This is a genomic window from Natronobacterium haloterrestre (assembly GCF_900112205.1).
GTDB classification, from domain to species: domain Archaea; phylum Halobacteriota; class Halobacteria; order Halobacteriales; family Natrialbaceae; genus Natronobacterium; species Natronobacterium haloterrestre.
Genome location: NZ_FOKW01000013.1, coordinates 1 through 99,932, shown reverse-complemented (window position 1 = coordinate 99,932; position 99,932 = coordinate 1). Strand labels below are relative to the sequence as shown.

The 99,932-nt window shown below is 65.2% G+C and carries 98 protein-coding genes and 6 tRNA genes; 49 read left to right on the top strand and 55 right to left on the bottom strand.

Translation table 11 applies throughout. The features are described 5' to 3' along the window. Positions 1 to 416 precede the first annotated feature (416 nt). Complete coding sequence (locus tag BM113_RS19695) at positions 417 to 2,483, bottom strand: DEAD/DEAH box helicase (protein WP_089789711.1); 2,067 nt, start codon at positions 2,481 to 2,483, stop codon at positions 417 to 419. Between the two features lie 146 nt (positions 2,484 to 2,629). Here BM113_RS19695 and BM113_RS19690 point away from each other — a divergent pair, with 146 nt between their 5' ends. Continuing rightward, a complete protein-coding gene (locus BM113_RS19690) occupies positions 2,630 to 5,215 on the top strand; it encodes a methyl-accepting chemotaxis protein (protein WP_089789704.1) in 2,586 nt (861 codons plus the stop codon). 76 nt (positions 5,216 to 5,291) lie between these two features. On the opposite strand, the gene BM113_RS19685 is transcribed toward BM113_RS19690, so the two are convergent. The 11 genes from BM113_RS19685 to BM113_RS19635 all read right to left on the bottom strand — a co-directional run bounded on the left by BM113_RS19685 (position 5,292) and on the right by BM113_RS19635 (position 14,645). Then, the gene (locus BM113_RS19685; protein WP_089789703.1) at positions 5,292 to 6,461 is read right to left on the bottom strand and encodes an ABC transporter substrate-binding protein; all 1,170 of its coding nucleotides are present in this window, start codon (positions 6,459 to 6,461) and stop codon (positions 5,292 to 5,294) included. A 49-nt stretch (positions 6,462 to 6,510) separates the two neighbouring features. Next, positions 6,511 to 7,449, bottom strand: coding sequence for an ABC transporter ATP-binding protein (locus BM113_RS19680; RefSeq protein ID WP_089789702.1), 939 nt, complete (start codon positions 7,447 to 7,449; stop codon positions 6,511 to 6,513). Then, complete coding sequence (locus tag BM113_RS19675; RefSeq protein ID WP_089789701.1) at positions 7,449 to 8,558, bottom strand: FecCD family ABC transporter permease; 1,110 nt, start codon at positions 8,556 to 8,558, stop codon at positions 7,449 to 7,451. The genes BM113_RS19680 and BM113_RS19675 overlap by 1 nt, the downstream gene beginning before the upstream one ends. 126 nt (positions 8,559 to 8,684) lie before the next feature. After that, positions 8,685 to 9,113, bottom strand: a complete 429-nt coding sequence (locus tag BM113_RS19670; protein ID WP_089789700.1) for a cupin domain-containing protein — start codon at positions 9,111 to 9,113, stop codon at positions 8,685 to 8,687. 126 nt (positions 9,114 to 9,239) lie between these two features. Continuing rightward, complete coding sequence (locus tag BM113_RS19665) at positions 9,240 to 9,434, bottom strand: cold-shock protein (protein WP_007141040.1); 195 nt, start codon at positions 9,432 to 9,434, stop codon at positions 9,240 to 9,242. Between the two features lie 107 nt (positions 9,435 to 9,541). After that, a complete protein-coding gene (locus BM113_RS19660; RefSeq protein WP_089789699.1) occupies positions 9,542 to 9,757 on the bottom strand; it encodes a hypothetical protein in 216 nt (71 codons plus the stop codon). 204 nt (positions 9,758 to 9,961) lie between these two features. After that, entirely contained in the window at positions 9,962 to 10,681 is a 720-nt protein-coding gene (locus BM113_RS19655; RefSeq protein WP_089789698.1) for a carbonic anhydrase, read from the bottom strand. 203 nt (positions 10,682 to 10,884) lie between these two features. Next, entirely contained in the window at positions 10,885 to 11,391 is a 507-nt protein-coding gene (locus tag BM113_RS19650; RefSeq protein ID WP_089789697.1) for a zinc ribbon domain-containing protein, read from the bottom strand. An 81-nt stretch (positions 11,392 to 11,472) separates the two neighbouring features. Next, on the bottom strand, positions 11,473 to 12,270 hold the full coding sequence (locus BM113_RS19645; protein ID WP_089789696.1) for an ABC transporter permease: 798 nt from the start codon (positions 12,268 to 12,270) through the stop codon (positions 11,473 to 11,475). Then, the gene (locus BM113_RS19640; RefSeq protein ID WP_089789695.1) at positions 12,270 to 13,346 is read right to left on the bottom strand and encodes an ABC transporter ATP-binding protein; all 1,077 of its coding nucleotides are present in this window, start codon (positions 13,344 to 13,346) and stop codon (positions 12,270 to 12,272) included. The genes BM113_RS19645 and BM113_RS19640 overlap by 1 nt, the downstream gene beginning before the upstream one ends. A 99-nt stretch (positions 13,347 to 13,445) precedes the next feature. Next, entirely contained in the window at positions 13,446 to 14,645 is a 1,200-nt protein-coding gene (locus tag BM113_RS19635) for a CBS domain-containing protein (RefSeq protein ID WP_089789694.1), read from the bottom strand. Positions 14,646 to 14,839: 194 nt separating this feature from the next. Between BM113_RS19635 and BM113_RS19630 the strand changes: the two genes are divergently transcribed. From BM113_RS19630 to BM113_RS19620, 3 genes are all read left to right on the top strand, one after another. Next, positions 14,840 to 15,073: a MarR family transcriptional regulator gene (locus BM113_RS19630; RefSeq protein ID WP_089789693.1), complete on the top strand. Its 234-nt coding sequence runs from the start codon at positions 14,840 to 14,842 to the stop codon at positions 15,071 to 15,073. A 156-nt stretch (positions 15,074 to 15,229) separates the two neighbouring features. Continuing rightward, the gene (locus BM113_RS19625) at positions 15,230 to 15,760 is read left to right on the top strand and encodes a 50S ribosomal protein L16 (RefSeq protein WP_089789692.1); all 531 of its coding nucleotides are present in this window, start codon (positions 15,230 to 15,232) and stop codon (positions 15,758 to 15,760) included. Between the two features lie 509 nt (positions 15,761 to 16,269). After that, complete coding sequence (locus BM113_RS19620) at positions 16,270 to 17,154, top strand: ATP-grasp domain-containing protein (protein ID WP_089789691.1); 885 nt, start codon at positions 16,270 to 16,272, stop codon at positions 17,152 to 17,154. A gap of 176 nt (positions 17,155 to 17,330) precedes the next feature. Here the strand turns inward: BM113_RS19620 and BM113_RS19615 are convergent, their stop codons facing one another. Next, on the bottom strand, positions 17,331 to 17,744 hold the full coding sequence (locus tag BM113_RS19615) for an Hsp20/alpha crystallin family protein (protein ID WP_007141028.1): 414 nt from the start codon (positions 17,742 to 17,744) through the stop codon (positions 17,331 to 17,333). Between the two features lie 327 nt (positions 17,745 to 18,071). After that, positions 18,072 to 19,157 (bottom strand): type II glyceraldehyde-3-phosphate dehydrogenase, encoded by a 1,086-nt coding sequence (locus BM113_RS19610; protein WP_089789690.1) that lies wholly within the window; start codon positions 19,155 to 19,157, stop codon positions 18,072 to 18,074. 258 nt (positions 19,158 to 19,415) lie between these two features. On the opposite strand from BM113_RS19610, the gene gap reads away from it, so the two are divergent. The 3 genes from gap (at position 19,416) to BM113_RS19595 (ending at position 22,821) form a co-directional block, all read left to right on the top strand. Then, positions 19,416 to 20,480: a type I glyceraldehyde-3-phosphate dehydrogenase gene (gene gap / locus BM113_RS19605; protein WP_089789689.1), complete on the top strand. Its 1,065-nt coding sequence runs from the start codon at positions 19,416 to 19,418 to the stop codon at positions 20,478 to 20,480. Positions 20,481 to 20,547: 67 nt separating this feature from the next. Next, complete coding sequence (locus tag BM113_RS19600) at positions 20,548 to 21,789, top strand: phosphoglycerate kinase (protein ID WP_089789688.1); 1,242 nt, start codon at positions 20,548 to 20,550, stop codon at positions 21,787 to 21,789. 84 nt (positions 21,790 to 21,873) lie between these two features. Further along, complete coding sequence (locus BM113_RS19595; RefSeq protein ID WP_089789687.1) at positions 21,874 to 22,821, top strand: aminopeptidase; 948 nt, start codon at positions 21,874 to 21,876, stop codon at positions 22,819 to 22,821. An 80-nt stretch (positions 22,822 to 22,901) separates the two neighbouring features. Here BM113_RS19595 and BM113_RS19590 read toward each other — a convergent pair whose 3' ends face one another. Then, positions 22,902 to 23,561: a helix-turn-helix domain-containing protein gene (locus tag BM113_RS19590; RefSeq protein WP_007141023.1), complete on the bottom strand. Its 660-nt coding sequence runs from the start codon at positions 23,559 to 23,561 to the stop codon at positions 22,902 to 22,904. Between the two features lie 89 nt (positions 23,562 to 23,650). Between BM113_RS19590 and BM113_RS19585 the strand changes: the two genes are divergently transcribed. From BM113_RS19585 to BM113_RS19570, 4 genes are all read left to right on the top strand, one after another. Further along, positions 23,651 to 24,652 (top strand): NAD-dependent epimerase/dehydratase family protein, encoded by a 1,002-nt coding sequence (locus tag BM113_RS19585; protein WP_089789686.1) that lies wholly within the window; start codon positions 23,651 to 23,653, stop codon positions 24,650 to 24,652. Between the two features lie 128 nt (positions 24,653 to 24,780). Further along, positions 24,781 to 25,449, top strand: coding sequence for an HVO_0476 family zinc finger protein (locus BM113_RS19580; protein WP_089789685.1), 669 nt, complete (start codon positions 24,781 to 24,783; stop codon positions 25,447 to 25,449). Positions 25,450 to 25,609: 160 nt separating this feature from the next. Beyond that, positions 25,610 to 26,275 carry a protein-L-isoaspartate(D-aspartate) O-methyltransferase gene (locus BM113_RS19575; protein WP_089789684.1) on the top strand — a complete coding sequence of 222 codons (666 nt, stop codon included), beginning with the start codon at positions 25,610 to 25,612 and terminating at the stop codon, positions 26,273 to 26,275. Positions 26,276 to 26,329: 54 nt separating this feature from the next. Beyond that, entirely contained in the window at positions 26,330 to 27,079 is a 750-nt protein-coding gene (locus BM113_RS19570) for a protein-L-isoaspartate O-methyltransferase family protein (protein ID WP_089789683.1), read from the top strand. Positions 27,080 to 27,359: 280 nt separating this feature from the next. On the opposite strand, the gene BM113_RS19565 is transcribed toward BM113_RS19570, so the two are convergent. The 5 genes from BM113_RS19565 to BM113_RS19545 form a co-directional block, all read right to left on the bottom strand. Next, positions 27,360 to 29,720, bottom strand: a complete 2,361-nt coding sequence (locus BM113_RS19565) for a bacterio-opsin activator domain-containing protein (protein ID WP_089789682.1) — start codon at positions 29,718 to 29,720, stop codon at positions 27,360 to 27,362. A gap of 209 nt (positions 29,721 to 29,929) precedes the next feature. After that, positions 29,930 to 32,386, bottom strand: coding sequence for a methyl-accepting chemotaxis protein (locus tag BM113_RS19560; RefSeq protein WP_089789681.1), 2,457 nt, complete (start codon positions 32,384 to 32,386; stop codon positions 29,930 to 29,932). Between the two features lie 245 nt (positions 32,387 to 32,631). Continuing rightward, positions 32,632 to 32,704, bottom strand: a tRNA-Asp gene (locus tag BM113_RS19555). A gap of 322 nt (positions 32,705 to 33,026) precedes the next feature. After that, positions 33,027 to 33,099, bottom strand: a tRNA-Asp gene (locus BM113_RS19550). A 341-nt stretch (positions 33,100 to 33,440) separates the two neighbouring features. Further along, positions 33,441 to 33,511, bottom strand: a tRNA-Gly gene (locus BM113_RS19545). Between the two features lie 221 nt (positions 33,512 to 33,732). Here BM113_RS19545 and BM113_RS19540 point away from each other — a divergent pair. Then, positions 33,733 to 34,527, top strand: a complete 795-nt coding sequence (locus tag BM113_RS19540; RefSeq protein WP_089789680.1) for an NAD+ synthase — start codon at positions 33,733 to 33,735, stop codon at positions 34,525 to 34,527. 1 nt (position 34,528) lies between these two features. On the opposite strand, the gene BM113_RS19535 is transcribed toward BM113_RS19540, so the two are convergent. Both BM113_RS19535 and BM113_RS19530 read right to left on the bottom strand, forming a co-directional pair. Beyond that, positions 34,529 to 35,059 carry a GNAT family N-acetyltransferase gene (locus tag BM113_RS19535; RefSeq protein ID WP_089789679.1) on the bottom strand — a complete coding sequence of 177 codons (531 nt, stop codon included), beginning with the start codon at positions 35,057 to 35,059 and terminating at the stop codon, positions 34,529 to 34,531. Between the two features lie 53 nt (positions 35,060 to 35,112). After that, the gene (locus BM113_RS19530; RefSeq protein ID WP_177209231.1) at positions 35,113 to 35,790 is read right to left on the bottom strand and encodes an enoyl-CoA hydratase/isomerase family protein; all 678 of its coding nucleotides are present in this window, start codon (positions 35,788 to 35,790) and stop codon (positions 35,113 to 35,115) included. A gap of 139 nt (positions 35,791 to 35,929) precedes the next feature. Here BM113_RS19530 and BM113_RS19525 point away from each other — a divergent pair, with 139 nt between their 5' ends. Both BM113_RS19525 and BM113_RS19520 read left to right on the top strand, forming a co-directional pair. Further along, the gene (locus tag BM113_RS19525; RefSeq protein ID WP_089789677.1) at positions 35,930 to 36,823 is read left to right on the top strand and encodes a DUF7114 family protein; all 894 of its coding nucleotides are present in this window, start codon (positions 35,930 to 35,932) and stop codon (positions 36,821 to 36,823) included. Positions 36,824 to 36,922: 99 nt separating this feature from the next. Continuing rightward, positions 36,923 to 36,994 (top strand) — tRNA-Thr (locus BM113_RS19520). A gap of 717 nt (positions 36,995 to 37,711) precedes the next feature. On the opposite strand, the gene BM113_RS19515 is transcribed toward BM113_RS19520, so the two are convergent. The 3 genes from BM113_RS19515 to BM113_RS19505 all read right to left on the bottom strand — a co-directional run bounded on the left by BM113_RS19515 (position 37,712) and on the right by BM113_RS19505 (position 40,716). Then, positions 37,712 to 37,993, bottom strand: coding sequence for an MTH865 family protein (locus tag BM113_RS19515; protein WP_089789676.1), 282 nt, complete (start codon positions 37,991 to 37,993; stop codon positions 37,712 to 37,714). A gap of 84 nt (positions 37,994 to 38,077) precedes the next feature. After that, positions 38,078 to 40,342 (bottom strand): pentapeptide repeat-containing protein, encoded by a 2,265-nt coding sequence (locus tag BM113_RS19510; RefSeq protein WP_089789675.1) that lies wholly within the window; start codon positions 40,340 to 40,342, stop codon positions 38,078 to 38,080. A gap of 80 nt (positions 40,343 to 40,422) precedes the next feature. Next, positions 40,423 to 40,716: a DUF7521 family protein gene (locus BM113_RS19505; protein WP_007141008.1), complete on the bottom strand. Its 294-nt coding sequence runs from the start codon at positions 40,714 to 40,716 to the stop codon at positions 40,423 to 40,425. 278 nt (positions 40,717 to 40,994) lie between these two features. Between BM113_RS19505 and BM113_RS19500 the strand changes: the two genes are divergently transcribed. Next, complete coding sequence (locus BM113_RS19500) at positions 40,995 to 41,255, top strand: CDGSH iron-sulfur domain-containing protein (protein ID WP_089789710.1); 261 nt, start codon at positions 40,995 to 40,997, stop codon at positions 41,253 to 41,255. Here BM113_RS19500 and BM113_RS19495 read toward each other — a convergent pair. After that, positions 41,252 to 43,882, bottom strand: coding sequence for a heavy metal translocating P-type ATPase (locus tag BM113_RS19495; protein WP_089789674.1), 2,631 nt, complete (start codon positions 43,880 to 43,882; stop codon positions 41,252 to 41,254). The two genes, BM113_RS19500 and BM113_RS19495, sit on opposite strands and share 4 nt — an antisense overlap. Positions 43,883 to 44,067: 185 nt before the next feature. After that, entirely contained in the window at positions 44,068 to 44,289 is a 222-nt protein-coding gene (locus BM113_RS19490) for a DUF8131 family protein (protein ID WP_089789673.1), read from the bottom strand. A gap of 101 nt (positions 44,290 to 44,390) precedes the next feature. Here BM113_RS19490 and BM113_RS19485 point away from each other — a divergent pair, with 101 nt between their 5' ends. Genes BM113_RS19485 through BM113_RS19470 form a run of 4 tightly spaced genes read left to right on the top strand, consistent with a single transcriptional unit; the run spans position 44,391 to position 47,459 of the window. After that, entirely contained in the window at positions 44,391 to 44,621 is a 231-nt protein-coding gene (locus BM113_RS19485) for a hypothetical protein (RefSeq protein WP_089789672.1), read from the top strand. After that, positions 44,618 to 45,433: a cytochrome c oxidase subunit II gene (locus BM113_RS19480; protein ID WP_089789671.1), complete on the top strand. Its 816-nt coding sequence runs from the start codon at positions 44,618 to 44,620 to the stop codon at positions 45,431 to 45,433. The genes BM113_RS19485 and BM113_RS19480 overlap by 4 nt, the downstream gene beginning before the upstream one ends. After that, positions 45,426 to 47,204, top strand: coding sequence for a b(o/a)3-type cytochrome-c oxidase subunit 1 (locus BM113_RS19475; RefSeq protein ID WP_089789670.1), 1,779 nt, complete (start codon positions 45,426 to 45,428; stop codon positions 47,202 to 47,204). The genes BM113_RS19480 and BM113_RS19475 overlap by 8 nt, the downstream gene beginning before the upstream one ends. Then, positions 47,205 to 47,459 (top strand): hypothetical protein, encoded by a 255-nt coding sequence (locus BM113_RS19470; protein WP_089789669.1) that lies wholly within the window; start codon positions 47,205 to 47,207, stop codon positions 47,457 to 47,459. Between the two features lie 133 nt (positions 47,460 to 47,592). Here the strand turns inward: BM113_RS19470 and BM113_RS19465 are convergent, their stop codons facing one another. Next, positions 47,593 to 47,901 (bottom strand): DUF7091 family protein, encoded by a 309-nt coding sequence (locus BM113_RS19465; protein ID WP_089789668.1) that lies wholly within the window; start codon positions 47,899 to 47,901, stop codon positions 47,593 to 47,595. 128 nt (positions 47,902 to 48,029) lie between these two features. Here BM113_RS19465 and BM113_RS19460 point away from each other — a divergent pair. The 8 genes from BM113_RS19460 (at position 48,030) to BM113_RS19420 (ending at position 53,165) form a co-directional block, all read left to right on the top strand. Then, positions 48,030 to 48,137, top strand: a tRNA-Ile gene (locus BM113_RS19460). 168 nt (positions 48,138 to 48,305) lie between these two features. Next, positions 48,306 to 48,548, top strand: a complete 243-nt coding sequence (locus BM113_RS22720) for a DUF7563 family protein (RefSeq protein ID WP_089789667.1) — start codon at positions 48,306 to 48,308, stop codon at positions 48,546 to 48,548. Then, the gene (locus BM113_RS19450; RefSeq protein ID WP_089789666.1) at positions 48,541 to 48,963 is read left to right on the top strand and encodes a hypothetical protein; all 423 of its coding nucleotides are present in this window, start codon (positions 48,541 to 48,543) and stop codon (positions 48,961 to 48,963) included. Before BM113_RS22720 ends, BM113_RS19450 begins: the two co-directional genes overlap by 8 nt. A 339-nt stretch (positions 48,964 to 49,302) precedes the next feature. Next, positions 49,303 to 49,821: a PD-(D/E)XK family putative nuclease gene (locus BM113_RS19440; protein WP_089789664.1), complete on the top strand. Its 519-nt coding sequence runs from the start codon at positions 49,303 to 49,305 to the stop codon at positions 49,819 to 49,821. After that, entirely contained in the window at positions 49,818 to 50,111 is a 294-nt protein-coding gene (locus BM113_RS19435; protein WP_089789663.1) for a hypothetical protein, read from the top strand. Before BM113_RS19440 ends, BM113_RS19435 begins: the two co-directional genes overlap by 4 nt. Positions 50,112 to 50,113: 2 nt before the next feature. Beyond that, complete coding sequence (locus BM113_RS19430) at positions 50,114 to 51,733, top strand: DUF7845 domain-containing protein (RefSeq protein WP_089789662.1); 1,620 nt, start codon at positions 50,114 to 50,116, stop codon at positions 51,731 to 51,733. A 324-nt stretch (positions 51,734 to 52,057) separates the two neighbouring features. Further along, positions 52,058 to 52,663 carry a hypothetical protein gene (locus BM113_RS22040; protein WP_143095863.1) on the top strand — a complete coding sequence of 202 codons (606 nt, stop codon included), beginning with the start codon at positions 52,058 to 52,060 and terminating at the stop codon, positions 52,661 to 52,663. A gap of 247 nt (positions 52,664 to 52,910) precedes the next feature. After that, complete coding sequence (locus BM113_RS19420; RefSeq protein WP_089789660.1) at positions 52,911 to 53,165, top strand: DUF7692 domain-containing protein; 255 nt, start codon at positions 52,911 to 52,913, stop codon at positions 53,163 to 53,165. Positions 53,166 to 53,227: 62 nt separating this feature from the next. On the opposite strand, the gene BM113_RS19415 is transcribed toward BM113_RS19420, so the two are convergent. Next, positions 53,228 to 54,022, bottom strand: a complete 795-nt coding sequence (locus BM113_RS19415) for a hypothetical protein (protein ID WP_089789659.1) — start codon at positions 54,020 to 54,022, stop codon at positions 53,228 to 53,230. Between the two features lie 343 nt (positions 54,023 to 54,365). Here BM113_RS19415 and BM113_RS19410 point away from each other — a divergent pair, with 343 nt between their 5' ends. From BM113_RS19410 to BM113_RS19400, 3 genes are all read left to right on the top strand, one after another. Then, positions 54,366 to 54,863 (top strand): type IV pilin domain-containing protein, encoded by a 498-nt coding sequence (locus BM113_RS19410; protein WP_089789658.1) that lies wholly within the window; start codon positions 54,366 to 54,368, stop codon positions 54,861 to 54,863. A 22-nt stretch (positions 54,864 to 54,885) separates the two neighbouring features. Continuing rightward, positions 54,886 to 55,428 (top strand): type IV pilin domain-containing protein, encoded by a 543-nt coding sequence (locus BM113_RS19405; protein ID WP_089789657.1) that lies wholly within the window; start codon positions 54,886 to 54,888, stop codon positions 55,426 to 55,428. A gap of 126 nt (positions 55,429 to 55,554) precedes the next feature. Further along, positions 55,555 to 55,785: a hypothetical protein gene (locus tag BM113_RS19400; protein ID WP_143095862.1), complete on the top strand. Its 231-nt coding sequence runs from the start codon at positions 55,555 to 55,557 to the stop codon at positions 55,783 to 55,785. Between the two features lie 346 nt (positions 55,786 to 56,131). Here the strand turns inward: BM113_RS19400 and BM113_RS19395 are convergent, their stop codons facing one another. The 7 genes from BM113_RS19395 to BM113_RS19365 all read right to left on the bottom strand — a co-directional run bounded on the left by BM113_RS19395 (position 56,132) and on the right by BM113_RS19365 (position 63,070). After that, positions 56,132 to 56,515: a PD-(D/E)XK family putative nuclease gene (locus BM113_RS19395; protein ID WP_089789655.1), complete on the bottom strand. Its 384-nt coding sequence runs from the start codon at positions 56,513 to 56,515 to the stop codon at positions 56,132 to 56,134. A gap of 154 nt (positions 56,516 to 56,669) precedes the next feature. Continuing rightward, a complete protein-coding gene (locus BM113_RS19390; protein ID WP_394327726.1) occupies positions 56,670 to 57,890 on the bottom strand; it encodes a P-loop NTPase family protein in 1,221 nt (406 codons plus the stop codon). Next, positions 57,883 to 58,731: a hypothetical protein gene (locus BM113_RS19385; RefSeq protein WP_089789654.1), complete on the bottom strand. Its 849-nt coding sequence runs from the start codon at positions 58,729 to 58,731 to the stop codon at positions 57,883 to 57,885. The genes BM113_RS19390 and BM113_RS19385 overlap by 8 nt, the downstream gene beginning before the upstream one ends. Further along, positions 58,728 to 59,297 carry a DUF8063 family protein gene (locus BM113_RS19380; protein WP_089789653.1) on the bottom strand — a complete coding sequence of 190 codons (570 nt, stop codon included), beginning with the start codon at positions 59,295 to 59,297 and terminating at the stop codon, positions 58,728 to 58,730. The genes BM113_RS19385 and BM113_RS19380 overlap by 4 nt, the downstream gene beginning before the upstream one ends. Next, positions 59,294 to 61,891 (bottom strand): Env/VP5 family phage fusion protein, encoded by a 2,598-nt coding sequence (locus BM113_RS19375; RefSeq protein ID WP_089789652.1) that lies wholly within the window; start codon positions 61,889 to 61,891, stop codon positions 59,294 to 59,296. The genes BM113_RS19380 and BM113_RS19375 overlap by 4 nt, the downstream gene beginning before the upstream one ends. Next, positions 61,891 to 62,664, bottom strand: coding sequence for a PGF-CTERM sorting domain-containing protein (locus BM113_RS19370; RefSeq protein WP_089789651.1), 774 nt, complete (start codon positions 62,662 to 62,664; stop codon positions 61,891 to 61,893). The genes BM113_RS19375 and BM113_RS19370 overlap by 1 nt, the downstream gene beginning before the upstream one ends. A 10-nt stretch (positions 62,665 to 62,674) precedes the next feature. Further along, the gene (locus BM113_RS19365; protein ID WP_010546885.1) at positions 62,675 to 63,070 is read right to left on the bottom strand and encodes a DUF8023 family protein; all 396 of its coding nucleotides are present in this window, start codon (positions 63,068 to 63,070) and stop codon (positions 62,675 to 62,677) included. A gap of 120 nt (positions 63,071 to 63,190) precedes the next feature. On the opposite strand from BM113_RS19365, the gene BM113_RS19360 reads away from it, so the two are divergent. Then, a complete protein-coding gene (locus BM113_RS19360; protein WP_089789650.1) occupies positions 63,191 to 63,379 on the top strand; it encodes a DUF8053 family protein in 189 nt (62 codons plus the stop codon). Here the strand turns inward: BM113_RS19360 and BM113_RS19355 are convergent, their stop codons facing one another. Next, positions 63,380 to 63,685: a helix-turn-helix domain-containing protein gene (locus BM113_RS19355; RefSeq protein WP_177209230.1), complete on the bottom strand. Its 306-nt coding sequence runs from the start codon at positions 63,683 to 63,685 to the stop codon at positions 63,380 to 63,382. Positions 63,686 to 64,330: 645 nt separating this feature from the next. Between BM113_RS19355 and BM113_RS19350 the strand changes: the two genes are divergently transcribed. Continuing rightward, positions 64,331 to 65,365 carry a tyrosine-type recombinase/integrase gene (locus tag BM113_RS19350; protein ID WP_177209229.1) on the top strand — a complete coding sequence of 345 codons (1,035 nt, stop codon included), beginning with the start codon at positions 64,331 to 64,333 and terminating at the stop codon, positions 65,363 to 65,365. A 261-nt stretch (positions 65,366 to 65,626) separates the two neighbouring features. Here BM113_RS19350 and BM113_RS19345 read toward each other — a convergent pair whose 3' ends face one another. After that, positions 65,627 to 65,893, bottom strand: coding sequence for a HalOD1 output domain-containing protein (locus BM113_RS19345; RefSeq protein WP_089789649.1), 267 nt, complete (start codon positions 65,891 to 65,893; stop codon positions 65,627 to 65,629). Between the two features lie 680 nt (positions 65,894 to 66,573). On the opposite strand from BM113_RS19345, the gene BM113_RS19340 reads away from it, so the two are divergent. Then, entirely contained in the window at positions 66,574 to 66,957 is a 384-nt protein-coding gene (locus BM113_RS19340; protein ID WP_089789648.1) for a DUF7857 domain-containing protein, read from the top strand. Further along, complete coding sequence (locus BM113_RS19335; protein WP_089789647.1) at positions 66,954 to 67,628, top strand: nucleotide-binding protein; 675 nt, start codon at positions 66,954 to 66,956, stop codon at positions 67,626 to 67,628. The genes BM113_RS19340 and BM113_RS19335 overlap by 4 nt, the downstream gene beginning before the upstream one ends. Before the next feature lie 10 nt (positions 67,629 to 67,638). Here BM113_RS19335 and BM113_RS19330 read toward each other — a convergent pair whose 3' ends face one another. Further along, complete coding sequence (locus BM113_RS19330) at positions 67,639 to 69,012, bottom strand: DUF7125 family protein (protein WP_245758117.1); 1,374 nt, start codon at positions 69,010 to 69,012, stop codon at positions 67,639 to 67,641. Between the two features lie 151 nt (positions 69,013 to 69,163). On the opposite strand from BM113_RS19330, the gene BM113_RS19325 reads away from it, so the two are divergent. The 3 genes from BM113_RS19325 to BM113_RS19315 all read left to right on the top strand — a co-directional run bounded on the left by BM113_RS19325 (position 69,164) and on the right by BM113_RS19315 (position 72,863). Then, positions 69,164 to 69,619 (top strand): pyridoxamine 5'-phosphate oxidase family protein, encoded by a 456-nt coding sequence (locus tag BM113_RS19325; RefSeq protein WP_089789645.1) that lies wholly within the window; start codon positions 69,164 to 69,166, stop codon positions 69,617 to 69,619. A gap of 167 nt (positions 69,620 to 69,786) precedes the next feature. Continuing rightward, positions 69,787 to 71,430 (top strand): HPP family protein, encoded by a 1,644-nt coding sequence (locus BM113_RS19320; protein WP_089789644.1) that lies wholly within the window; start codon positions 69,787 to 69,789, stop codon positions 71,428 to 71,430. Positions 71,431 to 71,789: 359 nt separating this feature from the next. Beyond that, a complete protein-coding gene (locus BM113_RS19315) occupies positions 71,790 to 72,863 on the top strand; it encodes an outer membrane protein assembly factor BamB family protein (protein WP_089789643.1) in 1,074 nt (357 codons plus the stop codon). 9 nt (positions 72,864 to 72,872) lie between these two features. On the opposite strand, the gene BM113_RS19310 is transcribed toward BM113_RS19315, so the two are convergent. The 9 genes from BM113_RS19310 to BM113_RS19265 are packed head-to-tail and all read right to left on the bottom strand — an operon-like array spanning position 72,873 to position 84,467. Continuing rightward, the gene (locus BM113_RS19310; protein WP_177209228.1) at positions 72,873 to 75,815 is read right to left on the bottom strand and encodes a DUF7286 family protein; all 2,943 of its coding nucleotides are present in this window, start codon (positions 75,813 to 75,815) and stop codon (positions 72,873 to 72,875) included. 2 nt (positions 75,816 to 75,817) lie between these two features. Then, on the bottom strand, positions 75,818 to 76,975 hold the full coding sequence (locus BM113_RS19300) for a DUF7284 family protein (protein ID WP_089789641.1): 1,158 nt from the start codon (positions 76,973 to 76,975) through the stop codon (positions 75,818 to 75,820). Further along, positions 76,972 to 77,448: a DUF7285 family protein gene (locus BM113_RS19295; protein WP_089789640.1), complete on the bottom strand. Its 477-nt coding sequence runs from the start codon at positions 77,446 to 77,448 to the stop codon at positions 76,972 to 76,974. The genes BM113_RS19300 and BM113_RS19295 overlap by 4 nt, the downstream gene beginning before the upstream one ends. After that, positions 77,426 to 78,331, bottom strand: a complete 906-nt coding sequence (locus BM113_RS19290; protein WP_089789639.1) for a DUF7283 family protein — start codon at positions 78,329 to 78,331, stop codon at positions 77,426 to 77,428. Before BM113_RS19290 ends, BM113_RS19295 begins: the two co-directional genes overlap by 23 nt. A gap of 39 nt (positions 78,332 to 78,370) precedes the next feature. Further along, positions 78,371 to 80,104, bottom strand: a complete 1,734-nt coding sequence (locus BM113_RS19285; RefSeq protein ID WP_089789638.1) for a secretion system protein — start codon at positions 80,102 to 80,104, stop codon at positions 78,371 to 78,373. Between the two features lie 5 nt (positions 80,105 to 80,109). Beyond that, entirely contained in the window at positions 80,110 to 82,071 is a 1,962-nt protein-coding gene (locus tag BM113_RS19280) for an ATPase, T2SS/T4P/T4SS family (protein ID WP_089789637.1), read from the bottom strand. 5 nt (positions 82,072 to 82,076) lie between these two features. Continuing rightward, a complete protein-coding gene (locus BM113_RS19275; RefSeq protein ID WP_089789636.1) occupies positions 82,077 to 82,538 on the bottom strand; it encodes a DUF7311 family protein in 462 nt (153 codons plus the stop codon). Next, complete coding sequence (locus BM113_RS19270) at positions 82,535 to 83,353, bottom strand: DUF7310 family coiled-coil domain-containing protein (RefSeq protein WP_089789635.1); 819 nt, start codon at positions 83,351 to 83,353, stop codon at positions 82,535 to 82,537. The genes BM113_RS19275 and BM113_RS19270 overlap by 4 nt, the downstream gene beginning before the upstream one ends. A 25-nt stretch (positions 83,354 to 83,378) precedes the next feature. Continuing rightward, positions 83,379 to 84,467: an ATP-binding protein gene (locus BM113_RS19265; RefSeq protein ID WP_089789634.1), complete on the bottom strand. Its 1,089-nt coding sequence runs from the start codon at positions 84,465 to 84,467 to the stop codon at positions 83,379 to 83,381. Between the two features lie 75 nt (positions 84,468 to 84,542). Between BM113_RS19265 and BM113_RS19260 the strand changes: the two genes are divergently transcribed. From BM113_RS19260 to BM113_RS19250, 3 genes are read left to right on the top strand one after another with little or no spacing between them, the layout of a single operon-like run. Then, positions 84,543 to 85,046: a DUF7382 domain-containing protein gene (locus BM113_RS19260; RefSeq protein WP_089789633.1), complete on the top strand. Its 504-nt coding sequence runs from the start codon at positions 84,543 to 84,545 to the stop codon at positions 85,044 to 85,046. 11 nt (positions 85,047 to 85,057) lie between these two features. Continuing rightward, positions 85,058 to 86,383 (top strand): DUF8167 domain-containing protein, encoded by a 1,326-nt coding sequence (locus tag BM113_RS19255; protein ID WP_089789632.1) that lies wholly within the window; start codon positions 85,058 to 85,060, stop codon positions 86,381 to 86,383. Continuing rightward, positions 86,384 to 87,601, top strand: coding sequence for a DUF8167 domain-containing protein (locus tag BM113_RS19250; RefSeq protein ID WP_089789631.1), 1,218 nt, complete (start codon positions 86,384 to 86,386; stop codon positions 87,599 to 87,601). 178 nt (positions 87,602 to 87,779) lie between these two features. Here the strand turns inward: BM113_RS19250 and BM113_RS19245 are convergent, their stop codons facing one another. Beyond that, on the bottom strand, positions 87,780 to 88,055 hold the full coding sequence (locus tag BM113_RS19245) for a PadR family transcriptional regulator (protein ID WP_007140979.1): 276 nt from the start codon (positions 88,053 to 88,055) through the stop codon (positions 87,780 to 87,782). A gap of 225 nt (positions 88,056 to 88,280) precedes the next feature. Here BM113_RS19245 and BM113_RS19240 point away from each other — a divergent pair, with 225 nt between their 5' ends. The 4 genes from BM113_RS19240 (at position 88,281) to BM113_RS22910 (ending at position 91,361) form a co-directional block, all read left to right on the top strand. After that, positions 88,281 to 89,015: a queuosine precursor transporter gene (locus BM113_RS19240; protein WP_089789630.1), complete on the top strand. Its 735-nt coding sequence runs from the start codon at positions 88,281 to 88,283 to the stop codon at positions 89,013 to 89,015. Between the two features lie 125 nt (positions 89,016 to 89,140). Beyond that, on the top strand, positions 89,141 to 90,220 hold the full coding sequence (locus tag BM113_RS19235; protein WP_089789629.1) for an aminopeptidase: 1,080 nt from the start codon (positions 89,141 to 89,143) through the stop codon (positions 90,218 to 90,220). Between the two features lie 340 nt (positions 90,221 to 90,560). Continuing rightward, the gene (locus BM113_RS19230; protein ID WP_089789628.1) at positions 90,561 to 91,181 is read left to right on the top strand and encodes a DUF309 domain-containing protein; all 621 of its coding nucleotides are present in this window, start codon (positions 90,561 to 90,563) and stop codon (positions 91,179 to 91,181) included. Positions 91,182 to 91,238: 57 nt separating this feature from the next. Next, positions 91,239 to 91,361 (top strand): hypothetical protein, encoded by a 123-nt coding sequence (locus BM113_RS22910; RefSeq protein WP_007140975.1) that lies wholly within the window; start codon positions 91,239 to 91,241, stop codon positions 91,359 to 91,361. 151 nt (positions 91,362 to 91,512) lie between these two features. On the opposite strand, the gene BM113_RS19225 is transcribed toward BM113_RS22910, so the two are convergent. Together BM113_RS19225 and azf are read right to left on the bottom strand one after the other, a co-directional pair. Continuing rightward, positions 91,513 to 91,944 (bottom strand): calcium-binding protein, encoded by a 432-nt coding sequence (locus tag BM113_RS19225; RefSeq protein WP_089789627.1) that lies wholly within the window; start codon positions 91,942 to 91,944, stop codon positions 91,513 to 91,515. A 267-nt stretch (positions 91,945 to 92,211) separates the two neighbouring features. Beyond that, on the bottom strand, positions 92,212 to 92,967 hold the full coding sequence (gene azf, locus BM113_RS19220; RefSeq protein WP_089789626.1) for an NAD-dependent glucose-6-phosphate dehydrogenase Azf: 756 nt from the start codon (positions 92,965 to 92,967) through the stop codon (positions 92,212 to 92,214). A 109-nt stretch (positions 92,968 to 93,076) separates the two neighbouring features. On the opposite strand from azf, the gene BM113_RS19215 reads away from it, so the two are divergent. From BM113_RS19215 to BM113_RS19205, 3 genes are all read left to right on the top strand, one after another. Next, complete coding sequence (locus BM113_RS19215) at positions 93,077 to 93,442, top strand: dihydroneopterin aldolase family protein (protein ID WP_089789706.1); 366 nt, start codon at positions 93,077 to 93,079, stop codon at positions 93,440 to 93,442. Between the two features lie 71 nt (positions 93,443 to 93,513). Beyond that, positions 93,514 to 94,221 carry a YqjF family protein gene (locus tag BM113_RS19210; protein WP_089789625.1) on the top strand — a complete coding sequence of 236 codons (708 nt, stop codon included), beginning with the start codon at positions 93,514 to 93,516 and terminating at the stop codon, positions 94,219 to 94,221. Between the two features lie 132 nt (positions 94,222 to 94,353). Next, positions 94,354 to 94,836 (top strand): DUF5790 family protein, encoded by a 483-nt coding sequence (locus BM113_RS19205; protein WP_089789624.1) that lies wholly within the window; start codon positions 94,354 to 94,356, stop codon positions 94,834 to 94,836. A 24-nt stretch (positions 94,837 to 94,860) separates the two neighbouring features. Here the strand turns inward: BM113_RS19205 and BM113_RS19200 are convergent, their stop codons facing one another. Further along, on the bottom strand, positions 94,861 to 95,604 hold the full coding sequence (locus BM113_RS19200) for a creatininase family protein (RefSeq protein WP_089789705.1): 744 nt from the start codon (positions 95,602 to 95,604) through the stop codon (positions 94,861 to 94,863). A gap of 120 nt (positions 95,605 to 95,724) precedes the next feature. Here BM113_RS19200 and BM113_RS19195 point away from each other — a divergent pair, with 120 nt between their 5' ends. Next, complete coding sequence (locus BM113_RS19195; RefSeq protein ID WP_089789623.1) at positions 95,725 to 96,069, top strand: DUF5789 family protein; 345 nt, start codon at positions 95,725 to 95,727, stop codon at positions 96,067 to 96,069. 41 nt (positions 96,070 to 96,110) lie between these two features. Here the strand turns inward: BM113_RS19195 and BM113_RS19190 are convergent, their stop codons facing one another. Further along, positions 96,111 to 98,111, bottom strand: coding sequence for an ABC transporter ATP-binding protein (locus BM113_RS19190; RefSeq protein WP_089789622.1), 2,001 nt, complete (start codon positions 98,109 to 98,111; stop codon positions 96,111 to 96,113). 37 nt (positions 98,112 to 98,148) lie between these two features. Next, on the bottom strand, positions 98,149 to 98,745 hold the full coding sequence (locus tag BM113_RS19185) for a DUF192 domain-containing protein (RefSeq protein ID WP_089789621.1): 597 nt from the start codon (positions 98,743 to 98,745) through the stop codon (positions 98,149 to 98,151). A 60-nt stretch (positions 98,746 to 98,805) separates the two neighbouring features. Between BM113_RS19185 and BM113_RS19180 the strand changes: the two genes are divergently transcribed. Continuing rightward, a tRNA-Val gene (locus BM113_RS19180) sits at positions 98,806 to 98,879 on the top strand. Between the two features lie 479 nt (positions 98,880 to 99,358). Here BM113_RS19180 and BM113_RS19175 read toward each other — a convergent pair. Then, positions 99,359 to 99,805 carry a DUF7344 domain-containing protein gene (locus BM113_RS19175; RefSeq protein WP_007140965.1) on the bottom strand — a complete coding sequence of 149 codons (447 nt, stop codon included), beginning with the start codon at positions 99,803 to 99,805 and terminating at the stop codon, positions 99,359 to 99,361. Positions 99,806 to 99,932 lie beyond the last annotated feature (127 nt).

Sequence of the window (99,932 nt, the reverse complement as noted above, 5' to 3'; positions counted from 1 at the left end):
CGAGGATATCGATTTCCATAGACAGAATCGAATTCCTCGGCTTCATCCTTCTAAGCTAGTGATATCGGCGGATTAGATCGCTATTCAACAGAGCATAATCCGAAGCAACTGCGCGCAGTTGCGAGGAATGCGACACCTCTCAAAACCCGCGTCCTTGACGTGGTGCGACGGGTGTTGTCGGGTCGTGGTGGAGCGACCGACCCTCACGGACACAGCGAGTGTTCGGGTGTTAATTCCAGCCGACTTCGAGAGAAGAAGGTCGAGGGGAATTAAATTCGCCTGCGCCCATCCGTCCGTTTCTGGACGGCATGGGCAAAACGGTGAAGCCTCGGGGCTTGTCCCCGAGGTACTTCACGGAGGACGTTTCCGTTCGATCCCCTCGAGCGAGTGCTCGCCGATGCTCGACGAGGGGGAGATTACAGGTCCGCGTCCTGGAGTTCGATGTCCGCGACGAGTTCGTAGGGGTGGGCGTCCTTCCGGATGCCGTCCAGCAGGGTGAACGCCTCGTCGGGGTCGAGGAAGTGTTCCGTCACCACTCGTCCCAGCGGCGTCGGTTCGAAGCCGTCGATGAACTCGTACTGGAGCAGTTTCCCGATCGCGTGTTTCGTCGGAACCTCGCCGATCATTCGGTCGTTGAGCGCCTTCGCGGCCTTGCCGCCGACCGTGACGTTCGCGAGCGTCTCCTCGACGGCGGCCGACTCGTCGTACTCGGTCATCACCGGCTCCATCTCGCCTTTGAGGAGTTTGAAGGCGACCTCGTCCTCGGTCATCTCCATCGAGTTGTGGTACGCACAGTCGGGTTCGACCAGCACGTACACTTTCCCCTTGTCGTGATAGTCGGGGCGACCCGCGCGGCCGAGCATCTGGGAGAACTCCTGGACCGAGAGCCACTCGATGCCCATCGCCAGCGAGTCGAAGACGACCTGCGAGGCCGGGAAGTCGACACCCGCAGCCAGCGCGGCGGTCGTGACGACGGCCGCGAGGTCCTGATCGCCGAACTGGCGTTCGACCTTCTTGCGGCGCTTGTAATCGAGCCCGGCGTGGTACGGCGCGGAGGAGTACTCGAGTTTGCGGGAGATCTCGTGACACCGCCGGCGGGAGTTCGTGAAGATGATCGTCTGGCCGCGATACCCCTTGGAGGATTCGCTGTCGAACTCGCGTCTGACCAGTTTGTTCTCGATCCGGACCTTCTCCTGGCCGTCGGCGAAGGTGACGTGGCGCTCGATGGGCACCGGCCGTTCCTCGAACTCGATGAGTTTCGCCTCGAGTTTCCCGGCCAGCTGTTCGGGGTTACCGACGGTCGCCGAGAGGTAGACCCACTGGGCGCCCCCGTACTCGTCGCGGCGTTCGGCCCGCTGTTCGCAGGTGTACTTGAGCCGTGAGATCAGGCCGTCGAGCCGGTGGCCTCGCTCCTCTTCCTTGAGGGTGTGGACCTCGTCGATGACGACGGTGCCGATGTCGCCCATGTCCTTGCCCGTCCGCAGGGCGTGGTCGATCCCCTCGTAGGTGCCGACGATGACGTCGGCGTCGGGGTCGAACTGCTCGCCCTCGTCGGCGATCCGGCTCGCGCCGACGCGGATGGAGACGTCCACGAGGTGGCCGTACTCCTCTGTGAAGTCCTCGTACTTCTGGTTTGCAAGCGCCACCAGCGGGACGAGAAACAGCATCTTCCCCTTGCCGTTTAACACGCGGTTGATCCCGGCCATCTCGCCGACCAGCGTCTTCCCGGTCGCCGTCGCGGAGACGACCATCTGGTCGTCGCCGTCGAAGAGGCCGTTCTCGACCGAGAGGCTCTGGACCGGCAACAGGGTATCGAACCGGTCCTCGAGCAGGTCCTGCAGGCCCGGGTGCAGGTTCAGCGAGTCCGTCCGGACGGGATCGACCTCGTCCGTCGTCGCCGAGATGGTGTCGAACTTCGTCAGGTCGGGGTCGAGCTGTCCCTTCAGGAGGTTGACGATCCGTTCGAGGTCCTGTACCTCGAGCATGAGTTCCTCGAGGCGTTCCTTTGCGGCACCGGTGACGTCGCCGCCGCCGCTGTAAGTGAGCTGCCGCTCGAGTTCCTGGCGGGCGCAGTCCCGGCAGATCCAGTCGTTGTCGTCTTTGACGGCGGTGTCGGTCGTGATCGGGGAGTACCGACCCGAGGAGGCACAGTACCGGCAGGTCCGCACGGTCTTTGCCTTGTCCTCGAGTTGGTACCCCGCGAGCATCTCTTTGAGTTCCGCGCGGGCCTCGGGGGAGGTCTGTTCGGAGATACGGATGCGCTTCGCGCGGCGGGCGAGTTCGACGAACTCGTCGGGCTGGCGTGGCTCCTCGCTCGAGCCCTGCTTGAGCCGGAACTTGGCCGGGCGGGGGCCGGCCGAGGTTTCCGAGAGGACGAGCCGCGCCCGAAACAGTCGATCGCCGTCCCGTTTGACGACGACGAGGTAGTCGTCGCCCGTCTCGTGACAGAATATCGTTTCGACGTCCTGGACCTGCTGCGACACGATCACGGTTAGGACGGGGCGGTATTTCAGCGGTTCGGACTGGGACGGCGGTCGCAATCGCGGATCCGGACCCGTCCGGACGTCTCAATAGGGCTACGTCGAACTCTTATCAAGCTACATGAACGAACCGCCGAGTCTTCCGGTCGATGGGGTTGCATCCGCTGAATCTCGTGCCGGGCGTTCGTCGTCGATACGTGCTGCGGTTCGTCGCCGCCCTGGCGGTGGTCGTGCTCGTCGTCGGGGCGTTCGGCGGCGTCATCTACGCTCACACCGGGGACGAACTGCAGGAAGACGTCGAATCGCGGCTCGTTGCCGACACACAGAAGGACGCCGACCGCCTGGGGACGTGGTTCGACTCGACCGACCGGTACGTCGAGTCCCTGGCCGGATCGACGGCGTTTCGCAACGACGACCGGCTGGAGATCGCCGACTCGCTGCACCGGATGACCGAACGGCCGACGATCGAGGGCGCGTACTACGTGGACCGGGAGACCGGCGCGGTCGAGGTCGAGGCGGGGATCGACGCGGTCGTCGATGACGGCCGTGTGACCGATCCGGTCGGCGGCCGGATCGCTGCCGCGACCGAGGACTCCTCCCGCGTCGTCTTCTCGGAGCCGTTCGAGACCGACGACGGGCGCCCCGCGATGCTCGTCGTCGGCGAGATCGCCGATACCGACCGCGTCGTCGTCGGCCTCGTCGACCTCGAGGCGCTATCGGAGTACATGATCGGTGATGCGGCGGAGGGCCAGGGAGACAGCAATAACGTGGTCGTCGTCGATCGGTCCGGAACGGTCGTCCTGGCCGGGGACGCGTCGCGGCTCCTGACCGCCGACGATGGCGACGTGGAAGCGGCTATCGGCGGGACAGACGGGACCGACGCGGGCGTCGCCTCGATCGGTTCCGACGAGGACGAAACCGTCGTCGGCCACGCGCCGATCGGGGGTGTGGCTCCGGAATGGACGCTGACGACCCGCGTTCCCGCCGCGGAGGCCTACTCGCTGCAGTCGGACGTCTCGAACCAGATCCTCGGAATGATCGGCCTCCTCTTCGGCAGTCTTGTCGTCCTCGGCCTGACCGTCGGCCGGACGACTGCGGCCTCGTTGCGGGACCTCTCCGAGCGGGCCGCGGCGATCGAGAACGGGGACCTCGAGACGCCGGTCGAGTCGGACCGTCGCGACGAACTCGGGGAGCTCCACCGGTCGATCGACCGGATGCGTCGGTCGCTCCGGGATCGACTCGAGGAGGCCGAGCGAGCCCGCACGGAGGCCGAACGGGAACGCGAGCGGGCCGAGTCGGCCCGTGCGGAAGCCGAACGCGCCCGCGAGAAGGCCGAGCGAGCCACGGCCGAATCGGAGGCGTTCTCCCGACACCTCGAGCGGACGGCCGACGACTACGGCGAGGCGATGCGGGCGTGCGCCGACGGCGACCTCACGCGGCGGCTCGAGCCCGATCCAGAGAGCGAGGCGATGGCGACGGTCGCCCGCGAGTTCAACGCCATGATGGACGACATCGAGGAGACGGTCGCCGCGAGCCGGGCCTTCGCGGACGCGGTCGACGAGGCGGCCGAGTCGACGGTCGACGGGGTGGTCGAAGTTGAAACAGCGGCCGAACGGGTCGCGACGTCCGTCCAGGAGATCTCGGACGGCTCGGAACGTCAGAGCGAGCACCTCGCATCCGTCGGCAGCGAGATCGAGGACCTCTCGACGACGACTGAGGAGATCGCCGCGACCGCATCCGACGTCGCCACGCTCGCGGAACGAACGGCTTCGACCACCGCGTCCGCACGCGAATCGGCCCAGCGTGCGATCGAGGGGATGGATGCCATCGCGGCCGACGCCGACGACGCCGTCGCGGAGGTCGACCGACTCGAGGACGAGATCGCGGCGATCGACGACCTGCTCGCGTTCATCCGGGAGGTCGCCCAGCAGACGAACATGCTGGCGCTGAACGCGAACATCGAGGCCGCACGCTCGCAGTCATCGGGGTCGGCCGGCAGTTCCGTCTCCGGGTTCACGACCGTCGCCGAGGAGATCAAGGCACTCGCCGAGGACACCGAGGACGCGGCGGCGGACGTCGAGAGCCGCCTCGAGGCGGTTCGTTCCCAGAGCGACCGCGTCGTCGCGGTCGTCCGGGAGACCGACGAACGGATCGGAACGCACCGCGACGCCGTCGAGGAGTCGCTGTCGTCGCTCGAGGAGATCTCGACCCACGCCGAACGGACCAACGAGGGGATCCAGGAGATCTCGGCGGCGACCCAGCAGCAGGCTGGGGCGGCCCGCGAGGTCGCGACCAAGGTCGAGGAGGTAACGGGGATCAGCGAACGGACCAGCGCCGAGACGGAGACGGTCGCGGCAGCCGCGGAGGAGCAGACGGCGTCGCTGGGTTCGGTCTCCGATACCGCAGCGTCGCTGTCCGAGCGGGCGGACGACCTCTCGAGCACGCTGTCGTCGTTTACGGTCGACGAGGAGCGAGTCACGGCGGAGACGTCGCTCGAGGGGGATGGAACCCGGACCGAGGATGGAGACGAGACCGAGGCTGGGGACGGGACCGAGGTTGAAGACGAGACCGAGGCTGGGGACGGGACCGAGAACGGGGACGGAACCGAGGACAGAGACGGGGACGGGACCGCCCCTCTCGAGTCCGAACCGACCGAGGAAAACGAGAACGGGGACGACGAAACTTCGGGTCCGACCGAGGAAGCGCCGCCGACGTCGCCTCCTGTCTCGCGATAGCACGGCCAGTCGGGACGGAACCGGAGCGCGTACGAGTTCCGCCCGCTGCGCTCCGGCTACGGCCACATGTGCCGCGTTACAGGTCGCCTTCGACGATCTCGACCACGCGGTCGCGGTCGAACAGTTCCTCGTCGACGTCGTAGACTTGCTTCGCCGCCCGTTCCGTGAGCACGAGGTTCGTGATCGGGCCCTGGTACAGCGGGCCGCCGCGGTAGACGTCGCCGTTCTGGACCGCCTCGAGGTCGCTCGCCACGTTGTGGTCCTCCATGTACGCCCGGACCGTGTCGGCGAACTCGTCGGCCGTCTTCCCCTCGTGCCCGCGAAGGAGGATCACGTCGGGGTCGACCTCGAGCAGGGTTTCGTAGTCGACCTGAGACCGGCCGGCGTGGAAGTCCTCCACGTCGGTCTCCGCGAGCGCGTCCGTGACCTCGAGATCGCGCCATTGCTTGAAGCTCGTCCCCTCGTCGATGATGTACGGGGAGAACGAGTCGGGTTCGTCGCCGCCGGCCCACATGATCGCGACCGATGGACGTTCGTCCTCGGAGGGGACGACGTCCTCGAGGTTTGCCTGGAACTCCTCGTGGAGTGACTCGAAGGCCTCGTAGCGTTCGCGCTCCTGGAAGACCTCGGCCAGCTTCTCGAAGGCCTCGTACAGCGACAGGTACTCGTAGTCGTGCCACTCGTAGCCCCGGGAGAAGATGCTGTTGCCGAAGAAGGGCGTCCCGGTCGCCTCGATCTGGGTGATGTCGTCCTCGTCCCAGTGATCGGTTCGACCGATGGGGAAGTTCGGATCGATGACGAACACGTCGACCTCCCCGCTGAGTTCGAGGAATTGCTCGGGGTCGAGTTCGCCGCCCCAGAGGGAGATCATGTCGCTTTTGTCGACGTCCAGTCCGGGGATCTCGTCGTACAGCTGGGTGTGGTACCGCGAGGTGAGGTAGACGGCCTCGGGAGGTTGTTGGCCGAGTGCGATCCCCATGTCGGCCCAGCTTCCGTTGTTGGCGGCCCACGTTTCGGGGACCGAGTCGAACTCGACGGTGCCGACCGGTTCCATCGTCACGGCGTAACTGTCGCCGTCCTCGTCGCCGCCTCCGTCGCCGGCGTTGTTTCCACCGCCGGAGCCGCCGCCGGTCTCGGTCTCTTTTTCCTCCCCGTCGTCGGACGTACAGCCGGCGATGAGGCCCGTCCCGGCCAGCGCTGCGGTCGTTCGAAGTACGTGTCGTCTCCGCCACTGATCGTCGGTCATGGTTTTTAGGCTAGCCTAAAAGTTGAAAAGAGTTCCGAAACGCGCCGCGCTACCGCTCGTTCGCGTTCGAAAGGGATCGCTTGGGGAGAACCTGGAGTTCGGGTTCGTACTGGACCCGCGCCTCCACCTCGAAGACGTCGGCCAGCAGTTCCTCGGTGACGATCTCCTCGGGCGGCCCCCAGTCGTAGGGCTCGCCGTCGCACATCGCGATGAGGTAGTCGGCGAACCGCGCGGCCTGAGAGATGTCGTGGAGGACGACCGCGACGGTCACGTCCTCCCGCTCGTTCAACTCCCGGATCGTCTCGAGGACGCGGAACTGGTGGTGAAGATCGAGGAAGGTGGTCGGCTCGTCGAGCAGCAGGATGTCGGTGTCCTGGGCCAGCACCATCGCGATCCAGGCCAGTTGCTTCTGGCCGCCGCTGAGCTGCCCGAGTTCCGCGTCCCGGATGTCGTCGATCCCCGCCAGGGCGATGGCTCGTTCGACCGCCTCCTCGTCCTCGGCCGTGAGCCCGTCGAAGAAGCCCCGATGGGGGTACCGACCGTGGTAGACCAGGTCCTCGACGGTGATGTCGCCGACCGGGTCGTTCTCCTGGGAGAGGATGCCGAGTTCGCGCGCGAGTTCCTTCGGATCGAACGACTGGAGATCGGTCCCCCGGAGCCGCGCCGTTCCGGCCGCCGGCTCGAGTTGGCTCGAGAGGGCTTTCAGCAGGGTGCTCTTGCCGCTGCCGTTCGGGCCGACGAGGGCGGTGATCTCGCCTTCGGGGACGTCCAGTCGCGTGCAGTCGACGACCGGCTGCTCGCTGGTCGGGTACTCCAACTCGAGGTCGTCGGCGACGAGTGCGCTTTCGCGGGGCCGGTCGTCGGTTTCGGCGGCGGTAGCCCTCTCGCCATCCGCCTCGGGGTTCGCGTCCGTTCCGATACCATCGCGTCGCGTCGGAGGGTCGACGTCCGCGTCGGTCTCGCCTGTGTTCGTACTTGGTTGGGTCATCAGAGTTCACCCATCGATCGCTGTTTGCGCATCAGATAGAGGAAGTACGGGCCGCCGATCAGGCCGGTGACGACCCCGACCGGCAACTGCGTCCCGCCGAGTGCCAGCCGCGCGCCGACGTCGGCGGTCACCATCAGGGCGGGGCCGGCGAACAGACAGCCGACCATCAGCCGCCGGTAGTCGCCGCCGAGGGTGTTCCTGACGATGTGGGGCACGACGAGTCCGAAGAAGCTCACGACGCCGGCGACCGAGATGGCGACGCTCGCGGCCAGGATGGCGACCGCCGAGAGGAGAAAGCGAACCCGTTCGACGCGCATGCCCAGCGAGCGGGCCGTTCGCTCGCCTAACAGGAGGACGTTGAGCTGTCTCGAGCCGGCGAGCGCGAGGCCGATCGCCAGGACCGCGGGCAGGACGGCAACCCGGACCTCGTCCCAGCCGGTGCCCGTGAGCGAGCCGGTGAGCCACGCGATCGCCGTCTGGACGACGCCGAGGTCGTCCGCGAAGAAGAACAGCCCCTGCTGGAGCGACTGGAAGACCATGTTGACGATGACGCCCGCGAGGACGAGCCTGACGGGGCTGGTCCCGTCCTTCCAGGCGATCCCGTAGACGAGCAGGAAGGCGACCGTCCCGCCGACGGCTGCGACGAAAGGGAGAAACGGCGCGAGGCCGCTGAACACCACGAGCGTCGCGAGGACGGCGAACCCGGCCCCGGAACTCACGCCCAGCACGAAGGGGCTTGCCAGTTCGTTGCGCGTCACCGCCTGGAAGATCGCGCCCGAGACGGCAAGCGTCGCACCGGCGATGATCGCGACGAACACCCGCGGGAGCCGAATGTTCCAGACGACGATGCTGTTTCGGTCCATCTCCGGGAGTTCGCCGCCGAACAGGAACGCGTTCCAGGCGTCGGCGTTCAATACCACGTCGGGGTTCGCGACCGCCCGCCAGGCCTCGAGGATCGTCATCGAGTACTCGCCGAAACTGACCTGGACGAGGCCCGCGACGATCGTGACGACCGTGCTCGCGAGACAGAACAGTACGAGCGTCCCCGTGAGCCACCCCTCCTGTCGTCGGGCGGCGGCGTCCGTCCCGACGGAGTGCGATCCCGCCATTCACATTTAGGTCGCCCTAAAGAACGTTTAGTAGTTGCGATCCTCACCGTGGCCGGTCTCCGAAGGGATCGGTCGACGGACCGGGGACCGGGGACCGGGGACCGGGAACTGGGACCGGTCGCGTCGTTACTCGAGCAGTTCGATCTCGTCGTCGCCGTTCGGCACCGCACAGAGGAAGGCACCGGGCTCGTCGCCCTCGTTGCGGTACCAGTGGACCGTCCCCGCCGGAATCAAAAGCGAGTCGCCGGCTTCGACCTCGTGCTCGTACTCCTCGCCGTCGGCGGGGTCGTTCGCCCGGGACCCTTCCGACCCGTCGCCGATCCCGACCGTGTACTCGCCCTCGAGGACGTACTGCTCGTGTTCGACCTCGTTCGTGTGGGGCGGCACCTCGGCCCCGGGCTCGAGGACGAACCGGCGGATCGCGAACGTCGGCGCGCCGTCGGTCTCGTCGATCAGGACGCCTTTCCGGAGGCCGTCCGCGGCGTCGACCGACTCGTACTCGATCTCCTCGCTCGAGCGGATCAGGGGTTCGGGATCTCCCTCTGTGTCTGCCATGTCCGTCGGTCCGCGGCGAAGCCACTAAACGCTACGCGTTCTCGGGTCGATCACGTCCCAGGAGATGGCTGTCGCTGGTCGGTGTAAAATACTGCAATCAAGAGCCGATACCGCTGTGAATTCGCCTTACAGGCGCTCGACGTTCGTCGCGCGCGGGCCCTTGGGGGCCTGCTCGATGTCGAACTCGAGTTCCTGACCTTCTTCGAGGTCCGGGCCGCCGATGTCTTCCATGTGGAAGAAGACGTCCTCGTCCGCGTCCTCAGTTTCGATGAATCCGTAGCCGCCAGTGTCGTTGAAGAAATCAACGGTTCCTTGCGCCATTGCTTCTAAAGAGAACTGCCCGGAACGTATAAACCCTGCGACTCCGGAGCTGACTCGTCTCGGAAGGCCTCAATGAATTAGAGACGATATCGGGCCGTTAGAACCGGTCAGATGTCTTCCCCCTCCTCGAGCCGGCGGACCGCGATGGAGACGAAATACACCAGCATGAAAAGCAAGAACCCGACGACCAGGCCGCCGAGTTCCCGGGCCCCGACGCCGGGGCCGAACGCTGCGAGCGCGGCCAACCCGGCCGCGAAGATGCCGATCGTGAAGAGCCCGACGGCGTAGTAGAATCCCCTGTCGGACTCGAGCGGGTTCCGCATATCGGGTGCGTTTCGACCGGACCGGCAAAACGGTATCGACGGCGGGCGATCGCGTCCGGCCGCATCGCGTCCGGACGTCGCTCCGACCGGCGGTTCATACTGCTGGACGGAACTACGTGAAGCCGATCGTTCCCCTGGCGTCGTTACCGGTGGCGACGACGCCGAATTCCCGATCGGCTTTGCGGTGACTGCTGTCCGACAGTATCAGTCCAGTAGCCGCTCGACCGCGTCGGCGTACTCGTCCGGCACCAGCCCGGCGAGCGCGTCCGGATCGGTCTCGCCGTTGACGTTGGTCAGATACGCACGCCCGTACGCGTCGCCGTAGACTCCCTGGAAGTCGTAGACGAAACCGTAGACGTCTACCTCGTCCGGCACGTCGTCGGACGCACGGAGGAACCGGACCTGCCGGTCGACGTTGTACTCGACGAGCCGGTTGATCACCGTCCCGTCGTCGGCGTCGGTATCGATGGCGTCGCTCTCCAGTCCGTCCTCGACGATCGGGACGAGCCCCTCGACCCACTTGTCGACGCCGCGGGGGCCGGGGAGGTCGCCGCCCGTTGCGACCTCGTAGGCCGCGGTGACCGCCCCACAGCCGGTGTGACCGACGACCGCCGCGACCTCGGTTCCGGCGTGGTGGATCGGGTACAGCATCCCGCCGTCGACGATCGACTCGCCGTCGTCCTCGTCACGGACCTGATTGCCGATGTTGCTCGGGGTGAAGACAGTCCCCGGCTCGTCGACCCCCCACATCCGTTCCTGGGGTACTCTCGAGTCCGAACAGCAGACGGCGACGACGTCCGGCCGCTGCCCGTCCTGGACGTCCGCGAAGTAGTCGTCGGCCAATCCTTCGACGTGGGTCGCGTTCCCGGCGAGCAGTTCCCGCAGTACGTTGTGGTCGGCGTCGGCGTCGGTGTCCTGAGCCATACGCGAATACCTGCCTGAGATACTACAAAGTCGTTACGCCACCGAACACCGGCCTCGAGCGGTTCGAACGGTTCGAGCGACCCGCACCGAAAGCGGACGACGAACGGTACAGCCGGCCGGTCATACGGATCCCTGGACCGCTGTACCGGCGCAATCGCCGCCCGGGTCGCGGTTACGCCGGAACTGACGGACAGTAAACCGTCTCAGAGGAACCGCGGTGTCGCGGGATACTCCCAGACCTCGCCCTCGTTGGCTTTGACGGCGGCGATGGCACAGAGGGCGACGTTGATCAGCGGCAGGATCGCCAGCACGACCAGGCCGACCGCGACCAGGACCAGCACGCCACCGACGATCATGTAGATCGTGTACGCGATTTGCCAGTTCAGCGCCTCTCGAGCGTTTTCCTTCACGAACTCGTCGTCGGTCGCGACGAGCACGATCAGCGGGCCGATCACCCACGTTACGATCGCGAGCAGGTGCGTAACCGCGGCGAACGTTCGGTCGCCGTCGGGAACGCCCCTCGCGCCCCGCGAGGACCGTACGGTCCCCATGGGTTCGTAGTCGATGCCCGGTTCCGCCCGTTCGGCCGCCCCGTCGGTCCCGTCGATCCCGTCGATCCCGTCGTCCCGCCGCTCGGCGCCGCAGTTCGAACAGAAGTTCGCGTCGGGCTCGAGGGTGGCACCGCAGTTCCGACAGTCGTCGGGTTCCATGATCGGTCGGGACGCGGGCCGAGGAGTAAAGCGTGGTGGTGTCGCGGATCTAACCGCCGAGAGCTGCCGTCCGTTAATCCATCAGTCAGTCAGTCCGTACCCGATCTTGAACAGGTAGACGTCGAGAGCCACGACCACGACCGTCAGCAGCGTCAACACGCCGAGCGAGGCGTAGGGCGCGAACTCGGCGTAGGCCGCCGGCGCAACCAGTTGCATGTCCGAATGGCCGAGCAAGCCGTACCGGACGCTGTCGACCATGTAGACCATCGGGTTCACCAGCGAGAGCTGGATCTGCCAGGCCTGCTCGAACGTCTCGAGCGAATAGAAGACGGCTCCGAAGAACACCAGCGGCCGCAGGATGAACTGGTTCATGACTGTGAGGTCGTCGAAGTCCCGGGCGACGAGTCCGCCGATGATGCCCAGGCCGGCAAACAGCGCGGTGATGACGACCATCGTCGCGACGAGGAAAAGCCCGTGCTCGATGCTGATCGGGACGAACAGGCGCCCGACGGCGGCGATGATGACGCCGACGATCAGCCCGCGGACGGCACTGGCCGCGACGTACGCGCCGACCATCTCGGCGTACGACAGCGGCGAGGTCAGCGTCTCGTGGATGTACTCGTTCCACCGGCCGTGGAAGATCGAAAAGGAAGCGTTCTCGAAGGCGTTCGAGATCGCCCCGAGGACGATCAGCCCGGGGACGATAAAGAGGATGTAGGGGAAGCCCGCGATCTCGTCGATCCGCCCGCCGAGAATGAGCCCGAAGACGGCGAAGTAGAGGACGTTCGTGATCGCCGGCGGCATGAACGTGTTCTTCGGCCGCCGGACGAACCGCAACACCTCGCGCCGGAACAGCGCGCGGAAGCCGACCGAGAGCATCAGGCGATCCCCTCCGTTTCCGTCTCCGTTTCCGTCTCAGTCTCCCGCTCACGTTCCGGCCGTTCGCCGCCCTCGTCCACGTCCCCGTCGTCGTCCGACCCGCTCGAGGCGCTCGGCGCGGACGATCGGGTCACCGTCCGGTCCTCGCTGCGCGTGAGATCGACGAAGATTTCCTCGAGCGACGTCCGCGAGATCTCCAGATCCGCGATCTCGTAGCCCGCAGCCTCGAGGTCGTTGAGCAGGCGCGGCGCGGTCGAACCGCCGTCGTCGACGCGAACCTCCAGGCGGTCGTCCGCCGTCGCGGTCGACACGTCGTGGGCGTACGCCCCGAGTTCGCTTTCGATCTCGCCTACCTGTGGCCCGACCGACGACTCGAGGCGGACGGAGATGGTGTCGGTGCCGCGTTGCTTGAGTTCGTCCGGCGTCGCGACGGTTACCTTCCGGCCCTCGTTCATGATCGCGACCCGGTCACAGAGGCGTTCGGCCTCCTCGATGTAGTGGGTCGTCAGCAGGACGGTCGTCCCCTCCTCGTTGAGTTCGGTGACGAGCTCCCAGAGGTCGTGGCGCAGTTGGACGTCGACGCCGGCCGTCGGCTCGTCTAAGATGAGCAGATCGGGATCGGTGACGAGCGCCCGCGCGAGCAGGAGCCGGCGTTTCATCCCGCCGGAGAGCCAGTCGAAGCGCTCGTTGCGCTTGTCGTAGATGCCGACGCGTTTGAGGACCTCGTCGGCACGGTCGGCGGCCTCGTCCTCGGGCACGCCGTGGTAGCCGGCCTTGTGCATCAGCACCTCCTTGATCGGAAAGAACCGGTCGACGTTGAACTCCTGGGGCGCAAGCCCGATCGCGTCCCGGGCCTGCCGGTAGTCCTCCTCGACGTCGTACCCGAACACTCGCGCGTCGCCGCCGGTCTTGCGGACCAGCCCGACCAACGTGTTGATGAACGTCGTCTTGCCAGCCCCGTTCGGCCCCAGCAGGCCGAAGAACTCGCCTTCCTCGACGGTCAGCGACAACTCCTGGAGGGCGCGCAAGTCCCCGTACTCCTTCACGAGATCGACGGTCTCGATGGCCGGTGGCATCGGTATCGAGAAATCGTCGGCCCCGGCCGCGGTTAAGAATGTTGGTCTCGACCGCTAAACCCCTCGAGAACGGACGTCACGCGGTCGCGGTAGTGGTTCCTACGGCCGTCCCATGCTGCTCGCCGGCCGCGGTCGGTCGCCGAGACCGACCTCACCACCGCTTTGCTGGACGATGTCGAAGGCGGTCATCAGGTCCGTCCGCGAAATCAACCCGACGAGATCGTCGCCCTCTACGACGAGCAGGCGGCCGATGCCGTTCTGTTGCATGCGTTCGATGGCCGTCATCGCGTCGGTGTCGGGCTCGATCGTCTCGAGGTCGGTCGTCATCACGTCGTCGACCTCGTAGGCGTCGCGTTCGACGGGGTCGACCTCGCGGGCGTCGTCGAGCGTGACCAGGCCGATCAGCCGGTCGTCGCCCCAGCCGTCGCGCTCGACGACGGGGTAGCCGGTGTGACGTTCGGTGAACATCCGCTGGACGAGTTCCGAGATCGTGGTATCGGGGCTGACGGTGTGGAGGTCCTCCGCGGGCGTCATGATGTCCGCGACGGTGACGTCCTGGAAGGCCGCTTTCATCGTCACCTGCTGGGCCTCGCTCGAGGCGGCGATGTAGACGAAGAAGGCGACGCCGATGAGGACGATGTTGAACGCGAACAGCCCGAAAAGCCCCATGAAGATCGCGAACAGCTTTCCGATGCTGGCGGCCTGCTGGGTCGCCCGGGCGTAGGGCTGGCTGCGGGCGAGCAGCGCCCGCAGGATCCGGCCGCCGTCCATCGGGAACGCCGGGAGCATGTTGAAGACCGCGAGCGCGACGTTCAACACGGCGAGGTAGCCGAGCACGAAGCGAGCGCCGTCGAAGCTTTCGGGAGTGAACAGAAACAGCGCGTACGACCCCACGCCCACGAGAACGGAGACGATCGGGCCGGCGATGGCGATGGTGAACTCCTGTCGCCAGTCCTCGGGCATCTCCGAGAGTGCGGCGATGCCGCCGAACAGCCACAGGGTGATCGAATCGATCGGGAACCCGTACCGCTGGGCGGTCAGGGAGTGGCCCAGTTCGTGCAGGATGACGCCGACGAACAGCCCGATCGCGGCGGTCAGCCCGACCGCATAGGGGAGCCACCACTCGGTGGTGAGCGCAGCCACGTCGATCCCGGCATCCATGCTCGCGTTGAGGATCTCGATGACGGGGCCGATCTGGTTCCCGATGAGGTAGGCAAACACCGGCAGTATCAGCAAGAACGTGAGATCGAGTTTGATCGGAATCCCGAAGAGGGAGCCGATCCTGAAACTTCTCATCATACGTAACGGTAGCGGTGCAGGACCCTTAAAAACGCCGACGCCCCTCGGATTCGCCGGTTCGAGCCCGGTTCCCGGAAACGGTCACGAGGAGCGACTGTCGCCGGAGAGGAATATAATGGACCTTATATCGAAACAACAATATCCACTCTATGGGGCATAGAGTTATATATGGGTTCGTGGTCCGCTCAGGTAGCATGAACCAGAAGCAACTCACGTCCGATTCATCCCGTACGCTCCCGAGCGAACTCGAGTCCTCCCAGGCGAAACTCGTCTACCTCTACCTCGAGGCGACCGGCGGCGCGACGGCGGCCGACCTCTCGGGCGCGCTGTCGATGAAGAAACTCGCGATCCTGAGCGTCCTCAACTCGCTCTCGAGTGCGGACCTCGTCGAGAAGACCGGCACGGAGTACGTTCCCCGCGCTCGTTGATACCGCCGTTCGAGACTGTCGGTTTCAGCGCCTGTGGCCGTCGCTTTGCGGACGACTCCAGTAGACCGACTGCCGACGTTCCCGCCGCCGTCGTTCGAAACCGCGCTTCGAAGGCTTTATCCGGACGGTAGGCTTCCGTTTTCGTAAGTAACTACGATGTCCGAGAAACCCGCCTCAATGTACCGGGAGATCAGTAAGCCGGCCTACACGCGCCGCGAGTACATTACTGGGATCCCGGGCTCGAAGATCGCACAGCACAAGATGGGCGACATCGCCGCCGACCCCGAGGACTACCCGGTCCAGATCAGCCTCGTCACGGAGGAGGAGGTCCAGATCCGCCACGGCAGCCTCGAGGCCTCGCGCCTGTCGGCCAACCGCTACATGCTGAAAAACGCCGGCGAGAACAACTACAAGATGATCCTGCGCAAGTTCCCCCACCACGTCATCCGGGAGAACAAGCAGGCGACCGGTGCTGGTGCGGACCGTGTTTCCGACGGGATGCGCCAGGCGTTCGGGAAGATCGTCGGCACCGCGGCCCGCATCGACGCCGGCGAGCGTATCTTCACGGTCTGGTGTGACGTCGACGACGCCGAACACGCCAAGGAAGCGTTCCGCCGCGCCTACAACAAGATCACGCCGCCGTGTCGCATCGTGGTCGAGAAGGGCGAAGAGAAGCTGATCGCGTAAACCGAACTTTTGTGCTGTCGTTCGGAAGACGCGTAGCGTCTTCCGTGACTGAGCGAATCACAGATTCGCGATGTTCGCGAGACCGCCGGTCTCGCTTGATGACGAGACGCCGAAGGCGTCTCGAACCACGTGCGGTCGCGAAGCGACCGCACTCGGCAAAATCTCGAGAGAGTTTCGCTCTCTCGGACCTCGCGGAATCTCCGATTCCGCTTAGCTTCGATGACCAGCACTCCTCCTTCCGTTCCGAACGCGTAGCGTTCTCAGCGAACGGCGAGCCGTTCGCTTTGTCGCGGCGCGTAGCGCCGCGCTCTCCACATCAGTCGTCGGCCCGCTCGTTCGCTTCTCTCACTCGCTGCCGGTAACTGGGCAGTTGCCTGCCCTTCCCCGGGTCGTACGACTCTCGTCTGCTCGAGTCGCACTCCCGGCCAGCGATCCGGGAGTGGCCGGCTTCATTGCGACCGGCTTCGTTGCGAGCCACCTTTTTGCCCGCCCGGTCCCGACTCGAGCGTATGATCGATCTCGCGGTCGCCAACGACCAGGAGACGTTCCGGCGGATGCGCGACCCGCTGGCGGAACGCGGAATCGCGGTCCACCACGTGCCCGCGAGCGAGCGCGTCGTGGACCTGACCGACCCGCCGTGGGGGGGCGACGAGTACGACGTCGGCTTCGTCTACCCCGGTCGGCTCATGGAGGGCGGCGTCGCCGATGCGCTCCTCGAGGTCCCGTGGCTCAACGATCACGAAACCGTCCTCACCTCCCGGAACAAGGCCGAGGTGCTTGCCCGTCTCGAGCGTGCCGACCTCCCGGTGCCGGACTCGGTGTACGTCTCGAACGACGTCGACGAGGCGACGCTGACCGAGGTCTTCGAGCGGATCGAGCCGCCCGTCGTGGTCAAGCCGAACTCGACGACCAGGGGCGTCGGCGTCGCGAAGGCTTCCGACCTCGATTCGTTCCTGGGAATCTGTGACTACCTCTCGCTGGTCCACGACTACCGGGCGACCGGGGATCGGTCCTTCCTCGTCCAGGAGTACCTCCCCCAGGCGACCGACTACCGCGTGATGGTCCTCGAGGGCGAGTACGTCGGCGCGGTCGAACGCCGGCTCCCGGAGGAAGCCGTCACAGAGGGCCGGTGGAAACACAACGTCCACCGGGGTGCGGAGGCGACGGGCGTCGACCTCCCCGCCGAGCACCGGGCGCTGGCCGAATCGGTCGCCGCCGAACTCGGGATCCCGTTCGTCGGCGTGGATTTGCTCGAGGCCGACGGGCGGCTGGTGGTCAACGAGACGAACGCCCGGCCGACGATCGACGAGGCGACGAAGTACGAGGCCGACTTCTACGATCGGCTCGCGGGTGCGATCCGGGCGACGGCGGGGGACGGCGGAAGCCCGGACTGATACGGGTCCCTGTCCCGAGGGACCGCCGCAACCGCGACCCGGGCGGCGGTTGCGCCGGAACGGACTCCAGTAAACCGTCTGGGGGGCGAGTTAGTTCCGGAACCGGTCCGAGGAAAGCGTTGCGTCCGGGCGACTAGGGGTCGGTTCGCGACACGACCACGACCGCGACGTTCGCGTTACTCCAGGCTAATACCCGAGGACTTCTCGGCGGGCTCGAAGATGACCTCGAGAACGCCGTTGTTGTACGTAGCGGAGGCGGTGTGTTCGTTGACGCGGCGGGGCAAGGAGACACGTTCGTCGTACTCGCGGTGCTCGCTGCTGGCGGAGATAGTCAGGGTCTTGCCGTCGCACTCGAGTTCGATGTTGTCCTTTTCGACCCCCGGGAGGTCGGCGACGACGCGGATCTCGTCGTCGGTGTCGTGGATGTCCACGTGGGTGTCGGTGCCGAAGCCGTTGTCGCCGGGGCTCCCGGGGCCACCGGGGGAGTCGAAGTTGACGTTCGCATCGGCACCGTTCATCATTTCGTTCATCATTCGCTCGATTTCGCGAAAGAGGTCGTCGAAGGGTTCGTCACGGTCGTCTCGGCGCATGGGTGGTCATAAGAAAGGGAGGTGCAAAAGCTTTCCCCGGATCGAAGGGGTCAGCGAACGATGGGGTTCCGTCGGGTCGGGCAGACGGTCGGTTACTGTTCGTGAACCAGTTACACAACTCCGGGACGAGTCGAAACGCGAATCGGTCCGCCGTCGAGGGTGACGAACTGCGAGTCGCGCCGGTCGCGGACTGCCGTCGGGCCGTCCGCAGGCTGGGTCCGGACGCGGACTACCGGCCGAACGCTCCTACGGCTTCCTGTAGCCCGTTCCGGCGCAACCGCGACCCGGGCCGGCGGTTGCGCCGGTACATCGGTCCAGGGATGCGTATCAGTCGTCCGCCAGCGATTCGTCGGGCGTCCGTCGGTCGGCCGTGAGGTCGGTCCGGCCGTGGAGGTGTGTGAGATCGATCCCGAGCGTCTCGTTGGTGATCGCTCGGCTCTCCGCACTCGAGAGTTCGCCCTCGAGCGCGCGGAGCGCGTCGACGTTTTCGGGGACGACGTCGGCCTCCTGGTGGATCGCCTGCATGCAATACAGATCCTGGCCCTGGAGGGTCAGTGACTCCTCCCAGAGGCAGTTCTCCCAGATGTCGCCCCGCGGTCGACCGGCGTCCTGTGCGAGGTCTTTGAGCGTTCCAGCGCCGTCGATGCCGGCGTAGTCGGGGATCGTGAGGACCCGATCCTCGTTCCGGTACAGCTCCGTGACGTCCTCGACGTCGTCGGGCCGTTCCTCGAGGGTGACGTTGACCGAGTGAACGTGCATCATCGTCGTCGGTACCTTCAGCCCGACCGTATCGATGTCGAGTTCGGGGAAGACGGTCTGGACGTCCGGGCCGTGGTGGGACGGAATCGACACCGGGTCCGGAACCGCGTCGTTGATCGGGCCGCGGCCGGTCTGGTCCGGATCGCCGCCGCGGCGAACGAGGGTCACTCGAGCCTTTTCGACGCCGTAGTTCTCGTGGAGGGGAGCGAGGAACCGGGAGAGACCGGTCGTATTGCAGGAGACGACCCGAACGTAGTCGGCGTCCTCGGCTTCCTCGTAGTTCGCGCGAGCGTTGAAACTCACTTCGGCGACGGTCGCGTCCTCGCCGCCCTGGAAGAGTGCGGGGGTTTCGTGGCGTTCGTACAGCGGGCGGTTCTCGGCACCGACGCCGGACGGCGTCGCGTCGACGATTACGTCGCTTTCGGCGACCAGGTCGTCGACGGTACCGGCGAGGTCGATGCCGATCTCACGGAACCCGTCGGCGCGGCTTTCGTCCGCGGCGTAGACGGCGTAGTCCCGTTCGTCCGCGTTGACCGCGACGTAATCCGGGCTACGTTTCCCGACGCCCTGGACCTCCATGTCGGGCTGTTTGCGGACCGCATCCGCGACGCGTTTGCCGATGGTTCCGTACCCGTTGATTCCGACCCGTAGCATACGGGTCTATCTCCACCGCCAACGCTCATAACCTTTTTGCAGTAAATTGATAGATGTTAACTCGAAATTGAGTAATGGGGGAGAGAGTGCCATACGGTAGTATGCTAATCGATGAAATGAAACTTGTAGAACATATACGGCAGATGGTAGTCACTTGCAATCGCCGACACTTCCTGGATTAGTTACTACTCGTCCCCCGGTATATAACGGTTCTAAACTGGGCAACAAATATAACGCTGGCGATCCTACTACTCGGATATGAGTGAACTTTCGTACAACGGGGTCGAGGGAACGGTCCGCATCGGCCTCAACGGGTTCGGCCGAATCGGCCGAAACGTCCTCCGTGCGTCGCTGTCCGACGACGACGTCGAGATCGTCGCGATCAACGACGTGATGGACGACGACGACATGGAGTACCTGCTGGAGTACGATTCCGTCCACGGCCGACTCGAGGACGTCTCCCGCGACGGCGATACGCTCTTTGTCGGTGACCGCGAGATCCAACTCTATTCCGAGCGCGATCCCTCGGAACTGCCGTGGGACGAACACGACGTCGACGTCGCGTTCGAGGCGACCGGCCTGTTCCGGACCCACGACGAGGCGGCCCAGCACCTCGAGGCCGGTGCCGACAAGGTCGTCATCTCGGCTCCCCCAAAGGGTGAGAAGGAGGTCCCGATGTTCGTCTACGGGGTCAACCACGAGGAGTACGACGGGGAGGACGTCGTCTCGAACGCATCCTGTACGACCAACTCCATCGCGCCGGTCGTGAAGGTCCTCGACGAGGAGTTCGGCATCGAATCGGGCCTGCTGACGACCGTCCACGCCTACACCGGGTCACAGGAACTCATCGACGGTCCGAGCAGCAAGCGCCGACGCGGCCGCGCCGCCGCCGAGAACATCACGCCGACGAGCACCGGGGCCGCGATCGCCACCACCGAAGTCCTCCCCGAACTCGAGGGGAAACTCGACGGCATGGCGATGCGCGTTCCCGTCCCGAACGGCTCGATTACGGACCTCACCGTCGACCTCGAGGCCGACATCACGAAAGACGACCTCGAGGAGGCGATCCGCAACGCTGCCGACGACGAACTCGCCGGCGTCCTCGGCTACACCGACGAGGAGATCGTCTCCCGCGACATCGTCGGGCTTCCGTTCTCCTCGTACGTCGACCTCGAGGGGTCGATGGTCCTCGAGGACGGCCTCGTGAAGGTGCTTGCGTGGTACGACAACGAGTTCGGCTTCTCGAACCGGATGCTCGATCTCGCTGAACACGTCGTCGCGGACTCCGCGGACGTCGACGCCGAGGAAGCGGTCCCGCAGTAACGGCGGTTCCGTTCCCCCGTCTTATTTGACCGCGTTGGCCGACCTAGTAACCACGTACCCAGCAGTCATGACTACGACCACGCCCACACCGACGTCCACCTTTCGGACCATCGACGACCTCGAATCGGGACAGCAACTGCTCGTTCGCCTCGACCTCAACGCCCCCGTCGAAGACGGCGAAGTCCAGGACAACCGTCGGTTCGCCCGCCACGCCGAGACCGTCGCGGAACTGCTCGCGGACGACCACGCCGTCGCCCTGCTTGCCCACCAGGGACGGCCGGGCCGCGATACGTTCGTCTCGCTCGAGGGGCACGCGGACATCCTCGCGGACCACCTCGGCGGGGAGGTCGCGTTCGTCGACGACACGTTCGGCGAGGACGCCCTCGAAGCGATCGACGACCTCGAGTCCGGCGAGGTGTTGCTCCTCGAGAACACCCGGATGTGTGACGAGGAACTACCCGAGGAAGACCCGGACGTAAAGGCCGATACCGAGTTCGTCCGGACGCTGGCCCCCGAGTTCGACGCCTACGTCAACGACGCCTACTCGGCGGCCCACCGCTCCCACGCCTCGCTGGTCGGCTTCCCGCGGGTGATGGACGCCTACGCGGGCCGCGTAATGGAGGCGGAGTACACCGCGAACTCGGCGATCCAGGAGCGGGAGTTCGACGGGCCGGTGACGATGGTACTCGGCGGCACGAAGGCCGAGGACCTCATCCCGGTCATCGAGGAGGTCGACGACACCGTCGACCGGTTCTGCCTGGGCGGCATCGTCGGGGAACTCTTCCTCCGCGCCGACGGCTACGACGTCGGCTACGACGTCGAGGGCACCGAGTTCTTCGACCACCAGTGGGACGACCACCAGGAGACGATCGAGCGCGTCCTCGAGGAGTACGGCGATCGGCTCCACCTGGCGAGCGACCTCGCCTACGATGCGGACGGCGAGCGCGCCGAGCACGCCGTCCAGGACATCGAGAAGGAGACCTCGTATCTGGACGTCGGGAGCGAGACCGCAGACGAGTACGCCGACCTCGTCGCCGAGTCGGAGGCCGTCTTCGTCAAGGGCGCACTCGGCGTCTTCGAGGACGAGCGGTTCGCGGACGGGACGGTCGAGGTCCTCTCTGCGATAGCCGACACCGACTGCTTCTCGGTAATCGGCGGCGGCGACACCTCGCGAGCGATCCCGATGTACGACCTCGAGGAGACGGACTTCTCGCACGTCTCGGTCGCCGGCGGCGCGTACGTCCGCGCGCTCACGGGCGAGGGGCTCGTGGGGGTCGAGGTCCTCGAGGCCGCCGCCGACTCAGAGTAACCGACTCGCGATCGCCGCCGAGTTCGAGGCCCGCCCGGACGGGAGAAGGCAAAACCTATCGGCGCTACGGTCGGACGTAGGGACATGTCCGAACTCCGAACTGCCGCGGAGACTGCCGTTCATCAGTGCCTCGAACTCGAGGCCGAGGAATCCTGCGTCGTCGTCACCGACGACGAGCGAGAGCCTATCGGCGAGGCGCTCTACGAGGTCACGCGTGAGGTCACCGACGACGCGACGATCGTCCGTTACCCGCCGGGCGAGCAACACGGGGCCGAACCGCCGGCACCCGTCGCGGCCGCCATGCGCGGCGCCGATGCCTTCCTTGCGCCGACGACCAAGAGCCTGAGCCACACCCGCGCCCGGTCCGACGCGACCGACGATGGGGCCCGCGGCGCGACGCTGCCCGGAATCACCGAGGAGGTGTTCGTCACGGGACTCGACGCCGATTACGATCGCATCGCCGCGGAGTGTGAACGCACCCTCGAGCGCGTCGCCGACGCCGACGAGATCCGCGTCACGACCGATCTCGGCACCGACATCCGCTTCGCGGTCGGCGATCGCGAGTGGTACGACGACACCGGCGACGTGAGCGAGTCGGGCTCGTTCTCGAACCTCCCCGCCGGGGAGGTGTTCGTCAGCCCCGTATCGGCCGACGGCACCTTCGTCGTCGACGGGACGATGCGCCCACACGGGCTGCTCGAGGACGGCCATCGACTCGAGTTCGAGGTCGAGGACGGCCTCGTCACGGAGATCTCGGACGACGAGATCCGCTCGCAGGTCGAGGCGGCGTCCGAGGAGGTCGGCGACGCGGCGTACAACCTCGCCGAACTCGGCATCGGAACGAACGTCGGCGTCACTGACCTCGTCGGGTCGGTCCTGCTCGACGAGAAGGCGGCGGGCACGGTGCACATCGCCATCGGCGACAACGCAAGTATCGGCGGCGAGACCGAAGCCCCGATCCACCTCGACGGCATTCTCCGAGGGCCGACGGTGTACGCCGACGGCGAGGAGATCGAACTGCCCGAGGCGTAAGGTCGACCCCTTCGAGCGTCTACCGACGCTTGCCGGAACGCCGCGGTCGAGGGTGTCCCGGTACCCCCACCGTCTCGCAGTCAGGACCGTAACACGGACCGGAGGAGCTTCGACTCGGCTTTCTGGAGGTGTTCGGCGGCCGTACTGGGCGCACAGTCGAGCGCTCGAGCCACGTCCTCGTGATCCGCTTCGCGCGGTATCTCGTAGTAGCCGAGTTCGAACGCCGCCTCGATCGCCTCGCGTTGCCGGTCGCTCAGCGTGGAGTCGAGTTCCCCCGGTACGCCCGCGAGGCCGCCGATCTCCTCGACGACCACCTCGATCGAGTCGGGGATCCGGTCGATGATACCCGTTATCTCCGCGGAAGGGCCGAAAACGGAGTACGACACGGTCCCGTCGGCCCGATACTCGACCGGGGGGATCGCGACGACCGGGCTCCGCTCGAGCAGGTCGAGCAGTTCGCGAACCGGTTCGTTCGTCGTGTCCCGGATGTAGACGTAGAAGTCGTCCCCGCCGCCGACCGTGAGGTCGTAGTCGATGACCTCCGGAACGCGTTCGACGTCCGACCGGAACTCGGTCGCGTCGCCCTCGACGTAGTGCATGATCCCGAGTTCGTCCCCCGAGTAGTTCCAGTGCATCGCCGTCGCCCGTTCGACGTACGGGGCGTTTACGAGGAGATCGTACATCGGATGGATCTCCGCCTCCCGTCCCCCGGCGTCGAGCGTGAGGCGCACCCGCTTCATACGGACGACCCATTCGGGCCGCTGAGTTAAATGTCCGATACTGCTGCCGCAGTAACGACTCCCGTGTGGGGCGCGACTAGACGACCGAGATGCGCGTATTCGTTACCGGTGCGACCGGCGTCCTCGGGACCCGCCTCGTCGAGCGACTCGCCGACCGTGGTCACGACGTCTACGGCCTCGTCCGCGACGACGAGGGAGCCGATCGGGTCGAGTCGCGTGGCGGGATCCCGCGTCGTGGTGACGTCCTGGACCGCCGTTCGCTCGAACGGGCGGTCCCGAACGTCGAGGTGCTCGTTCACGCGGCTACGTCGATTCCGACGGCTACCAGGCCGAGCGAGGCCGACTGGGAACGCAACGATCGGGTCCGGGTCGACGGCATCCGAAACCTCGTCGGAGTCGCCGGGGAGGGCGTCGACCGCGTCCTCTTCCCGAGCGTCGTCTGGGTCGCTCGCCAACCGGACGGCTCGCCGTTCGACGAGTCGGCGAAGCGAAGCCCGGATCGGACGACTCGGTCGGCGGCGGCCGTCGAGGACTTCCTTCGGGAGCGTCGGTCGGCGTTCGGGTTCGAGGCCGCGATCCTGCGCTGTGGCTTCTTCTACGCACCCGACTCCGCCCACACGCGTCAGTTCGGGCGGTCGGTTCTCGCGGGACGGCTCCCGATCCTCGGTCGTGGGTTGCTCGGGCGGGAAGACGCGAGGCTGTCGTTCCTGCACGCCGAGGACGCGGCCCATGCCTTCGCTGAGGCGATCGAGACCGAAGTCGGCGGCCTCTACCACGTCGTCGACGATCGCCCGACGACGTTCGCCGAGTTCCTCACGGAACTCGCCGACGAACTCGGCGCGCCGCCGCCGCGCCGCCTCCCGGCCTGGCTGGCGCGTCCGGTTCTCGGCGGAGAAACGACCGCCTTGCTGACGGAGCCGATGCCGACGACGAACGACCGGTTCCGCGACGCCACCGGGTGGGAGCCGGCGTACCCCACGTACCGGGACGGGTTGCGACAGGTCGTCGAGCGCTGGGCCGAGGACGGCACGCTACGGGAAACGCCGGAGGGCTACAGGTGGAACGAGGGCCGAACGGCGGCGACCGCGTAGTCGGCCGGGGCCACGCGTCGTCGGCCGTGCGTCTCCTACCGGCTCCAGTCGTCCCCGCCGCCTGAGCGCCGACCGCCTGCCGGGCCAGGTCCAATCGCCTTTTAGGTACGTGGCCGCTACGAGGTGTTATGAGCGACTCATCGGAGCTGCCGGATCGGGTGCCGACGCCCTGTCCCTCCTGTTCGCCGGACCTCGAGACCGTTCACGAGGTCCTCACGGCAACCGAGGGTGGCGGGACCGTCACCGTCCGCTGCAGCGAGTGCGATCACGTCCACAAGGTACAGCCCGAACGACCGTCCGAAGTGACCCTCGACGTCGTCGTCTCCCAGGAAGGCGAGTCCTTTACGGCGAACGTCACGACGCCCGAAGAGGAGACCGTCGAGATCGGCGACGAGTTCATCCTCGAGACCGAGGAGGTCCTCTCGACGGTGCGGGTGACCAGCGTCGAACTCGAGGGCCACAAGCGCGTCGAGGAGGCTCCGGCCGAAGAGATCGAGACCGTCTGGACCCGCGAGGTCGACAACGTCGCGGTCAACGTGACGATCCACCCCCAGGACGGCTCGAGGGACGACAGCCGCTCGATCACGGTCCGCGTGCCGGGCGACTACGAGTTCGAGGTCGGCGAGGTCGAGAGCTTCGGCGACGACGAGTTCGAGATCGACGCGTTCGTCGTCCGCGGCGACGCCTCGGACTACGACCGGGACCGCTACGAGATCGAGGGCGATACGGTACTCGCGAAAGACGCCAAGCGCGTCTACGCCTACGACGAACAGACCAGCGCCTGGTCGGCCTGGTAACCGAACCGAGCCGAACCGAGCCGAACCGAGCGTCCGTTCTCCGTTCGATTCCGCCCCACTCGTTTTTCCCGCCGGTCGGCGTTCGTCAATACCTGCTCGAGTACGGGCTGCACGCAGTCGCGTCCCATAGCCTATTGCCCACCACCGCGTACGTTCGGCCATGTTCGATCGTTTCGGTTCCGACGACGGGGGCGTCGACGACGGCGATTACGAGGCCGCCCGCCAGCGGATGGTCCGGACCGTCGCCTCCCGGGTCGACGACGATCGAGTCCTCGAGGCCCTCGAGGCCGTCCCCCGCCACGAGTTCGTCCCGCCCGATCGCCGCGACGGTGCCTACCGGGACCGGCCGCTGCCGATCGGGGACGGCCAGACGATCAGCGCCCCGCACATGGTCGCGATCATGGCCGACGAACTCGACGTAGAGCCCGGCGAGGAGGTCCTCGAGATCGGCACCGGCTGTGGCTACCACGCGGCCGTCACCGCGGAACTCGTCGGCGCGGCGAACGTCTACAGCGTCGAGTACGGCGAGGAGTTGGCCGAACGGGCCCGCGAGCGACTCGAGCGCACCGGCTACGGCGAGGTCTCGGTCCGGACGGGCGACGGCCGGAACGGCTGGCCCGAACACGCCCCCTACGACGCCGCCTACTTCACCTGTGCGACGCCGGAACTGCCGGACCCGGTCGTCGACCAGGTCCGCACCGACGGTCGGCTGCTCGCGCCCGTCGGCACCGGTTTCCAGACGCTCGTGAAAGCGACCAAACGTCCGGACGGGAGCCTCGAGCGGACGGAACACGGCGGCGTCCGCTTCGTCCGGATGCGGGGGTGACCTACCCGAGCAAGCGCGCCATTGATTACGTCTCGACGGGTAGCCCGACTAGACATGGACCCCGCGGTACTGCGAGAGGACATGGTCGACGGCCTCGAGTCGCCGGCCAAGGGCGTCCTCGCGGACGAGGACGTCGCCGTCGCCATGCGCGACGTCCCGCGCCACGAGTTCGTCGACGACGAGCGGACGGCCTACGCCGACCGCGAACACGAGATCCTCGGGACGCGCGTCCTCCCGCCCAGCATCGTCGCTCGGCTCTTCGAAGCGCTCGCCCTCGAGGACGGCGACAGCGTCCTGATCGTCGGGGCCGGCGTCGGCTACACGGCCGCCGTCGCCGCCGAACTCGTCGACGAGACGGACGTCCACGCCGTCGACATCGCGCGCCCGCTGGTCGCCGAGGCCCGGACCAATCTCGAGCGCGCGAGCTACGGCGGCGTCCTCGTCGATCGCCGCGACGGCGCTGAGGGGCTCCCTGAGTACGCCCCGTTCGACCGAATCCTCCTCGAGGCGGCGGCCGTCGACGCGCCGCGGGCGTTGCTCGAGCAACTCGCCCCGGACGGCCGGCTCGTCTTTCCGCGGGGGTCCCGACGGCAGCGGCTCGTCTCGGTCTCGCCGGATGGAGAGGACCGGGAGTTCGGCGTCGTCTCCTTCGATCCGCTGCTCGTAGAGGGGGAACAGTCCGGCGCTGTCGAACGCAACCGGACGACCCGCGAGGACCGCGAACGCGCGCGCCGCCGCGCGGAGTCTCGCACCGGCTGGGAGCAGGAGTGGATCGAGTGGGACGATCGCGTCGAGTCGAACTGATACGGTCTGCTGGACCGATTTCCTCGCCGGACTGCAGGCGTTCGCGGTCCGGCCGGCAACGACGTCCGGGAAAGCGGATGCTGCCGGTCGGCGTTCGGGACCTGTTTTCACCGATACGCGACACTGGTAGGGTTCCGTCGCGGAACGAAAATGGGGGTGGGGATTGGGGGATTGGGGGTGGCGACAGCGTATCGCAGATCGCCACCTAAGCCTATGGAGCGACGGGGGTTAAATATGATTTCTAACTGTTTAGTAGTCCGTTCTGACTGGTACTAATTATTTAGAGTCGGTCGAACGCGAGCGCGGCGAGCTTCCGTTCCGCGGCCCGCAGGTGGTAGTGGTAGGTCGGCGCCGATACGTCCAGCGCCGCCGCGAGGTCTTCGCCCGTACTCTCCCGGGGCCACTCGAAGAACCCGCCGTAGTGGGCGGCCTGCAGGGCCTCGAGTTGCTTGGCGGTGAGCCGCTCCTCCAGATGGGTGTCGAGCTGGCGGGCCGAGGGAACGGCGTTGGTCTCCCGGCGGGCGCTCAGCTCCGTCGCCGGGTACTCGGCGCGGATCGCCTCGACCAGTTCGCGCGCGTCGACACGTTGTGGCACCTCGAGGACGACCGTCGACGTGCCGTCGTCGCCGGCCATCGTCCGCACACGGACGTCGTAGCTCCGGACGACGTCGAGAAACGGCGTCGGCTCGGTCGTTACCTCGAGCAGTCGTTCGTCGTCGCCGGCCGAGACGGTCGTGATCGACTCGACGGAGGCCGACTCCCTCTCGAAGGCGTCGACGTCGGCGTCTTCCGGGACGCTGACGAAACACACGGCCTCGTCCTCGCTGCGCTCGACGATCCCCTCGAGGGTCGCCCGGCCGACCCGCGCCGACAACCGGTTGAACAGCAGCCGCTCGTCGCGACATTCGAGTTCGAGTTCGAGGCGGCCGTCGTCGAGCATCGCCCGCGTTCGCTCGACCGAGCGGATCGCGTGGCCGATCGTCTCGCCCAGTTCGGACAGCACTGCCCGCTCGCGGTCGGCGATCGAGTCGACGCCGCCGACGTGGACGACCAGGGCCCCGTGGTGGCGTTCCTCCCCGACGAGGGGCACGGCGAGCACCGTCTGGAAGCCGTGGGTCAGCGCCTCTTTCCGCCGCCGGTCCCAGCCCTCGGCCTCGAGGACGTTCCCGACGACGCTGACGCGCTCGCGCTCGAGGGCATCGCGAACCAGCCCGCGTTCGGGGGCGCGCTCGCCGTCGTCCCGGAGCCGATCCACGTAGGTCGCGTCGACGCCCGCCCACGCGGTCGGCTCGGGCGGGTCGTCGGTCGTCGCGATCCAGGCGAAGCGATAGCGGTCGGTGTCGGCGAGTCGCTCACAGACCGTCGTCTCGATCTCCTCGCGGGTCGAGGCCCGGGCGATCCCGTGGTTGATCTCGCGGACGATCTCGTTGGTGTGGTTGAGCCGGGTCAGCTCCTCGTTCTGTCTGGTGAGCGTCCGGTCGCGCTCGCGGAGCAGTTCCTCGCGTTCGGCCCGGTCCAGGGCGGCCTCGGCGTTCGCCGACAGGACGTGCAACAGTTCGGTCATCGTCCCGTCGAACCCGTCCTCGCGGTCGGTACCGGCGACCAGGACGCCGTGGGTACCCAGCGGGACGATCAACTCGCCGCGGCCGGGGGCCGTCGGCGCGGGCGTCGCGTCCGCTTCCGTTCCGACGGTGATCGCGTCCGCGGGCTCTCTCCCCTCGAGGGTCGCGCTCTCCCCCTCGGAGAAGGCGTCCCAGATCGCCCCCTCGCCGCGTTCGAAGCGGTCGACGGGGCCGTCGGCCGTCGGCTCGAGCGTCGGGTCGGTGCCCCGTTCGGGCTCGCCGCGCGGGGGTTCCGCGTCCGCGCCCGAGTTCGCCGTCGACCCGGGTCCGTCTCCGGGTCCGGGTCCGGGTCCGGGGCCACGGCCCGGGTGAGATCCGGTACCGGCACCGCTACCGGCACCGCTACCGGCACCGCTACCGGCAGCGGCACCCGCAGGCGCCCCCGTTCCCGTACCGCCCGCCGGACACTCCCCGGTCGACGCCACCAACTCGAGCGCGCCGTCGGTCGGCTCGAAGGCGTACGCCGCGACGGTCGCGGCCTCGAGGACGTCGCGGGCGGTGTCGACGGCCGTCCGGTAAATCTCCGCCTTGCTCTCGGCCCGCATCAACTCCCGTGTCGTCTCGTGGAGCGTCGTTACCGTCCGCTGGTACCGCCGTTCGCTCGCCCGGAGTTCGTTCTCGGTCCGGTACTGTTCGACGGCGTTGACGACCTCGTTCGCCAGCACGGCGTACTGCTCGTTGCCCGTCTCTTTCCTGAGGTACTGGCTCACGCCCGCGTCGATCGCCTCGCTCGCGACCGCTTCCGATCCCTTGCCGGTAAAGAGGATGAACGGGAGATCGGGGTCGTCCTCCCGGACGCGCTCGAGCAACTCGAGGCCGGTCGTTCCGGGCATCTCGTAGTCGCTGACGATACAGTCGACCGGCGGGTCGCCGGGGGCGTCGAGTCGCTCGAGTGCTTCGTCCGGACTCGTGGCCGGTTCCGCGTCGAGGCGCTCGCGTTCGCGCTCGAGCATCTCGCAGGCCAGTTCCGCGAAGCCGGGTTCGTTGTCGACGACGAGGACGGTGATGCGGTCGGTCATGGGTCTGCGTGTTCCGACGGATCGCGGTCGTCGGCGTGGGGACCGACGGCGCCCGCAGTCATCGGCGGACCGCGATCCGGAATCAGCTATTGTGTGATATCCTTTCGATCGGAAATACGTTGTTATTAGGAACTGTCGGGGCAGTCGTCAGTTCGTGTGTCGACTCGAGGGGTTCGACTCCGCGTCCGACGGACTACTGTGAACCGTTATCAGTCGCTGACCGTCACGAGGTCGGTCGCCTCCCCGTCGACGTCGTCCTCCCCGTCGCTTGCGTCCGTTCCCGTGTGGGGATCGTCCGTTTCGGAGGTCTCGAACCGACCGACCAGCGTCTGGAGTTCGTTCGCGCGGCCGGACAGCGAGTCGGCGTTCTCGGCGATCCCCTGGATCGCGCTCGTCTGTTCCTCCGCCGCAGCGGAGACGTTCGTCGCCTCGTCGGCGGTCCGCTCGCTGACCGCCGTCACGTCGTCGACCATGGAGGCGACCTCCTGGGTCGACGCCGCCTGGTCGTCCGTCGCCTCGTTGATCGACTGCACGCTCGCGTTCGCGTCTTCGACGGCGTCGACGATCCGCTCGAGGGTGTCGACGGTCTCGTCGATCGTCGCTCGGCCGTCCTCGATTCCCCCCTGCATCTCGAAGACGTCGTCCGCGACCGACTCCGTCGATTCCTCGACCGTCTCGACGAGTCGTTCGACCTCCTGGGTCGCCTCGGCGGTCTCCTCGGCCAGCGACTTGACTTCGTCGGCGACGACGGCGAAGCCGTCGCCCTCGCCCCCCGCGGCGGCGGCCTCGATCGAGGCGTTCAGCGCGAGCAGGTTCGTCTCCGCGGCGATGTCGTCGATCAGGTCGACGATCTCGCCGATCCGTTCGACCTCGTCCCGGAGCGACTCGACCTTCTCGACCGTGTCCGTGGCCTTCTCCTCGATCGCGTCCATCGTCTCGACGGTCTCCCCGGCGGCTTCCTGGCCGTCCTGGCCCCACTCGGCGGCCTGTGCGACCTGGTCCGCGACGGCGTCCGACGAGGAGGCGATCTCCTCGACCGTCGCCGAGAGGTCGCTCATCTCGGTCGCCGCGGTAGCGAGTTGCTCGCTCTGTCGTTCCGCGCCGACCGAAATCTCCTCGATGCTCTCGGCGACTTCGGTGCTCGAGGCCTCGATCTCCTCGGTCGAGGCCGTCACCTCGTCGCTCTGTTCGTCGATCCGTGCGGCGACGCGCTGGATGCGGACGACCAGTTGTTCGACGTCGGTCAGCATGCCGTTCAGCGCCCGTCCGATGTCGGTCATCGCCCCGCTTCGACTCTCGGTGTCGAGCCGTCGGGTCAGGTCGCCGTCCGCCGCGGCCTCGATCGCCTCGCTGTACTCCTGGGCTTTCTCCTCTAAGTGTTCGCTGAGTTCCTCGGCCTCGGCCTTGGCCTGCTGGGCGTCGGCCTTGGCCCGTTCGGCCTCGGCTTTTGCCTCCTGTGCGCGCTCGCGCTCCTGTTCGGCCTCCCGGGCCTGCCGTTCGACGTCTTCCAGTTGCTCCCGCATGGTGTCCCGAATACGGGCGAACAGCGAGGCCAACTGTCCGAACTCGTCGGCTCGAGAGCTGTCGATCGCCACCTCGAGGTTGCCCTCCTCGATCTCCTCGGCGTAGCCGGTCATCTCCTCGAGGGAGTCGTTGACATCCCGGCTGATGACGGCTCCGACGACGACGAAGCCTCCGACGGAGAGTCCGATCAACAGCAGCAGGCTCCGGGTGACGTCACCGACGGTGTCGAAAACGGTTCCATAGGGGGCGACGACGGTTACGGCCCACGGCTTCTCGTCGACCGGGACGGTGGCGACGACCGCGCGGTCGTCAATGTCGTAGCCCGACGTCGTGTTACCGTTTCCATCCTCGAGACCGACCACATCGATCCGGGATTCGAGGTCCTCGCTCTCGACGTCCCCGCTCTCGAGGTGCTCGAGGTCGTCGAGCAACCGGTACTGCTCGAGGATCGCGTCGGCGTCCTCGCCGAGGGCCACCTGGCCCGTCTCCGTCGAGACGACTTCGATGAGACCGCCCTCGACGGGCGCCGTCAGCAAGTCACTGCGCTCCGTGAGGTCGACGGTGACGACGATCGCGTGGCTCGACTCGCCGGCGACGGGACTGGCGAACCCCATCCGAACCCCGTCGTCCGTCTCGTAGGGCTCGAACGAGCGGACCGCGTGGGTGCCGTCGAACGCGTCGGGATCGACCGCCCACGGCCGGTCGGACTCGGTCACCCGCTGGCCCTCCCGGTTGGCGTGGGTACTGACCGCGACCGCGTCCGCCTCGAGGTCGTAGTAGTGTATCGAGTGAACGTCGTCGGGGAGCATCTCGAGGTTCCCCAGTAACTCCTCGCGGATCGCGGCCTCGTTGTCGCCGTCCAACCGGTCGACCGTCCCCGAGATCCGGGCCGCGTCGTCGTTGCGGGCGCCGAGGAACTCGTCGATCCCCTCCGCCTCCCGATCGGCGGCGTTCAGCATCGTCTCTTCGGCGTCGCCCTCGACGCTCGCCTCGATCTCTGCGAACGTGACGTAACTGGCACCGAGCAGTACGATCGTCAATACGAGAATCGCCGCACCGATCTTGAAGAGGTATCGCCCCCGGAGCGCGTCGTACACGCCCCGGACCGACGTTCCGTCGCTCCCGTCGTCTCGACGTTCCATAAATCCGGAATATCAGATGAATTCATTAAGTCTGATGGCTCTCTTGACTGTGTCTCTGTAGCAATAATATTTCCTCTTACATTGTTGGATGATACGTGATGACACGGGGTTGTACCGGGGACGACCCGTCGGTGGTCACCTCGAGGTCATTCCCGTCCCGAGTCGACCGAACGGAGCGGTCGCTCTCGAGGAATCGTCGGGTATCGAAGGGGAGTCGTCGCTCTCGAGAACTGAGATCGGAAGAACGCCCGAGGCGGGATTTGAACCCGCGTCACAACCGTGACAGGGTTGTATGATGGGCCACTACACCACCCGGGCTCGCATCCCTCTCTTTCCCGGTGACAGTATTAAGGGTTTTGTTCTCGCCCCGTCGTGGGACGGAATCACGTCGCCCCCGTCGGGATCGGATTCTGTTCGAGGCTCCGCTTCGACGGTCGCCGGAATCCGAACTCCGTCGGTCGGTGACCTCCGTCTGGCTATCGAACTCCCGGGTCGATTCGCCCGCTGTCACTGCCGCGAACGGCCCAGGGCCCGTCGACTCTCCACCGGAAACTCCGTCGCTCGAGCAGCTACTGTGTTACTGTCTCGAATCTTCGAGAACCGCGACAGCACCGACTGTCGAAAAGTGAGATCGGAAGAACGCCCGAGGCGGGATTTGAACCCGCGTCACGACCGTGACAGGGTCGTATGATGGGCCACTACACCACCCGGGCTCGCATCCCAACGTATCCGGCTGATAGTATTAAGGCTTTTCAATCAAACGCCGTGTGGTACGGGGAATCGGGCCACGATACGGCCGAAAACTGACGGCTCCCGAACAGTTCGGTCGACGGCTATCGACGGGTCACTGGTCACACCACACGGCGAGTTCCGGTTCCGTCGCTGTCGGTCTCGTCGGGATGGACCGTCGACTGGTCGGTCGATCGTCCGAAGGAATGCGCCGGCCGGGAATTGAACCACGCCGAGACGTTCCTGCGCACTCCGTTGTGCGGGCTGGGACTCGTCTACCTCAATTCCGCCGGTGATTTCACTGCTCACTGTCGTTCGCAGGAAATGCGCCGGCCGGGAATTGAACCCGGGCTATGAGCTTGGGAAGCTCATGTCCTACCACTAGACCACCGGCGCACTGCACTCGCTTCGTTCGTTTGCGCGCCGTACTTCGACGGACGCCGTCCGTCTCATCACCGGCGCACTGTACCCGCTTCGCTCGAGCGAGCGTACCATCGACTTGCAGCCGATCCCACTTCAACGTAGCGCTCTCCCGGCCCGCTCGAAACTGGTCGTTCGTACAGGCTCTACGCTGTAGGGGGAGGATATTTGGCACCTCGAGCCGTAATACGAATCGAATGATCGACATTCGGTTCTCGGAGTCGGAGTTGAACCGTCGTCGCGACCACATCACTGCGTTCATCGCCGATCGAGTCGACGCAGCGGGCGCGGACGGGGCCGTTCTCGGGCTCTCTGGTGGGATCGACAGCACGCTCACCGCCTACCTCGCCGTCGAAGCCCTCGGGCCGGAGAACGTCCACGGGCTCGTCCTTCCCGCTCGCGTCAGCGGCGACGAGAACATGAGCGACGCCGAACGGGTCGCCACCGATCTCGAGATCAGCCACGACGTCATCGAGATCGAACCGATCGTCGACTCGCTGCTGTCGGCTTACCCCGACGCCGAGGGCGATCACGTCGCCGTCGGGAACTCCCGTGCCCGCGTCCGCGCGGTCCTCAACTATCTCGTCGCCAACCACGAGAATCGGCTCGTCCTGGGGACCGGGAACCGCAGCGAAGCCGCCGTCGGCTACTTCACGAAGTACGGCGACGGCGCGGTCGACTGCCACCCGATCGGCAACCTCTACAAGGCCCAGGTCCGCCAGCTCGCGCGCCACGTCGGCGTCCCCGAAGACCTCGCGGCCAAGACCCCGACCGCGGAGCTGTGGGCCGACCAGACCGACGAGGAGGAACTGGGGATCAGCTACGATACCCTCGACTCGATCCTCGTGACCCACGTCGACGGCCCGCTGTCGGTCGCCGCGACGGCCCGCGAACTCGAGGTCGATCGGGAGACGGTCGAGCAGGTCCGGGAGATGTACGAACGCAGCGAGCACAAACGATCGGTGCCGCCCGCGCCGGAGTCGTCGAACTAGCTCAGTCCCGCCACTCCTCCTCGAGCAATCCGTACCAGTACGTATCCTGGTACTCGCCGTCGATGAACTGGGACTCCCGGCTCGTCCCCTCGTGGACGAACCCGATCGACTCGAGGAGTCGCTGCGAGGCCTCGTTGAACTCGAACACGTGGGCCTCGATCCGGTGGAGGCCCAGTTGGTCGAAGGCGTACGCGACCATCAGTTCGGTCGCCTCGGTGCCGTACCCCTGCCCGTGGTCGTCCGGATCGATCCAGTAGCCGATCTCGCCGCAGCCGGCCTCCCAGTCGATCTCCCGGAGGCCGATCGTCCCGACCGGCGAGCCGTCGGCGGTGATCAGCAGGTGGACGCCGTCGTCGCCACAGACCACGTCGTCGAAGAACTCCTGTTCCTGTTCCCGGTTGATCGGACGGGAGCCGCCGATCGGCCGCCAGACCGCCGGATCGTTGATCGCATCGCGCAGGTAGTCCAGGTCGTCTTCCTCGATCGGCCGGAGGTCGACCGCGTCGCCGGGAAGGAACGTCGAATCGGGCATGCTCCCCGGTCTCGTCGCACCGGCAAAAGACCTTGGATTACTTACGAGTATCGTCACTCGAGAACGCTCTCGACGTCCTCGGCGTGGGCGTTCACGAGCCGCCCGAAGGCCTCGGCTTCCCGGCGCTCCTGGGTCGCGCGCTCGTTGTCGTCCCGTAGCCGGCGTTTCAGGACGCGCAACGCGTCGTCGGCGTTCCCCGCGATCTCCTCGGCGACCGTTCGCGGTTCGTCCTCGATCCGCGAGAGCAGTCCCACCCGAAGCGCCTCGTCGGCGTCGATCGTCCGGCCCGTCAATCCCAGCTCGAGGGCGGCCCCCTCGCCGACGATCCGGGGCAGCCGGACGGTGCCGCCCCAGGCCCCGAACAGGCCGAAGCTCACGCCCGGCTCGCCGTAACTCGAGTCGGGCGTTCCGACGCGCACGTCACAGGCCAGCGCGAGTTCCAGGCCGCCGCCGCGTGCGGGGCCGTCGATCCCGGCGACGACGATCGACGGCGAGTCGGCAATCGTTCGGGCGACCCGCTGGCCGAGGCGGGCGAAGGCGGCCGCCCGGTCGGGGTCGCCGTCGAGGTCCCCGACGGCCTCGAGGTCCGCGCCGGCACAGAATGCGGGACCGGCTCCGCGGAGGTAGATCACCGGCTCCTCGGCGTCGTCGACCGCGGTCTCGAGGGCCTCGAGGCCGTCGACGGTCAGGGCGTTACGTGCGTCCGGCCGATCGAGGGTGATCGTCCGGATCGGCGAAGCGGTGCCGTCGCGGGTCGCGTCGCCGTCGGACGCAGCGTCGCCCGCGGCGGCTACGGTGACGTCTATCACGCCGTCCAGTCGATCCGGCGTTTCCAAAGGTCTTTGCCTGCTCCCTCGTAAGGGTCCCCCAATGGAAACGGCCGACAACTGTCGGCGTGCCGCTTTCGAGGCCGTCGCGGACGTCGAACCGCCGCGGTTGCATACCCTGGTCGAGTCCGTCCTCGACGAGGCGTCGATGGTGCCGGGCGTGCTCGCCCTCGAGAGTGCCGCCGCGGTTACCACCGAGGCGAACGCGAACGCCGCCGCAAACGCAAACGCGAAGGCAAACGCGAAGACAAGCGCGAGCGCCGCCAGTACGAACGGACAACCCCCGCTCGAGCAATCGGACGCATCGACGGTCGGTGCGGACGATTTCGACGGCATCGTCACCCACGCGGCGGGCGTCCAGCTCATCTACGAAGGGTTACGCCTCACGCGGGCGCTGGCACACGACGAACCGTGGACCGATCCGATCGGTGGGCCGGAGACCGAGACGGACGCCGATACCGAAGCCGACCTCGAGATTCTGGCCGCCGACATCCTCGTCGCTCGCGGCTTCTACCTACTGTCTCGAACCGAAGCCGCCAACACTGCAGTGCGAACCGTCCAGTCGTTCGGTCGGGATCAGACCCGCCGGGAGGATCTCCTCGACGAGGCGGCCGACGATGGCGATGCGGACACGGACGTGGACACAGACGCGAACCCGAGCGCGAACCCGAACGCCGACGACCGCGTAGAACGGGCCGCCGAACTCGACGCCAACCTCGAGCGTGACGTCCTCGAACTCGCGGTTCGAACCGGAGCCGCCGCGGCCGGCGAAGCGCCGCCGCCCCGCCTGCTCTCGGTCGCCGACGATATCGCCACTCAGGTCGGGACGTCGTTCCCACCCGTCGAGGAGTGTTTCGAGGGCCCGGATACCCCGATTTCCGATTGTTCCCTCGAGGACCACACGACCGACCGGGCGACGTCCGCGACGGATCCCTGACACGACCTCGAGCGGGGCCAACCGCACTACGGCAGACCGACTCACAACCGGGAGGAATCGAAACCCATAAAGACGACTCGAGACAACAACGAGGTACGCGCCTGGGTAGCTTAGAGGTAAAGCGCGTCCTTGGTAAGGACGAGAGCCCGGGTTCAAATCCCGGCCTAGGCTCTTTCTCGCTTCACCGTCTCTTTCACAGACGAGCACTGGATCCGTGCGGTCGCCCGACCGATTCCGTCCGGAGCGAGTGGCGGAGTCATCCCGGTGCTCGGTTACGTTCAACGGCGACCTCTATAGTAGCCACTGCAAGTCAGTGCACATCTGATCGCCAGAGGGATCGGCGATCAGTGTGTAAATAGTTGCAGTCGTTATTATAGCAGAAGCGCCTTCGACCCGTCTCTCGAGCGTCGGCCGACGTCGGACTCGAGGAGGAAAGTCACTCTACCGGACGACAGTTCGGACGGTTCGTCACGGGGCCGCCTGGACGAGGGGCGATCAGGTCCGTGATCGAGACGGAAACCGTGACGAACCGAGAGGGGCGCGTGCTGCGGAGTGAGACTGGTCGGGTTCGGGTTTCGGACGCCGATTGCGATCGGGGAGCCGGAGCCGGGTCGGTGCTCCGGGTTCGGCGTCCGAGTTCGGACTTCGTCCGGATCGGGTGGGTGGGCGGGGTGCAACCACGGCAGCTGGATGGCCCCGACGATCATCGACGGGGCTCCAGGCCCCCGCAGTACGGACTTGCGGCGCTCGGCACGTGAATCAGTTGGTACGTTTCTAGAATACCGTACGTGGAACTGCCGGATCGGGCGACGCAGTCGAGCCGTCCCCTCAATTCCGGCGTGAGCAGTCGGGCCAGTAGCTACGACTCGAGGCACCGACCGCCGACGTTCACGAGGGGAGTCCCTCCTCTCGCAGTCTGGCCTCGAGGTCGGCCGCGAGGTCGTCGGCGTCTTCGTAGGGAAACTCGGCGTCGCCGTCGGCCAGGAGGACCAGGAGCTCTCGGGGGGTCAGTGAGAGCTCCACGTCCGGGTCCCCTCGCTCGGAGTCGAACGTCGTGTTCGCCCAGGACGGGAAGTTGGGTGCCAGATCGAGCGGGCCTTCGACGGGGTAGTTCAGATCTTCGAAGGCGGCGACGAGTTGCTCCTCGAGCGGTTGCGTTTCGTCGGCCATGGCCTGTCCCCTAGTGACGAGGGCGCTGTCATTAGTGTGTCGACGGTGATCGACGGAGCCGGCGGTCTCCGGCGTCGACTCCGATCACCGGTGAATCGACCGGGTCAACGTGAACACGAACAGTGCGATGAAGAACGCGCCGATAAAGGCCTGTACCTGCGAGAGGAGGCTGATGAGCGGATCGGGGACGTCGGTGACGCCGCCGATGATGAAACTGACGAACGAGCCGATGCTCAGGACGCCGAACTGGAGCGGATCGTCGTACAGCCCCGGCTCCAGCGCGTAAAACAGGACGCTGAAGACGCCGATCGTAACGGCCGACGTCGCGATGACTCGCGCCGGACTCTCGCCGTAGCCTGACGTCGTCCCGATGATCCAGTTCTCGACGTAGTCGATGAGGTGTCCGAGCCGCCGTCGATGGGAATCCGCCTCGCGGGCCAGGTCGAGATACTGCCGTCGCCGCTGGAGCATCTCCCGGACGAAAAACCGGGACGCCGACTCGTTGTCGTTGATGACGTTGGCTCCGTTTTTCGCCAGCAGGTACGTGTACTCGAGGTCGCGGGCGGGCTGATCGTGGTAGTTCGGCGTCGGCAGCGTCTCGGGATCGATCTCGAGCAGGGAGTTCCAGGCAGCGACCCTGTCTTCGGCGTAGGACTCGGTGTCCGGGTCGGGTACCTCCTCGAGCGTGAAGGCTGTGCCGGGAACCGTTACCCGGGCGTCTTCGGGACCCGACGTCCTGTCGCCCGTCGACGCCTCGCCCGTCGACGCCTCGCCCGTCGATGCTTCGCCCGTCGATGCTTCGCCCGTCGACGCTCCGTTCGAGCGAACCCGCCTCGAGGCGAGGTGGAGTCCGTACTGGAGCAATTGCCCGGCACGGTTCTCCGCGTCCCGTTCGGGGTCGTCACCGTCGCCCGCGCGGTACATCGAGTGGATGTCGTAGTTCGTTCGCTTCAGATCGATTCCATCGCTGTCCCTGAAATCGAAGTGCTCGAATCGGGTTCGCAGGAAGCGTACGTGTCGTATCAACTCGCCGTCGCGGTCCTCGCCGTCTTCCGCGTGCTCGAACGTGACGTGCCCGACCGTCGCGTCGGCGAGGTCGTAGAACACCCAGCCGCGGTCGGACTGTCCGAAGGTTCCCGTCGCGATCTCGCTCCCCGCGAGGTCGACGAGCGTCTCCGTCGGCGGAGCGGTCGGCGAAGGGCGGATCGTTACGTCGTCCGCGAACGTCGTCTCCTTGAGATTCAGGGCGCCCGCACAGTCGACCCCGGAGAAGTCGGCCGTCCGGAACGTCGCCCCGCGGAAGACGGCGTGCTCGAGCGTCGCGTTCTCGAAATCCGCCTTTTCGAAGGTCACGTTCTGGAAGTTCGCCAGCCCGAGGTAGGCGTTCTCGAACCCGGCCGAGGGGATGTCCGCCTTGAAAAAGGAGACCTGATCGAAACGGGCGTCCCGGAAGTGGCCGCTCGCGACGTCGGCTCCGATCCAGTTCGACACCCCGAAGACGGCCCCGTTGAAGTACGCGCCGTCGAACGCCGTTCCCTTGAAGACGGCGTCGTTGGCACGGACGCCCCGGAAGTCGCCCTCGCCGATGTCGGCGTAGTAGACGTTGATCCGGTCGAACGTCGCGCTGTCGAAATCGACCACGTCGAACGTCGCGTGGACCCCCCGAACGCGGTCCGCACGCAGGAGATCGAATCGGCCGCGATCGATCGTCGCACCGTCGCAGTCGATCGTGCCGGCAGTCGCGTTCCTGAGATCGACCGTGTCGACGTCTGCGCTCTCCAGTGCCAGCGCGTCGACGCTCGCGTCCCGCCAGTCGAGCAACTTGATCGACGCGTGTTCGAGGTCGCAGTCGCCGAGCGTCGCTGCGTGCGCACGCACTGTGTCGAACGTCCCCTCGAGTCGGAGTTCGTCGACCGTCGCCATGCCGAACTCGAGGCGGTCGGTCGCGTCGGTCGCGGCGCAGGCGAGGTGATCGACGTCGGCGTACCTGAAATCGAGCGGATACGTGTCGTTCGTCTCGACGCCGACGCCGCCCGTCAGGTCGAGGCCCTCGAACCGGCCGCCGACGAACTGTTTGCGTCGACGGCTCTCGGCCCCGCCGCCCGCGGTCGACTCGAGGCGCTCGCGGAGCCACGCCGTCTCGTCGGCGTCGTCGGGCCGTTCCGCGGGCTCGAGGTGGGCGAGACAGCGATCCCGTCCCTCGAGCGGTGGGTGGGGACACTCCCAGACGCCCGCGTCGGTGAGGTCGTCGTCGGGCAGGTCACTGTCGGGATGGTTGTGGTGAGACGCTCGTGATGGGTCCAGCGAGAACGTACACTCCCTCTCGGAGGGTCCACCCGACGAAGACATACCCCCAACACTGAATGTTCCGATGGTAAAGATTTCGTTCCTGGAGCGTTGGAACTGCCGTCTGTGGTTTGCCGGGCAGGTCAGGTGACGTACAACGAGTACGCGATCACCACGAAGCCGGCGAGCATCAGGAGGCTCTCGAGGAGGATACCGGTCATCAGCCCCACGTCCAGCAGTTCGTAGAGCATCCCGGCCAACACCAGGCCGAGCGTGACGAGGCCGAACCCGCCCGCGAGCAACCCGAGTGCTTGCTGGCGGGTGCGGCGGTAGGCCTTGAACGCGAAGAACGTGATCATGCCGCCGACGAGCAGGCTGAGCGTCTTGACGACGGTAAGCGCGATCGCGATCGTCGCCTCCGCGGCGTACGAACTCATGTCTCGGTAGCAGAAGATTACCGACGACGACCAAGTAGTTTGTCTTCCGCGGCCGTCGTTCGTCCCGTTTCCGCTCCACCGTTCCCCGTTCCCCGTTCCCCGTTCCCCGTTCCTTCTCGAGTCTGGGGACCGATCGTTCCCCCGGAGCGACGTGTCGCCACCGCTGTCCCGCTCTCACCGTTCGTCCCCGACGAGCGCCACAGCGGCCCCTCTCGGCAGTGAAACGGGCAGCGAAAGCGGGCGAACCGTTTTGTTCCCGGCGGGCCGACTGTCCGACGATGACGCGACTCGTCGAACTCGAGGCGACCGGTCCGCGAACGCTCGATCCGTCGGATATCGACGACGAGAAGGGAGACGTCGCGGTCTGTCAGTGCGGTCTCTCGGACTCGTTTCCGTTCTGTGACGGGAGTCATCGCCGGACGGAGGACGAGGACGACGGCGAGACCTTCGTCTACGAGGACGGCGAGCGGGCCGTCGTCGACCGGGTGGTGACGGAACGAGAAGCCGAGGACGAAAACGGCGGCGAGCGCGAGGACTAGTCGGAGATCGACCGCGCGGAGTTTATCACGACCAGCAGGCTGCTCGTCGCCATCGCCACCGCCGCGAACAGCGGGTTCAGGAGCCCGGTGATCGCGAGCGGAATCGCGACGGCGTTGTAGAAGAACGCCCAGCCGAGGTTCTGTCGGATACGGCGGTGAGTGCCCGCCGCGAGGTCGAACGTCTCCGGAACCGCCTCGAGGTCGTCGCCGACGATCACCGCGTCGGCGGCGTCGGTCGCCAGTTTCGTCCCGCTGCCCATCGCGATGCCGACGTCGGCGGCCGCCAGCGCGGGGGCGTCGTTGCTCCCGTCGCCGACCATCGCGACGGTGCCGCGGGCCCGCAGCCGGCGGACCGTCTCGGCTTTCCCCTCCGGCGGGACGCCGGCGAAGACCTCGCTTACCCCCTCGACGGCCCGGAAGCGGTCGGCCGCGGCGCCCTCGTCGCCGGTGAGGACGACGACCTCGCGCCCGCTCGAGAGCGTTTCGACCGCCCGTTCCAGTTCCTCGCGGGGGGAGTCGCCCACGACGATCACGCCGCGAGCGCGGCCGTCCCAGCCGACTGCGACGGGGACGTCGCCGGCGGTTCGGGCGTCCGCGATTCGCGACTCGAGGCTATCGGGGACCTCGAGCCCGGACTCGCGGAGGTAGTCGGGGTGGCCGACGACGACGCGGTCGCCGTCGACGACGCCGCTGACGCCGCGACGGTCGCGTTCGAAGTCGTCGGCGCTGACGCCGGCGGGGAGGGTGGGCTCCCCGCCCTCGTCGTCCGGGTGGTCGTCCCCGCCGTCACCGTCCTCGCTGCGGGTGCCGAAGGCGGCCTCCGTGATCGCGGCCGCGATCGGGTGCTCCGAGAGGGCTTCGACGGCGCCGGCGCGCTCGAGGAGCGTCGTCTCGTCGGGTCCGTCGCTACGCTCCGTTTCGTCCGCGTACACGTCGGTCACCGTCATCGTCCCCGTCGTGAGCGTTCCCGTCTTGTCCAGCACGACGACGTCCACTTCGGGTGCGTCCTCGAAAATCGCCTCCGCGGCGACGACGATTCCGCGCTTTGCCGCCGACTGGATCCCGGAGGCGATCGCCAGCGGCGTCGCCAGTCCCAGGGCACAGGGACAGGAGACGATCACGACCGTCAGCCCGACCAGCAGCGCCTCCGAGGGGCTCGAGCCCCGTGCGAGCAGGACGGCCGTCGCGGCGGCCGCGAGAGTCAACACGAGCGGGACGAAGATCGTCGCCAGCTTGTCGGCGAGTCGCTGAACGCCCGGCCGCGAACTCTGGATCGACCACAACAGGGAGACGAGCCGGTCGAGGGTACTCTCGGCGTCCTCGCCCACCTCGACGACGACGGGGGCGTCCGTGACGACGGTTCCCCCGCGGACCGGATCGCCGGGTGCTTTCTCGACGGGAAGGGACTCGCCGGTCACCAGCGACTCGTCCACTGCGGCCGTCCCTTCCACGAGGTCGCCGTCCAGCGGGATCCGTTCGCCGGGGCGAACGAGCAGTCGGTCGCCGGGTTCGACCCTCTCGAGCGGGACCGTCTCGCCGTCCTCGCGGCGGGCCTCGTCGACCTGCTGCTCGGTGAGGTCCGACAACAGGTTCGTCGCGCGGCGCTTGATCCGTTCCTCGTAGTAGGTGCCCCCGGTGACGACGAGTATGACGGCGACGCTGACGTCGAAATACAGGTCCGTCCGCCCGAGGACCATCGCGAGCGTGCTGTAGGCGTACGCGCCGACGGCCGCGGTCGCGACGAGGAGGTCCATGTTGGGCATCCCGGCCCGGAGGCTGACGTACGCGCCCCGGAGGATGGGGTACCCCGTGTAGAAGAGCACGAACGAGGTCATCAGCCAGATGTTGACGGCGACGTAGTAGCCGTCGTAGCCGCCGAAGTCGGCCACCGGCTCGTAGCCGAAGTAGGTCGGATAGAGGAAGACGGCGTACCACACCATCACCATCATCCCGAACAGCCCGCCGCCGACGAGGAACTTCACGAGTGCCTGTCCGTCGTCGGCCCCGCGGTCGCTCCCCCGTCCGCGCTCCCGCGCGGTGTAGCCGTAGCCGGAGACGACGTCGGCGAGGTCATCACCTTCGACCCGGTCGGGATCGTACGCCAGCCGAACCGTCTCCGTCGCGTAACTGGCCTCCGCAGCCAGGACGCCGTCGGCGGACTCGGCAGTCGTCTCGAGGAAAGCCTCGCAGGTCGAACAGTGCATCCCGTCGACCGAGAGGAACGCCTCCTCGCCCTCGCCGTCCTCGAGCGCGTCGTCGGGGTCGGCGGACTCCGAACCCGCGTCCCCGTCGGCCAGCCGGGATCGGAGCGCGCCGGGGTCGGGTTCCGCGCCGATCGAATCGGCGTTCGCGCTCGCATCCGAGTTCGACAGCGTCCGACTCACCTCGAGACAGCCCCGACAGCAGAACCGTCCGTCGACGTCCGGCGCGGTGATCGGCGGCTCCGGCGTGGGGAGGTCACAGAGGTCGCAGCCGGTCGATCCGTCGTCTCCCCCGCCGCCCTCTCCGAGTTCGTCGGCGGACGGGACGGCGGCGAGATCGGTGTCGTCGCTCGACCGGTTTCGGTCGGACGCGTCGTCGGGGCTCGAACCCGCCGGGGGTGTCGATCGGCTAGTGTCCCGAACCATGTGGATAGGAGGATCGGTCGTCGGCCCGCTCGAGCAACGAGCGAGGGTGAGATAGGTAATACTCGCGGATGAGCGGTGCCGATCGTCGGTCGGTCGAAGAACGCATGGATGCAGGCTCGTCGTCGAACAGTTCGGCCGGCGACGCATCGACCAGCGTCCGTGGCCGGCCGTCGCCTCGAGACCGCTTACGCACTCGTTCCGTTGTCGCCGGAGCCGTGTCCGTGGTCGTGTCCGTCGCCGTCGACTGGCGACATCGCGACGTACAGCGACGCGAAGATTATCGCGACGTTGAGCGTGGCAACGAAGCCGGCGAGTCCGGGACGACCGATGCCGTAGATCACCGTCGGCACGAATGCGAGCAGTCCGGCTGCGGCTGCGTGTCGGGGTTCGAGGTCCTCGAACGTCATTGTGTATTCCTGCGTATGATGGCTACTTAAAGGATGCACCCGTTCCCATCCTGCTGGAACGACAGGGAGGGGTAAGTCCTACCCGTTCACTACCCTCCCGTATGAGTTCGGCGACAGAGCAAAGTACGGAGCGGCCGGATACGGCCGCAGACGTCGACGGACCGATCAAGGAGATCGGTCACGACGAGTACGATCCGATCGGGACGTTGGTGCTCATCGGACTGTACTTCCTGATCCTGGTAGCACTGTGGTTCTTCATGTACTTCGTGGAATTCGTCGGGAACGACCCGACGGTCGTTAGCTCGATCCTGATGGGGGTGGGGCTCGTATGAACATCCACACGTACGAGAAAGCGTGGCTGATCGCCGCGATGCTGTTGATCGTTGGCTTCATTGCAACGATCACGTACGGGTCGATCGGCCTCGGCATCGCGATGGTCGACGACGAGGGTGGCTCGATAGACCCCAACGAGGTCTTCGACCACGAGGAGTTCAGCGACCCGGGGGTCCAGCAGGTCGGTGAGGACGAGTACGAGGTCTACGTCCGCGCACAGACGTTCACGTTCGTTCCCAGCCCCATCGAGGTACCCGCCGGCAGCGAAGTCACCTTCCACGTGACGAGTCCCGACGTGATCCACGGCTTCAGCGTCGTCGGCACGAACGTCAATACGATGGTCATTCCCGGCGAGATCTCCACGATGACCGTCGAGTTCGACGAACCCGGCGAGTACGGCCTCGTCTGCAACGAGTACTGCGGTCCACAACACCACGAGATGTCCGGCCAGCTGATCGTCACGCCCGAAGAGGAGTTCGACCTCACCGAACTCTCCGCCGAGGCGCCCGACGAAGTCGCGACCGGTGAGGAGATCGAGGTCACCGCTACGGTGACGAACGGCCAGCTAGAGGACCTCGATACCACCGTCACGGCAGAGATCGGTGACGTGACTCTCGAGGAAGACGTAACCGTCGCGGGCGACGGCTCCGAGGAGGTCACCTTCGTCGTCGATAGTTCGGACCTCGGCGAGGGAGACCACGACTGGACGGTCACCGTCGACGACTACGAGGAGAGCGGCCAGGTGACCGTCGGAACGGACGAAAGCGACGAAAACGACGACACGACCGATACGGAGGACGACAATGAGTAACGCGACGACCGCATACTTCGAGGACTTCCCGGAAGAATCTAAAGTCATCCACTCGGCGTTCTGGAGCTCGTTCATCGCGCTCACTATCGGCGGCCTGTTCGGGCTGATCCAGGCGCTTCACCGGACCGACGTGTTCCGGTTCATGGACTCGGCCGACTACTACACCGTTCTGACCGCACACGGCGTGTTGCTCGCGCTCACGTTCACGATCTTCTTCCTCGTGGGCCTGTTCACGTGGGCGACCACGACCAGCCTCGACCGCGGGATGGTCGATCTGCGCTTTACGTGGGGCTGGTACGGCCTGATGGTGCTTGGCACGATACTCGCGGCGGTCCCGATCCTCGCCGGCTTCACTGACTCCATCGACATGAGCGCGAGCGTGCTGTTCACGTTCTACGCGCCGCTCGAGGGCCACCCGCTGTTTTACGTCGGCCTCGTCCTGTTCGTCGTCGGAAGCTGGCTCGCCGGAGTCGACTGGTTCCGCACCTGGTGGGCCTGGAAGCAGGACAACCCCGATGAACGCATCCCGCTGCCGACGTTTATGGTGCTGACGACGACGCTGATGTGGTACCTCGCGACCCTCGGCGTCGCCATCGCCATCCTCGCCTTTATCCTACCGTGGACGCTCGGTCTCGTCGACGGCATCAACCCGCTGTTGACCCGGACGCTGTTCTGGTTCTTCGGCCACCCGGTCGTGTACTTCTGGCTGCTGCCGGCGTACATGATGTGGTACATCATGCTGCCGAAATTCGCCGGTGGAAAGCTGTTCAGCGATCCGCTCGCACGCGTCGTGTTCGTCCTCTTCCTGATCCTCTCGGTGCCGACCGGGATCCACCATCAGTACCTCGACCCCGGCATCGCTGAAGGGTTCAAGTTCATCGCGATGACGAACACGATGTTCCTCCTGTTGCCGAGCTTGCTGACCGCCTTCACCGTCGTCGCGAGCATGGAACACGGCGCCCGTCAGCGCGGCGGCACGGGCTATCTCGGCTGGCTGAAGGCCCTGCCCTGGCGCGACCCCGTCTTCACCGGGATGTCGCTTGCGGGACTGATGTTCGCCGCGGCCGGCTTCTCCGGGATGATCAACGCCGGCATGAACATCAACTATCTCGTCCACAACACCTTCTGGGTCGTCGGCCACTTCCACCTCACCGTCGGTACCGCAGTCGCGCTGACGTTCATGGCCGCCTCCTACTGGTTCATCCCGCAACTGACCGGCAAGCGCCTGTGGAACCGTTCGGTCGCGCTGATCCAGGTCCTGGTGTGGTTCATCGGGATGACGTTCATGTCGAACGCGATGCACCGCGGCGGTCTGTTCAGCATCCCCCGCCGGACGGCCGAACCCCAGTACGAGGAGTTCGCGTTCGAGGCCGGCGTCGGCTCCGTCGCCGAACTGAATCTCCAGGTCGCACTCGGGGGAACCCTGCTGTTCCTCTCGCTCGTCCTGTTCCTCGCGAACATGGTCGTGACCGTCATGGGAGACCGCGCCGATAGCGGTTCCATCCCGGCGAACACCTACGCCGGTACCCTCTCCGGATCCGAGGATGCGCCTCTGATCCTCGACAACCTGAAACTCTGGACGACCATCGCAGTCGTTCTGGTCGTGTTCGCGTACACGCTCCCGATACTGAGCGTGATCCAGGACGGCGGCCTGTTCGGCTACGAGATCAACGGCTTCCCGGTCAGCATTGCGCCGTTCCTTCCCGCCGAACTGCCCGCCTCGCTCGAGACTGTTACCGCTGCCCTCCCCGAGATCGAGGTGATCCCGTAGATGCGTGAGATGCGGGTCTCCCCTGAGGCGCTACTCGTTGCCGCGGCGTTCATCGTCCCGTTCGCGGTCGAGTTTCGGACCGTCCTCTCGTGGGTCGGAATCGAACTCACCGCCCTCGAGACAGCCCTGCTCGGCCTGGGAATGATCCTGGCGTTGCTCGCGTGGGCCTTCCGCCCGGCCGACGACGACAGCGAAGAGCGCCCGAAGCGGAAGGGTGACGGCGGACGCCCGAACCCGAACGAAAACAGAGGCTGACGCCGCCCTCGGGCCTTTCATCGACCGCTGATTCGACTCTCGAGGTTACTCGACGCTCGAATATACGGTTTCCGTCCGTCAAACCCGTTCGCGTCCGCGATTCTCCGCTCCGTTTCTCCGACGAGTCGGTCAACTACCACGTCTCGATCCGGCCCTCGTGAACGTCCTCGACGCACCCCTCGCAATCCGGGTGCCCTTCCTCGTAACAGGCCGGGCGGTACCGGTCGTCCAACATCGCCGCCCGTTTCTCGGCGTAGCGCCGACAGATGATCTTCGCACGCCCCGCCTCGTCCGACGGGAGCGCGCGGGCGTTTTTCGCCACCTCGTACGCCTCGCGGGCCTCCTCGAGTTGGCTGTCCGTCGACTCCCGTATCTGTTCGTACTGCTCGCCCGCTTCACGGAGTTTCGACCGCAGGAACCGCTCGAGTCGACGATCCGGCATTCACCCGTTCGTTCGGTCGCCGGTCACATAGTCCCGTCGCCGGCGCACTCGGTCCGGCGCCCAGGGTGTCGAAAACCGAGAGACGGAGAGTAAGCGTTAACTTCCGGCCACGTTTTCCTCCGAGTAGAGGGCCCTTAGCTCAGTCTGGTTAGAGCGCTCGGCTCATAACGGGATCGGACATCGGTGCGATCGCGTGAGACACCGAGTGGTCGATGGTTCGAATCCGTCAGGGCCCATCGAAAAACTACGCGGTTAGTGGCCGAAATAAATTCGGCCAAATACCGGGTCGTCGACAACCTGACGCACCGATTTTCGCCTTCGGCGATCCGGGGTTTCGAACCTGAACCGAACCAGCTACTGGTTTCGGGTCGCCGCCTGCACGCGAATTTCGTAGCCGAATCGGGGTGGTCCGCGTGACGGTCGCCCCGTGGCCGTCGACCGGCACCGACTCGAGGTGCCAGCACTGCGACAGTCACGTTACTGATCGGTTCGCACGGGTTTTCGGCGACGATCGCGACCGCGCCCACCGCTGTCCCGAGTGCGATAGCTACCGACGGTTGACCCGCGGGTCCGCAGCTGGGAAAGACGTCGACATTCCCGATCCAGAGACGTCCCCCGGCCGTCACGGGGGTGAGGCCGATGTGTGAGGAGTTCGTCCCCGCGAGTCGGCTCTATCACGTCGAAAGTCGGACGCCCATCGCCCATCCGGCCCATCAGGCAAGTGACGAGGACGTTCGGGAAGCGCTCGAAGATCGGGAGGTTCGGGCCGACGGCGGTCCGTCCTGGAGCGAGGAGGTCAGTTCGACAACGATCGAAGGGACTCGAGTCCCGGTTGTCCAGATCGACCGCATCGACGGGGACGTGGTCGTCTCCGTCGACGTAGCGACCGGGGTCGATGAAGGGTTCGAATTCACCGATATCTGGCAGTGCAAACGAGTGACGGTGTCGATCTCCGGGCGGGAGTTCGCTGCGACGATCACCGGTTGTAACATCGAACACGGTATCGCGGCGATCGGGCTGACCGATTGCGAACCGTTCGGCACTGCCGGTGATTCGCGATGAGCCGTGACGAGCGGCCCCGGATGGAATCGCCGTGGTACTGTCCGAAGTGCGAGATCTGGGTCGGCTGGAAGCACGACGTGTGTTCTGAGGGGCACCGTCGCCCGCGGCTTCCGTTGCGCTACGACGACGTCGAATTCGATCACTCCTGGCGGGTAACGCGCCGCCATCGACTTCGTGGAAAGCTCCGGTCGCTTCGTGATCGGATCAACGGAGGGATCGACCGATGACCCGCGTCGTCGACTCCGACGAGTGCGAGCGGTGTGAAGAGTCGATTCCGGCGACACGTCGACTCTGTCCCGACTGCGCTCGAGAGGTGCGGAAAGCGCGAGGTGGTCCGCTGTGAGCCGGACGTCGGAACTCGAGAGTCCGAAGGCGAGTGGGGACTTCCTCGAGGGCGAGATCGTCCAGCGGATCGACGCCCTGGAGTACGTCGACGATCGGACCGCCGACTGGCACGACGTGAAAACGACGACCGTCCTCGAGCCGGATCAGTCGCTGCCGTTCTACGGTGTCGTCGTCCTGGAGCCGGAGATCCCGGTCGAGATCAAGGGCTGTCAGTACCAGACGAGCAACGGCGAGTATTCCACGCACGGCCGGTATTACGTCAAACGCCGAGCGCACGACCGACTCCTCGAGGCGGGCGGGATGTACCTGTTCGTGGTGTACATTCCGCGACCGGGGTTGCCCCAGTTGGCCCGCGCGGTCGTTCCGGCGACGATCGTCGACGAACTGCTCGCGGGCCGGTGGTACGACGTCGGCGGGTCGCGGTCGGAGAACGAGGTCGCGAAGCTCTCGTGGTCGACGGTGATCGAGCCCGAGGGTGTCGATCCAGCGACGCGAGTCGGTGATGCGCGATGAGTACCGACGTCGACGATGGTCGCGATCGCGCAGCTGAACTCGCGAGTCCGGAAGCGGGTCAGTTCGGAGTGCCAGTCGACGCGATTTGCGTGGGCTGTGGGCGGATTCGCGTCAAGCGTGCCGATCCGGACGAGATCGGACAGGCGAGCGACGTCGATCCCACCGACCTCAAGGTGTCAGCGTGCACGTCGTTCAAGCATGTCTGTCACCGCTGCGGATCGGCGACGTGGTGGAACCCGGTCGCGATCCTCACCGGTCTCCTCGAGCGCGAGCAGGAGGGAGGTGAGTAGCCGTGTCCCAGGTCGAGACGACGCCTCACGAGATCGAGGGGCGCTGGAAGTGGCCCGACTGGGGACGCGGCCCGTACGATGCCCTGTCGTCGGTGATGCTCGGCCCGCCGTTCGAGGGATACCTGGAACTGGACGTCGAGGTCGACGGCGAGCTCTGGCACCTCGAGGTCAGTTACAGCAAGTCGGGGTTCGCGCCGCGACTCTCTGACGGTATCAACGCCGAGCGGCTCTACGAGTGGGACATTCGCGGCCGTGGGCGCGGCGAGCGAAAAGCGTCCTACAACATCTCCCCGCGATTCCCGAACATGCGCCACTGGGAGACCGGTGAGCCGGTGAATCTCCCGTGGGAGAATCAGGTCGGTGAGGTCGACGGAGTGGACGTCGAATTCCACACCAGCAACATCGAAGCCGAACGCGGCCTCGAGTTGCTGCCGGAGTTTTTCGCGGCGATCTTCGAGCACGCGGGCGAGCGGATTCACTCGGAGTACTTCCGAACGGAACCCCACTCGGCGAGTCGGATGTGGGCGTACGAACGGTACGTCCGTATCCGTCGTGAATGGGCAGAGAAGCTCGCGTCTGCAGGCGTTCTGCAGAAAGTCGTCCATCACCTGTCGGACCTCGAGGGAGTGAAGGCGGAACTCCACCTCGATAACCGGGAGGTCGTGAACCACCAGAACCGGCTGTTTCTCAACCCGCGGTCGGCGGAAGAACTCCTCCCCGGACACACCTACGGACGAAAGTTCGAGATCTACCAGCTGGCAGATCCAGACGCGGTCTCGAAGGATCACCCGTCCTATCACCCGAAGGTCGAGGTCCTGGTGAACAAGTCGATGAACGACAACGAGGCATGGGCGTGGGCCGACCGGCACGAAGTGACCGAGCAGATCGAAGAAACACTACTGAACGCGCTGCACTGGGAGGACATCCCGCTCGGTCCGAACGGGAACAACGTCTACGTCGCGGACGATCACTTCGATGCGGCCGCCCGCGACGAGCCGGTCGAACTCTACGACGATCCCACACCGCGCCTCGAGGCGAAGACGGACCACCTGTTGATGACGACGCTGCGGGACATGGGCGAGACCGCCCGCGAAGTGACGGAAACGGTCGCGACCGACGGCGGGGGGAACGTCGACGACCTCGCCGACCAGCTGGGCAAGCACCCGGCGACGATCTACCGGGCGATCGAGGACCTGGACGAGATCCTCGAGCTGGACCAGGGCGAGATTTCGTTCCGCGCTCGGAAGTACCAGGAGGAACTACGCGCGCTCGTCGAGTCGGCGGAGTACGCGATCGAGAGTTTCGCCGATCGCATCCAGCACGTGATGGGGTTAGCGGACCACATCGCCGAATCGTCGCCGTTCCAGCAGTGGCTCGCCGAGAACGGCGCTGAGATCGAGTACGACCAGGAGGGCGAGCCTAGACGCGTGCGGATCGACGCGATCCTTTCCGAACTGAAATCGACGAGTTTCGAGAACGTCCAGGCGATCGCCGCCGAGGCGATCGACAAGTGGCGCAAGTCCGGCAACGATCCGGCGGTCCTCCGGCGCACCGAGATGTCCTGGAAGACTCCCGGCGGCGGTACCAAGGTCGGGTTCGTCGGCGCAGTCGCCGATCGCTGAACCGATCTCGGTAGTGGCAACACTATTCGCGGACTTCTTTTCGGCAATTCAGATTGTAATAGATCGTTGACTGTTCAACTCTGGTTGTAGTCGCGCCCTCGAGGACGGGGTCGGCGGCTCGATCGCGCCGCGCGGCTGCGGGTCGGTTTCGCGCTTCGCGCGAAACACCCCTTGCCGGGTGTCGCCAAGGCGACAGCGCCAAAAAATTACAGCACCCCTCCCCCACCTTCGCGCGAAAATCTCCAATTGATGCATACGAAACGGGGGTAGGTACTCTTAGGAGAGATACAGGGGGATTATCATATTTCAGTATCATGTTGTCATATGGACGACCCTGATCAAATCCTTGATGAAGCAGAATACAATTTGAAGGCTGCTTATGCCGGGTTCAAGCAATACCAGTCTGCTGATGGGGAACAGAAATTGATCGGGTTGCGAAACGCTGTTTCGTTCGGTCGATCCGTGACCTTTGTATTACAGAGGCTTAGAGGGAAAACTAATAAGGATTTTGACAGCTGGTATACTGAACGACAAGAAGTTCTGAAAAGCGATGAAGTGGCTCAAAAGATGGATGATCTTCGTAACCGAATCCTAAAAGGATCAGATGGTCCCGATATTTCAAACTATACCAAAGTGAATCGGCTCAATACGGCTGAATTGAGCCGAATTATGCCTCCATGGGCAGATTCGGCTTTTATTGGAGATCAGTATGGTGGCTCAGGATTTAAAGTTGAACAGCCAGATGGGTCGGTAGAGAAATTCTATATCGAATTACCTGATGAAATCGATGTAGAAACAGGGCTCTACATCGATGATAATTCTGATGATGTCCATGAAGAAATCGTCGATGCTGAGGAGGAGTTACAGTACTACTTGAAGCTCCTTGGAGAAATAGTGAGGGATGCAAAGGCCGAGTTTGGAGAAGAGTAGTTTCTATTCGGCCTCAAATATCACCTTGTGATTTCCTCGGTCTCTCCCTCTGGGGTCGCACGTCGACGAAATCGGTTTCCCGAATATGCACACGAGCCGAGCAGCGCCGTGTGCATATTGCTCGCCGATCGTCGCGACGAACCCGGTGACTCCTCTAACAGAGTGACAGAACCACCCCCGTTTTGGGCTGAATGGGCCGGTTCAGTGAGTCGAAAAAACTAGGATTTCGGGGGTCGTGTGTACGAGTATGCGAATTCGAACCGACGGCGACTATGCTTACCGGGAGGACGCGATCGAGCGAGCAGCTGACTTCTACGACTGTAACAAGACGAAAGCCGTGGTGAGTGCTTGCGAAGACGTGCCCCGGCTGGTTGCAGCTGCACGCCAGGTCCTCGAGCGGGACGACCTCACTCACGAGCAGCGCCAGGAGATCGCCGAAACGCTCTCGACTCGAGTCACGAGTTTCGAGGTCGAGAGGTCCGTAACCGTCGAGCGAGAATAGCGACGTTGTTTTTCGCGCAAAGTGTTATCGATGCCCCGAAACCGATCGATTTGAACCGACGTTTAACGAACAGTTCCGAGATTACGAGCTGCGTCGGCCGAAATCACGATATGCCGATCGCCGACCGAGACCTCGCCGTCGGCTACGTCCGCGAGCAGATTTGCCAGCGCCACGAGGTAGTCCTGATTTCGTTCCTCCTGAATATGCAGCGTATCCTTGCCCTCGTGTTCGGTTGCCCGATTTTCGAGATAGGCGTACACGAACGTTTCGCGGACTTCTGCCGGCGCGTCCTCGAGATACGACGGCAACTCGAGGTGCTGCTCGGCTTTCGGGCCGACCGGCGCACCGAGGACCGCGAGGACGCGACCGAGTACGGTCCCATCGTCAGTCGGGCGAGCTTCGTCGGCCCGATCGGGGTCGCGTTCGACGACCTCGTACGGTGCGCCCGAAAGCTCGAGCGCGTCGATCACGTGACTGTCCGCCCCACGGTGGTTCAGCGCGAACGACGGTCGGTAATGGTGGTTGGCGATCGACCCGCCCGAAAACACGTTCGCGACGAGCGTGTTCAATGCCGTAAACTCCGGATCGTCGTATTCGACCTCGCACCAGCCGTAGTCGATCGCCGTATGCACGGCATGGACCGGGTCAGGTTTCCCGCCGTCGTCGATCCAGGTCCGCAAGCGGGACCGGGGGAGATCCAAGGCCGACGCGGTCGCGCTCGAGCCAGCGTCGTGCTTGCGTGCGTACTCAGTTGCGCGGTCGTACTGCTCGAGGATATCGGCGGCGTCCTCGTAGTAGCCGCTGTCGTAGGTTCGCGCGAGTTCCTTGGGCATCACGAACCGGTCGTCCTCAGTCATATCGATGGCATCAGCACGCGAGAATCATGGTCGTTCCGATACGGTTTCTGATTTGATAATCGCCAGCCAGCGTGGCTTCAAGCTGGTGCTGTAACGGTTCTACGCCCGCCTAATTATCAGAGTTGAAACCCTTGCAGACAGTCGTTTCTTCGAAGGTGTTGGAGGATGGGGTAAATATATGTACTCCCGGTCAACTGGTTGTTACCAGCACCAAAATCGGACGGCGGGAAGGGTGTGGCGGGGTCGGTCATGCTTGGATCCCCAATCCCCGCGCGGGTCGGTGTACCCTGTGTGGGGGCAAAGACCTTCCGGCCGGGCTGAAAGTGGTGCACAAAGATACACCATGTTTGACGGAAAACAGATTCGCGACAAACTGGTCGGATCGGACGAAGAACGCGCTGTGAGCCCTGTTATAGGCGTAATTTTGATGGTTGCGATTACTGTAATTTTGGCTGCTGTGATCGCTGCCTTCGTACTTGACATGGGCGATATGGGTGACCAACCGCCGTCCACGCAGTTCAGTTGGGATGAAGATGTGGGTTCGAGCGTGACGATTACTGTGACTGGTGGAGAAGATATTGACCCAGACAATCTCTATCTCGATTTCAGCGGTGATACCAGTCCGGAGTGGGATAATCCTGTTTCCCAATACAGTAGTAGTGCACCATCCGGAGTAGATAGCAGTAATGACTGGACTGATGCCGATGCCATTAGCGCCGGTGACGAAATTGAGATTGATGATAGCGTAGATACTTTCGAGGGAGAAACTGTCCAGATCATCTGGGAAGGAGATGGTGAAGGACAGGTCCTTGACGAATACGAAACTACCGACACTAGCTAATAACCAGGCATACTAACAAACAATGTTCAAAGCACTTGGCGCAATGTTGCTCGGAGATGAGGAAGAAAGAGCAGTTTCTCCCGTCATTGGGGTAATTTTGATGGTTGCGATTACTGTAATTTTGGCCGCCGTGATCGCTGCCTTCGTTCTCGACATGGGCGATATGGGCGACCAGCCACCGTCCACACAGTTTAATTATGACGAGAATGTCAGTGGGAAGTATGTTGAGATTAGTATCTCCGGTGGTGAAAGCATTGATACAGACAACCTGCTGATTGCTACCTCCGAGATGGATGATGAGCGAGTTTCCGGGCTAGCAGGCACCGGATACTTCATGGCAGGTGGTACGGAGGAGATACCAGTAGGTGACTGGGACGGTAGTGAAGTTGGTGCTGGCGACTCAATCACCCTATACGCAGATCTGGATGCTGCTGCAGACCACCATGGTGGAGACTCAACCGACTATAGCGAAAATATCCACTACAACCCAGGTGACACTATCCAACTCATCTGGGTCGGAGACGGCGAAGGACAGATCCTCGACGAATACGAAACGACCAGCTAACCACCGCTGACCAGTTTCGATTTCTTTTGAGCCACTGAACGCCACATTCCATTGTCCTGTCGCTACGACTCGAGTCACCGTTCAACGGTCAGTGCAGTGAAGTATGAGAAATCCAACTACACCAATATGAACAGTGACGGCCACCGCGTGAAGGTTCTTGCCTACCACTGTGTTCGATGGGCGTGGCGAATATATAACGCGGCCGTCATCGTGTCACTCCTGTATCTGGGCTACGTGATCGCCGAAGCCGCTGGCTACGTGCCCGACGGGTACGTCCGAACGATCTGGGCGAGCTTGGCGGTGCTGACGGTGCTGTTCGGACTTATTTTGCTACCATTGGCGAGTACCGAGCAATGAAAACCGCCTTGAAAGGCGGTGTGGTGCTGTGATTGGGGCCGCTTCGACGGCGGCCCGGCCATGTGGCCGTATTATCCGTCTCGAGTCGAACGACCACCACGCGAGGTGCCTACGCTCGAGCGGCGAGCGCGTGCACACGACTCGAGGTAGTAGGACACAGAGCCTCAGGACTATTGAACATTCGGGAGAGCGAATAGCTGAAAGGGAAGGTAAAATGGCTTGTAGCCCCTGAAACCGAGAGGAGAGTGTATTGCCTCGAGCATGATTGTTTGAGTCACCGTTAGCAATTGGCCTGATCGTGATAGGGATTGCTGTAATTCACCGAGATTCAGACTCGTCTAAAACCTCAGAATATGTCGCTAATGGAGATCTTTGCTTGATCGGTGCCGCGGTGATCGCCGCCGCCGTGCCACCGGAGAAGGGGAATATCACAGGCACGTACCATCTTATCCTTCAGGACTGTCAGCCCCGATCGCCCGTGTGGTCGGTAGACGACGAAACAGTACCAGCCCTCGGCCCGCCGTAGCTTGTCATGATACTCCCGGTAGACCTTGAAATTCCCTGGCTGGCCATCGCTATGCTCGAGCATGGTGCTCTTGATTTCGACGGGAGTTCCGTTCCCGAATCGAGCGTCGTGCCAGCTGGCCCGCTCGAGGTCGAACCGACGCTTTCGGGCCATCCGCTTTTCGCAGATCGTCCCGAAGTGGTTCGCGCGTTTCGATCGATTCACACCGACCACGCGCGTCGCGCGCCGCTATATATACTCCTCCGCTGGCTGTCGCTCGAGCGTCGCGATGGGCCGAGGCGTCGCGGCCCTGGCGGGCCGCGCCGCCCATACGTAAACGGGGGGCGCTTCCGCTTTACGGGTTGACACCCCGACGCCGTCATGCAATCACCTGCTCGACGGTGTTAACCCAGTCGGCCTTTTCGCCCCCTTCATCGATCTCTTTCCACCAGTTCGAGACAGTAGCGTGGCTGTAGGGAACGAATTCGGCGGTTTCGCGGGCCGACATTCCCTGGCGTCGACACTCTTCCATCGTCCAGGCGGCGACGCGTTTGACGTCCTCCTCGGCGATCGGATCGTCGTTCTTGTCGTCGCTGCTCGGCGCTTCCCAGCTCCAGTCGGCCTCGTCCTTCGTGTTGAAGTTCCAGTCCGTCGGTGGAATCCCTTCGAGCGGGCGGGGGTCGACGTCCTGGAGCTTTCCACCGGAAACACGGTCTGCAACGATCGCACGTTTCTTGGACTTCTTCTTGATGATCGTGCCGACGCGCCAGAGCATCGGGTGGATCGACGATTCACCGTGTGCGATGTAGATGAGTGCACCGCCGTACTTGCGGATCTTGTAGACGAGCGGCCCCATCTTCTGGCGGACCTTGTGACCGTCCGCACCCGTCCCGCTGGCGTTACTCGAGAACTCGTCGCCGATGAACAGTTTCGGCTGCTGGGGGTTGTCGACGGGATCTCCGTCTTGCTGGACCCACTCCTCGAGGAGCGGGTAGTTCGGAATCCAGCCGTCCTCGACGCTGCCGTCGTCGCGGACCCATCGATCGATCCGGTCTAAGGTGCGGATGTTGCTGCCGACGAGGAGATCGCCGTCGACCCACCGCTCGCGGAGTTGCCCACACAGCCCAGCGAAGTCGGTCTTCCCCGCGCCCATCTCGCCCAAGATGACGATCACCGGCGCGGGCCCGGCGACGATCTCCTGCAGGCGGGTGACCGCCTTGATCCCCGCGAGGTCGGCCTCCTGGGATGGGTCGCCGATGTAGTGTTTCAGCGTGAGCGTGTCCCCGTTCTCGAGGGCATTGCGGGCGGTTTCGTTGCCTTCGGCGCGAAGGATGTCGCGGTTCTTCCCGACGGCCATGTAGTCCTTGGCGGGTTTGCTCTCCCACCGATCGGGATCGTGGTGGACCGCACGCATTGCGAGCTGGCGATCGACCTGCTCGTCGCGGACGAACCCCGTGTGCCGGAGTGCCTCGTCCGGGTCCCGCTCGAGGTTGCCGTCCTGCCACTCGCGAAAGCCGCCGACGGTGTAGTTGTCCTGCTCGCGGCCGCCGTCGGTCATCAACCGCTTGCCGTTCTTCCGGTACTCGGTCCGCCTATCCATCGTTCTGCCCCCCGTCGGTCGTCGCCATCTCCATCGGATCGACGCCGTCGACGGTGTCGTACAACTGGTTCGGGCGCGGGCGGGCTGGAGGCGCGTGCTCGCCGTGCTCGCCGATGTACTCGCCCTCGTAGCCGTCGACGTCCTGAATGTCCTCCGTTGCCTTCTCCTCGGCGTCCTTCTCGGCACTTTCGAACCGGTCCTTGACGGTCGTCTTCGGGTTCATCAACCCGCGCTCGTCAGCCTCGGCCTCCTGGTTGACGACGTCGCGCTGGATCTCGAGCCCCATCTTGGAGATTCGCCCGCGCAGGCGGTTGTACGCGAGATAGACGTCGATGAGATCGCCGTGGACGTCCTCGAGCATGGCCTTCGTGGTGACGAGTTTCGAGTCGGCCATCTCGCTCATGTAGCAGCCGGTGACGATCAGGGTGCCGTCGTCGCCCTGATCCGGGTGCCAGTCGAACTCGCGCACCTCGAAAGCGCCGCCGTTGTTGACGGTGTACGGCGACGGGCCGACGATCTCCTTGTCGTCCCAGACGCCGGGCTCGACGTAGTATTTCTCGCGGACGTCTTCGACGCCGTTGATGTGGTGAACGGTCACCATGTTCCGGTTTCGGAGCTTCCGCGCGCCGGTGATGAACATCCCCGTCAACGGTGGGCCGAGCAGGAAGATCGCGGCGATCCACCCGTGCACGATGGGCGGGATCCCCGGCAGTTCCGGGCGGAACCAGATCAACGCGACGGCGATCGACATGAGCACGCCCGCGACGAGTAGCTGGGCTTCGGCGACGACGTAGGTGAGCCGATCGCTCCAGCCGCCGAAGGTGCCGCTGGTCTCGCTCATGCCTCGATCACCCCGCTGTCTTCGCTGCGAACGACGTAGGCGGCCGAGAGCCCCGCCAGCGCCGTCGTCAGGATCACACCGGAGAACAGCCCCGACTCACCGCCGAAGTGACGGAACGGGTTCCGTTCGACCTGCCCGACCGAGACGAACGCGCCGGTCCCCTGCTGGAGTGACCGCCGCGTCGCGATCGCGACGCCCGCGCCTTCGCGGTCGGTGACCGCGAACGTGATCGTGTTGGTGCCTTCGTCCAACTCTACCTCGTCGTAGTTGAACGAACCCGTGCCCTGCTCGAAGTCGCCCGCCTCGGTCATGCTGACTTTCGTCTCGGCGTCGGCCTCGAGCGTGATCGTGAACATCCCCGGCCGGTACTCCCAGTTCGTGATCCGGGTGTCGCTGTCGATCTCCTGCAAGTAGTCGTCCTGGGTTTCGGCGACCGTCTCGTTGAGCTCGTCGCTGGCCTCCTGGTCGGTCGCGTTCTCCTGTGCTGCGACCGGGCCCGCCGCCGCGCCCATGCCCATCGCCAGAACCGCCGTGACGACCGCCAGGAGTACGACTTTCCGTCTCATCGTCCACCCCCGACGAACGGGATGTAGTCCGTCGCAATGCCGATAATGACCATCAATATCCCGCCGATAATCGCGAGGCCCGCGAGGTCGCCTGACTCGAACGATCCGAACGACGGGAGGCCTAACCAGTCGTCGCCGTCGTCGGTACTGTCGTCGTCTTCGTCCTCGAGCGCGTTTTCGTACTCGGTGGACCACTTCTCGAGTTCCTGCTGATATTCCTCGATCTCGACCGTGTCGTGCTCGGGACGGTCCCAGTCAGCCTCGTAGTCGTCCTCGAGTTCGTTGCCGTCCTGATCAGTCAACGACTGAACCGTGACAGAGCCGTAGTTGAGCGAGATCGACTCGCCGGAGGGACCGTCGTAGGCGATCGCGTTGAAGACCATGCCATTGACAGCACGCGGGTCGGTCGTTGCCATGTCCTTCGCCCAATCACCGACGTCGTGCTCGCGGACGATAGTCCCATCAGCAGTGTCGATCTGCACGAGGAGACCATTCCGGTCGTTGAACCACAGATGCCCTCGGGCATCGAGGATCATCGACCCGGCATCACTGACGTTCGTCGACACACTCCAGTTCTCACTACCGGACCCGGCCTCGAGCGCGACCACGTCACCGGAAGAATAGCCAGCGTAAACCTCGTTACCGGCGTAGTCGGCAGCAAGAGCCGAATAGCCGTCGCTGGAGTAGCTGCTGCTCCAGAGTTCGGTGCCGTCCGCAAGGTCGTAGGCTTTGACGTCACCGTTCTTACCGACAGCGTAGACGACACCGTCAACGACGTCGACGCCGTTAGTCACGTCGAACGGGCCATTACTCCACCGTTTTGAGTAGTCCTCAGAGTCGACGTCATAACACGCGACATTGCCGAGGGAGTCTCCATGTGCCAAGACTGTACCCTCAGCGTCCAAAGCGAGGGTTTTGGTGTTGCTCTCCGGGTTGAAGTTCCAAAGCTCATCGCCAGTTTCCGGGTCGATACCGAACACACCAACACTGTCGTAGCCGGACGCAGCAACGAGCACGTCCCGAGCAGAGCCGATGGCAGCATGGCTCATATCGCCAGTGTCGCTGCTTTCCTCCCACAGGTGTTCACTGGTGCCATCAATGACGTCGAACTTATAGAGCGAAGTGCCGCTACAGGTCCACGCAGTATTCGACGGCCGGTGAAGCGCATATCCAGTCCCGCCGTCAGAGTTCGTCAAGCGTTCGCCGCCGACCGGGTCGTAGGCGGATCCGTTGAGGTACACGTTCGTACCAGACTGGTACGTCTCTCCGGCGGATAGCGTAGTGTTTTCTCGGAGATCAGCGAACAACTGGCCCTCGATCGGCTCGGCCTCGTGGAGAGTCGCATAGTCGAGATTCGAAACCTTACCAGCCGAATCGCGTTCGAGCGTGCGGTCGGTAACGCCCGTGTACTCGAGCGTCATCGACGCAACGCTCGAGAGGTCGGAGCGATCGAGGCCGAGTTGTGCGAGTAGTGCCATCTGAAATCGGCTATCCGTCGCGTCAGTTGACCCGCTCAGATGGCCAGCCATGCCCTCAACGCCGCGAATATCCGACGGAGAGATCGTGCCGTCGTCCATCGCCGCGTAGAGGTCGTCTACCAGTTGTTGATCGTAGTTCCCTTTCACGGCGGCCGCATTGGTCTCAATATCGTTGAGAACGCCAGCAGCGTCCGCGAGCACGCCGACTGTTTTGCTCTCGAGGTCGGCATCGGAAACGCTGTTGACGACACACGCAGCGCGGAACGTGACCATCTCGCCGTTGTCAGTCGGGACGTCAACGAATTCCTCGGCATCGGCATCGTAGTGACCGAGCAGGTCGTCGTCCAGCTTGACCGTCAGCGTGTCGCCGTTATCCCATTCAGCATGAAACTCAGGCACGTCAACGTCGTAGGTGTCGCCGTTCGGCAGCGTGATCGACGAGGCCGTGAGGTCCGGCGCGATGTAAGTGCCGCTTTGGACGATCGAACCGGAACCGCTGTAGTTGTCGTTCGCCGGTGCCCAACTCACGAACCGATCGTTCAGGCCGTCGGTCGATCGACAGACGTCCGAGATCGCCGACAGTTGCGAGAGGTTCGCGACTTTCGTCGCCACCGTATTCCGATACAGGACCGAATGCTGATCATCGATCCCGGCAAGGGCAGCATCGTAGGCCGCATTCGATCCCGCCCCGTCCTGATAGGCGTCAGCAATCTCGGCACGAGCGGCGATATTCGACACCATGCTCATGTCCTCGAGCCGGTTGTCGAGCAGGATCGTCGCAACGTCGTCCCACCACGCTCGCGCCGTGGTAGCTTGCCCGTGTAGGGCAACTTCGTCGGCCGAGGGATCGTCGTTGACTCCCGACATGGTGGCGTCGCCAGCGAAGAACCCGGCCGACGTCGTGTCCGGGTTCGTGCCGTCGTAGGCCTCACCGCAAACGCCGACGTTCGACGTGCAGGTTGGGACCGCCGCGACGGTCCCGCTCGAGGCCGCCGAGCCGCCGATCGCCGCCGCGCCGGTCAGAGCAGCCAGCCGCAGCGCCTCACGCCTCGAGAAATCTAAGTTACCCCCCTCGAGCGTGGGCTGTGGGCTGGAGCCGTCCGATCCGGCCGACATTACGATCGCCTCCGTGCGAGCACCCCGGCGGTTGCCAGCGCCGCGATCGCGACGCCGACGCCGAAGCCAGGCGAGCCGTCCGCGCCGTCGAAGAAGCCACCGCCGATCGTGGCGTCGTCGGGCGCGACGTAGCCGCTCGCGATGTTGTTCGCGTTCCCGACCTCGACGAGCGCGCGGTACTCGACACCGGATTCAAACCCGGTGTCGCTCAGTTGGTACTCGTTCGTCACCGTGTCGTTCGGCGTCCCGGTCACGGTGTCGGTGATGATCGTGTCCGCGGTGACCGAGATCGAGAGCACGGTGTCGTCGGAGGTGAGCGAGTCGCTGGTTTCCCCCGAGAGGTCAACCGTCCCGTCGTCGGCGAACGCGGTCCCGTCGACGGTGACGGTCGTCGCGCTCGAGTCCAGTTCGACGTCGTAGGTCGCGTGATCGTGGACGTCCTCGTTGACGGTGAGGGTCGTCCCGCTCAGGGTCTCGTCGTAGTCGGACAGCTCCGTGCCGTCGTCCTGGTAGGCCGCCTCGGTGTACGTCGTGAACTCGACGGTCTCCTCCGAGGTGTTCTCCATCGTTTCGGCGAACTCGATGTCCAACTCGACGTAGGACGTGTTCGACGTCGTCTCGATCGTCGTGTTCTCGATCTCCTCGAGGCCGCTGTCCTGGGCGCTCGCGATCCCGGCGATCCCGAAGCCAAGACAGAGGCTGATCGTAACCCATGCGATTAGGACCGTGTAGGCCGTCTCTGCCCGGAGTAGCGTCGTGAAAGAATTCCTCATTGTGGCCACCTCAGTAGTACGCGATCAGGTAGTAGCCCGCGCCGTTGATCGTGATCAGCAGGACGCCGGCGTACCAGTACGCGGCCATCGCAGCTGCGACGGCCGGGACGAGCGCCACCGCGAGATTCATCAGGACCATCCCGCCGACGACGGCCGCTTGTTCCTGGGAGAAGTCGTTGAAATCGCGGCTCTCGTTAGAGAACCAGGCGATCCCGACGATGATGATCGTGAAGATGAATCCCCACGTGATTTCGGTGCCTGCAGCCGCGTACAGGACGTCCGACAGGTAGAACGAAATCGGGTTGTCGATACCAATCGTGCCCAGCCCCGACATCGACAGCGTCGCCGCGACGAACAGGGGCGCGAGCACGGCGTCGATCAGGTCGACGCCCTCGTGATTTTTCATACCGCTGAACGGGTTTGCAGTTGCCATATGCAACGGCCAGCGGTCGAACCCGATCCGCCTAATATCTCAGCTATTTGGGTAGTCATTAGCTATAATAGGTAACGGGTTGCCGCCCGCTGTATGGCGATTCGAAAACTGCAGGAAGTCGGTGGCGGATCGACCGGTGTGACCATTCCAAAGGATGATCTCGTCCTCGAGGATATCCTTGACGAGGATGGAGCGCTCGACGGCGAGCATCACGCCCATGTCAACTACGAAGGGGACGGGGAATGGACGGTGAAACTACTCGAGATGGATAGTGGGCAGTAACTATCCTTCGTCTGTGAGTTCTTCAGCGTCGAGATCGCCTTCGAGATACGCCCACCCCTTCTCGGTGATCCGGTAGGGCGATCCCTTCCCATCTTCCGTTTTCTCTAATAGCCCGTGATCAGCTAAAACGTCCATTCGACGCGAAAACGTACTCAAACTTCGGTCGACCATGCCGAACTCTTCGACGAGATTGTAGTGAACCGCCCCGGGTTTGAGTGCCACCGGTTGCCCGTCAATCTCGAGCTCCTGAAGGAACTCGAGAACCGCATCGTCAACTTCGTTCATCCACGGCACCCGGGGACGCATACCCCCGTATTCCGTTGATCTTTTCTTAGTCGCACCGATGAGTTTCTGTCCTGCATGTTAATTACTACTTGTGCAAGTTCTATTGCATAGATTTAAGTTGTATCGCTCTAGTCGGAGTCCTAACGGAAGCCAGACGGACCCGCCGCTGTCCCGGTCGGGTCCTCGAGAGAAACGCGGACCCGGTGTGGGGGCACCGGCCCGCTGGCTTCCGTATCCAAGGTACGGAAGCATGCAAAGACGCAACCTGCGGGGAGAAAAAGGTCCCCGTTCGATCGGAGCGATCGGCCTACGGCCCACCGCCCACGGCCTCGAGTACCGTTTTCGGAAGCAATTTCGGAAATCGGAAAGACGGACTGTTAGCGTCGTTAGCGGTGAAATTCATCGCAAACGACTGATTTCGGAAATATCGGAAACGGCCCTCCAGAGACTAAGGGCGCATAGTCGAAACGAGTCAGTTAGCCGACGGACAGCAGCCGCGCGCGCCTCCAGCTCCTACACAGTGGCGCGCACGGTGAGTCCGCGGTCCCACGAGTGTGAGACCATGTCACGACTAGCACGCATCCACGGTAAGAGTACCGGATTCTGTAACCACAGCGATACGCGCGTTTCGGAGTCGAACCCTGTCGATTCAGTGGAGGGATCGGCATGACCGATGGGCTCGAGCCAATCTCTCCCGAGCGGGCCGTCGACATGTACATCGAGGGCCGCCGCGACGAGTTGAGCGAACAGACGATCCCGTCGCACATCTACCGCCTTGAGGCGTTCAAACAGTGGTGTGACGAGGAGGAAATCGAGAACCTAAACGACCTCACGGGGCGTGATCTGTACGGCTACCGCGTCTGGCGACGGGAGGGTAACGGTGAAGGGCGCGAGCCCGTCACGACGATCACCCTCCGGGGTCAACTTGCGACGCTGCGTGCATTCCTTCGGTTCTGTGCGGACATCGATGCTGTTCCGGAGGACCTGTTCACGAAGGTCCCGCTTCCGACGGTCTCCGGTGGCGAGGGAGTAAGCGATACGACGCTCGAGCCGGATCGAGTCGTCGACATCCTCGACTACCTGGAGCGATACAAGTACGCTTCACGGCGGCACGTCACGGTGCTACTGCTGTGGCACACCGGCGCACGTGCGGGCGGCCTTCGTTCGCTCGATCTTCGCGACTGTGACCTCGAGGAAAATCCGGGTCTGCAGTTCGTACACCGGCCAGAAACGGATACGCCGCTGAAAAACGGCAAGAAAGGCGAACGGTGGAACAGTATCAGCGGACTCGTTGCCGGTGTGTTACAGGATTACATCAATGGTCCGCGGAAGGACGTGACGGATGATCACGGCCGAGAGCCGCTCTTGACGACGAGTAACGGTCGTCCGGCTATCTCCACGATTCGGGATACTCTGTACGGAGTTACTCGGCCTTGTTGGCGTGGTGCGGAGTGTCCGCACGACCGTGATCCATCGAACTGTGAGGCGACCAACTACGCCGAGGCGAGCAAGTGTCCGTCGTCTCGCTCACCTCACGACGTCCGAAGCGGTCGGGTGACGGCCTACCGTCGCGAGGACGTACCGCGCCGAGTCGTCGGCGACCGTCTCGATGCAAGTGACGACATTCTCGATCGGCACTATGACCGCCGTAACGACCGTGAGAAAGCCGAACAGCGCCGAGACTACCTTCCCAGTCTGTAACCATGTTCCACGGAAATTCGCAATTAGCGCTATTGCAGGAGTCCAGTCCCGTCAGGGCCCATCCAGAAACTGGATGGTTCTGAGCCGATGTATTTGTATGATACTGGCTCGCTGTCCTTTACTATTCAATTCCAAGTGATAATTGACCGCTGAGACGTGGTGGGGTTCGCTTAGCTGAATATCACTAGCGATGGACCTGTGTCTTCATCCTGAATATGACAAATCGGGCACTGCAGATCTCGGTTCGTCCGATGCACCCGCTCAGGCGAACTCCCGTTCCGGTTCCACGAGCGGTGACGGGTCCTCGATCGTGATCTCCTCGCCGTTGGCGATGCGGACGGTGTATCCCTCGTACTCGAACTCGATCGTTGGCCGTCCGCGACCGGTATCAGCCGTTCGACAGATCGCATCGAGCGCGTCGGTATCGACCGCCGAGTGAAGCGGCGGGTGCAACTCCGTCGACGGCACACCTTCGCGTTCGGCGACCTTCTCTACGACTCGGTGGCTGATGGGTCGATCGGAATGCATGCTCCCCGCTGCCAGATTCTCGGTAATAAAAGCCCGTGACGTTGTAATGACGCTCGTCTGCCGCCCGTCAGACACCGTCCGGTTCGCTCGCGTCCGGGCCCGGGGCACCTTCCCCCGGTCTCTGGTGGAAACGACGCCACGTCGGCATCGATCGACCCGCACCTTCGTCAGTTCGGTCCCCCTCCATTCGCCCGAACAGGTGCCAGCCGCCGAGGAGAGCGAGGACGATGACCGATCCGATCCGCCCGGCAAGGCATGACTTTCCAACCCCGGCGGCTCTGCCCGCACGAATCCGCCCGTCCAACTCAAAGGGCCGCGAATCCGGTCGCGACGACGAGCATGAGCAGGGGTCTGTCGGTCGGTGGTTCATCGTCGGTCGTCCGGCACGCGTCGCAGGAAGCCCCGAGCCTGAATCGATCGATCCACGCGATCCGTGGCTCCCATACTCGAGAGGCTTCAGATAGCGGTCGACCACTCGGTCCCGCAGTTCGAGCACTCGAAGATGCCTCTCACGCCGCCCTCGAGCGATCTTTTCTCGAGTAACTCTCCCAGACCGTCACACTCCGGGCACCGAGCGTTCATCGACTCTCGATACTCGGTCCGAACGTATGAGTTGTGGTTCCAATCAGTTTGGTTTCGCCGTCCGAGAGTTTAAATCGGATCGAGCGGCCACCGTCCCCATGGCCGATTCGATCGATCTCGAGACGAACACTACCCCCCGCCACGGCGTCACGTTCGTCAGCGTGACTGTCACGAACGGCCGGGCGACGCCTCAGCGCGTGCGGCTCGAGACCCGGTTCGACGCGCCGGTCTGGACCCCGAGTGCCGGGCGCGGGGCTGCGGTCGAGTGGACCAACGGCGCGTGGCGAGGCGTCGTCGACCCGGGGCGAACCCGCGGACTCGGGTTCGCGACTCCCGCCGACCCCCGGCCGGAGCCGGTCCAGGTAACCGCCGCGACCCGTGTTTCCGGGCCAGACGGGCTGTCTTCGCCGGACGTTATCCTCGATTCTCTCGAGTCCGGCTCGCCGGCCGGCGTTCCGCCGTCGACGTCGATCGACGGATGATCGTGGCGGTCGGAGGTGGCAAAGGGGGCGTCGGCAAGACGACTGTCGCGTTGAATCTCGCCCGGGAGCTCGGGGCAGTCGTCGTCGACGGCGACCTCGCGACGGGCGATCTCCCCTCTTCCGAAGGTCCGTCGCTGCACGACGTGCTCGCCGGTCGAGCCGACCCCGGCGACGCGGTCGTCGAGCACGGTGCCGTCCCCGTGCTCTCGAGCGGTCGCTCGCTCGCCGGCGTCCGGGCGTCGCCTCTCTCCGAACTCCCGCGGGTCCTGCACCGACTGGAACGCGAGCGGGGACGTGTCGTCGTCGACTGCCCTGCAGGGCTCGCCCGCGACGTCGGCTATCCGCTACACGCGGCGACCGTGGCCGTACTCGTGACGGTCCCGGAACGGGCCGCTATCGTGGACGCGGTCCGTACACGAGCGCTCGCTCGCGACCTCGGAACGCCGGTCGGAACGATCGTCCTCAACCGGGCGTCCGACGACGGCATCGCGGGGATCGCAGACCGACTCGAGTCGAAACTCGGCACTGGAGTCGCAACCCTCGCGGAGCGGTCGACGATTGCCGTCGCCGCCGAACGCGACAGGCCGGTCCGGGACGCGTATCCGACCTGTCCGTCGGTCGACTCCTTCGTGTCGATCGCGAGCACGCTCGAGACTGCCACGGAGAAGTAAGCCCGTACCGCTACTCCGCTTTCCCTTGCCGGTCGTCCCGTTTCGCGGCGAACTCGAAGGCGGTCGGGTCGCCTTCCGAATCGAGATCATCCCGCTCGCCTTTCTCATGCCGGTCGAGTTCGACGATCGGCGATCGACGGCCGTCGGACCGAAATTTCGGTACCGCGATACGGTGCTCGACGCCCGTTCCGACGCCTGCGCTGATCGTCCGGACGTCGAACACCGCGTCGGCGAGGTGTAGCGTCGTCGTTCGTCGGTTCGGCTCCGCGCCCCGGAGACAGTGCAGTATGGCGATTCCACCCGTCTCGGCCATTCGATCGGCGACGGCGTTCAGCACGTCCGGGTACGCCTCGCCGGCCGTTCGCTCGAGCGGGGCCACCGAGTCGATCACGAGGTTCGCACCCTCCGGTAACTCCCCGATCAGTCGGCGTGCGTGTTCGACCGGCTCGTCCCGGTCGAGTCGCCGTACCGTCGGGTTGCCGGTCCGGACCGTCGTCGACTGAATCGCCCGCTCGACGTCGTTCCTCGAGCGATCGGTCGTCAGGTACAGCGTTCCCCTGGTCGCGGTCGCCTCGTAGAGGAGCCGTTCCGACTGACTGGCCGGATGAGCCGTCACGGCGACGACCGTTCCGGGCGGTACGCCGCCGAGTGTCCGATCGACGGCGCGGTTCCCGGTCGAGAGCAGGGACTTCGCCGACCCCTCACGATCGCTGCCGGGGGACGGGGTCGCGGTCGCCCGGCGGGCGACTGCAGCCGCGAGGTCGTCGAACGCCGTTCGCGCGGCGGCTTCCGTCAGCGGCGACTCGCAGTCCGGGACGGTGCCGAGAACAGGGATACCGAGACTCGACTCGAGGGTATCGGTCACTCCATCGGTCAGGGTGACGATTGCACCGGCGATGGGGGTATCGAGTCGGCGCGCGATTTCGACCGTCGTGGCGGCCGCGTCCAGACCGCGGTCGGTGGCGGTCGTCACTACGACGGCCGCGTCGGCGTACTCCAGTGGTTCGACCGCGTCGGGGCCGGCCCCGGACGGACAGTCGACCAGTACCTCGGCGCCGGTTCGCTCGAGGCGATCGATGGCGAGTTCGAAATCGACTTCGGCCCGCTCCGACGGCTCCGGTGCGGGGACGATCCCGACGCCGGCACCGACACCGTCGCCATCGGGTCCCTGCCGACCCTGGACGACCGCCTCGAGTTCCCCATCGGACGCGACGTCGACGAGCGTGGGGGTCCGATCCGCCCCTGCGACGACGTGCAGGTTGGGTAACTGTCGGTCGGCGTCGACGGCCACGGCGGGCGTGCCCGCTCGCGAGAACGCGTCCGCCAATCCGATCGTCACCGTCGTCTTTCCACAACCGCCTTTCGCGCCGGCGATAGCGAACATGCCGCGATTGGTCGCGCCTTCCCATTTGAACCTGCAGCCATCGCCCGGCATCGCTGCATCACTGTCCCCTCTCAGCGCGGAGGTCAGCGCGTGACGGCCGTGGTTTTCGACCGACGGCACCATTATTAGAATAGAACGTATATTGGTAACTATGGTCAATGACCTGCTCGAGGAGTCGAACACCGCGTCGATGAGTGAGCAACAGATGCGGACGCTCCTGGAGGAGGAAGGAATCGGCATCCTCGCGCTGCCGACCGAGGGCGTCCCGTACGTCGTCCCGATGTCGTTTGGGTACGACGGGGAGTCGATGCTGTACTTCGTCTATCTGCTGTTTGGAACCGAAAGCCGCAAAGAGAGTCTCTCGGACGACGTCGAGCGCGGGCGGTTTCTCGTCTACCGCGCCGAATCCGTCTACGACTGGCAGAGCGTGTCTCTGACCGGTCGGATCGCCGCCGTCCCGGACGACGAATGGGACACCCTGCGGGACGCGATGCAAAACGCCTGGCACCCCAATATATTCGCGTCCGCGAACCCGATGCGCGGCGTTCGGGGTTACCGGTTCCGGATCGAGTCGTGGACCGGGATCCAGCAACGGGACGGAGCCTAGATTTCGGTTCGGGACTCCCCTTCCGATGCCCGCTCGAACGAAGGCTGTGGGGTCGTCACCAGTGTCAGTAAGCCGTTAGACGGAACGCGCCCGACTCCCGGTCGTTCGAAATTTGACGTTCTGCGACCAGCGTAACGCCCTTCTCCGATCCAGCCGTAACGAAACGTATGCTCGAGGGTCTCCGGTCGCGCGTCCGTGCGATCGGGTCTCGGCTCCGTCGAATCGAACGGCGCGAACGACGCGAACTGCGGGCGTGGCTCGAGAACACGCGAAATCTGATCCGCCTCTCGGCGCTGCTTTTCGTCCCGGCGCTGCTCGGTTTCGTTACGGCCCTGTCGAACGCCGTTCCTGCCCTTCCGTTCTTGTTGTTTCCGCCGCTTGCGTCCGGAGCGTACACGCTCTTTTCCGAACCGGAGAGCGAGTACGCCTCCCCGCGGCGGTTCGTCGGGGGATTGACGCTGGGCGCAGTCTGTGGCTGGATCGCACTCGAGGTCGTCGGACGATATGGGTACGGCAGTTCTCCGGGAACGTTCGAGGCCCACGCCGGCGCCGCGGCCTTCGCTATCTTCCTCACCGGTTCGTTCACGTGGCTTCTCGATCTGGAGGAAGCACAATCGTTCTCGACTGCATTGCTCGTGCTCCTCACCGAACCGCTCGGCACGAATGCCGACGGTGCCGTCATCGGCGTGTTCCCCGGCCGAACGGGCGCCGCGATTGCTTACGTGTTCAGCGTCTTCGTCGCGACGTCGCTGGTCGCTGCCGCGTTCGTCGGATGGCGGCGGTGGTTCTTCCAGCGACGCGCTCATCTCCTCTACGCAAGCACGACGGCCGACGACGCAGTGCTCGTCCCGATTAGAGGTAACCATCCCGACGCGACTGCGATGCTCGGTGCCCGCCTCGCGGCCGCACACGACGCCGGCAAGGTGGTGCTCCTCGAGGTAGTCGATCGAGAGTCGGTCGACGACGTCTCGGACAGCCAGTCATCGAACGGGCCGGACGATACCGGCAGTGAGGAGGAAGCCGATGATCGTGAAAAGCAGTCCGCGGGAGGCCACCGAACTCACAGTTCGGCGCGATCGAATCCGGATGCAGACCAAGGGGGGGCCACACCGGATGGGGGTGACGGTCGAGCACGCGTCGAAACCCGAGTCGGAACCGAAACCGCCGAACTGCTCGAGGAATACGCCCGCGAGATCGAAGCGGAGACGAACGTACCCTGTCAAGTCGCCGTCGTCGCGGGCAACGAGGACGATCCGACGACCGTACTCGCGGCCGCCCGGAAAACGGAGTGCGATCTGATCGTCGCTCCCTACGAGTCACGTGAGGGCCACGACCGGGAGGGGCCGTCGGGGTTCGTTCGTGACCTCCTGCACGGTGGCCTCGACGTTCTGGTTCACCGCTCGAGGAAGGGCCGGGACGACTGGCAGCGAGCACTGGTCCCGGTTCGCCGCGAGAGCGATATCTCGCATGCGATGGTCGACTTTGCGACGCGGCTGGTGGGTGATGGAACCGTCAGTGTCTGTCACTGTCTCACTCGAGACCGGAACCGTCGGCGGGCCGAGCGAATGCTCACACGACTTCTCGAACCGTTCGACGGGAACGCCGACAGCGTGGACTGCGATTTCGAAAGCCGTGTCGTCGATGACACACCGGAGGCGTTCGTCGCCGACCGCGCGACGCAGTACGATATCGTTCTCGTTGGCGCAAGTACCGATCGTTCCACGGTGTCACGCATCGTCTCTGCACCTACCGCCGAGCGCATCACTGAACTCGACTCCGACCTCGCAATCGTTGCGACTGCTCGAGAATGATCGACTCCACCCGGTCTCTGGTGGCTGCTTGTCCACTCGAGTGGTGGCATTTGGTTCGTTGCAATGAGCTCGAACCCAATGTTGGTACCCAGATTATTCGTCTCGCAGCAGTTAAAACTAGGTAAGTGAGAGATATATCAGTGGTTCAAAAGTAATAAATGTATTACGAACGGTTGTCTCCACACAGTGACGACTGTATGCAACGGAGCAACAGAACTCGCCGTCAATGGTTGCGGACGTGTGCTACGACGGCGTCGGTCCCCGCGCTCGCAGGATGTGCAAGTTACCTGAACGAGAACGAAGATGGTGCCCCGTCCGACTCGCTCCTCCGCGACCGCCCGGCCAGTGCCGAGTGGCGCATGTACGGCGTCGACCTGGCGAACACCGGTCACCAACCCGATGCTCGAGGCCCCGATGGGTCGGGGGACGACGGCGTCGACGTCGACTGGGAGTTCGAAACCGACGACTCGCTCGCCGCTACGCCGCTTCTCATCGACGGAACGCTGTACGTCGGTTCGCACGACGAACGGTTCTACGCGATCGACCCTGAAACCGGCGACGAGGAGTGGTCGGTCGACCTGGAAACCTCGTTGCGCCCAACGCCCGCGTACGCCGATGGCAACTTCTACCTCTCCGGCAACCGCGAACTGCTGTCGATCGACGCCGAGTCAGGTGACGTGCGATGGCGCGAAGACGGGACGAACTCCAACCCGTACTATCCGCTCGTCCTCGACGACTCGACGGGAGTCGTCACCGACAACGAGCACCTCTGGCGGTTCGATCTCGAGACTGGCACCCTCGAGGAGCCGATCGATCTCCTCCCCGACCCGTACGAGATGGGTGTTTCCGAAGCGCCGGCGATCAGCGACGGGACCGCGTACGTCGCCTACGAGGACCGCCTCGGTGCGATCGACCTCGGGACCGGTGAACGCGAGTGGGTGTTCGAAAACGAAGCAGGCGAGATTCTCCACCACATTAGCCCCGCCGTCGCGGACGGATTGGTCTACATCGGCGATGTCGAGGGGAACTTCTACGCTGTCGATGCCGATTCGGGCGACCTCGAATGGGAGTACGAAGCGACGACGGAAATCGCCTCGAGTCCGTCGGTTGCGAACGGCACTGTTTTCTTTGGGGATAGAAACCGGGTCATCGCCCTCGAAACCGAGGCCGGTGACAAAAAGTGGGATGCTGAAGTTCCGTTCCCTCAAAATATCCCATCCTTGATTGCTAATGGAATAGTTTATACCTCATCACACACGTATATATGTGCAATAAGATCCAGAACGGGAGAAAAAATTTGGTCTCACGAGTTCGGATCTGAGATCGATGATATCCGTGAAGCTTCTAACTATGCGATACGGATGACTCCTATCGCTTTCGATGGACGTATTTATCTAACGAACTCCAATAATCGAGTCCTTTCGATTAGTTAGATTTAGTATTTAGCTGGTAACCTCTCTTTTTGTACTGGGACCAGTCTCGTTCCAGTTTTCGGACACGTGTCCGGTACTATTCAGATTTCCAACACCTGGTGACCCTCGAGGCAAGAGCTGTGGGCTCGGAACGAACGTAACGACTGGAACGGAGTTTTCGAACGCTATTGGTTCCACCGAACCCGCTTTGACTTCGCCGTCCGCATTTGTTGCATCGATATAGACGGCTTTGTCCTCCCTGACGTAGGTCGTCGAGTCAGTTCGCGGCCCGTCGCCGCTCGTTGCTCTCACTTCGAATCGGGCATATTCTCCCCTGACGTCTACTTGCCAGGCATCCAGTTGCAGGAAGAAAAACTGCGGCCATGGAATGACCGGGGCTCCGGGAAATCCCACCTCGTTTTCGTATTTTGCTCCCAGCGGTGCATGCGCAGCTGGTGCCGGGTTCAACGGCCCGTTACCGTCCGGCCGTACTGCCGGTACTTCTTCCCGTTCGACCGTTTCGAGCGGAAGATAGGTCGGCGAGCCGTCGACAACGAGTCGAACGTCTTCGTGTAACGGCGAGCCGCCGGCCAGAGCCCATTCATCGTGGGGGTCGTCGCCGAGTACGTCTTCCGGATTGGCCAACAGTCCCTGGAAGAAACCGACGCTATCCTCGAGCATGTCGTTTGCTCCACCCAGTAGTTCGCCGATCATCTCGTCGGCTGCGTCGTTCGAATCATCGTGAATCTGGCCCATCGTTTCGATCCACGCGTAGATGTTCTCGAAGTATCGTTGGCGAACCTCTGCCCGGGCCATATCCGGTGCGTTCTCGTACGAACCGTCGGTCCCGTTGTAGACGACCTCATCCTCGAGTTCGGCGACCTTCGATTCGAGCTCGTAGATCGGACTCTCGCCGGTCACCATCTCGAACAGATCGACCTCCAGCGGTTCGATCTCCGTAACGACGGTTAGATGCGTTTCCGATAGCTCGTTCTGGAGCCAGGTATCGATATCGTCCGCTTGTAGGTCGAGTTCACCTTCCGTATCGTAGTCGATCGCCGATTCGAAATCGTCTCTACTGAGGATAGTACTCGACTGCGACTCGATACGACTCTCAAGCGTATCCTCGCTTCGCGTTCCGAATAGTTCCTCGAGAGATTTCATCGCCGCACCGTCGAAATTGTCTACTCCGATCGGTCCGACTGCCCCTCCTCGTTCGAGTGCGGTTTCCATCCCTCTCGATCTATCGACGGTCGCATCCGGCGCAAATTCTCCCGCGATGGTGAATTCCGCAGTGTATGTGATATCTTTTCTATCTGAATCGATCGTAACGTTTGACGTGTTACCGTGTCCTTCCCAAACCGCTCGTTCTTGGACCGTGTTTTCGAATTCGATATTGACATCAACGAGATCTCTCTTTAGATCGGTCGTATTCTCCTTTCGCCCGGAAAACGTTACGTTAGCACCATCTCCTGGGAAAACAAGGTATTCCGTTCCTTGATAGGTGTGGTTCTCGCTCCCGATAGGCCCCTCTCTGAGGGCGGCGTCCGGCAGTGGGTTCTCTCGTGAAAGTCGTTCTTTCGTCTCAATATTTAGGTTGTATACGTCTGATACAGATTTATGTATTTCATTATGATTATCAATTCTGCCCATCAATTTCTCCAAATCATCGGCTATATTTTTAATTTCTTTTTCTTTATCAGCGTTATCTATATTGCTTTGATAATATGAATCCAGATATTTTTCGCTAAACTTGTTCTTCTCTACGAGCGTCTCATTGAATTCCTCTTCCAAATCACTCATCCCAAAAGCTGTCGTCTCGGCAAACGCAGCCTCCGCGAACGGATGAATCTCTAACTCCACCTCCATCTCGCCGCGTACATAGTCCTCGAGAACGAGCGTCAACAGCTCCTGAATCGTCGGTGGGTCCTCGAGTTCGCCCTCGACGTCGCCGAACACGTAATCGCTCTCACAGAGCGTTTCCATGTCCTCGAAATCGGCGTCAACGACCTCTTCCCCGAGGTCGACCGCGAGACATGCCGCCGCACCTCGCATCACGCGATCCTCGTACGGATCGATGGCCCCGTTGCCGAACGCGTCTTTCTGGAGTGCAAAGATCGCGTCGTTCGCCAGCACCTCGGTGTGTTCGTTCGGCGTCACGTTTTCGAACGCACGATCGCTCGGGTCGTTGTCGAGGCGGTCGTAATAGGCTTTGCCCCAGACGAGCGGATACAGCCGGGCCGCGAGCTTGCGGCTGAATCCTTCGTAGCCGTCCGCTTCCCGGAACCCGTCGTTGAGGCCCCGTTCGAACCGTTCCGTTCGCTCGTGGAGTTCGAACAGCATCGTCCCGACAGTGACCGTTATCGCCCGTCGGTCGCGGACCCGGGTATTCCCGTCGTCGCTCTCGAGGCGGATCGAGACGTCTTCGATCGTCGTTCTGAGGAGTCCAGTCGCTGGGCCGTTGCCGTTACCGTCCTCGTCCCCGTCCCCGTTCCCGTTCCAGTACTCGAGTTCGACGCGATCGATCGCCGCTTCGACGCTCGCTCGATCGTTCCAGTCGACGGGCTCGAGGTCGACGGTCGTCTCGGCCGACCCGCGCAGTTCCTGTCCGGCCGCCGGCAGCGTTCGCTCGGCTTCGGCGTAGATCAGCAGCTTCAGATAGCGTTCGAACTCGTCGCCATCGGGATCCGCTATCGCGTTACCGACCGGCGTGTCGGCGGTCGTTCCGAGCGGCGCCCGGGCCGCGTCGTCGGTCGCGCGCAGGGCTGCCCTCCGCAGTTCAGACTGGACGAGCGGTTCGGTTCGATCGAGCGCAAGCATCGGATCCGCGTCGACTTCGGCTTCGTCTCGCGATTCCAGAATGCCGACGACGGTAACACTACTCACCAATAGCAGGACGCCGATAATCGCGAACGGCACCCGCGCTCGGTCGTCGAGCGAAACTCTAATCGTGTGCGGTTGCTGGCGTGCCATCGTTACGGTTCCCAGGTCTGGACGGTGATCGTCGCCTCCTCGAGGGCGATCGACTCGACGAGCAGGTCTTCGACGCGTTCGTCGGCCGCCTCGTCGTCGTACTCCCGGTCGATCTCCTCGAGTTCGGGCGCGAGGGCGTCGTTCCGAAGGTCGTCGGCGATCACGGCCGCGAGTCCGTTCGGCTCGTCCTCGTCGCCGAACCATTCCTGTAGATCGTCGAGCATCGTCTCAGGCCCTCGCTCGCCGTAGACGAGCCGCTCGTTTGCGGCCGTCGCGTTAGCGGTGCTTCGGGAGAGTGGTCCCCCTTCGTCGTCCGGGTCGTCAAACTCGACGCCGACGGCGGCCGCCGTCTCCCGGTAGTGGTAGACCTTCAGCGACCGGTCCAGTCCCTGACTCTCGAGGGCGTGCTGGGACTGTTCGGGCGGAAAATACCCCTCGACGAGGCGCTCGGCGAGCAGTTCGGCGACCAGCGTGATCCCCTCTTCCCGATCGTCGCCGCGGTCGTAGGCGTCCCTGATCGCCGCCTCCTCGAGTGGCGGGAGGCCGCTCGAGACAGTGATCGTCGCGCTGCCGACGTCCTCGTCGACGGGCGGTCGTTCGCCGGCCGTCGCCCTCCCGCGGATCGAGGCGTTCTCGTAGGGTTCCCAGACAGCGACGGCGTAGACCCGGTGGCGGTGGTGATCCTGATTGCGATCGCGGTCCGCACCGACGAGCGTGCTCCCGATCGATCCGTCGACTGCGTCCTCGTACTCGTCGCCGTATGCCAGCAGCTCGTGGTCGCCGATCCCCGCGTTCGTGACCGCCGCATCGGCGAGCAACCCCGTCGCCGGACCGTACTCGGCGCGTTCGTACGCGCCCGAGGGCGTCAGCCCCGGCGGGACGTAGCTGTCGCTCGATTCGACGCCGCCGATGTCGTACTGGATCGAGAGCGTCGTCGCGGCGAGCGTCTCGGCGGTCCGTTCCGCACTGGTCCCGTCGAACCGTTCGGCCCCGGTTCCGTCCTCGAGGTAGAGACCCAGAACCAGTACGCTCGCGCTGATCAGCAACAAGGCGAGTGAGACGTCGAGGACGGTGCTGACGGCACGCTCGTCCGTGCCGTTTCGCATCGACCGGTTCGGGCCGTCGTCCCTCGCTCCGTTGCTCGAGTGTCTCCCCCTCATTGGGACCACACCTCCACCCGAAGCGTCCCGCCGCGGACGTCCCCTGGCTCGAGTTCGACCGGAACCGGCCGAGTCGCGACGCCGGTGTCCGCCGGCGGGTCCCCGACACGAGCGGGATCGCGGACGGTTCCGTCGGCGTGGAACCGGGCGTGGTCGATCACGCGTTTTTCACCGTCGTCGACGGTCGTGATGGCGACGTGGACCGTCTTCCCTTCCGGGAGGGAGTCGATCCGAACCCGGTTCCTGATCGCGCCGTCGTTCCCGTCGATTGCGGTGAAGACGCCGTTTTCGGAGACGTCGTCCCAGACGCGGTCGATCGCGACCGACTCTGGCGTTCGATCGGTCGTCTCCCCGAGGACACCGGTGAGGTAACCGCCGTACAACCCGACGGCGAGACCGATCGTCGCGACGGCGACCAGCGCCGCCAGCGGCTCCGTCTGACCCCGATCCCTACGTGCTGACGAGCGTGACATGGTAGGCCTCCGGAATGGACGACGTTCGGTCGACGTAGCCGAGGTCTTCTACAGGGACGTCGGTCCCGAGCGTTCCCTCGCCGCGGTCACAGACGTCGACTCGTTCTCCTGCCTGCGGAATCTCGACTGTCGCATCGCAGAGAGTGTCGCCGCTCGTCCCGACCCGAACGGTAAGGGGGAACTGGAGCGTGTTCCGGTCGCCGATATCGGTGAGATCGAGCACCACGCTCCCGGAACGGGACTCGAGGATTTCGTATGTCTCGACGTCGCCGCCGAGCGATCCCTCCGCCTCGAGTCGAAGCGGGACCTCCCGGTTGGTCTCGTAACTGAACTCGAGTTCGTCGGTCTGCTGGCCCGGCAGATCAGTGGTTTCGACGGTGACCGAGACATCGGGTGCGGACATCGTCCGGACCGCCCTCGTTCGCAACTCACCGTCGGCGCGTCGCCACTCGCCCGCGTTGTCCTCGTGGGCCGCCCTGACGTCGGTTAGGAATGCGTCGACGCCGTTCTCGCCCGGTGCAGCGATCTCCGTCGCGTATTCCTCCGTGACCGGGGTGCCGGACGTGACGTTCTCGAGTCGCTCGTGTCCGGTCACCGGGACGACCTGTCCGTAGGCGATGCTCGCGTGGGCGGTTCCGTGGTCGTTTCGCATGGCGATCGTCTTCCCGTCGATCCTGACGGCGTCGGCGTCGTGCTCGTAGGTCGTTGTCACGTATCCGCTCGTATCCGCCGTTCCAGCCGCCCGTTCGATGGCGTTTGCCGCTGCCGTTGCATCCGGCGGCGGCCCCGTCGGCAGTCCGAGCGCGATGCCGGCCGTCGCGAGGGTGACGAGGCTGACTGCGAGCCAGACGTACCACGCGTCGGCGGGCGTCTCCAGATCCATGCCGGCCGTGGCCGCGTGTTCCTATTTAAACCCCAGCAGCTACAGCAGGAGGTCGATCGCGACGATCGCGACGACGTATACGACCGTCGCCGACAGGAGTGCTCGCCCGGTATGGTAGCCGAACAGCGCCCCGTCGAGTCCGTACCGCAGGGCGTAGGACAGCGGTATCAGCACGAAACACAGCGTGAGGACGAACGCCCCGATCGAGAGCGCGAGCGGGTCTGTCGGGAACGCGGTCGACCCCGTCGTGCCCTGCACGTCGATGCCGGCCATCATATCCGCGAGTCCGACCGTCGCACCCGCTACGAGCGGGCCGAAGAAGGCAGCCGTATTGTCCAGCGTTCCCGTCACCTGCTCGAGGTTGCGTTTGGTCTTTCGCTCGAGTTCCTCGAGGTCTTCCAGGTGGTCGGCCATCGAGACGATCGCCCGGCCCGCCGGCCGCCCTTCGTCGGCGGCGATCGCTAGCAGGGCCGCGGTGCCGCGGGCCCGTGGGCTCGGCACGGTCCGGAGGGCCCCGTACTCACCGAGGAAGGCAGCTTCGACGTCGACGTGCAGGCGACGCTGGAGGGCCGCCGCGGTCCGGAACACCTCGCCGGTTTCGGCCGGGACCCGATCGCCGGCGAGTGCGACCGCGGACTCGACGGATTCGCCCTCCGCGACCTGCCGGCCGACGAGATAGAGTGCGTCGGTGAGGTGGGCTTCGACGTCCTTGACCGAGTGGCGAACCGAGAGTATCGGGTCGTAGATGGCGAGCAGTCCCGTTCCGAGGCCGAGTCCGACGCCCGCGATCGGCGCGAGGTGCGGGTATCCGATCCGGCCGATCGCCGCGTGGGCGACGACGCCGACCGCGACGCCTGCGAGGGATCGCCTCCACAGCCCGTCGGGGAGGTCAGGGTGATCGCGATCGACCGACGGCGGCGGGAACGCGACGGGTCGGCGGACGAGCAACCAGAGACTCGCGGCGACGAGCACCGCCGGGAGAGCGACGTTGTAAAGCAGCACGACCATCCAGATATTGACCGGCAGCCCGACCATCGGGACGGCGGGGACGAGCGCGACGAGCGCGAGCGGGAGCATCACCCCGAACGCGAACAGCGCACTCGTCGGGGCACGGATCGCCGCAGTGAACTCGGCCATCCGCTCGCGGGTCCCGTCGAGTATCGCCTCGAGCGCACGGTCGAGCGTCCGGGCCCGCTCAGCCTCCGGGGCCTCCTGTGCCGTCGCGAGCAGGTGCGCCGATCGTCGCAGTGCCGGGAACCGATCGGCCCACTCGTCGGCGAACGAGAGAAGCCCGGTCTCCGGCGTCCCCAGCGAGCGATCGACGTGGGCCGCGAGACTCGCTGCCAGCGGCCCACGTCCGGTCTCGGCCGCGAACCGGATCGCGCTCTCGAGAGAGGGCTGGACCTGCATCCTGAGTACCGTTCGGCCGACGAGATTGGGCGCGTCCCCCAGTGCCTCGGTGCGCTCGAACGCGGCGATCAATCCCGGCAACGAGTGTACCGCATGAATCGTCGCCAGGGGAACGAACACCAGGAGCGGAAGCACCGACACGAACGGAGCCGGCGTCACGGCGAGGAACGCGACCGGGAGGGCCGATACCATCCCGGCACCGTATCCCGAACGGACGACGGTTTTCGGCGGTAGATCGCACTCGAGACCGAGAAACGACAGGGCCTCGGCGAGTTCGTCGCCCGGATCCACCGGCCACGGATACAGCGCGGCGAACGCTCGAGCGAGGGTGACGAGGGGGTGAGTCACTTCCGACGTCGCCATGGGGATCACCCGTCACCCCTTCGGCGGCCGCGATCGGCGTACGCTTCGGCGACGTCGCCCGGGCTCGTGCGTCCGTCCGCGGCGAGTCCGGCGAGGGTTTCCCGGCGCGCCGCGAGCGTCGCCCGGACGTCCGCGTACGTCTCCCCCGGACCGGCGAGGTGGTCGACCAGGCGGCTCTCGCCACGGTCGATCCGGCCGGTCGGACGAGCGTCCTGCCCTTCGATGGCGTAGAGCGGTTCGAAGCGGACGTCGACCTGCCGTCCTTCTTTGTCGGCGTCCACCAGCACTTCCTCGATGCGGGCAAGTCGACGCGTTCGACCCGTCGGGGTCCGGTAGGTCTGGACGGTAACCACGAGGTCGGTCACGCCGAACGACGAGGGTTCGACGCCCAGGTCCGAGACGACTCGTTCGTAGACGTCGTCGGCACCGTCGCCGTGGATCGTACCGAGGACGGCGTTGGCGTTCGCTCCGACCCGCATCGCCTCGTAGAGGACGCCCGCTTCTTCGCCGCGAATCTCTCCCACGACGAGTGCGCCATCACCGAGTCGGAGCGCAGTCCTGAGTGCCTCGGCCGGCGAGAGTTCGGGTCCGTCGCCGGCGCCGGTACGCAGCGCCTGTACGTCGCGGCCGACCGACTGGAGGGGGTCGACGGGGAGCTCGGGGGTGTCCTCGATGATGACGGTCCGTGTCTCCGGTACCAATTCGTACAGCAGCGTTCCCAGCAGCGTCGTCTTCCCGGCTCCACGCGTGCCCGCGATGAGAACCGCCGCGTTGCGTTCGATCGCGACGGAGAGCAGGGCTGCGGCCGCCGCGGGAACCGTTCCGTTCGCGACCAGCGCGGGCAGGGTGAACGCGTCGTCGGCCTGCTCGCGGAACGCGAACGCCGTCCCGTCTGCGACCGGATCGGTGACGCCCGCGATCCGAATTTCCGTTCCGTTCTCGAGGGCGGCCGTCGCGTCGACGGTCGGCGTCGCCCGGGAGAACGCCCGTCCACTGGTTCGCCGGACCCGGGAGCCGAGCGCACGTGCGCCCGCCGCGGTCAGGTAGACGTTCGTCACCATCGATTCCCCGTCGGCGACCACCCGCAGCGGGTTCCGCGAGACGGGCGAGGTCGCGTAGACGTCGGTCACCGCCGGGTCGGCGAACAGGTCCTCGAGCACGCCGTAGCCGGCGGTGTGTTTCGCGAGGATCGAGCTCACGAGCGGATCCACCCGCTCCCCGTCGCTCACTCGCTCGATCGCCCGCGAGGCGACGCGTTCCCCCTCGACGGCGCCGGTCGCGATCGCTTCGTAGCCGTCGATCAATCGCGTCCGGTTCTCGGCCGACAGCGAGAGGTCGACGACGTCCAGGGCGTACAGCGGCACCCCGTCGGATCGATCGTAGATCCGTGCCTCGCTGCCGGTCTCGAGCGACCGAACGTCCCGGAGTCGTCCCTCGAACGAACGATCGAGGACGTAGTGGCCGATCTCGACCCCGACGGAGGGGGCGAGGTCGGCGTAGCCTTCGACGGCGCCTGCGGCTTCGATCAGACCGGCTTCGGCCCCGAGATCGGCGACGCGGTCGACCCGCGTCCGCAACTCCTCGCCGGCCGCGAGGGGGTCCGTCGCCGCCGCCTCGGCCAGTCGTTCGTGATCGTCCCCGATCAACTCGAGGAACTGTCCAGCGGCGACGAACAGGAGGACGGCCCGGTCGTCGTACCGGTACTCGAGCCCCTCCGAGCGGACGATCACCTCTCGGACGCTTCGCTCGACGAGCGCCTCGACGAAGGTCCGGCGGCACGTCGGGGCTTCGAGCAGGTCGCCGTCGTCGGGACAGTCGTCGGCGTCGACGATCAGTCGACCCTCGTCGAACGCGGTCGCACACGAACACCGGCCCGGGGTATCGTCGTCGCGAGATGTGACCCACCGCTCGAATCCGATCCGCTCGAGCGCCGGGCCGATAGCCCGTCGGGTAGCGTCGCCGAACATCGTCCTCAGTCGGTGGCGACGACGACCGGGTCGCCGTCGCCGTCCCGCTGGAGCGTGAGCGCGAGCGTACGCCGTTCCCCGACGCCGCCGAGTTCGACTGTTTCGTTCGCGGTCGGATCGGCGTGGACGATCGGCGCGTCGATCGGGTGCTGGCGTTCGGCCCGGCCGTCCGTGGCGTAGGACGCGAGGCTTCCGGTCTCGCCGATCCGTTCGATCCGGAGGTACGCGATCGGAGCCCTCGTCAGCGAGTCGGCCGGGAACGGGACCGTCACGGTTCGACGCGGTGCGGGGACGCCGTCCGGTGTGGGTTCTTCGCTCTCGAGTAGCGACACTGCGGCGTCGTCGATCGCTGCGACGTCTCCGGCGAATCCTCGTTCGCTCGCGACGCCCGCGGCGCTCTGGATCGCCGGGAGCGACAGGGCGATCACGGCGACGGTGAGCAACGCGGCGAGGACGTACCTGATCATAGCTTCGTTCGAAGCGCCGCGAGCAGTCCGGTTGCGTCGTCGTCACTCGCGTCGGAATCGCCCGTCTCTGGTTCGCTTCTTGCCGTTGTACTCGCGTCTTGATTCCTCGAATCTCTCGGTTCCGGCACGTCGCCCGGATTCGGCGAGGGGTCGTCCTCGAGTCGTCGGTCGACCGACCGCTGGTCCGCCGGAACGACGGTCGACTCGTCGGCGTCGGCGGACGCTCCAGTCGACGTTCGCCCGGCCGATTCGGGAAACGACGGCGTTCCGGCGTCGTCCCGGTCCCGTCGCGGCTCGCCGTCGTCCTCGTCCGTCGCATCCGCTCCCTCGACGACCGCTGTCGCCGTTCGTTCCGGCGCATTCGGCTCGGTGCTCGTCGAGCGGCCCGTTCCGGCCGCTGTGCTCGTCTCCGGGGTCTCGCCTGCGGTCGTCGCCGATCGTTTCCGGTTGGACTCGTCGTCCGGATCGGACTCGGTTCGATCCGGATGTCCGGTGCTCGCGTCAGGGTATCTGTCTTCGTCTCCGGATGCCGGAAGCCGTCGCTCGAGGCGATCTACGGCCGCGACCGCCGCCGCAGCCTGTCGCTCCACCTCCTCGTTGACCGCCTGGAGCTCGCCCGTGAACCCTTCCAGCGATCCGGTCCGACCCTCGAGGTCGGCGAGCCGACGCTCGTGTTCTTCGAGGCGCTCCTCGAGATCGGAAATCGCCGCGAGGGCCGACTCGAGATCCGCAAGCTCGTCGACCCTCGCGTCGCCGTCGACGACCGCGCGTTCGACCGCTGCGAGCCGTCGCTCGAGTCGCTCGGTGTCGGTCATGGGCGGTTTCGCCGACCGATCGTACTTAAACCTCGGCACCGCCTCCCCGGTCGGAACGATCCTCGTAGCCGGCGATATCGCTTGCTCGCGGGCTGTCCCCGCCGTGGGGGGTGTCCCGCCACCGGATTCGGGCCGCGTGTACCGTCTCGGTCGCGTCGTCGATCACGACGACCTCGCCGGGCCGTTCGGGCATCCGGTTGGCCAGCGATCCCTCGAAGTACGTCGGCTGTGCCGCCTCGAGCGCGTCCACGTCCGCGCCGGCGGTGAGCCGGTGGGTGACGAGAACGTCGGACTGGGAGATGCCGACCGGGGGAACGGCGCTCGGCCGCTGGGTCGCCGCGACCAGCGTGACGCCGGGTGCACGCCCCCGCGTGAGGATCGTCCGGAGGGCTGGTTCGGCGACCCCGTCGAAGAAGGCGTGAGCCTCGTCGAGCAACAGCCACGGGAGGCGGTCGATCGTCTCGTCGACGCGGGCCCGATAGAGCCCCTCCGCGACGCCGCGACAGACGGCGTTCATCGGCGCGGCGTCGCGTCCGGAGACGTCGACGACCGTCACTCCGGAGGTCGCGAGCTCCGCTGCGGAGAGTCCATCCGCGTCGAAGACGTCCCACGAATCGGCCAGCGACAGGTGGTTGATCGCCGCGCGACGATCGGCGGCCGGCGCGTCGGCGGAATCGACGCGCTCGCGCATGTCTTCGAGCGTCGCCGCCGAAAGGGCGGCCTGCCAGACCAGTCCGCCGGCCCCGCTTTCGGGCGAAAGCCCGAGTAGTTCACACCAGGAACGGGGATCGAGCGCGCCGGGGGCGACGGCCGGCGACTCGAGGACCGTCGCCGGAACCGGGTCGCCGTCCGCCGGTTCCGAGAGCGTACGGAACGCGCCCATCGGGTCGATGATCACGGGGGCAACCCCCGGTGTCCGCGCGAGCGCCTCCGCGACTACGCCGAGCGTGTAGGACTTTCCGTAGCCGCGCTTTCCGACCACGAGCACCGCGTGGGGCCGATCGAGATCCAGATAGAGGGCTGCCCCGTCGCTGCCGTCGAGCGCCCGGTACCTGCCCAGGCGACCGACCGGCCCGCTCTCGAGGTCGTCTTCGCGACCGAGTACGAACTCCATCGCCGGTCGTTGCCTGGGCATCCCTCTTCAATCCTCGTCCCGGGGTTTAAACCGGAAGCCTGGGCCAACCGGGGTATGCGATCGAAAGCAGTCGCCGGGAACCAGCGCCGGCACTCGGCCGCAGGCGACTCGTTCGCCGACGACGACCGCGCTATCGAGGGATTGCCGATCCGGCTCGTGATCGCGCTCACGGTCGGTGTCGCGGCACTGGCGCTCATGCTCAATATGCTCGGAGGGATCGGTGACGTCGGTGACACCGAGGTCACGGTCGAAGTGGCCAACGACGACCAGGTCGTCGAGGCCGACGCCGACGCCGACGTCTCGGTTTTCGTCATCGACGAGAACGGAAACAACGTCCAGGACGCGACGGTCCTCGTCTCGGCGGGCTCGGCCCAACTCAACGGCGTCGAGGAGGCTCACACCGGGGCGGACGAAAACGAGGCCATCGTCGAACTCGAGGAACCCAGCCTTCGGGCCGACCAGGACATGGGGACGCTCGAGATCGACATCGTCCCGCCTTCGGACAGCAACTACATCGACGAACAGCCGAACCCGGAGATCATCGTCACGGAGGCCTGACGCGACGGGCGATGTTCGAACTCACGACCGCGATACTGATCGCCGTCGCGTTCGGCGTGCTCCTCGGAACCGGACCAGCGGTCGCCGTCTTCGGTCTGACGGTCGGGCTCGAGGCCATCGATCGGACCGTCCCGCGGGCGGCCGCCGTCCTCGTCGCCCTTGCACTCGCCGCCGGTAACGGGTACGCGGTCGGCCTGCCGATCTCCGGCGAGCAGGTTGCCGGCGTCGGCGGGACGACCTTGCTGCTCCCAGTCGCAGTCGGAACGTTCGTCATCGCCGCGCTCGGCCTCTACGCCCACAGTCAGGCCGAAAGGGTCGCTGCCGACCTCCCGCTCGAGGCCGTCCGGCCAGCGCGTCGCGGACGCGGCCTCTCGGCGGCCGCTCTCGAGTCGGTCGACGCGGCCGGTCGAGTGGCGGTCGCCGCGACCGGCGCTGTTCGCGATCTCGAGGGCCACCCGTCGCTCGATCCCGCTCTCCGACAAAGACTCGAGACCGATTCGTGGCGACTTCCGGCGGACCTGCCGCTGTCGGCGCTCGAATCGCGGCTCGAAGCGAACCTTCGAACGAGCTACGACCTGGCCGCCGTCTCGGCGTCGATCGACGAACGAGGCCGCGCGACGGTCGCCGCGGCCCCGCCGGCGAACGGCGTCTCGAGTCGCGTTCCCGAAGGGTGGCGTGCAGTCACGATTCGGGCACTCGTTCCGACCGGGCTGGCGGCGACCGATACGGTCGTCGTCCGAACCGGGTCGGAGGCCGTCCGCGGGCGAGTCCTGAGCGTTGGACAGATCCCTGACGAGGGACACTCGGAGACGTCGGCTTCAGAACCCGAAAACCGGGCCCTCGAGCGAGTAACCGTCGCTGTCCCGACCGCCGACGCCGACCCCCTGCTGGAGGCCGACCGCGCTCGGATCGTCGTCGTTCCGGGACCGAACGGCGGCGGAGCCGACGCCGATACCGCGGCGTGTGCCCTCCTCGAGCGGGCGGATCAGTCGATCCGTTCTGTCCCCTTCGGTCGTCTTCGCTCGCGACTCGCTTCGGGCGACGTCGACGCGACGCTCGAGGACGACGTCGCCGTGCTCGCGGCGCGAGTCGGGACGAGGGATCGGGAGCACGACGACCGAACCGCGACCGTCGAGGACGTCGATCGTTCGTGGGTCGTCGATCCGGACCTCGGGTCCGTTCCGCTCGAGTGGAGCGACGCGGTGATCGTCGCCGGGACGCGGACGACGATGAAACGCCTTCTCGATCCGACGGGCGACTGCGCGTCTTCGCAGCACTCGTCGACCCGGGCAAAAGCAGCGGAAGAGCCCGCGTCGTGTACCGTGGAGGGGAGTTGAATGGCCGTCGTCCTGGCGACCCTCGTCACCGAGTGGACCGAAACAGCCCTCGTCAACGTCCTGGGTTTCGCCCTCCTCGCGACGATTGCCGCGACGGGGATCGCGTTCGCGTACCGCTGGTACGGGACGAGACGTCTGCCGATCGGCGTCAGTACTCTCGCCGGACTCGTCGCCGTCGGACTTCCATTGAACGTCGCTGCTGCCCGGGGAACCGCGGTGATCGCCGGAGCCGATCCGTTTCACCACGCGACCGCCGTCTACGTCCTCGGGGCTGCGCTCGCCGGCACGGTCGCCGCCGAGGGCGGACGGCGCATCGGTGACCACCTCGCCTGCGAGGTCTACGGGATCGAACCGATTCCGGATATCGGCGAGGCCGCTGCGATCCTCGGATCGGCGCGATTATCCGGTCCGATCCATCTCCCGGAGACCATCGCGGACGCCGACGGCTATCCCGTCGTCGACCGAGAAACCAAGCGCACGCTCGAGGGACGGACGATGCTGTTTCCGCACGCGCTGTCCATCGACGATCTCGAGTCGCGGCTGGTCGATCGACTCGAGCGGGACTACGACATCGGACACGCCTCGGTGGACCTCGCCCGGGACGGGGTCGTCGAACGGTTGGCGATCGGCGGTCGTCGTCGAGGGAGCAGCCGGACCCTCCCGCCCGATACCGCTGCCGTCGCGGTGCGTGCGGATCCACCGGCGGACGCGACCGCCGGAGATCCGGTCGAACTCTGGACCGATCGCCGCGACGAAGCCGATTCGCGGCGGCTGGCTGCGACGGGAACGCTTCGAGCGACCGACGAAACGACCGCGACGATCGCTATCGACCTGGCGGACGCATCGGCGTTCGATCCCGCCGGGAACGGCAGTATCGCTTCAGGTCCGGAGTATCGACTCGTTACTCGCCCGGAGATGCCGACGGCCGTTCCCGATTTCCTTGCCGCGCTCGAGGCGGCCCCCGAGACGGTCGTCCGCGCGAGGGTCGAGCCGGGGTCGGACCTCGAGAACGAGTTCGTCGACTGGGTTCCGGGTCGTGTGCTCCTGGTCGAGCGAGGACACGAGGATGGCGGTTCCGGGACTGAACTCGTCCCGTTTCCGGCTACAGATCACACGCTGTCTGCGGGCGATGCGCTCTACGCGCTCGGAACGCCGGCAGAGTTAGAACCGCTGTTCGCGACCGGAGCGGGATCTGTCGACGATTCGGCGGCGGAGTAACGGCCTCACCGTCGGCGAGCGAACGGACGACCGGATTCCAGCCGGCGGTGACGAGGTCGTTCGGTCGTCGTTCGAACGCGCCGCCGTTCGTGGCCTCCCCGTGGCCCGCTTCTTTCAGTGGCGGCGGAGTCGTCTCTCTCGCAGCCTCGAGGCGCGGTCGCTCTCCTCGGCGAGTCAGTCAGACGTCGACGTACTGGCGTTCCCACTCCCGGCGTTTCTCGATCGCCCGACGACCGTCGTCGGTGATCGCGTAGTAGTTGGTCCGTCTGTCGAGTTGTCCCTTCTCGACGAGTTCCTTGTTGACGAGCGTATCGAGGTTGGGATAGAGCCGCCCGTGGTTGATCTCGGAACTGTAGTACGTCTCGATCTCGTCTTTGACGTCCTGTCCGGACGGCTGGTCTGCGCCCGCGATGACGTACAGGAGGTCGCGCTGGAATCCGGTCAAATCGTCCATGTTTCACCCGTCTAATCAAACCACACGACTGACTATTTGTTATCGGCGGCGTATTACGACTGTTGGACGCGTTTTAGACGACTTACTGTGACTTGTGTCGCCTTGAGTTGGGTTTTACCCTGTATAATGGCTGATTGGTGACAGGTTTGTGCCGTGTCGGAGCCGCCGACCGATACTGAACGGATCTCGAACCGTTTAGGTAGCGTCGATGGATACGCGACGGCTATGACTCGCTCTCAACCTCGTTCGGGGCGTTCCGCTGTACCGACGGTGCCGCAGGTGGCCCTGATCGGGCTCTTCGTAACGGCACTGGTGACCGCGCAACTGACCGCCTCGAAGGTGCTTGCGTTCTCGCTGCCGTTCTCGCTGCCCATCACGGGCGACGCTCTCGTTCTGCCGGGTGCCGCGCTGGCCTATGCCCTGACCTTCCTCGCGAGCGACTGTTACACCGAACTCTACGGGCGACGCGCGGCCCAGATCGTCGTCAACGTCGGGTTCGCGCTGAACTTCGTCGTGCTCGCGCTGGTCTGGTCGACGGTCGCCGCTCCGGCCGCCCCGAACAGCATCGATCCCGCCATGTTCGCCGACGTGCTCGGCGCCTCGACCAACATCGTCCTGGGGAGCCTGCTCGCGTACCTCGTCAGTCAGAACTGGGACGTGATCGCGTTCCATCGGATCCGGGGCTACACCGGCGGAGACAAGCTCTGGCTGCGTAACATCGGCTCGACGGCGACCAGCCAGGCGATCGACACGGTCATCTTCGTCGCCGTCGCCTTCGCGGTCGCTCCGGCGCTGCTCGGGGTCGGAATCGTGCTCCCAATCGGGGACCTCGCCGCGCTGATGATCGGTCAGTACCTGCTGAAACTCGCCATCGCGGTGCTCGACACGCCGATCGTCTACGCGATCGTCGGACTCGTCCGATCCCGGACCGACGGCGACGTCGCCGAAGTGCCTTCCTAAACGCGCAATCGCTCGAGGTGCCCGTCGGTCGTCGGTCGTCGGCCGTCGGCCGTCGGCCGTTGGCCGTCGGTCGCCGATCCACTCCGAAAGGTTGGGATTTTGTGTGCCCGTCGCCATCCCCGGGTATGGACGAACGCGTTCGCGAACACGCCGAGGTACTGGTCGACTGGAGCGCCCGCGTCGAGGCGGGCGACGACGTCGTGGTGTCGGTCGGGCCGGACGCACACGAACTCGCCGTCGCCGTCGCCGAGGAACTCGGCGAGCGCGGGGCCAACCTCCTCGCGACCTACAGTTCCGACGAGATCACGCGTGCGTACCTCCGCGCACACGACGGGGAGTTCGACGAGGCGGCCCACGAGAAGGCGCTGCTCGAGGAGGCCGACGTCTACCTCTCGCTGGGCGGCGGCCGGAACACGAGCGCCACGGCTGACGTCTCGAGCGAGACGCGCCGGAAACACCGTGAGGCCCGCCGGGAGATCCGCGAACGGCGGTACGACACCCGCTGGGTTTCGACGTACCATCCCACCCGGTCGCTCGCCCAGCAGGCCGAGATGGCCTACGAGGAGTACCAGGAGTTCGCCTACGACGCGATTCTGCGCGACTGGGAGTCGTTCGCCGAGGAGATGGCCCGGATGAAAGACCTCCTCGACGAGGGGTCGGAGGTCCGACTCGTCTCCGAGGGGACCGACCTCACCATGCGGATCGACGACCGGACCGCGGTCAACAGTGCCGCCTCGGTCGCCTACGACTCGCACAACCTGCCAAGCGGCGAGGTCTTCACCGCACCCTACGCCACCGAGGGCGAGGTCACCTTCGACGTCCCGATGACGCTCCGGGGCGAGACCGTCCGGAACGTCCGCCTCGAGTTCGAGGACGGCGAAGTCGTCGATTACGAGGCCGAACAGGGCGAGTCCGTCGTCGGCGACATCCTCGAGACCGACGAGGGGGCCAGTCGCCTGGGCGAACTCGGGATCGGGATGAACCGCGCCATCGACCGCTACACGGACAACATCATGTTCGACGAGAAGATGGGCGACACCGTCCACCTCGCGGTCGGCCGGGCCTACGACGCCTGCCTGCCGGACGGAGAGTCGGGCAACGATTCCGCGGTTCACGTCGACATGATCACCGACGTCAGCGAGGATTCCCGGCTCGAGATCGACGGCGAAGTCGTCCAGCGCGATGGCGAGTTCCGCTGGGAGTGAGGACGTTCGGAGTGGTCAGTAGTCGGTAGTTAGTGGTCGATAGTCAGTAGTCAGTAGTCGGTAATTACGCCCCAGCAGGCGGTCACAACTCTCGTAATCCGTCCCATACTAATGTGGTGGACTGTCGTCACCTCGAGTACCGCCTCGCCGGTGGCGGCCAGTAACCGGTCGGGAACGCCGCGTCCCGCTCCCCGTTTTCGACAGTTGTCTGCCCGCCCTGCCGGAGGCGGAAGATATCCGGCGTCACCGTTCCGCGTTCCACGTTCCACGTTCCGCGTCCTCGCTCCGAGCGGACAGTGCGGTCGACAGCCACAGGACCGTCCGGCACCAACGCTTCCACATGCGCGATCACCTCCGAGCGGGAATCGCCGTCTACAACGACGGCTACTACCACGCCGCACACGACGCCTGGGAGGACCACTGGCTCGAACTCGAGTCCGGCACCGACGACGAGCGACTGCTACACGGGCTGATCCAGACGAGTGGGGCGGTCTACCACGCCCGAAACCGCAACTGGGAGGGAGCCGTCGGGCTGGCAGAAAGCGCCGGCGATTACCTCGCAACCCTTCCGTCGACGTACCGCGGTCTCGAGGTCGGGCCGATCCGTCGCTTCCTCGCGTCGCTTTCGGCTGATCCCGAAATCGCTGAACGCCGACCCCCGGTTCGACTCGAGCACGAGCGCGAGGTACCGACGCTCGACTCGCTCGGGGTCACGGAAACGGGTATCGCCGCGGTCGTCCTCGCCGAGGAACTGGGCTTCGATGAAGACCCAGTCGAGCGGGCCCGAACGTACGCCCGGCGGGACCTCGAGGCCGGCGCGGACGACAGTCTGTTCATCGCCCTGCTTTTCGACTTCGTCCGCGAGGACGAGCACCGCGGGCTCGTCTACCGGCGACTGTCGGAGCACGTCAGCAAGCGTCGGTCCCGCGAAGAGGACGTGAAGGGACTGTTTTCGGAGTGACGGCTGGCTCGAGCGTTCCAGTACGTTTTCCTGCTCGAGGTCCAACCATCGGTTGCTATGCCGGAGTTCGTTTCCATCACGTGCGAGGAGTGTGGCGACGAATTCAGGGCCTATCCCGACGCGAACGCGGCGGAACGCGGGTTCTGCAGCCCCGCGTGCTCGCTCGCGAACGCGGACTGAGACGCTGAGTCTGTTCCGGAAGCCCCTTCGAGTCCGGATATCGGCACCGACGGGGAGTCGCCTGTCCCGGACGCAACCGAGAACTGGTAACGGAAGGAGTTCGACGGCAGTCGTCTTCCGGTTATCGCCGTCGTTTCGTCTCTGAGGTCGTCTACAGCCCCGGGTCCACCTCGAGCAGGCCGAGTTCCGAATTCCGGAACGACGCGCTCGTATCGAACGTTCCCGAATCGCCCTCGCTGACGTCGGTTTCCTCTTCGTCCGCGAGGAGGTGACCGAGTTCGCTCGCCGACCCGCCGACGTCGATTTCGATGGCGTACACCTCCCAATCGTCGCTGTCGTCGAACTCGTCCTCGAACGCTTCCAAAATATTGTCCCTCGCACCCGATTCGTACTGGGCGACGACGTCGAAGTTCACGTCCGGATAGTAGTCTTCTGCAGTGATGACGACGTCTTCGTCGTCCTGTGCGGCCGCCGTGCTCGCCGCGGCACCAGTCCCGACCGCAAGGGCCGTGGCAGCGAGTGCACCGTCTTTCAGCCGGGAGCGTTGCGAATCCGTTGTCGGATTTTGATCGTTTTTGCTCATGGAAATCTCACACCCCGCTGGGGGTCTCCGGTCGTTGAACGAAGCCGTGAATAAACTCTATCGTTCGTTTCCCGGCATTTAATTTGGTAACTCGAGACTGTGTGGAATTGACACGCAGACAGAGGGGTGGTTCACACGTCGTTTTCGGGTCGATCGACCGGTAGCGAAACTGTATCGACAACTGTGGTTTTAATTCGGAAACGATTTTCATCGCCGAGTTACCCGGCGCTGCAGTCGCCTCTCGCCGGTACGTGTCGGAACCGAGCGTCAGCCGTGATCGGCAGAATTGTCGCGAGGCTCGTACCCCAGCACTTCTCGAGCACGCTCTATCGAATAGTACTTGCGGTCGTTGTCGGAGATGCCGTAGACGACCTCGTAGTCGTACTCCGCCCGGATACAGCGATCGAAGAGGTGTGCACAGTCACGGTGGGAGAGCCACATCGCCTGCCCGCGTTCGTAGTCGATCGGCGGGTGATCTTTGGTGAGGTTGCCGATCCGGACACAGACCACGGAGAGGCCGTATTCGTCGTGGTAGTACCGACCCAGGATTTCGCCGGTCGCCTTCGAGACGCCGTAGAGGTTGCCGGGGCGGGGGAGTTCGGTCCCGTCGAGTTGGAACTCGTCGTCCTCGCGGTACATATCCGGTGTCCGCTCGTCGGTCTCGTAGGCCCCGACGGCGTGGTTCGAGGAGGCGAAGGCGACCTTGTCGACGCCGGCGTCGACCGCGGCCTCGTAGACCGTCTGGGTGCCGTCGATGTTGTTCGGCAGGACGCTCTCCCACGGTGCGGTCTTACGCGGGTCGCCCGCGAGGTGGAGAACGGCGTCGATTCCCTCCATCGCCTCACGGACCGCCTCCTCGTCGGTGATGTCCGCCACGACGAACTCCCCCGGGTAGTCACGATCCCCCGTCGGTGGATCCCGGTCCAGCAACCGCCACTCGTACTCCCGTTCGTCCGCGAGGCCCTCGAGGATCGCCTGCCCGACACGCCCCGAAGCTCCCGTGAGCAGGACCGACTGTGCCATTCGTTCGGTGTGAGGGAAAGCGTCGGTAAGTAACGTGCGATTCCGGATTGGCGACCGGACCCGGCCCGGGACCGCAACCCCCTTCCCGACCGCCCGCGAGGGCTCGAGTATGACCGACACCGCGCCGACCGACGCCGAAGCCGCCTGTTTCGAGGCCGGCATCAAGTTCGGCTCGTTGTATCACCAGTTCGCCGGCACGCCGGTCTCGCCCGACAGCGCCGACAGCGTCGCGACCGCGATGGAGGAGGCGATCGAGAACCAGCCCCACTGCCGTGCCGTCGAGGTCGACGTTCGCGAGGACGAACTCGCGGCCGCCATCGCCGACGGGGGAGCCGACTACACCGAACTCACGGGGCGGTTCCTCGAGGTCGAAATCGTGATCGACTACGAGGGTTGCGAGGTCGTCGCCCGCATGGAGATGGAGGACGGCTATCCGCTGATGCGACTCGAGTCGGTCGAGGGCCGGTCGTCGTAGGACCGAGACGGAAACGAAGCTACGGCCCCGTTGGGCAGTGTCTTCTTACGCTCACTGTCCCAAGCTTCGACATGGTCGTGTCCCTCTCGATGGGGTGGCGACGGCTCCTGTTTGCCAACTGGCCGGTCGAGCCAGACCGGGTACGTCCACACCTCCCGCAGCGCCTGTCGGTCGATACTCACGACGGGAAGGCGTGGCTCTCGGTCGTCCCCTTCACGAACGTCGACGTCCGGCCGCGGGCGCTGCCGTCCGGAACCGGGGTACCGCTGCCCGAACTCAACTTGCGGACGTACGTCTCCTACGAGGGCCGTCCGGGGGTGTACTTCTTCAGCCTCGACGCCGACGGGCTCGCCGCGGTCCTCGGCGCGCGACTGTTCCACCACCTCCCGTACTACTACGCGGACATCGATCTCTCCGCCGACGACGGCAGTGTCGGGTTCACGAGTCGGCGTCGCCACCGCGGCGCGCGCCCGGTTCGCTTCGACGCGACGTACGGGCCGACCGGGAGCCGATACTACGCCGACCGCGGGAGCCTCGAGCACTTCCTGACCGAACGCTACCGCTACTACACCGAAGCGCCGGACGGATCGATCCGGTACGCAGACGTCTCCCACGAGCCCTGGCCGCTGTACGACGCCGAGGTCTCGTTCCGCGAGAACACCCTCTTCGCCGCCAACGGGTTCGACCGGCCGGAGACGGAGCCGGTCCACCTGTACAGCCCCGGCGTCGACACGATCGCCTCCGGCAGCAAGCCAGCACGGGAGTTGCGGACCCGGTAGGATTCCCGACCCGGCGCAGTATACACCTTTTCGAAATCCGCTCGCTATTTCATCTCGAGCCGCCCGCTCGAGCCCGTTTTCACTTTCACTTTCGGGCGACCTTTTAACCTCGGTCCCCGTGAAGGTGGTGACATGAGCCAAGCGACGTTCGGCGACGACGAGGAACTGTTCGGCGAAGCGGCCAACGAGATGCGCGAAGACGTCGAATCCTCGCTCGAGGAGGCCTGGGCGGCCCTCCCGGCGGCCGACGACGTCTGGGAGACCGACGCCGACAACGTGTTGGGCGTGCTCAACGGGCTCAACTCGGCGCTGGATCCCGGCGACGCCGAGGATCACCTCCGCGACGCCAAGAAGTGGTTCACGATGGGCCAGCGCGCGGACGCCTTCGACGACGCCGACGACCTCGAGGCCGAGATCGCGGACCTCGAGGGAGCGATCGAGGACGTCGCCGAGGCCGGCGAGCAGGTCGGCGACCTCACCTCGACGATCCCGGCGCTTCGCGGGACGCTCGAGGAGGCGGTGCCCGACGAAGACGAGGAAGGGGATGCGGACGAGGATGAAGAGGCGGACGCCGGCGACGGGGACGAAGGGACCGAGGAAGCCGAGGCGGAGTAACGAACCGAGAACCGACTCCCGCCGCTATCGGCGTTCCGGCCGCGAAACGTCCCGCTCCGCGATCGCTTCGAGCAGCCGCGCCAGCGCCGCGGCCGCCAGTTCGAGCAGTTCCTCGCCGCGCTCTGCCGACCCCTCGCGGGGGTCGCCGACGACGCCGTTGTCGCTGAACTCCGCGCTGTCGTAGGCCAGGTTCGCGTAGCTCACCCACTCCCCCCAGCCGTCGGCGGCGTCCGCGCTCGCCTCGTCGACCCGGTCTTCGCGGACGAGCTCCGGTGCGACCTCCCTGAGCAGCGCCGTCTCCAGGGGGCCGCCGTGACCCATGTCGCTCGAGTGGTCGCCGACGGCCTCGAACCAGGTGAAGGGAACGGCGTAGGTCCCCTCGTCGCCGTCCCGCGTGAGTCGCGCGCCGACCTCCCGGAGCGCGTCGACGTTCCCGCCGTGGCCGTTGACGAGGACGACGCGCTCGAACCCGTGGTAGAACAGGCTCTCGACGGATTCGCGGACGTAGCTCCGGAAGGTGTCCGGCGAGACCCACATCGTGCCGGGGAACTGGCGGTGTTCCTCGGCCACTCCGACGGGGATCGCCGGCGCGCGGACGACCTCGCGGTCGACGCGCTCGCAGCCCGCGTCGGCGACTGCCTCGGCGGTTACGACGTCGGTGCCGAGCGGCGCGTGGGGGCCGTGCTGTTCCGTGCTGCCGACGGGGACGACCGCGAGCTCGGCCTCGCAGTCCCGGACGTCGGTCCACGTCGCGTCGCTCAAGTCCATGGGAGAGTAGATCGCCCGTTCGGACATGAAACCACCGACCATCGACGGCCGTCAACGCAGTTACCCACCGTGGCGAGCGCAGGCTCAACCCGTTTCACCCTGGTCCCGCACGTCTCACCTATGACCGACGACAGCCGCGAACTGGGAGTCGAACTGGGGGACCTCCGCGACGACCTCGAGGCCGTCGAGTATCCGATCAGCCAGGACGACCTGCTGGACGAACACGGCGACCGCGAGGTCGACTTCGGCGAGGAGACGATGACCCTCGAGGAGTTGATCGGGCCGATGAACGAGGACGAGTACCGGGACTACGGTTCGGTCGAGCAGGCGATCATGAACATGGTCGGCGACGAGGCGATCGGACGCAAGAACTACAGCGACCGGACGCCGCCCGCGGCGGGCGAGGACCGACAGGACGAGGGCGCGCCCGAGCAGGAGGGACAGCGCGAGCAGGAGTCGTTCTGAGTCGGTCGCCCGTCGCGGACGCCGTATCGACGTCGACGTTTTCAGTCGTCGTTCCCGACTTCCGTCCGCGCCTGCCGGCGCTGGGCGCGCTCGATGAACTCCTGCGGTAGCTCGTCGATCTCGCCCGCCTGGACGCCCCAGAGGTGCGAATAGAGCCCGCCGTTCTCGAGCAGTTCCTCGTGTTGGCCGCGCTCGACGATCCGGCCGTCCTCGAGGACGAGGATCTGGTCGGCGTCCTTGATCGTCGAGAGCCGGTGGGCGATGGCGAACGTGGTACGATCGGCGGCGAGTTCGTCGATCGAGCGCTGGATGAGCATCTCCGTCTCGGTGTCGACGTCGCTTGTCGCCTCGTCGAGCACGAGGATGTCGGGGTCCTTGAGGATCGCTCGCGCGATGGAGATCCGCTGGCGCTGGCCGCCCGAGAGCTTCACCCCGCGCTCGCCGACCTCCGTGTCGTACCCCTCGGGCAGGTTCTGGATGAACTCGTGGGCCTCGGCCATCTTCGCTGCCTCGATCACGTCCTCGCGGTCGGCGTCGAAGCTCCCGTACTTGATGTTCTCCTCGACGGTCCCGTAGAAGAGGAAGGTGTCCTGGCTGACGTAGCCGATCGATTCGCGCAGGCTCTCGAGGGTCACCTTGCGGATGTCCTGGCCGTCGATCCTGATCGCGCCCTGATCGACGTCGTACATCCGCAGGAGAAGCTTGAGGACGGTCGACTTGCCCGCGCCGGTGGGGCCGACCAGCGCCAGCGTCTCGCCGCCGCTGACGGTGAAATCGATGTCCTCGACGATGACCTCGTCGTCCGCTCCGTCGGCTTCGCGGTCGGATCGATCACTTCCCTCGCGGCCGCCGTAGCCGAACGTCACGTGATCGTACTCGACGCGACCCTCGCGGACCTCGAGATCCGTCGCGTCCGGCGTCTCCGCGACACGGCTCGGCTCGTCCATCAGCCCGAACATCCGGGCCGAGGACGCGCGGGCGCGCTGGTACATGTTGATGATCTGCCCGAACTGGGCCATCGGCCAGATGAACCGCTGCGTATAGAGGATGAACACGACGAACTCGCCCTCGCTCAGAGTGCCGGTGAACGGCCCGGGCGGCCCCTGGAAGACCCACAGGCCGCCGACGAGGAACGTGACGACGAACCCGATCCCCGCGATCACTCGCAGTCCGGGGAAGAACTTGATGCGCGTCTCGATGGCGTCCCAGTTCGCGTCGAAGTAGTCCCGCGAGACGTCGTCGACGCGCTCGGACTCGTACTCTTCCGTCGTGCTCGATTTGATCACCTGGATCCCGCCGAGGTTGTTCTCGAGTCGGGAGTTGACTTTGCCGACGGCCGAGCGGACGGCGGCGTACTTGGGCTGGATGATCTTGACGAAGAAGTAGGTGAACACGGCGATCAGCGGCACCGGGAGCAACGCGACGAGCGCGAGCTGCCAGTTGTACGCAAAGAGGATGACGCCGATCCCGAGGACCATCACCGCCATACGGAACAGGGAGTTCATCCCGTCGTTCAGGAACCGCTCGAGGCGGTTGACGTCGTTCGAGAGGATGGACATCATCTCCCCGGTCTGCTTGTCCGCGAAGAAGTCCATGTTCAGCCGCTGCATCTTGTCGTAGGTGTCGGTCCGGATGTCGTGCTGGATGTTCTGGGCGAAGGCGTTGAACCCCCAGTTGCGGAGCCAGTGAAACGCCGCCCCGAAGAAGAACGCGCCGGCGATGACGCCGACGGTCAGGTAGAACTGTTCCACCTGCGAGGCGGGGACGTACGGCGACACGAGGTCGCCGCCGAACGGGAGCGCCTCGGAGTAGCTGGTGCTGCTGGCCTCTTCGCGGAACACCGCGTCGAGCGCCACCGCCAGCATCACCGGCGGCAGCAGATCCAGCACGCGGGCGAAGACGCTCGCGACGATGCCGACGACCGCGTGAAACGAGTAGTCGCGGCCGTACTCGAGGAACAGCCGCTTCATCGGGTTCTCGATCTCCTCGCGTTGCTCCTCGAACGGGTCGTCGTCGTCCCAGTCGACGCCGCTTCCGCTCATCGTATCCGCTTCGGGGACCGGTACCAATAAGCGTTTGCTACGAATCGAAATACGCCGGTTGTCCGCCGTCCGCGCCGTTCCCGTCGTCGGCCCGCTCGCCCTCGGGTTCGATATCGATCTCGACCGTGTCGCCGACCGCCATGCCGGTCTCGTTGGCGTACCCGCGGGGCACCTCGAGGACCCACTTCGCCTCGCCGCTGTACTGGAGATCCTCGCCGTCCTCGCCAGGTTCGGGCGCGCGTGCGTGTTCGATCGCTGTGATCTCGCGGTCCGCGCCGATGAAGACGATGTCGATGTCGAAGTCCATCTCCCGCATTACGTAGGTCCGTTCGGCCTCGTCGTCGTGGACGAACAGCATGCCCTCGCCGTCCTCGAGCGAGTCGTGATTACTCAAGCCCGTGTAGCGCTCGTTCCAGGTGTCGGCGACCTCGACGTGGACGGTCGCTTTCGGCTCCTCGGATCCGGGTGTGGCGTCGCCGTCGGCGTCGGCGTGGTCGTCGCCGTCGAAGACCCGCACCTCGGCCCGGTCGTCACCCCACGGAGCCGAGACGAGCCCGGCCTGTGCGAGGAGGACGGCGCCCAGCACGACGACCGCGAGCACCAGGACGGCCTTCGACGTGCGCTCGAGTGCCATGGTTGTCGTGCGACTCGAGAAAGTAAATGTTATTCGGGCGGGTGGCTTTGGTCAGGGTGCGGGCTCGTGGTCTAGCTGGTCATGACGCGGCCCTTACAAGGCCGAGGTCGGTGGTTCGAACCCGCCCGAGCCCATTTCTGGGACGAACGACAGTGGGTCACAGAAATGTCCTTGAGGGCGGGTTCTAATCAGGGGGCAGCTTCGCTGCGACCGTGGTTCGAACCCGCCCGAGCCCACTTCCTGCTGCGAGCAAGTTCGCGAGCAGCGGGTTCGTGGAACGAGGGCGGTCCGAACGACGGAACGAGCGAGCGGCCGCGAGCGAAGTTCAGGTGGTTCGAACCCGCCCGAGCCCACTATCCTGACCTCGTGCGTTTATCCGTAAGGAGCAACCCGCTCGAGCCAGGGGGCTTCGAGTTCCGCGTCCAGAAAGTCCATCCTGTTCGTCACAAACCGGAAGCCATCACTGTCTGATCGACGGTGAACCATCGACGGCGCCGCCAAAACCGACGCCGACGCCGACGCCGAATCCGAAACGAGCCAAACCGGAGAGGACCTCGAGCCGTCGTCCGTAATCCGCCACTATCTCGGTTTCGTCGGTGCTTCCCGGCAGTAGTCAGTGCTTGAGGCGTGCGACGTTCTCCCGGATCTGACTGAAGAACCCGTCACCCGACTCCGCCTGCAGCGCCGAGTGCAACGTCGAGTTTTCGGGTTCGTCCTTGATCACGACCCGGAGGTACGGCTCGAGTTGGTCGAAGTTGTCCGAGAGGACGACCGTGTGGTTGTCCTCGTCGTGGTCGACGACGCCCGCGTCGGCCAGTTTCGGGACGTGGCACTGGACCGACGAGACGTAGACGCTCTTGTACTCGTTTTTCTCGACCTCGTCCGGCGGCACGTCGTGTTCCCAGCCGGCCACCTGTTCGGCGAGCGTCGAGAGCTCGATCGGATCTTCCCGCCCCCGCAGTGCGTACAGGAGGTATCGTCGCCGCCGATTGGCGAGCAGTTCCAGGATGGTGTCGGCGGAGAGTTCTTGCTCCTCCTGACTCGAGGTAAGTGCCTCCATAACACAGGGTTACCCGCCAGACCGGAAAAGGGTGCTCTGTTGAATAGCGATCTAATCCGCCGATATCACTAGCTTAGAAGGATGAAGCCGAGGAATTCGATTCTGTCTATGGAAATCGATATCCTCG

Bases quoted from the DNA above. Each gene is read 5' to 3' on its own strand.
- BM113_RS19375 (WP_089789652.1), bottom strand. From the start codon at position 61,891: ATGTCGGCCGGATCGGACGGCTCCAGCCCACAGCCCACGCTCGAGGGG.
- BM113_RS19265 (WP_089789634.1), bottom strand. From the start codon at position 84,467: ATGGAGTTCGTACTCGGTCGCGAAGACGACCTCGAGAGCGGGCCGGTC.
- BM113_RS19190 (WP_089789622.1), bottom strand. From the start codon at position 98,111: ATGAGCGGAAGCGGCGTCGACTGGGACGACGACGACCCGTTCGAGGAG.
- BM113_RS19250 (WP_089789631.1), top strand. From the start codon at position 86,384: ATGGCCGTCGTCCTGGCGACCCTCGTCACCGAGTGGACCGAAACAGCC.
- BM113_RS19660 (WP_089789699.1), bottom strand. From the start codon at position 9,757: ATGCGGAACCCGCTCGAGTCCGACAGGGGATTCTACTACGCCGTCGGG.
- BM113_RS19205 (WP_089789624.1), top strand. From the start codon at position 94,354: ATGAGCCAAGCGACGTTCGGCGACGACGAGGAACTGTTCGGCGAAGCG.
- BM113_RS19680 (WP_089789702.1), bottom strand. From the start codon at position 7,449: ATGACCCAACCAAGTACGAACACAGGCGAGACCGACGCGGACGTCGAC.
- BM113_RS19435 (WP_089789663.1), top strand. From the start codon at position 49,818: ATGAGTACCGACGTCGACGATGGTCGCGATCGCGCAGCTGAACTCGCG.
- BM113_RS19485 (WP_089789672.1), top strand. From the start codon at position 44,391: ATGAGTTCGGCGACAGAGCAAAGTACGGAGCGGCCGGATACGGCCGCA.
- BM113_RS19335 (WP_089789647.1), top strand. From the start codon at position 66,954: ATGATCGTGGCGGTCGGAGGTGGCAAAGGGGGCGTCGGCAAGACGACT.
- BM113_RS19675 (WP_089789701.1), bottom strand. From the start codon at position 8,558: ATGGCGGGATCGCACTCCGTCGGGACGGACGCCGCCGCCCGACGACAG.
- BM113_RS19415 (WP_089789659.1), bottom strand. From the start codon at position 54,022: ATGACTGAGGACGACCGGTTCGTGATGCCCAAGGAACTCGCGCGAACC.
- BM113_RS19285 (WP_089789638.1), bottom strand. From the start codon at position 80,104: ATGGCGACGTCGGAAGTGACTCACCCCCTCGTCACCCTCGCTCGAGCG.
- BM113_RS19225 (WP_089789627.1), bottom strand. From the start codon at position 91,944: ATGAGCAAAAACGATCAAAATCCGACAACGGATTCGCAACGCTCCCGG.
- gap (WP_089789689.1), top strand. From the start codon at position 19,416: ATGAGTGAACTTTCGTACAACGGGGTCGAGGGAACGGTCCGCATCGGC.
- BM113_RS19230 (WP_089789628.1), top strand. From the start codon at position 90,561: ATGCGCGATCACCTCCGAGCGGGAATCGCCGTCTACAACGACGGCTAC.
- BM113_RS19635 (WP_089789694.1), bottom strand. From the start codon at position 14,645: ATGATGAGAAGTTTCAGGATCGGCTCCCTCTTCGGGATTCCGATCAAA.
- BM113_RS19640 (WP_089789695.1), bottom strand. From the start codon at position 13,346: ATGCCACCGGCCATCGAGACCGTCGATCTCGTGAAGGAGTACGGGGAC.
- BM113_RS19670 (WP_089789700.1), bottom strand. From the start codon at position 9,113: ATGGCAGACACAGAGGGAGATCCCGAACCCCTGATCCGCTCGAGCGAG.
- BM113_RS19595 (WP_089789687.1), top strand. From the start codon at position 21,874: ATGTCCGAACTCCGAACTGCCGCGGAGACTGCCGTTCATCAGTGCCTC.
- azf (WP_089789626.1), bottom strand. From the start codon at position 92,967: ATGGCACAGTCGGTCCTGCTCACGGGAGCTTCGGGGCGTGTCGGGCAG.
- BM113_RS19570 (WP_089789683.1), top strand. From the start codon at position 26,330: ATGGACCCCGCGGTACTGCGAGAGGACATGGTCGACGGCCTCGAGTCG.
- BM113_RS19270 (WP_089789635.1), bottom strand. From the start codon at position 83,353: ATGACCGACACCGAGCGACTCGAGCGACGGCTCGCAGCGGTCGAACGC.
- BM113_RS19350 (WP_177209229.1), top strand. From the start codon at position 64,331: ATGACCGATGGGCTCGAGCCAATCTCTCCCGAGCGGGCCGTCGACATG.
- BM113_RS19295 (WP_089789640.1), bottom strand. From the start codon at position 77,448: ATGTCACGCTCGTCAGCACGTAGGGATCGGGGTCAGACGGAGCCGCTG.
- BM113_RS22910 (WP_007140975.1), top strand. From the start codon at position 91,239: ATGCCGGAGTTCGTTTCCATCACGTGCGAGGAGTGTGGCGACGAATTC.
- BM113_RS19195 (WP_089789623.1), top strand. From the start codon at position 95,725: ATGACCGACGACAGCCGCGAACTGGGAGTCGAACTGGGGGACCTCCGC.
- BM113_RS19260 (WP_089789633.1), top strand. From the start codon at position 84,543: ATGCGATCGAAAGCAGTCGCCGGGAACCAGCGCCGGCACTCGGCCGCA.
- BM113_RS19355 (WP_177209230.1), bottom strand. From the start codon at position 63,685: ATGCGTCCCCGGGTGCCGTGGATGAACGAAGTTGACGATGCGGTTCTC.
- BM113_RS19500 (WP_089789710.1), top strand. From the start codon at position 40,995: ATGACGCGACTCGTCGAACTCGAGGCGACCGGTCCGCGAACGCTCGAT.
- BM113_RS19585 (WP_089789686.1), top strand. From the start codon at position 23,651: ATGCGCGTATTCGTTACCGGTGCGACCGGCGTCCTCGGGACCCGCCTC.
- BM113_RS19175 (WP_007140965.1), bottom strand. From the start codon at position 99,805: ATGGAGGCACTTACCTCGAGTCAGGAGGAGCAAGAACTCTCCGCCGAC.
- BM113_RS19385 (WP_089789654.1), bottom strand. From the start codon at position 58,731: ATGAGCGAGACCAGCGGCACCTTCGGCGGCTGGAGCGATCGGCTCACC.
- BM113_RS19565 (WP_089789682.1), bottom strand. From the start codon at position 29,720: ATGACCGACCGCATCACCGTCCTCGTCGTCGACAACGAACCCGGCTTC.
- BM113_RS19540 (WP_089789680.1), top strand. From the start codon at position 33,733: ATGATCGACATTCGGTTCTCGGAGTCGGAGTTGAACCGTCGTCGCGAC.
- BM113_RS19345 (WP_089789649.1), bottom strand. From the start codon at position 65,893: ATGCATTCCGATCGACCCATCAGCCACCGAGTCGTAGAGAAGGTCGCC.
- BM113_RS19275 (WP_089789636.1), bottom strand. From the start codon at position 82,538: ATGATCAGGTACGTCCTCGCCGCGTTGCTCACCGTCGCCGTGATCGCC.
- BM113_RS19475 (WP_089789670.1), top strand. From the start codon at position 45,426: ATGAGTAACGCGACGACCGCATACTTCGAGGACTTCCCGGAAGAATCT.
- BM113_RS19575 (WP_089789684.1), top strand. From the start codon at position 25,610: ATGTTCGATCGTTTCGGTTCCGACGACGGGGGCGTCGACGACGGCGAT.
- BM113_RS19655 (WP_089789698.1), bottom strand. From the start codon at position 10,681: ATGGCTCAGGACACCGACGCCGACGCCGACCACAACGTACTGCGGGAA.
- BM113_RS19290 (WP_089789639.1), bottom strand. From the start codon at position 78,331: ATGGATCTGGAGACGCCCGCCGACGCGTGGTACGTCTGGCTCGCAGTC.
- BM113_RS19560 (WP_089789681.1), bottom strand. From the start codon at position 32,386: ATGGAACGTCGAGACGACGGGAGCGACGGAACGTCGGTCCGGGGCGTG.
- BM113_RS19625 (WP_089789692.1), top strand. From the start codon at position 15,230: ATGTCCGAGAAACCCGCCTCAATGTACCGGGAGATCAGTAAGCCGGCC.
- BM113_RS19505 (WP_007141008.1), bottom strand. From the start codon at position 40,716: ATGAGTTCGTACGCCGCGGAGGCGACGATCGCGATCGCGCTTACCGTC.
- BM113_RS19690 (WP_089789704.1), top strand. From the start codon at position 2,630: ATGGGGTTGCATCCGCTGAATCTCGTGCCGGGCGTTCGTCGTCGATAC.
- BM113_RS19370 (WP_089789651.1), bottom strand. From the start codon at position 62,664: ATGAGGAATTCTTTCACGACGCTACTCCGGGCAGAGACGGCCTACACG.
- BM113_RS19600 (WP_089789688.1), top strand. From the start codon at position 20,548: ATGACTACGACCACGCCCACACCGACGTCCACCTTTCGGACCATCGAC.
- BM113_RS19665 (WP_007141040.1), bottom strand. From the start codon at position 9,434: ATGGCGCAAGGAACCGTTGATTTCTTCAACGACACTGGCGGCTACGGA.
- BM113_RS19620 (WP_089789691.1), top strand. From the start codon at position 16,270: ATGATCGATCTCGCGGTCGCCAACGACCAGGAGACGTTCCGGCGGATG.
- BM113_RS19590 (WP_007141023.1), bottom strand. From the start codon at position 23,561: ATGAAGCGGGTGCGCCTCACGCTCGACGCCGGGGGACGGGAGGCGGAG.
- BM113_RS19405 (WP_089789657.1), top strand. From the start codon at position 54,886: ATGTTCAAAGCACTTGGCGCAATGTTGCTCGGAGATGAGGAAGAAAGA.
- BM113_RS19615 (WP_007141028.1), bottom strand. From the start codon at position 17,744: ATGCGCCGAGACGACCGTGACGAACCCTTCGACGACCTCTTTCGCGAA.
- BM113_RS19465 (WP_089789668.1), bottom strand. From the start codon at position 47,901: ATGCCGGATCGTCGACTCGAGCGGTTCCTGCGGTCGAAACTCCGTGAA.
- BM113_RS19360 (WP_089789650.1), top strand. From the start codon at position 63,191: ATGGCGATTCGAAAACTGCAGGAAGTCGGTGGCGGATCGACCGGTGTG.
- BM113_RS19325 (WP_089789645.1), top strand. From the start codon at position 69,164: ATGGTCAATGACCTGCTCGAGGAGTCGAACACCGCGTCGATGAGTGAG.
- BM113_RS19300 (WP_089789641.1), bottom strand. From the start codon at position 76,975: ATGAGGGGGAGACACTCGAGCAACGGAGCGAGGGACGACGGCCCGAAC.
- BM113_RS19650 (WP_089789697.1), bottom strand. From the start codon at position 11,391: ATGGAACCCGACGACTGTCGGAACTGCGGTGCCACCCTCGAGCCCGAC.
- BM113_RS19310 (WP_177209228.1), bottom strand. From the start codon at position 75,815: ATGGCACGCCAGCAACCGCACACGATTAGAGTTTCGCTCGACGACCGA.
- BM113_RS19645 (WP_089789696.1), bottom strand. From the start codon at position 12,270: ATGCTCTCGGTCGGCTTCCGCGCGCTGTTCCGGCGCGAGGTGTTGCGG.
- BM113_RS19365 (WP_010546885.1), bottom strand. From the start codon at position 63,070: ATGAAAAATCACGAGGGCGTCGACCTGATCGACGCCGTGCTCGCGCCC.
- BM113_RS19200 (WP_089789705.1), bottom strand. From the start codon at position 95,604: ATGGACTTGAGCGACGCGACGTGGACCGACGTCCGGGACTGCGAGGCC.
- BM113_RS19315 (WP_089789643.1), top strand. From the start codon at position 71,790: ATGTACGGCGTCGACCTGGCGAACACCGGTCACCAACCCGATGCTCGA.
- BM113_RS19510 (WP_089789675.1), bottom strand. From the start codon at position 40,342: ATGTCTTCGTCGGGTGGACCCTCCGAGAGGGAGTGTACGTTCTCGCTG.
- BM113_RS19330 (WP_245758117.1), bottom strand. From the start codon at position 69,012: ATGTTCGCTATCGCCGGCGCGAAAGGCGGTTGTGGAAAGACGACGGTG.
- BM113_RS19240 (WP_089789630.1), top strand. From the start codon at position 88,281: ATGACTCGCTCTCAACCTCGTTCGGGGCGTTCCGCTGTACCGACGGTG.
- BM113_RS19685 (WP_089789703.1), bottom strand. From the start codon at position 6,461: ATGACCGACGATCAGTGGCGGAGACGACACGTACTTCGAACGACCGCA.
- BM113_RS19480 (WP_089789671.1), top strand. From the start codon at position 44,618: ATGAACATCCACACGTACGAGAAAGCGTGGCTGATCGCCGCGATGCTG.
- BM113_RS19215 (WP_089789706.1), top strand. From the start codon at position 93,077: ATGACCGACACCGCGCCGACCGACGCCGAAGCCGCCTGTTTCGAGGCC.
- BM113_RS19255 (WP_089789632.1), top strand. From the start codon at position 85,058: ATGTTCGAACTCACGACCGCGATACTGATCGCCGTCGCGTTCGGCGTG.
- BM113_RS19245 (WP_007140979.1), bottom strand. From the start codon at position 88,055: ATGGACGATTTGACCGGATTCCAGCGCGACCTCCTGTACGTCATCGCG.
- BM113_RS19400 (WP_143095862.1), top strand. From the start codon at position 55,555: ATGAACAGTGACGGCCACCGCGTGAAGGTTCTTGCCTACCACTGTGTT.
- BM113_RS19380 (WP_089789653.1), bottom strand. From the start codon at position 59,297: ATGAGACGGAAAGTCGTACTCCTGGCGGTCGTCACGGCGGTTCTGGCG.
- BM113_RS19320 (WP_089789644.1), top strand. From the start codon at position 69,787: ATGCTCGAGGGTCTCCGGTCGCGCGTCCGTGCGATCGGGTCTCGGCTC.
- BM113_RS19525 (WP_089789677.1), top strand. From the start codon at position 35,930: ATGGAAACGGCCGACAACTGTCGGCGTGCCGCTTTCGAGGCCGTCGCG.
- BM113_RS19515 (WP_089789676.1), bottom strand. From the start codon at position 37,993: ATGGCCGACGAAACGCAACCGCTCGAGGAGCAACTCGTCGCCGCCTTC.
- BM113_RS19450 (WP_089789666.1), top strand. From the start codon at position 48,541: ATGTGTGAGGAGTTCGTCCCCGCGAGTCGGCTCTATCACGTCGAAAGT.
- BM113_RS19340 (WP_089789648.1), top strand. From the start codon at position 66,574: ATGGCCGATTCGATCGATCTCGAGACGAACACTACCCCCCGCCACGGC.
- BM113_RS19420 (WP_089789660.1), top strand. From the start codon at position 52,911: ATGCGAATTCGAACCGACGGCGACTATGCTTACCGGGAGGACGCGATC.
- BM113_RS19490 (WP_089789673.1), bottom strand. From the start codon at position 44,289: ATGACGTTCGAGGACCTCGAACCCCGACACGCAGCCGCAGCCGGACTG.
- BM113_RS19210 (WP_089789625.1), top strand. From the start codon at position 93,514: ATGGTCGTGTCCCTCTCGATGGGGTGGCGACGGCTCCTGTTTGCCAAC.
- BM113_RS19535 (WP_089789679.1), bottom strand. From the start codon at position 35,059: ATGCCCGATTCGACGTTCCTTCCCGGCGACGCGGTCGACCTCCGGCCG.
- BM113_RS19390 (WP_394327726.1), bottom strand. From the start codon at position 57,890: ATGGATAGGCGGACCGAGTACCGGAAGAACGGCAAGCGGTTGATGACC.
- BM113_RS19495 (WP_089789674.1), bottom strand. From the start codon at position 43,882: ATGGTTCGGGACACTAGCCGATCGACACCCCCGGCGGGTTCGAGCCCC.
- BM113_RS19470 (WP_089789669.1), top strand. From the start codon at position 47,205: ATGCGTGAGATGCGGGTCTCCCCTGAGGCGCTACTCGTTGCCGCGGCG.
- BM113_RS19185 (WP_089789621.1), bottom strand. From the start codon at position 98,745: ATGGCACTCGAGCGCACGTCGAAGGCCGTCCTGGTGCTCGCGGTCGTC.
- BM113_RS19580 (WP_089789685.1), top strand. From the start codon at position 24,781: ATGAGCGACTCATCGGAGCTGCCGGATCGGGTGCCGACGCCCTGTCCC.
- BM113_RS19630 (WP_089789693.1), top strand. From the start codon at position 14,840: ATGAACCAGAAGCAACTCACGTCCGATTCATCCCGTACGCTCCCGAGC.
- BM113_RS19280 (WP_089789637.1), bottom strand. From the start codon at position 82,071: ATGTTCGGCGACGCTACCCGACGGGCTATCGGCCCGGCGCTCGAGCGG.
- BM113_RS19610 (WP_089789690.1), bottom strand. From the start codon at position 19,157: ATGCTACGGGTCGGAATCAACGGGTACGGAACCATCGGCAAACGCGTC.
- BM113_RS19410 (WP_089789658.1), top strand. From the start codon at position 54,366: ATGTTTGACGGAAAACAGATTCGCGACAAACTGGTCGGATCGGACGAA.
- BM113_RS22040 (WP_143095863.1), top strand. From the start codon at position 52,058: ATGGACGACCCTGATCAAATCCTTGATGAAGCAGAATACAATTTGAAG.
- BM113_RS19235 (WP_089789629.1), top strand. From the start codon at position 89,141: ATGGACGAACGCGTTCGCGAACACGCCGAGGTACTGGTCGACTGGAGC.